Genomic DNA, 113,632 nt, shown 5'->3' on the forward strand with positions numbered 1-113,632 from the left:
GTTGATAGGCCGGATATGGAAGCACGGTAACGTGTGGAGTTGACCGGTACTAATAGGCCGAGGGCTTGTCCTCAGTTGCTCGCGTCCACTGTGTTAGTTCTGAGACAACGAACAGTTGTCGGCTTTGAGCAGAACAAACAATTGAAGAGTGTGCTTGTTCGCTCGAAACCATTAGGGTTTCGGTGGTTATAGCGTAGGGGAAACGCCCGGTTACATTTCGAACCCGGAAGCTAAGCCTTACAGCGCCGATGGTACTGCAGGGGGGACCCTGTGGGAGAGTAGGACGCCGCCGAACAATCTTTGGAAGGACCCCTGGTCACCAGCGTTCAGCTGGGACCAGGGGTCCTTTTTGTTTTTGCACTGCGCGCTGGGCACCCGGCTGCGCGAGAATGACTTGCGGTACCGAAGACAGGAGTCACCATGTCCACCAACTCTCCCGACGACCGACCGGAGCGCGACCAGCAGCGACGGGAGGGGGACCGGAGCGACCGCGGCGGTCAGCGCGGGGACCGTGGAGACCGTGGCGGCTTCCGTCGAAGCGAGCGGAGCGACCGCGGTGACCGTGGTGGCTTCCGGCGTGATGACAACCGTGGTGCTGGATTCGGCCGACGAGACGACCGCGACCGAGGACCGCGCAGGGACGACCGTGATCGGGGCGGGTTCCGGCGGGACGATCGCGGTGACCGTCCCGCTTTCCGGCGTGATGACCGCGGGGAGCGGCGGGACGACCGGGACCGCGGCGGGTTCCGCCGCGACGACAACCGCGGCGGTGGCTACGGCCGGCGTGACGATGGCCGGCGCGATGACCGCCGGGGCGATGACCGCGGGCAGCGGGGTGGTTTCCGACGGGATGACCGTCGGGACGACAGGCGCGATGACCGCCGTGACGACAGGCGTGAGGGCGACCGCGGCGGGTTCTCCCGGCGCGACGACCGTGCCCCTGAGCGTCGCGACAACCGGGACCGTAATTTCCGCGCAGACGATCGGGATCGCGGGCCTCGGGGAGACGACCGTGACCGTGGCTTCCGCCGTGACGACCGTGACCGCGACCGCGGTTTCCGTCGTGACGACCGGGATCGCGGGCCCCGCGGCGACGACCGCGACCGCGGCTTCCGTCGTGACGACCGAGGCGGTTTCCGCGGCCGTGACGAGCGCCGTGACGAGCGCCGTGACGACCGTCGTGGGGACGACCGCGGGGAACGCGGCGGCTTCCGGCGCGACGACGCTCCTCGGGGCGGGCGTGGCGGGTTCCGTCGGGACGACAGCCGCGACAGCCGCGACGTCCGGGGCGACCGCGGCGGTTTTCGTGGGCGGGACGACCGTGGACGGGACGACCGTGGGCGTGGCCCGCGACGGGACGATCGCGGTGGGCGGCCCGGAGGCTTCCGGGGCCGTGATGACCGGCGCGACGACCGTCGTGACGATCGGCGCGGTGGCGGCCGCTTCCGTGAGGAGCGGGAGCGGGACCGGGAGCCGATCAAGCGGCTGCCGATCCCCGAGGACGTCACGGGCGAAGAGATCGACAAGGACGTACGTCAGGAACTCCAGAGCCTGCCGAAGACGCTCGCGGACGATGTCGCGAAGAACCTGGTGATGGTCGCGCGGCTGCTCGACGAGGACCCCGAGGGCGCGTACGGCTACTCCAGGGTGGCGCTGCGGCTGGCGTCGCGGGTCGCCGCCGTGCGGGAGGCCGCCGGATTCGCCGCGTATGCCACCCAGAAGTACGGTGAGGCGCTGGCCGAGTTCAGGGCCGCCAAGCGGATGACCGGGAACATCGATCTGTGGCCTGTCATGGCCGACTGCGAGCGTGGGCTCGGGCGGCCGGAGAAGGCGCTGGACATGGCCGGGGCACCCGAGGTGCACAAGCTCGACAAGGCCGGGCAGGTCGAGATGCGGCTCGTCGCGGCCGGTGCGCGGCGGGACATGGGGCAGCTGGACGCGGCCATCGTGACGCTGCAGAGCCCGGAGTTGGCCTCGAACTCCGTGCAGCCGTGGACCGCGCGGCTGCGGTACGCCTACGCCGACGCGCTGCTGGCGGCCGGGCGGGAGCCCGAGGCGCGGGAGTGGTTCGCGAAGGCCGTGGAGGCCGACCGGGACGGCAGCACGGACGCCTCGGACCGGCTCGCCGAGCTGGACGGGGTGGAGTTCATGGACGCCCTGACCGAGGACGAGGCCGAGCACGAGGGTGAGGGCGGCGACGCCGCCGAGGAGCAGAAGGACTGACCTCGCGCAGAAGGGGCGGATCCCGGTCGGGATCCGCCCCTTTCGTGTGTCCGGGCGAGCGCGTCAGTGCTCCAGCGCGCGCAGCACCAGGCCCGAGGCCGGCTTCGGGCCGAACGACGTCGACTTGCGCGGCATGGTGACGCCCTGCCGGGCCAGGTCGCGGACGACCTCCTCGCGGACCGGGTGCATCAGGACGGCCGTACCGCCGTCGCGTTCCGCCTTCGCGACCGTGGCGGCGGTGTCGTGGATGTAGGTGATGTGCGCGGGGGAGTCCTCGGGGATGCGCCAGACGTGGTCGAGGAGCGTGGCGTGCAGGACCGTCGCGTCGAGGGTGCGCCAGGCGGTGGGGCGGTCGGCGGGGATCGTGCGGGCCAGGAGGTCCGGGTCGGGGCGGTCGACGAGGTGGAAGGCGCCGTCGCCGGCCAGCAGGAACGCGTTGCCCGCGCAGGCCGCGTCCGCCAGTGCCTCCAGGGCGTCGGGCAACGGGACTTCGAGGCGGCGCACGCGGAAATGGCCCTCCAGGGCGGCGACGGCCTCGACGACCGGCAGGTCGTGCAGGAGGCGGTGGATGGCGCGGACGCGCAGGGGGTAGCGGGCCGTGTCGACCAGGAGGACCAGGCCGTGGTCCCAGGGGCTGGGGGAGGGGTGTTCCGTGCGGAGGCGGCGGTAGGTCGCCCAGCGGTGGTGGCCGTCGGCGATGAGGGCCTGGTGACGGGCCAGGTCGTGCTGGATCGTCGCCAGGTCTTCGGGGGCTGTGACCGACCACAGGCGGTGGCTGAAGCCGTCCTCCGTGGTGGTGGCGAGGAGCGGTGGCTGTTCGGCGGTGCGCTCGATCAGGTCCGCCGTGGCGGTCGTCGAGTCGTCGCCGCGGTAGGTCAGCAGGAGGGGTTCGAGGTTCGCCGAGGTGGCCCGCATCAGGGCCGCGCGGTCGGCGACGACGTGCGGCATGACGTCCTCGTGCGGCAGCACCACCTGCTCGGCCGGGTCCGACACGCGCAGGGCGCCGATGATGCCGCGTTGCAGCATGCCGTCGCCGTCCCGCTGCTCGTAGACGTACAGACCGGGGTCCGGGTCGGTGGTCAGGACGCCCTCGGACAGCCACCGGCGCAGGGTCTGGGCGGCCTGGTCGTTGCGGGCGCTGGGAGTGGCGGCCTGGGGGAGGATCAGTCGGACGATGTTGTACGGGTCGGCGGACTGGAGATGGTGCACTCCGTCCGGGCGGACGACGACGTCGTACGGCGGGGACGTCACTGCGGCCAGGCTGCCGACCCGGTCGGGGTCGTAACGAAGGCCTCGGAACGGGGTGAGTTCCAGGCCTCGGCGCTCCGTTGCTTCCGAGTGACCTGCTGTGTTCATCCCGGCATCGTACGGCTGTCAGTGGCATGGGGGATGATCGGGGGAAAGCCGTCGAACGAGGAGCGATGCGGGATGAGCCGGAGCGTCAGGACGAGGCCCGAGGGCAGTGGGCAGGCCCTGAGCGAGGCGTACGACACGGCGCTGCTCGATCTGGACGGTGTCGTGTACGCGGGCGGGAGCGCGATCGCGTACGCCGTCGAGTCGCTGGCCACGGCCCGGTCGCGCGGAATGCGTCTGGCGTACGTCACCAACAACGCGCTGCGGACTCCGGACACGGTGGCCGAGCATCTGACGGAGCTCGGCATACCGACGGGCGCGGACGACGTCATCACCTCGGCGCAGGCGGTCGCCCGGCTGATCAGCGAGCAGGTGCCGCGGGGCGCCCGGGTGCTGGTCATCGGCGGTGAGGGGTTGCGGGTGGCGCTGCGCGAGCGCGGGCTCGTGCCCGTGGAGTCGGCGGATGACGATCCGGCGGCGGTGGTGCAGGGTTACGGCGGTCCCGAGCTGCCGTGGGGCCGTTTCGCGGAGGCCGGTTACGCGGTCGCGCGCGGTGTGCCCTGGTTCGCCTCGAACACGGACCTGACGATTCCGAGCGGGCGTGGGATCGCGCCGGGCAACGGCGCGGCGGTGGAGGTCGTGCGGATCGCCACGGGCGCCGAGCCGCAGGTCGCGGGCAAGCCGCTGCCGCCGATGCACCGGGAGACCATCCTGCGGACGGGGGCGAAGAGGCCGCTGGTGGTGGGGGACCGGCTGGACACGGACATCGAGGGCGCGTTCAACGGGGAAGTCGACTCGCTGCTGGTCCTGACCGGGGTGACCGACGGCGCGCAGTTGCTGGCCGCGCCGCCGCAGCACCGGCCGACGTATGTGGACGCCGATCTGCGCGGGATGCTCAGCGGCCAGCCGGATGTCGTGGAGGTGCCGGACGGCGGGTTCCGGTGCGGCGGCTGGACGGCGACGGCCGGTGCGGACCGGCTGGAGCTCGACGGGGACGGTGAGGCGCTGGACGGGCTGCGCGCGTTGTGTGCCGCGGCGTGGACGGCCGCCGGTGCGGGGGTGTGCGCGCTGGACGGGGGGAAGTCGCTGGCGAGGCTGGGTCTTTGAGTGCCCGTCGGGTCCGCGGTTCCGAGCGCCGGCCGGGTCCCCGGTTCCGGGTCCAGGTGGATCCGCGGTGCACTGGCACGCTCCGGCGGGGTGTCCGGGGCGGCGGTCGCGCTCCGGGATCGAGATCGGATAGCAGGGTAGGCTAACCTAACCTGCGTGTTGGTCGACAGTCCCCCCGAACAGCGCGCGGAGACCGCCCCCGCGCCCCCGACCCGACGGGCGATCCGGGCCTTCGGGCTCGTCCTGGCCGTCGCGATCCTGGTGCTCGTCGCGCTGGCGAGTATCGCGATCGGGGCGAAACAGCTGTCCCTCGGGCAGGTCTGGCACGGCTTGTTCGAGGACTCGGGGACGTACGGCGACGTCGTCGTCTCGGAGCGGCTGTCGCGGACCGTCCTCGGGCTGCTCGCCGGCGCCGCCCTCGGTCTGGCCGGAGCGGTTCTCCAGGCGCTCACCCGCAACCCGCTGGCCGACCCCGGGCTGCTCGGCATCAACGCGGGCGCGTCCGCCGCGGTCGTCACGGCCATCACATACCTCGGGGTCACCTCACTCAGCGGCTACGTCTGGTTCGCGTTCCTCGGCGCGGCCGCGGTCGGGGCGCTGGTGTGGTTCCTCGGCGGCAGCCGAGGCGCGACGCCGGTGCGGCTCGCGCTCGCCGGTACGGCGCTCAGCGCCGCGCTCTACGGCTACCTCCAGGCCGTGATGATCATGGACGACGCGGCGCTCGGCAAGATGCGGTTCTGGACGGTCGGTTCGCTGTCCTCGGCGAGTGAGTCGACCATCCGGCAGGTCCTGCCGTTCCTGCTGGCCGGCCTGGTCCTGGCGCTGGCGTTGTCCCGCCCGCTCAACGCCATGGCCATGGGCGACGACACCGCCAAGGCGCTCGGCGCCAACCTGAACCGGACGCGGGCGCTGTCCATGCTGGCCGCGACCGTGCTGTGCGGGGCGGCGACGGCGGCCTGCGGGCCGATCGTGTTCGTCGGGCTGATGGTGCCGCACGTGGTGCGCTCCTTCACCGGCCCCGACCTGCGCTGGATCCTGCCGTACGCGGCGATCCTGTCGCCCGTGCTGCTGCTCGGCGCCGACGTCATCGGCCGGATGGTGGCCCGGCCCGCGGAACTCCAGGTGGGGATCGTCACCGCGATCCTCGGCGGTCCGGTGTTCATCTATCTCGTACGACGGCGGAGGACGGCGCAGCTGTGAAGACCACCAACCGTGCCGTGCGGACCCCGGGCGGGCTCTCCGTGCGCCTGGACGTGCGGGCCTTGACCGTCGTGGTCCTGCTGCTGGTCGCGGCGCTCACGGCGAGTGTCGTGCTCATCGGCACCGGCGACTTCCCGATCCCGGCCGCCGACGTGCTGCGGACGCTGTTCGGCGAGGGCAACCCTGGCCAGGAGTTCATCGTCAACGAACTGCGGCTGCCGCGGGTCCTGGTCGGGCTGCTGGTCGGCGCCTCGCTCGGGCTCGGCGGCGCGCTGTTCCAGTCCATCTCCCGCAATCCACTGGGCAGTCCGGACGTGCTGGGCCTCGGGCAGGGGGCGACGGCCGGCGCCCTCACCGTGATCGTGCTGTTCTCCGGCAGCGCCAACCAGGTCGCCGCCGGCGCGCTCGTGGGCGGTCTGGTGACCGGGCTCGCCATCTATGTGCTCGCCTGGAAGCGGGGAGTGCACGGATACCGGCTGGTGCTGGTCGGCATCGGCGTCTCCGCGATCGTCACGGCGGTCAACGGGTATCTGCTCACCAAGTCCGACATCGTGGACGCGGCCCGCGCGGTCGTGTGGATGACGGGATCCCTCGACGGCCGCGACTGGGCTCAGGTCTGGCCGCTGCTCGGGCTGTGCGCGGTGCTCGTGCCGCTCGTCCTGTGCAACGCGCGCGGGCTGCGGATGATGGAGATGGGCGACGACGTCTCGTACGCCCTCGGGGTGCGGGTGGAGCGCGTACGGCTGCTGCTGATGGTGGCGGCCGTGCTGTTGACCGCGTCCGCGACCGCCGCCGCCGGTCCGGTCAGCTTCGTCGCGCTCACCGCGCCGCAGCTGGCCCGGCGCCTGACCCGCGCGCCCGGCCCGAACCTGCTGGCCTCCCTGTGCATGGGCGCCGCCCTGCTGGTCGTCGCCGACTGGCTCTCGCAGCGGGCGTTCGGCGCCGAGCAGTTGCCCGTGGGCGTGGTCACCGGCGTGCTGGGCGGCGCCTACCTGCTGTGGCTGCTGGTCACCGAACGCAAAGCGGGCCGGATATGAGCGAGAACCGAAGGAGCACCGTGAACCGTCTGTCCGCCGAGAACGTCACCCTCGCCTACGACCAGCGGGTGATCGCCGAGCAACTGTCGGTGGAGATACCCGACAACTCCTTCACCGTGATCGTCGGCCCCAACGCGTGCGGCAAGTCGACGCTCCTGCGGGCGTTGTCGCGGATGCTCAAGCCCAGTACGGGCCGGGTGCTGCTCGACGGGCAGGTCATCCAGTCGATGCCCGCGAAGAAGGTGGCGCGCACGCTCGGTCTGCTGCCCCAGACGTCCATCGCGCCCGACGGCATCACCGTCGGGGACCTGGTGGGCCGCGGCCGCTACCCGCACCAGGGCATCCTGCGCCAGTGGTCGACCGAGGACGAGCGGGTCGTCCAGGAGTCGATGCGGCAGACCGGCGTCGCCGAGCTGGCCGAGCGCTACGTCGACGAACTGTCGGGCGGCCAGCGCCAGCGCGTGTGGATCGCCATGGCACTCGCCCAGCAGACGCCGCTGCTGCTGCTCGACGAGCCGACGACGTTCCTGGACATCCAGCACCAGATCGACGTGCTGGACCTGTGCGCGGAGCTGCACGAGGAGCAGGGGCGCACGCTCGTCGCCGTGCTGCACGACCTGAACCACGCCGCCCGCTACGCCACCCACCTCATCGCCCTGCGCGAGGGCCGGGTCATCGCCCAGGGCGCGCCGAAGGACATCGTCACGGCCGGCCTGGTGGAGGAGGTCTTCGGCCTGCGCTGCCAGGTCATCGACGACCCGGAGACGGGCACGCCGCTGGTCGTGCCGGCGGCGCGGAAGGCACGCGTGGGGGCGGGAGCCGGGGCCGGGGCCGAGAAGGCGGTCGCTACAGGAGCTTCCTGAGCTGGAGCAGATCGCGTACGCCCGCGGACAGCTTCACCCGGCCCGAGCCCCAGGCCTTGGCGAAGCTCAGCTCGCCGTCGACCAGGGCGACCAGGTCGTCACCGGTCATGGCCAGCCTGATCTCGGCCTTGTCCGGCGGCGGGCCCTGCACGGTGTCGTGCACCTCGATCCGCCCGCCGCGCATACGGCCGACGAAGGTGACGTCCAGGTCCGTGATGTGGCAGCTCACCGAACGGTCCAGGGCCGCGGCGTCGCGGACGTCCCCTTCGGCGCGCTGCATGTTGTCGGAGAGCTTGTCGAGTGCGCTGCGGCACTCCTCGATCGTGGCCATCGCGGTCGACGGTACCGCAGCGGTTCGCGGTAGCGTCGGGGCATGGAAGACGCAGTACCCGAAATGTCGGCCGGGGAGGACGCGCCCGCCCCCGAACCGGAGCCGGAGCCCGAACCTGCGCTGGAGGACGACCCCGCCGCCCCCGCCCCGCTGAACGTGCCCCGCACCCCCACGGGCGACGCCGGCGTGGACGCGGCCCTGGACCGGCTCGGCGACGCGGACCACCTCGCCACGGACGGACACGTCGAGGTGTACGAGGATGTACACCGGGGGCTGCGCGACGCGCTGACCGCGCTCGACGCCCGCCCGGAACCCCCGGCGCCCCCGTCGCAGCACGGACCTAGGAGCTGAACCGAACGTGGCAGGAGTCGCACGCCGCCGTCTCGACGCGGAGCTGGTCCGCCGGAAGCTCGCGCGCTCGCGTGAGCATGCCGGCCAGCTGATCGCCGCCGGGCGGGTCTCCGTCGGCAAGACCGTCGCGACCAAACCCGCCACGCAGGTGGAGACCGCGGCCGCGATCGTCGTCGCGGCCGACGCGGACGATCCCGACTACGTGTCGCGCGGCGGCCACAAGCTCGCCGGCGCGCTGACGGCGTTCCTGCCGCAGGGCCTGGTCGTCGAGGGGCGCAGGGCGCTCGACGCCGGCGCGTCCACCGGTGGTTTCACCGATGTCCTGCTGCGTGCGGGCGCCGCGCACGTCGTCGCCGTGGACGTCGGATACGGACAACTCGCGTGGTCTCTCCAGAACGATGAACGCGTCACCGTCAAGGACCGTACGAACGTTCGCGAATTGACACTTGAAGAGATCGATGGGGAGCCTGTGGATCTTGTCGTGGGGGATCTGTCCTTCATCCCGCTCGGGCTGGTCCTGCCCGCCCTGGTGCGGTGCGTGAAGCCGGACGCGGACCTGGTGATGATGGTCAAGCCGCAGTTCGAGGTGGGGAAGGAGCGGCTGGGCAGCGGGGGAGTCGTACGCAGCCCCCAGCTGCGGGCCGAAGCGGTGACGGGGGTGGCGGGCAAGGCCTGGGGGCTGGGGCTCGGGGTGAAGGGCGTGACGGCCAGTCCGCTGCCCGGGCCGTCGGGGAATGTCGAATACTTTCTGTGGCTGCGGGCCGGGGCACCGGAACTGGACCCGGCCGATGTCGACCGTGCAGTGGCGGAGGGGCCGCGTTGACCGAGAACCGAGCTCGTACTGTTTTCCTGCTCGCCCACACGGGCCGGCCCGCCGCCGTGCGCAGTGCCGAACTCGTCGTGAAGGGGCTGCTGCGCTCCGGTCTGGGTGTGCGGGTCCTGGAGGCCGAGGCGTGCGACCTGCCGCTGCCGGACGAGGTGGAGCTGGTCAAGGAGGCCACCCCGCAGTGCCTCGACGGGTGTGAGCTGCTCATCGTGCTGGGCGGTGACGGCACGCTGCTGCGCGGTGCGGAGTTCGCGCGGGCGTCGGGCGTGCCGATGCTCGGCGTCAACCTCGGCCGGGTCGGCTTCCTCGCGGAGGCCGAGCGGGACGACCTCGACAAGGTCGTCGACCGGGTGGTGTCCAAGGCGTACGAGGTCGAGGAGCGGATGACCGTCGACGTCGTGGTGCATCGCAACGGGGACATCGTGCACACGGACTGGGCGCTGAACGAGGCGGCGGTGCAGAAGGTGTCCGCCGAGCGGATGCTGGAGGTCGTCCTGGAGATCGACGGGCGGCCGGTGACGGGGTTCGGCTGTGACGGGATCGTGTGTGCGACGCCCACGGGGTCGACGGCGTACGCGTTCTCCGCGGGCGGGCCGGTGGTGTGGCCGGAGGTCGAGGCGCTGTTGATGGTGCCGATCAGCGCGCACGCGTTGTTTGCGAAGCCGTTGGTGACATCGCCGGATTCTGTGTTGGCTGTGGAGGTTCTGCCACACATTCCGCCGGGGGTTTTGTGGTGTGACGGGCGGCGGACTGTCGAGTTGCCGCCGGGGGCGCGGGTCGAGGTGCGGCGGGGGGCTGTGCCCGTGCGGTTGGCCCGGCTGCATCATGCGTCGTTCACGGATCGGCTGGTGGCCAAGTTCGCGCTGCCTGTTTCCGGGTGGCGGGGGGCTCCTCATTAGCGTGGTTGCCCGTCGTCGGCGGGTGCGGATCAGCCGTGGCTGGTCGCGCGGTTCCCCGCGCCCCTGAAAAGAAGGGCGCTGCCACTCTCGTGGGTGACAGGACCGGGCCAGTCGCAATCCTTGGCTTGGACCTCGTAAGGTCGTGTCCGTGTTGGAGGAGATGCGGATACGGTCGCTCGGCGTGATCGACGACGCCGTTGTCGAGCTGTCGCCGGGGTTCACCGCGGTCACCGGTGAGACGGGTGCGGGCAAGACCATGGTGGTCACCAGCCTCGGGCTGCTGTTGGGCGGGCGCGCGGACCCGGCGCTCGTGCGGATCGGGGCCGGGAAGGCCGTCGTGGAGGGGCGGATCACCGTCCCCGACGACGCCACGGCCGCCGTACGCGCCGAGGAGGCCGGGGCCGAGCTCGACGACGGGGCGCTGCTGATCAGCCGTACCGTTTCCGCCGAGGGGCGCTCGCGGGCGCACCTGGGCGGGCGCAGCGTGCCCGTCGGAGTGCTCGCCGAGCTCGCCGACGAGCTGGTGGCGGTGCACGGGCAGACCGACCAGCAGGGGCTGCTGAAGCTGTCCCGGCAGCGTCAGGCGCTCGACCGGTACGCCGGTGACGCGGTCGCCGCACCGCTGGCCAAGTACGGCGAGGCGTACAAGCGGCTGCGGGCCGTTACCACCGAGCTCGACGAGATCACCACACGCGCGCGTGAACGGGCCCAGGAGGCCGACATGCTGCGCTACGGGCTCGACGAGATCGCCGCCGTCGAGCCCCGCGCCGGGGAGGACGTGGAGCTGGCCGAGGAGGCCGAGCGGCTGGGGCACGCCGAGGCGCTGGCGTCCGCCGCCGCGGTCGCGCACGCCGCGCTCGCGGGCAATCCGGAGGACCCCGAGGGCGTCGACGCCGGGACGCTCGTCGCGGGCTCGCAGCGGGCCCTGGACGCCGTACGGTCGCACGACCCGGCGCTGGCCGCGCTCGCCGACCGCATCGGGGAGATCGGGATCCTGCTGCGCGACGCGGCCGGGGATCTGGCCGGGTACGCCGACGACCTGGACGCCGATCCACTGCGGCTGGCGGCCGTCGAGGAGCGGCGGGCCGCGCTCACCGGGCTGACCCGGAAGTACGGCGAGGACATCGCCGCCGTGCTGACCTGGGCCGAGCGCGCCGCCGCCCGGCTGACCGAACTCGACGGCGACGACGAGCGGATCGGGGAACTGACCGCCGAGCGGGACGCGCTCCGGGCCGAACTGGGCGGCCTCGCACAGGCGTTGACGGACGCGCGGAGGGAGGCCGCCGAGCGGTTCGCGGCGGCCGTGACAGCCGAGCTGGCCTCGCTTGCCATGCCGCACGCGCGGGTGTCCTTCGACATCCGGCAGACCGAGGATCCCGACGGCGTCGAGGTCGGCGGCCGTCCGGTCGCGTACGGGCCCGCGGGTGCCGACGAGGTGGAGCTGCTGCTGGCTCCCCACCCGGGCGCGCCGGCACGGCCGATCGCCAAGGGGGCGTCCGGCGGTGAGCTGTCCCGCGTGATGCTGGCCGTGGAGGTCGTGTTCGCGGGGACGGACCCCGTGCCGACGTATCTCTTCGACGAGGTCGACGCCGGTGTCGGTGGCAAGGCTGCGGTCGAGATCGGCCGGCGGCTCGCGCGGCTGGCGAAGACCGCGCAGGTCGTGGTCGTGACCCATCTTCCGCAGGTCGCCGCCTTCGCCGACCGGCAGTTGCTGGTCGAGAAGACGAACGACGGCTCGGTCACCCGTTCCGGAGTGAAGGTGCTGGAAGGGGAGGAGCGGGTCCGGGAGCTGTCCCGGATGCTCGCCGGCCAGGAGGACTCGGAGACGGCCCGGGCGCACGCCGAGGAGCTGCTGGCGACGGCTCGGGCGGATCTGTAGCGGACGAGCGGCCTGTAGCCGATCTTCACTCGTGTGGGTGACCTGGCCCGGCGCGTGTCCCCGAAGCCGCGCCCCACTGTCGCGCCGCCGGGCTCCGGGCGTTCCCGTAACCCGCGGATGTCCTGGCATCCTTGGCGGAGTACGCGCGGGAATCCTGCGCGGTGATCGCCCGACCCGAACCAGGAGCCCGGCCACGTGACCCCCGTGAGCAGCCACTCACCGCATGGCCAGTCGCCGTTGCGCACCGTGCAGGTGCTGGGCGGAGGCAATGCGGCCAGCAGTGCGCATGTCCGCTCCCTGGCCGCGGGGCTCGTCGCCCGGGGCGTGAAGGTCACGGTGTGCGTCCCCTCCGAGGCGGATCACGCCTATGACTTCAGCGGGGTCGGGGCCGACCACGTGCATGTGCCGCGCAGCAGTGACCCGGTGTCGGTGGCGGCCCTGCGGGCGGCCTGTGCCGACGCCGATCTGGTGCACGCGCACGGACTGCACGCCTCGTTCCGCACCGTGCTCGCCCTCAGCGGGCGGCGCGTGCGGACTCCGCTCGTCGTGACGTGGCACGACCGGGCGCATGCCGACGGGGCCCGCGCCCAGCTGCTGCGGGTGCTGGAGCGGCGGGTCGTGAAGGCGGCCACGGTGGTGCTGGGCACGACCTCGGCCCTCGTGGACCGGGCGCGGCTCACCGGCGCGCGGGACGCGCGGCTCGCGGCCGTCGCGCTGCCCGGCCCGCGCAGGCCCGCGGAGCCCGACGATCCCGACGGGCTGCGGCCCAAGGTGCGTGCCGAACTCGGCGCCATCGGACGGCCGTTGCTGATCGCCGTCGGCTCCCTGCAGCGGCACCGTGGGTACGACGTGCTGCTGGACGCCGCCCGCGCCTGGCGCCGGCTCGATCCCGTGCCCCTGGTCGTGATCGCGGGCGAGGGGCCGCTGCGCGGTGAACTCCAGGAGCGGATCGAGAGCGAGGGCCTGCCCGTCCGGCTCATCGGGCGGCGCGACGACATCACCGACCTGCTCGCCGCCGCCGACCTCGCCCTGCTGCCGAGCCGGTGGGAGGAGGCGCGCTCCGTCCTCGCCCAGGAGGCCCTCCACGCGCGCGTGCCGCTCGTCGCGACCGACGGCGGCGGCATTCCGGAACTCGTCGGCGACGCGGCCGAACTCGTCCCGCGCGGTGACGCGGGAGCGCTCGCCGGCACCGTCGTACGCCTGCTCGGTGACCCCGAGCGCCGGGAACTGCTGAAGGCCAAGGGCACGCGGCAGGCGGCGACCTGGCCGACCGAGGACGAGACGGTCGCCCAAGTGCTCAGCGTCTACGACGAGTTGACCCAGCCCCGGCCCCTCGCTTAGACATCTCTCGGCGCTACGGAACGTGCCTGCGGGCCCGGAGCGCCAGGCTCAGGGCCAGGACCGTCTGAGGGTCGTCGAGGTCCGTGCCCAGCAACTCCCCGATGCGCGCCAGGCGGTTGTACAGCGTCTGCCGGTTGAGGTGGAGCTCCCGGGCCGTCTCCGCCTTGCGGCCCGCGTGGGCGAGATAGGTCGACAGGGTGGGCAGCAGCGGCGGCCGGGAGCGCCGGTCGTGTTCCAGGAGCGGACCGAGGGCCCGGTCGACGAAGGCGGCCAGGTCCGGATGGTCGCGCAGCCGCCACAGCAGCAGGTCGGTGTCCAGGCGCCGGGCGTCGTACCAGGGCCGGTCCGGCAGGCCCTGGGCCGCCGTCGCCGTCTCGGCCGCGTGCCGCAGGCCCGACGCCGCAGCCGTCCAGCCGCCCGCCACCCCCACGACCACCACCGGCGGCGGCCCGCCCGGCCGCAGCATCCCGGCCCGGCCCACCCCGGCGCGCAGCGCCGCCGCGACCCGGTCCGCCACCGTCGCCCGCTCCGGCTCCGAGCGCAGGCCCAGCAGCACCAGCACCCGGCCCTCCACCGGCCGTACCCCGAGCAGCACGGGCATGCCCATCGAGGCCAGTTCCCCGGACACCGCGCGGGCCAGCACGGCCCAGCCTCCCCCGGGGGAGAGGGCGTCCCCGAGCCGCATGACGACCGGCAGCAGCGGGCCGTCGCCCGGCCTGAAGCCCAGCACGCGGGCCTGTGCCGGGGCGTCCTGTGCCGTGACGCGGCCCTCGGCGAGGTCAGTGAGGAAGTCACCGCGCCCGCGCGCCGCCAGCTCCTCCTCCTGCCGTGCCTGCATCAGCACCACGGCCAGGATGCCCGCGGCTTGTTCCGCCGCCATGCGGTGCACCGGCGCCAGCGGAGCCCGTACGGGCAGCAGCACCAGCCGCGCGCGGACGCCCCCGCTGCCCGGCCCGCCGCCCGGCACGTCCACCAGGACCGAGCCCGCGAGCGGCGGCTCGTCCTTGTGCTGGCCGCGCAGCCCCTCCCACACCTGGAGCGGATCCGCGCCCTCGGGACCGGCCCCGGCGGCGTACAGCAACTGCCCGTCCGCCGTCTCCAGGAAGACGGGATTGCCGCCGAAGTCGGCCAGGATGCCCAGGACTTGAGGTACCCCGCCGCCGCCCAGCAGGGCCTGCGTACACCGCCGGTGCACCTCCTCGGCCCGCTGGAGAAGCGCGTAGTGGCCGTTGACGATCTCGGTGTGGATCTCTTCCGTGACCGTGACGAACGGGACCTCGCGGTGCAGTTGGACGAGCGGCAGCCCGGCCGAACGGGCCGTGTCGACGAGGGCGGCGGGCAGCCGCGTGAAGCGCGGGCCGAGTTCCACGACCAGGGCGGCGATGCCGCGCTCGGCCAGCGTCCTTACGAACGCCCGCTGTTCGGCCGGGCGGGTGCCGAGGCCGTAGCCCGTGGTCAGCAGCAGCTCGCCGCCCTTGAGCAGCGAGGCGATGTGCGGCACCTCACCGGCGTGCACCCAGCGCACGGTCCGCCCCAGCCGGTCGGCGCCCGCCAGCACCTCGGGCAGCCCGCTGCGCAGCCCCGGCAGCTCCAGTGCCCGCTGCACGGTGATCCCGGCGCCCTGGGTGCCGTCGCCGCTGTCCGTCGCGCTGTCCATGAGCCGGACGCTACCCGCGCGGGCGCCTGTCGGACATCTCAGGGACGAGGGAGCGGGGATTGCCCCGGGGACGACCGGGTACGGGCGCGGTCATGGACATCAGCGTGGTCGCCGTGGGGCGGGAAGACGACAGTCCGCTCGAGGAGCCGTTGCGGGTGGCGGTGCTCGCCGACCGGCTCGGATACCGGGAGGTGTGGGCGGGCGAGGGACCGACGTGGGACTCGTTCGTCCTGGCGACGGCGATCGGCGCGGCCACCGAACAGGCCGTGCTGACCGCCGGGCCCGTGCCGGTCTCGGTGCGCGACCCCCTCACCATCGTCCGGGGCGCCGCGTCCACCGCGGCCGTCACCGGCCGGCCCGTCGGCGTGGCCCTGGGCACCTCCAGCAAGCGGGTCGTCGAGGGCGTGCACGGCCGGCCGCGGACCCGGCCCGCCGCCGCCCTCGCGGAGTCGGCGGCGGCCGTGCGCGCGCTGATGGACAGCAGGCCGGGCGAGCCGATCGTGCCGGGCAGCGGCTTTACGCGCCGGCTGCCGCCGCCCGGAGGCCGGCTCACCGTCGCGGCGTTCGGCGAACGCGCGGTCGCCGCGGCCGTCGAGCACGCCGACCGGATGCTGCTCGACCTCGTCTCCCCCGAGCAGGTCCGCATGCTGCGGGCCCGGATGCTCGCCGCCGCCGAGCGGGCCGGACGTACGCCGCCGAGGCTGGCCGCCTGGCTGCCCGCCGCCGTGGACCCGCAGCCGGAGACGCTCACGCAGGTCCTGCGCAGTGTCGTCGGCTATCTCGCCGTGCCGGGCTACAGCGACATGTTCGTCGAGGCGGGGTTCGCCGAGGTCGTCGAACTGGCCGCCAAGGGAGCCGACCCGGACACCCTGCTGCGGGCCCTGCCGCCCGAGGCCGCGGACACGGTCGCCCTCGTCGGCGACGCCGGCACCGTCCGCGCCCGTATCGACGCCTACGCCGAGGCCGGCCTCGACGAGATCGCCCTCGTCCCCGCCACGGCGGGCGACCCGGCGGGGGAGCGGACGCTCACGGCCCTCAGGCCGGCGTGATGTTGTGGTTGAAGCGGAACACGTTGTCCGGGTCGTAACGCCGCTTCAGCTCCGCCAGCCGCCCGGTGTTCTCGGCGCCGAGCCCCGCGACCACCCGGTCGGTGCCCTCGTCGCCGATGAAGTTCAGGTAGACGGCGCCGGTGCTCCACGGCCGCACGCGGGCGCGCACGTCCCGCACCCACCGCACGCACCGCTCGTCGTCCGCCGGGTCCTGCCACATGCCGTAGGGGTGCACCGCCCAGGGAGCGTCCCGGTAGGGCACCGGGTACTCATGCGGGCCGGCGGCGATGGCGCCTCCCTGCGGGAGCAGCACGTACTGGGTCCCGGTGGGTACGGGCACGGCCTCGGCGCTCGCGCAGTAGACGTCCACGAAGTCGTCGGGCGCACCCGTCAGGTACTCGGCCGACCAGTAGTGCCGCATGCCGGGCGGGTCGTCGAGCATGCACTGGACGTCGGCGTACGGCATGGCGCCGACGATCTCGGTCTCGTGCGGCAGGGCCAGCAGGGGCTGGGCGACCTTGCGCAGGTCGTCCTCGCCGCCGACGTACGTCAGCAGCATGCCGCACACGAGGGTGCCCACGAGGTGCTCCGGTACGAACTCCTCCGGCGGGCCGGTGAAGTAGATGATGCCGCCGCTGGCCTCGTCGGGCGCGTGCGCGATCACCTCGCGGAAGGTGCGCACCACGTCCGGGCCGTGTTCCGGCAGGAACAGCGCCAGCGCGATGGAGAACTCGGGCAGTTCGTGCAGCCGCAGCGTCATCGCCGTGGCGACGCCGAAGTTCCCGCCGCCGCCGTGCAGCGCCCAGAACAGGTCCGGGTTCTCGTCGGCGCTCGCGTGGACCCGGGCGCCGTCGGCGGTGACGAGTTCGACTCCGAGCAGGTTGTCGACGGCGAGCCCGCACCAGCGGTCGAGCCAGCCGGTGCCGCCGCCCAGCACGAAACCGCCGACACCGGTGGTGGAGGCGCGGCCGCCGGTCGTCGCCAGTCCGTACGGCTCGGTGGCCCGGTCCAGGTGGCTCATCGTGGCACCGCCGGCGACCCGGGCCGCCTGCGCCGCCGGATCCACGGTCACCTCGTGCATCCGGCGCAGATCGATCATCACGCTGCCCTCGCCCACGGCCATGCCCGCCACACTGTGGCCGCCGCCCCGGACCGCGACCGGCAGGTCCAGCTCCCGGGCGAACCGCACGGCCCGCACGACGTCGTCCTCGTCGGCGCACTGCGCGAGCACGGCGGGCCGTCGGTCGATCATGGTGTTGAAGACGGCCCGGGCCTCGTCGTAGCCCGGGTCCTGCGGGGCGAACACGTCGCCGGTCAGATCCTCGCGCAGCGCGGTGAGAGCCGCGCCCGCCGTCGAGAGGGAAGCCATGGCCGCCCCCTTCCCTATAAGGGGCAATGGTCCGGTTCCAGCCTAGGCGGCCATGGCCGTTCGGGCCCGCTCAGCCGCCGTAGGCGCCCGAAGCCGTCAGGCGCAGTGCCGTGTCGATCAGCGGCACGTGGCTGAACGCCTGCGGGAAGTTGCCCACCTGGCGCTTCAGGTGCGGGTCCCACTCCTCCGCCAGCAGGCCGAGGTCGTTGCGCAGCGACAGCAGCTTCTCGAACAGCTTGCGGGCCTCGTCCACGCGGCCGATCATCGCCAGGTCGTCGGCCATCCAGAACGAGCAGGCGAGGAACGCGCCCTCGTCGCCGGGCAGGCCGTCCACGCCCTCGTTGTCGCCCTGCGTCGGGTAGCGCAGGATGAAGCCGTCCGGCGTGGACAGCTCCCGCTGGATCGCCTCGATGGTCCCGATGACGCGCTTGTCGTCCGGCGGCAGGAAGCCCATCTGCGGGATCAGCAGCAGCGACGCGTCCAGCTCCTTCGAGCCGTACGACTGCGTGAAGGTGTTGCGTTCCTTGTCGTAGCCCTTCTCGCACACGTCGCGGTGGATGTCGTCGCGCAGTTCCTTCCACCGCTCCAGCGGGCCGTCCGCGTCGCCGGACTCGATCAGCTTGATCGTGCGGTCGACGGCGACCCAGGCCATCACCTTGGAGTGCACGAAGTGGCGGCGCGGGCCGCGCACCTCCCAGATGCCCTCGTCCGGCTCCTGCCAGTGGTCCTCCAGGTAGCGGATCAGCTTCAGCTGGAGCAGCGAGGCGTAGTCGTTGCGCGCCAGGCCCGTCATGTGCGCCAGGTGCAGGGCCTCGGTGACCTCGCCGTAGACGTCCAGCTGGAGCTGGTGCGCGGCGCCGTTGCCGACCCGGACCGGGGTGGAGTTCTCGAAGCCCGGCAGCCAGTCCAGCTCCGCCTCGCCGAGCTCGCGCTCGCCGGCGATGCCGTACATGATCTGGAGGTTCTCCGGGTCGCCGGCCACCGCTCGCAGCAGCCACTCGCGCCAGGCGCGGGCCTCCTCGCGGTAGCCGGTGCGCAGCAGCGAGGACAGCGTGATCGCCGCGTCGCGCAGCCAGGTGTAGCGGTAGTCCCAGTTACGCACGCCGCCGATGTCCTCCGGCAGGGAGGTGGTCGGCGCGGCGACGATGCCGCCGGTCGGGGCGTACGTCAGGGCCTTCAGCGTGATCAGCGAGCGGATCACGGCCTCCCGGTAGGGGCCGTGGTACGTGCAGTGATCGACCCACTCGCGCCAGAAGTCCTCCGTCGCCTCCAGCGACTGCTCCGGCTCGGGCAGCGGCGGCGCCTCCTTGTGCGAGGGCTGCCAGGAGATCGTGAACGCGATCCGGTCACCCGGCGCGACCGTGAAGTCGGCGTAGGTCGTCAGGGACTTGCCGTACGTCTCCGCGGTGGTGTCGAACCACACGGAGTCGGGGCCCGCCACGGCCACCGTGCGCCCGTCGTGCTTGTGCACCCACGGCACCACCCGCCCGTAGGAGAACCGCATCCGCAGCGCCGAGCGCATCGGCACGCGGCCCGAGACGCCCTCCACGATCCGGATCAGCTGCGGGGCGCCGTCACGCGGCGGCATGAAGTCCGTCACCCGGACCGTGCCCCGCTGGGTGTCCCACTCGGATTCCAGGATCAGCGAGTCACCGCGGTAGCTGCGCCGGGCCGCGGTGGGCGGCTGCTGGTCGGAGGCGTACGCCGGTCCGAGCCGCCAGAAGCCGTGTTCCTCGGTGCCCAGCAGGCCGGCGAAGATGGCGTGCGAGTCGAAGCGGGGCAGGCACAGCCAGTCCACTGTGCCGTCCCGGCAGACCAGGGCAGCGGTCTGCATGTCTCCGATGAGTGCGTAGTCTTCGATGCGCCCGGCCACGTGCAACTCCAGTCGAACGGCCACGTCACCCCGCAAGGGGGCTGTCGCTAGTGCGGTCAAGGGGGATTTTCAGCAAGTCTTGCAATGCATCGTTGAGCGATGAAGCAAAACAGGTCGCCTGCCGTGATGCAAAGCGCCAATGTTGCTCAACGAACTGACGAGCTCACGTTGTTCCGGTCCTTACGGGCGGGGGTGGTGCCGTTGCGCCGGCGGGCTCGGCAGCGAGTGTCCGAGCAGGATACGACGCACGCCGATGTTCCGGGTGCCCGTCCAGACAAGCCGAGTACGCCGAACGAGTGAGCAACGGGTGAGAGACCGGTGAGGGTGACCGTCTCCGTGTCGGCCCGTGTGCGGAGCGTGGCCGGAAGCCATCGCCCCGCGGCGCTGATACGCTGGTAGCCCGTGGACCGGTGGGCAGCAAACCCCCGAACCGCAGCGACGGCGACCCCCCGGAAACCTCCGGCAGGCAGCCGCACCGCACCCCCAGACCGCGACCACGGGAGCCCCGTCTTGGCCATGCCGCCCGCCGCATTTCGTAATTCGACGACCAAGCACATCTTCGTCACCGGGGGTGTCGCCTCCTCGCTCGGCAAGGGCCTGACGGCCTCCAGCCTCGGCATGCTGCTCAAGGCCCGCGGTCTGCGCGTCGTGATGCAGAAGCTCGACCCGTACCTCAACGTCGACCCGGGCACGATGAACCCCTTCCAGCACGGTGAGGTGTTCGTCACCAACGACGGCGCCGAGACCGACCTGGACATCGGCCACTACGAGCGCTTCCTCGACCGCGACCTGGACGGCTCGGCCAACGTCACCACCGGCCAGGTGTACTCCACCGTGATCGCCAAGGAGCGGCGCGGCGAGTACCTGGGCGACACCGTGCAGGTCATCCCGCACATCACCAACGAGATCAAGCACCGCATCCGCCGCATGGCGACGGACGAGGTCGACGTCGTGATCACGGAGGTCGGCGGCACGGTCGGCGACATCGAGTCGCTGCCGTTCCTGGAGACCGTCCGCCAGGTGCGGCACGAGGTCGGCCGGGACAACGTCTTCGTGGTGCATATCTCGCTCCTGCCGTACATCGGCCCCTCGGGTGAGCTGAAGACGAAGCCCACCCAGCACTCGGTTGCGGCCCTGCGCAACATCGGTATCCAGCCGGACGCGATCGTGCTGCGCTGCGACCGCGAGGTCCCGACCGCGATCAAGCGGAAGATCTCGCTGATGTGCGACGTCGACGAGGCCGCCGTCGTCGCCTGCCCCGACGCCCGCTCGATCTACGACATCCCGAAGACCGTGCACGGCGAGGGCCTGGACGCCTATGTCGTCCGCAAGCTCGACCTGCCGTTCCGCGACGTCGACTGGACGACCTGGGACGACCTGCTCGACCGCGTCCACAACCCCGACCACGAGATCACCCTCGCGCTGGTCGGCAAGTACATCGACCTGCCCGACGCCTATCTGTCGGTCACCGAGGCGCTGCGCGCCGGCGGCTTCGCCAACCGGGCCCGCGTGAAGATCAAGTGGGTCACCTCCGACGACTGCAAGACCCCGGCGGGCGCCGCGGCGCAGCTCGGCGACGTCGACGGCATCTGCATCCCCGGCGGCTTCGGCGACCGCGGCGTGCTCGGCAAGGTCGGCGCGATCAAGTACGCCCGCGAGAACAAGATCCCGCTGCTCGGCCTCTGCCTGGGCCTGCAGTGCATCGTGATCGAGGCCGCGCGCAACCTGGCCGACATCGCGGACGCCAACTCCACCGAGTTCGACCCGGCCACCGCCCACCCGGTCATCTCCACGATGGCCGAGCAGCTCGACATCGTCGCCGGTGAGGGCGACATGGGCGGCACCATGCGGCTCGGCATGTACCCGGCGAAGCTGGCCGAGGGCTCGATCGTGCGCGAGGTGTACGACGGCAAGGAGTACGTCGAGGAGCGCCACCGGCACCGCTACGAGGTGAACAACGCCTACCGCGCCGAGCTGGAGAAGAGGGCGGGCATCCTGTTCTCCGGCACGTCCCCGGACGGCAAGCTCGTCGAGTACGTCGAGTACCCGCGCGACGCCCACCCGTACCTGGTCGCCACCCAGGCGCACCCGGAGCTGCGCTCGCGGCCGACCCGCCCGCACCCGCTGTTCGCCGGGCTCGTCAAGGCCGCGGTCGAGCGGAAGACTTCGAAGTAACACACCAGTTGTACGGTGGCCGGGGTGCATCCCTTCAAAGGGTGTGCACCCCGGTCTCTTTTCGGCAGGTCGTGCGGGGCACGTGGAAGGACAGGCATGACGATCAAGGACACCCCGGAGGAGTGGGAGATCCGGGCGACGGACACCCCCTTCGTGGGCAACAAGACCTCCGTCCGCACCGACGACGTGGTCATGCCCGACGGCACCGTGGTCGGCCGCGACTACCAGGTCCACCCCGGCTCCGTGGCCGTCCTCGCCCTCGACGAGGCCGACCGCGTCCTGGTCCTGCGCCAGTACCGCCACCCCGTGCGCCACAAGCTGTGGGAGATCCCGGCCGGTCTGCTCGACGTCCCCGGCGAGAACCCGCTGCACGCCGCGCAGCGCGAGCTGTACGAGGAGGCGCACGTCAAGGCCGAGGACTGGCGGGTGCTGACCGACGTCTACACCACCCCCGGCGGCTGTGACGAGGCCGTCCGGATCTTCCTCGCCCGCAATCTGTCCGAGGCCGAGGGCGAGCGTTTCGCGGTCGCGGAGGAGGAGGCCGACATGGAGCTCGACCGGGTGCCGGTCGAGGACCTCGTCCGCGGCGTGCTGGCCGGGGAGCTGCACAACAACTGCCTCGTCGTGGGCGTCCTCTCCCTGGTGGCCGCGCGCGCCGGCGAGGGGCTCGACGCCCTGCGCCCGGCCCAGGCACCGTGGCCGGCGCGTCCGTTCGAGGCGTGAAGGAGGCCCGCACCCCGCCCCGCATCCCGTGCGGTGTGAAGATCGGCTGATCCGATCGGGGGATGTGCCCGCCGTGCCGTCGTGCTCCGGCCGGGGCGTTGCAGAGCGTGAACTAGGCTCTGTTCACGCCCGGACCGGAGTCCCGGCGGGCTTGTGCGTGTGGTGGGACGGGAGTGTGGCCCGTGACGGATCAGGTCGTGGAGACAGGCGACGTGCGGCTGACCGGACCCGCGTGCGGCGAGAGCCGATTCCTGGGCCGCACACGGGAGTTGAAGGAACTGCGCGCCGACATCGAGCGCGCCGGCCTCGACACCCTGGCAGGCCGCAAGCCCCCACGCGCGCGCGTGCTGCTCATCGCCGGCCGGCCGGGCTCGGGGCGCACCGCACTCGCCGAGGAGCTGGTCCGGCAGATCGCGGACCGTTACCCGGACGGGGTCCTGCGCGCCCGCCTCAGCGAGCCCGACGGCACCCCCGTGCCGGTCGGGCGCACCGCCCGGGACCTGCTCGCCGCCCTGGACCAGGAGGCCCCGGCAGGCGCCTGCGAAGACGACCTCACCGACGCCCTGCGCACCGCCCTGGCCGACCGCCGGGCGCTGCTCCTGCTGGACGACGCCGCCGACGCCGAGCAGGTCGACGCCCTGCTGCCCGACACCCCGGAGTGCCTGGTCGTCGCGGTGTCGGAGGGGCCGCTGACCGGTATCTCGGACGTCCGCCCGTGCACCCTGGGCGGCCTGGACGCCAAGTCCGGGGTCGAGCTGCTGTCCCGGCACACCGGCTCGGTCCGCATCACCGTCGACCCCCGGGCCGCCGAGGGCCTCGCCGAGGAGTGCCAGGGGCAGCCGGCCGCGCTGATGCTGGCGGGCGGCTGGCTCGCCGCCCGCCCCAAGGCGGCCGTCTCCGACCTCGCCAAGCAGCTGCGCGCCGACGACGGCGAGGGCACGGCGCTGAGCCGGGTCTTCCGCCTCGCCTACGCCTCCCTGCCCGCCACCCCCGCCCGGATGCTGCGCCTGCTCGCCCTCGCCCCGGGCGGACTGGTCGACCCGCAGACCGCCTCCGCGCTCGTCGGCTGCTCGGTCGACAGCGCCCGCACCACCCTCGACGACTTCGTCGCCCTCGGTTTCCTGCACGCGGTGGACTCGCCGCTGCCGCAGTACGAGGTGCCGGGCTGTCTGCACGACCGGCTCCGCGTCCTCGCAGAGCACCACGAACGCCCGGCCGAGCTCCAGCTGGCCCGCGCCCGCATGCTGGAGCGGACGGTACGGCTGCTCCAGGCCTGCCGGGCGATCACCGAGACCGACAGCCCCCAGGCCCGCCAGAAGCTCCTCGACCTGCCGCGCGCCCTGCGCTTTCCCACGCCCCGGGAGGCCGCCGACTGGCTGCGCGTGACCCGGCCCGCCCTGCTGGCCTCGGCCCGGCTCGCGGTCGCCGACGGGCAGCTGGACACCCTGGCCCGGCGGCTGATGTCCCAGCTGGTGCGGGCCATGGTGGCGCATGACGGCACGCGGGCGGCGGCGCCGGACCTCTACGACATCCACAGCCTGGTCCTCGACGTGGCCGAGCGCCGGAAACTGCCCCGCGAGCGGGCCGCCGCCCTGCTCAACCTCGGCGACCTCGACGCCCGGACCGGCCGCGCGGCCGACGCCCTGGCCCGCTACCGGGCCGCGCTGGACGCCGGACGCGAGGTGAACGATCCGTATGCGACCGGCCGCGCGATGGAATCCGTAGGCGGTGCGCACCTGGAGCTCGGTGACTTCGACCGGGCCGCCGACTGGTTCGGCCGGGCCCTGGTCGAGCGGCTCGCCCGGGGCGAGCGCGCCGAGGCCGCCCGGCTGTACGGGCGGATCGCCGCCGCCCACACCTACGCCGGCCGCTACGGCGAGGCCCTGCGCAACTGGCGCGCGGCGATCGCCGGGCACCGCAAAAACGGCGACGTGGCCGCCCAGGCGCGGGCGCTGAGCGAGTTGGCGCGGGTCCAGGAGTACGCGGGCCGGCCCGAGGAGTCGCTGCGCACCTGCCGGGAGGCCGTGGAATGGGCGCGGCGGGCCGAGGACTCGCGGTTGCAGGCGGCGCTGCACCTGCGCGTCGCCGACACCCTCGAACACCTCGGCGACCCCGCGTCGGCCCGGCTGCACCGGGGCGCCGCCGAGCGGATCCTCGGGGAGTACCAGGAGGACGACGAGGAGCCCGTGACGGCCTCCGACGGCGACTCACACCGGAAACCAGAGCCTGACACCTGCGAAATCCGTAGCGCATCCGCTGAAGATTGATGTAATGAAAGGCTAGACAGCGGGAACACCTTCATTAGACTGGCTCTGCCGCACGTTCTCCTGCGGTCTCTCCCGGTGTGCCCGTTCGTGCCCGGGTATGTCTAGTAATGCGCCCATACCCTCTGAGCCAAGGACCGTGATCGACGTGAAGGTCGGCATCCCCCGCGAGGTCAAGAACAACGAGTTCCGGGTGGCCATCACCCCCGCCGGCGTGCACGAGCTGGTGCGTCATGGCCACCAGGTCGTCATCGAGCGCGGCGCCGGTGCCGGCTCCTCGATCACGGACGAGGAGTACGTCGGCGCCGGGGCGCGGATCCTGGACACCGCCGACGAGGTCTGGGCCGCCGCCGACCTGCTGCTGAAGGTCAAGGAGCCCATCGCCGAGGAGTACCACCGCCTGCGCAAGGACCAGACGCTCTTCACGTACCTGCACCTGGCCGCCTCCAAGGAGTGCACGGACGCGCTGCTGGAGTCCGGCACCACGGCGATCGCCTACGAGACGGTCGAACTGCCCGGCCGCGCGCTGCCGCTGCTCGCCCCGATGTCCGAGGTCGCGGGCCGGCTGGCCCCGCAGGTCGGCGCCTACCACCTGATGCGGGCCAACGGCGGGCGCGGCGTGCTGCCCGGAGGCGTCCCCGGCGTCCTGGCCGGCCGGGCCGTCGTCATCGGTGGCGGCGTCTCCGGCTGGCAGGCCGCCCAGATCGCCATCGGCCTGGGCTTCCACGTGACCCTGCTCGACAAGGACGTGAACAAGCTCCGCGAGGCGGACAAGGTCTTCGGCACGAAGATCCAGACCGTCGTCTCCAACGCCCTGGAGCTGGAGAAGGCCTGCCTGGAGGCCGACCTCGTCATCGGCGCGGTGCTGGTCCCCGGCGCCAAGGCCCCGAAGCTGGTCACCAACGAGCTCGTCTCGCGGATGAAGCCTGGAAGTGTCCTTGTCGACATCGCGATCGACCAGGGCGGCTGCTTCGAGGACTCCCGTCCGACCACCCACGCCGAGCCGACCTTCCGGGTCCACAACTCGGTCTTCTACTGCGTCGCCAACATGCCCGGCGCGGTGCCGAACACCTCCACCTACGCGCTGACCAACGCCACGCTGCCCTACATCGTGGAACTCGCCGACCACGGCTGGGCGGACGCGCTGCGCCGCGACCCGGCACTGGCCAAGGGGCTCAACACCCACGACGGCAAGGTCGTTTACAAGGAGGTCGCCGAGGCGCACGACGTGGAGCACGTCGAGCTGTCCTCGCTGCTCGGCTGAGCCCCGCGGGTCGCCGAGTCGACCAAGTCACCGACTCGTAAAGGCGATACGTCAACACAGGTCGTCAACGCCGCGCACCCGGCCGGACCTTGCCCGACAAGGTCCGGCCGGATGTGTGTATGGTCACTTCGCGATTCTCGGGCAACTCGCCTCGAACGTAACCCTTCAACCGATTCGCACACCGGTGAAACCTGCCGTGCGACGGCCGTACGCCCTTGACAGCGGGATGTTTCATTGCCGACACATCGGGCCGGGTCCGGCGGATTGTGTTGCTGCGGACGCCCGACACGCCATAGAGTCGCCAACCGTCGGCATGGTGCCACGCTGACCTGTCTAGAAGTTTCCTGGTCACCAAGGAGGTAAGACGACTTGTGAATGAGTCGACATTTACTCCCGGGGGTGGTCAACCAGGAATGCCTGCACGGGGCCAGGGTCCCGCGGGGTTCGCTGCTGTCGGCTCCGTCGCTGTGCGCACCTTCGCAGCCCACCAGAGTCAGCAGGCGACTCACACTGCACACCAGAAGATGGATGGCCATCACGTGAACGCCATGGCCGGCGACGGAAGTGGCGCGCCCCACAACCACTTCGCCGACTACGACGAACTGCCCGAGGGGCACTTCTACGACCCCGACGCGGAGTACGAGCCCGACCCCGAGTACGCGGCCACTCTCGCGCCCGACGCGGCCAGACAGCGCCGGGAGCGCATCGGCCCGACCGGACGCCCGCTGCCGTACTTCCCGATCCCGGGCCCGCTGACCGACCACGGACCCGCGAAGATCATCGCGATGTGCAACCAGAAGGGCGGCGTCGGCAAGACCACGTCGACCATCAACCTGGGTGCCGCGCTCGCGGAGTACGGACGCCGGGTCCTGCTCGTGGACTTCGACCCGCAGGGCGCGCTGTCGGTAGGACTCGGGGTCAACCCGATGGAACTCGACCTCACCGTCTACAACCTGCTCATGGAGCGGGGGATGGCGGCCGACGAGGTGCTGCTGAAGACGGCGGTCCCCAACATGGACCTGCTGCCCAGCAACATCGACCTGTCGGCGGCCGAGGTCCAGCTGGTCTCCGAGGTCGCCCGCGAGTCGACCCTGCAGCGCGCGCTGAAGCCGCTGCTGGACGACTACGACTTCATCGTCATCGACTGCCAGCCCTCGCTCGGCCTGCTCACGGTCAACGCCCTGACGGCCGCGCACAAGGTGATCGTGCCGCTGGAGTGCGAGTTCTTCGCCCTCCGCGGTGTGGCCCTGCTGACCGAGACCATCGAGAAGGTCCAGGAGCGGCTCAACCCCGACCTGGAGCTCGACGGGATCCTCGCCACGATGTACGACTCGCGCACGGTGCACAGCCGTGAGGTGCTCGCGCGTGTCGTCGAGGCCTTCGACGATCACGTCTACCACACGGTCATCGGGCGCACGGTCCGGTTCCCGGAGACCACGGTCGCCGGTGAGCCGATCACCACGTACGCCTCCAACTCCGTCGGTGCCGCCGCCTACCGCCAGCTCGCCAGGGAGGTGCTCGCCCGGTGTCACGCCGAGTGAGTCTGCCGGGGGCCGACGAACTCTTCCGTACGACAGGGGGGATGGCGCTTCAGTCGTCCCAGCCCAGGCGCCAGGCCAACGGCGACGCCCGGGTGCCCGCTCCGGCGGGGGAGGGCGACGCGGTGGCGGCAGCGGCCACGGCCGCGGAGGACGTGCCGCAGTCGGTGCCCGCGCGGGGCGGTGACGGCGAGGGCGCGGAGCATGTCGCGGCGGACGGGGAGTCGGCCGAGGCCGGGGAGTCCCGCAGCCGCTCCGGCTCCGCCCGTCGGCAGGCGGCGCAGGAAGGTTCTGCCGCGGGTGCGGCCGGTGCCGCCGCGGCGGCACCCCGCAAGCGCGGCCGGGCCGCCGCACGCCGCCCCAGCGGCCGGGAGCGGCACGACGAGAAGATCACGGTCTATGTGTCGGCCGAGGAGCTCATGGACCTGGAGCACGCCCGTCTCGTGCTCCGCGGCGAGCACGGCCTGGCCGTCGACCGCGGCCGGATCGTCCGCGAGGCGGTCGCCGTGGTCCTCGCCGACCTGGAGACCCGCGGGGACGCCAGCATCCTCGTACGACGGCTGCGCGGGCGGTAGCGGTAGCCTGCGGGGGCCATGACCTCGAACGCCTCCCCACCACATCCCGGCGGCCCGTCCGGCCGTCGGCGTGCGCTGGGGCGGGGGCCGGTGGCTCCACCGGTCGAACCGGTGGACGTGGGCGCGGTCGAGCCCGGTGAGGTGCTCGCGGGTACCGGCGAGCCGGGCGCGACGCCCGGGTCGGCTGTCGAGGAGTCGCCCGGCGTTGTGGAGCGGCAGGTCCCCGCCGAGCCGGGAGTGGCGGCCGGAAGGCCTGGACCGGAGCGTGCGGGCGGGCCCGCCCGGGCGCAGGCCGCGGCTGCCGCTGCGACCGGGGAGAGCCGTGAGGGCGTTTCCCCGGAGGCGGGCGACGTGTCCGGGCCCGGGCCCGAGGCCGGTCATCCGGCGACGGGGGGTGAGCGCCCCGCCCCGGGGCCGGTGGCTGCGGCGGAGAGCGCCCCTGCGGTCGCCGAGCCCGGCGAGACCGGGGTCCGGCACGAGGCGCTCGTTGACGGCCCAGTGGCCGGTATCGGCGCCGAGGGCGCTGTTTCCATCGCTGAGCCTGGCGAGACCGGGGTCCGGCATGAGGCGCTCGCTGACGGCCCAGTGGCCGGTATCGGCGCCGAGGGCGCTGTTTCCATCGCTGAGCCTGGCGAGACCGGGGTCCGCCACGAGGTGCTCGGTTACGCGCCAGTGGCCGGTATCGGCGCCGAGGTCGCCGTTTCCATCGCTGAGCCTGGCGAGACCGGGGTCCGGCATGAGGCGCTCGCTTACGCGCCGGCGGCCGGTACCGGCGCCGAGGCTGTTGCTCCGCGGGCCCCGGGCGAGGCCGGGGCGGACCCCGGGGCGCGGGCCCCGCAGGGCCGGGACGAGTCGGGGAGCACCGCCCAGCCGCCGGCCGACGGTGCCGGCGACGACGGGGTCTTCACAGTCCGGCTCGCCAACTTCGAAGGGCCCTTCGATCTGCTGCTCCAGCTGATCTCCCGGCACAAGCTGGACGTCACCGAGGTCGCGCTGTCGAAGGTGACCGACGAGTTCATGGCGTACATCCGGGCGATGGGGCCGGACTGGGACCTGGACGAGACGACCGAGTTCCTCGTCGTCGCGGCCACGCTGCTCGATCTGAAGGCGGCACGGCTGCTGCCCGCCGCCGAGGTGGAGGACGAGGCCGACCTCGCGCTGCTCGAAGCCCGGGACCTGCTGTTCGCCCGGCTGCTCCAGTACCGCGCGTACAAGCAGATCGCCGACATCTTCAGCGGGCGGCTCGATGACGAGGCCCGGCGCTATCCGCGTACCGTCGGCCTCGAACCCCACCATGCCGAGCTGCTGCCCGAGGTGGTCATCAGCATCGGCGCGGAAGGGTTCGCCAGGCTCGCCGTGAAGGCGATGCAGCCGAGGCCCAGGCCGCAGGTGTACGTCGACCACATCCACGCCCCGCTGGTCAGCATGCAGGAACAGGCCGGGATCGTCGTCGCCCGGCTCCGGGAGCTCGGCGAGGCCAGCTTCCGGGAGCTCGTGGCGGACACCGACGACACACTGACGGTCGTGGCCCGGTTCCTCGCGCTGCTGGAGCTGTACCGGGAGAAGGCCGTCGCGCTGGAGCAGGAGGCCGCGCTCGGTGAGCTGCTCGTGCGGTGGACCGGCGGGGACGGGGACGAGACACCGACCGTCACCGACGAGTTCGACCGGCCGCCCGAGCCGCCGAAGGAGGAGAAGAAGGCATGAGCCAGGAAGCCACCGACGTCCCGGCCGGGCTGCGTGCCGTCGCCGCCCTCGATCTCAAGCCCGCGCTGGAGGCCGTCCTGATGGTCGTGGACGAGCCGGCCACCGAGGAGCACCTCGCGAAGATACTGGAGCGGCCCAAGCGTCAGATCGCGGACGCGCTGCGCGAGCTGGCCGACGAGTACACCGTCCAGGGCCGCGGCTTCGAACTGCGGTTCGTGGCGGGCGGCTGGCGGTTCTACACCCGTGCCGAGTACGCCCCGGCCGTGGAGCGTTTCGTGCTGGACGGCCAGCAGGCCCGCCTCACCCAGGCCGCCCTGGAGACCCTGGCCGTCGTCGCCTACCGGCAGCCGGTCAGCCGCAGCCGCGTCTCCGCCGTACGCGGAGTCAACTGCGACGGCGTCATGCGCACCCTCCTCCAGCGGGGTCTGATCGAGGAGGCGGGCACGGAACCCGAAACAGGTGCGATCCTGTACACGACGACGAACTACTTTCTGGAGCGGATGGGCCTGCGCGGTCTGGACGAGCTCCCGGAACTCGCGCCCTTCCTCCCGGAGGCGGAGGCGATCGAGGCCGAGACCCAGGAAGGCGTACCGTCGTTCGACCCGGACGCGCCCGATGACGACGTGCCGGGCCGCCCGGTCACCCCGGGTACCGACGACGAAGACGACCAGACGGAACTTTGATGCGAAGCAGCGGCAGCGGCAAGAGCGGCGGACGCGGTAACCACCGCGGCGCCGGTAACGACAGGGACCAGAAGCAGGGGCAGGGCCGCCCCCGCAAGCCCCGCCCCGAGGAGCGCCGCTACGACGTGGGCCCCGGAGCGACGAAGGAGGGACCCAAGTCCGGGCGCGGCGGTGCGGCGCGCGGCGGCGCCAAGGGCGGGCCCAAGCAGCCCCAGAAGGGCGGTCGTACGGCCCCGGCACGCCCCCGCGAGTACGAGGCGCAGATCGAGGAGCGCAACCGCGACCGGTACGCCGGGAAGAAGGACGTCAAGCTGCCCAAGACCTTCCCGGGCGCCGAGCAGGAGGGCGAGCGGATCCAGAAGGTCCTCGCCCGCGCGGGCTTCGGCTCCCGGCGCGCCTGCGAGGAGCTGATCGAGCAGGCCCGGGTCGAGATCAACGGCGAGATCGTGCTGGAGCAGGGGCGGCGGGTCGACCCGGAGAAGGACGAGATCAAGGTCGACGGGCTGACCGTCGCCACGCAGGCCTACCAGTTCTTCGCGCTGAACAAGCCCGCCGGGGTCGTCTCCACCATGGAGGACCCGGAGGGCCGGCAGTGCCTCGGTGACTACGTCACCAACCGCGAGACCCGGCTCTTCCACGTCGGCCGGCTCGACACCGAGACCGAGGGGGTCATCCTCCTCACCAACCACGGCGAGCTGGCGCACAGGCTGACCCACCCCAAGTACGGCGTGAAGAAGACCTACCTCGCGCACATCGTGGGCCCGATCCCGCGCGACCTGGGCAAGCAGCTCAAGGACGGCATTCAGCTGGAGGACGGCTACGCGCGCGCGGACCACTTCCGGGTCGTCCAGCAGACCGGGAAGAACTACCTCGTCGAGGTCACCCTCCACGAGGGCCGCAAGCACATCGTGCGCCGGATGCTCGCGGAGGCCGGTTTCCCGGTCGACAAGCTGGTGCGCACCGCCTTCGGCCCGATCACCCTCGGCGACCAGAAGTCCGGCTGGCTGCGGCGGCTGTCCAACACGGAGGTCGGCATGCTGATGCAGGAAGTCGATCTCTAGGCTTACGCGGAAACGCCGGGTGCCGCGAGTTCCCCGTGTCCCTCGGGCACGGGGACGGAAGGACTTCTGACATGACCACGCTCGCCCACAAGCAAGCCGCCACCGGATCCCTCACCGGCCTCGCTTTGGGGGACGCGCTGGGGTATCCGACCGAGTTCAGCGACGTGCCGCGGATCGTCGCCAGGTTCGGTCCGTGGCGGCGGCTGGACCTGCCCGAGCCGGCGCTCGTCACCGACGACACACAGATGACGCTGGCGCTCGGGCGGGGCATCCGGACGGCGATGGACCGGGGCGTGCTGGAGCCCGAGGGGATGGCCGACGCCGTGAGGCAGGAGTTCATCGCCTGGAACCGCTCCCCGGAGAACAACCGCGCTCCCGGCAACACGTGTTTGCGGGCCTGCGCCCTGCTGGAGCACGCGGACCGCTCCTGGCAGGACGCCAGTCAGATCCACTCCAAGGGCTGTGGCGCCAATATGCGGGTCGCGCCCCTGGGGCTGGCCCCCGGCCTGAGCGACGAACAGCGCGCGGGTGCGGCCCAGTTGCAGTCCGCGCTGACCCACGGGCACCCCACCGCGCTCGCGGCGTCCGACCTCACCGCGCACGCCGTACGGCTGCTCGCGCAGGGCGCCGAGCCGGCCGGGCTGATCGGTCTGCTGCGCTCGTACGCCCTGGAGAACCGCGGCCACTACCACGAGCGCTGGCTCGGCGACCTGTGGCGCCGGTCCCAGGACCCGAGCCCCGAGCAGTTCATCGTGCGCGGCTGGGACGAGTGCCTGGCGATCCTCGACCGGCTCCGGCACGCCGTGGGCACGGTCTCGCCCGAGGACGACCCGTGCCTGGCCACCGGCGAGGGCTGGATCGCCGAGGAGGCCCTGGCGACCGGGCTGCTGTGCTTCCTGCTCTTCCCCGACGAGCCGCTCACGGCCCTGCGCCGCGCCGCCTGCACCGCCGGCGACTCGGACTCCATCGCCTGCCTGGCCGGCGCCTTCGCCGGCGCGTACCTGGGCGCGGAGGCCTGGCCGGGCGAGTGGGCCGACCGCATCGAGTACCGGAGCGACCTGCTGACCCTGGGAGCGCTCTGGGACGCCTGATCAGCACTCGGCCGAGTCAGGCACTCGGCCGAGTCAGGCACTCGGCCGAGTCAGGCACTCGGCCCGAGGGCCGAGGTGCGGCGGGCGCGGGTGAGGAAGTCCGCCACGCGGCGCCGGTCCGGTGCGGCCGGGAGCGGGCTGTGGCGGACGCCCTGCTCGGCCTCCCGCTCCAGGCGGGCCATCCACCTCTCGACCTCCGGCCAGGACACCTCTGCGCGCTGCACCGCGAGCAGGGGCTCCCGCTGATCGCCGACATCGATCGTGAGCGTGCCCGTGCGCAGCAGGTCGCGGGCGCTGGTCAGCAGGCGGAGCAGGTGCATGGCGTGCTTCCCGCGGGGGCGCCGTGGCTGCGGATGTGGGCTTCGAGCGTGCGGCGCTGGCTCTGTGGCAGCGCACGAATGTGTCGTGGACCTGCCGGGAGAGGAACGCCCCCCGCAGGGCGAGCAGCTCGCGGCCGGTGTCGTCGGCGTACTGCTCCTCGGCCGGGCCCTCGACGTGCGTCGGCGGGCCCTCACGTCAGGCGAACCGAGTTTCCCTTCACGGTGATCTGCTCGGCGGGCAGCGGCCGCGTCGCCGGGCCGTGGGCCACCGAGCCGTCGGCGACGTGGTACTTGCTGCCGTGACAGGGGCAGTTGATGGTGCCGTCGGAGACGGACGCCACCGTGCAGCCCATGTGGGTGCAGATCGCGGAGAAGGCCTTGAACCGGCCCTGCTCGGGCTGGGTCACCACCACCTTCTCGTCCGGGAAGATCTTTCCGCCGCCGACGGGGATCTCGTCCGTGGAGGCCAGCTCCTGGCCGGCCGTCTCCTGGCCGGTGGTCTTCCGCCCGGTGGGCGAGCCCGTCGATGCGGAGCCGTTGCCGTCGCCGCCCCCGCCGCAGGCCGCGACGAGCGCCACAGCACTCGTCGCGCCCGTCGAGAGGAGGACCGTGCGGCGTGTGGTCTCGTAGGTCATGCCGTCACTCCGAAGATACCGAAGAGGGATAAATCGGAATTCTGTGTGTCTTTGCATCGAAAATACCCAAGGGGCGGCACGTCCGGTGTCTCATCGGATGGGCGCCGCGCACCCCTGCCGACCGGGCTGACTAGGCTTGACACGCACAGCGACACACAGCGACACGCACGTCAGCAAGGAGCATCGCCGTGGCGGTACGAGCGGTCCGGGGCGCCGTCCAACTCGAACGGGACGAGGCCGGGCACATGGACGAGCAGGTCGGAGCCCTGCTCAGGGCCATCCTGGAGCGCAACGGCCTCACCGCCGAGGACCTGATCAGCATCTGGTTCACGGCCACGCCCGACCTGCGCAGCGATTTCCCGGCGGCCGCCGCCCGCAAGCTCGGCATCGTCGACGTCCCGCTGATCTGCGCCCAGGAACTCGACGTCGAGGGCGCCATGCCGCGTGTCGTGCGGGTCCTCGCGCACATCGAGTCCGACAAGCCCCGCGCCGGCATCGCGCACGTCTACCTCGGCGCCGCGGGCGCCCTGCGCAAGGACATCGCCCAGTGAGGACCGCACTCGTCATCGGCACCGGGCTCATCGGCACGTCCGCCGCCCTGGCCCTGTCCCAGCGGGGCGTCACCGTGCACCTCGCCGACCACGACCCGGAGCAGGCCCATACGGCCGCCGCGCTCGGCGCCGGCACGGACCAGGCGCCGGACGGGCCCGTCGACCTCGCGATCGTCGCCGCCCCGCCCGCCCACGTGGCCGACGTGCTCGCCGACGCCATGCGCCGCGGGGTGGCACGCGGCTACCTCGACGTCGCCAGCGTCAAGGGCGGGCCGCGCCGCGAACTGGAGGCCCGCGGCCTCGACCTGACGGCGTACCTGGGCACGCACCCCATGTCGGGCCGGGAGAAGTCCGGCCCGCTGGCCGCCACCGGCGACCTCTTCGAGGGCCGCCCCTGGGTGCTCACCCCCACCCGGGACACCGACACCGAGGTGCTGAACCTCGCCCTGGAGCTGGTCTCGCACTGCCGTGCCGTGCCGGTCGTGATGGACGCCGACGCCCACGACCGTGCCGTCGCCCTCGTCTCCCACATGCCCCACCTGGTCTCCAGCCTGGTCGCCGCGCGCCTGGAGCACGCCGAGGAGGCCGCCGTACGGCTGTGCGGGCAGGGCATCCGGGACGTGACGCGGATCGCCGCCTCCGACCCCGGGATGTGGATCGACATCCTCTCCGCGAACCCCGGGCCGGTCGCCGACCTGCTCGGGGACGTCGCCGCCGACCTGGAGGAGACCGTGCGGGCCCTGCGCGCCCTGCAGTCCTCCGACGAGGACAAGCGCCGTGACGGCACCACCGGCATCGAGGACGTCCTGCGGCGCGGCAACGCCGGGCAGGTCCGCGTCCCCGGCAAGCACGGATCCGCTCCGCGGGTCTACGAGACCGTGTCCGTGCTCATCGACGACCAGCCCGGACAGCTGGCCCGGATCTTCGCGGACGCGGGCCGGGCCGGCGTCAACATCGAGGACGTGCGCATCGAGCACGCGACCGGGCAGCAGGCCGGTCTGGTGCAGCTGATGGTGGAGCCGAAGGCGGCACCCGTCCTGAGTGCCGCGCTGCGGGAGCGGGGCTGGGCGATCCGGCAGTAGGGCATGCTGGAGGTGGCTGACCGACGCGCGGCCGGACGAGTGACCCGCACCCAGTAACCTTGTGCGGGGCCCTCGTGCCCCCACCCCCGCCAGCCCGGTTCAGGAAGGTCCCCACAGTGGAAAGCGCCACGCCAGTGATTGTCGCGATCGACGGCCCCGCCGGCACGGGCAAGTCGAGCACCTCGAAGGCCGTGGCGGCACAGCTCGGACTGAGCTACCTGGACACCGGCGCCCAGTACCGGGCGATCACCTGGTGGATGGTGAACAACGGCATCGACCTCGACGACCCCGCCGCGATCGCCGCCGCGGCCGGCAAGCCGGAGATCGTCTTTGGCACCGACCCCGAGGGCCCCACCATCACCGTCGACGGCGTCGACGTGGCCGGGCCGATCCGCACCCAGGAGGTCTCCTCCAAGGTCAGCGCGGTCAGCGCGGTGCCCGAGGTGCGGGCCCGGATCACCGAGCTCCAGCGCTCGATCGCGGCCTCCGCGGCCGGCGGCATCGTGGTCGAGGGCCGCGACATCGGCACGACCGTGCTGCCGGACGCCGACCTGAAGATCTTCCTCACCGCCTCCCCGGAGGTGCGTGCCGCCCGCCGCAGCGGTGAGCTGAAGGGCGCCGACGTGCACTCCACCCGCGAGGCCCTGATCAAGCGGGACGCGGCCGACTCCAGCCGCAAGACCTCGCCGCTCGCCAAGGCGGACGACGCGGTCGAGGTGGACACCACCGAGCTCACGCTGGCCCAGGTCATCGAGTGCGTCGTCACCCTCGTCGAGGAGAAGCGGGCCGGGAAGTGACCGACCAGCCGCCTTCCCCGCGGGCCGCCGACGTCGGGCGGCGCATCGGCGTCGGCCTGATGTACGGGCTGTGGAAGCCGCGCGTGCTCGGCGCCTGGCGGGTGCCCACGACCGGCCCGGTGATCTTCGCCGTCAACCACTCCCACAACATCGACGGCCCGATGGTCATGGGCGTGGCGCCCCGGCCGACGCACTTCCTGATCAAGAAGGAGGCGTTCATCGGCCCGCTCGACCCGTTCCTGACCGGCATCGGCCAGCTGAAGGTGGACCGCGACACCACCGACCGCACAGCGATCACCCGGGCGCTCGGCGTGCTGCAGAACGGCGGCGTGCTCGGCATCTTCCCGGAGGGCACCCGGGGCGAGGGCGACTTCGCCTCGCTGCGCGCCGGGCTCGCGTACTTCGCGGTGCGCAGCGGCGCCCCGATCGTGCCGGTGGCCGTGCTGGGAAGTTCCGACCGGCGGGGACGGTTGATAAAGGCGCTGCCTCCGCTGCGGTCCCGTGTCGACGTCGTCTTCGGGGAGCCCTTCGAGGCGGGCGACGGCAGCGGGCGCCGCACGCGCAAGGCGCTGGACGAGGCGACCGGGCGCATACAGAAGCAGCTCGCCGCCCACCTGGAAAACGCCAGGCGCCTCACCGGGCGCTAGGCAACACTGAGTAGTGGATCAGCCGCAGGACAGCGGGTACTCCACCGACCACCACGATGAACGACGAGGTACGGACTTCATGAACGACCACACCCAGCCCGACGGCTCGGACGCCTACGAAGGCGCGCCCGAGCACGACCACGGGGCGCTCGGCGACGCCGAGTTCGCGGAGTTCATGGAGCTCGCCGCGGAGGAGGGCTTCGACCTCGAGGACGTCGAGGGCGCGATCGAGGCGGCGGGTCACGGCCCGCTGCCGGTTCTCGCCGTGGTCGGCCGCCCCAATGTCGGCAAGTCGACCCTGGTGAACCGCATCATCGGCCGCCGTGAGGCCGTCGTCGAGGACAAGCCCGGTGTCACCCGCGACCGTGTGACCTACGAGGCCGAGTGGGCGGGCCGCCGCTTCAAGGTCGTCGACACCGGCGGCTGGGAGCAGGACGTCCTCGGCATCGACGCCTCCGTCGCCGCCCAGGCCGAGTACGCCATCGAGGCGGCCGACGCCGTCGTCTTCGTCGTCGACGCCAAGGTCGGCGCCACCGACACCGACGAGGCCGTCGTACGGCTGCTGCGCAAGGCCGGCAAGCCGGTCGTGCTGTGCGCCAACAAGGTGGACGGCCCGAGCGGCGAGGCCGACGCGGCCTATCTGTGGTCGCTGGGCCTGGGGGAGCCGTACCCGGTCTCGGCGCTGCACGGCCGCGGCACCGGCGACATGCTCGACCAGGTCCTGGAGGTGCTGCCGCAGGCGCCGCGCGAGACGTTCGGCGCGGGCGGCATCGGCGGGCCGCGCCGCATCGCCCTGATCGGCCGCCCGAACGTGGGCAAGTCCTCGCTGCTGAACAAGGTGGCGGGCGAGGAGCGCGTCGTCGTCAACGAGCTGGCGGGCACCACCCGGGACCCGGTCGACGAGCTGATCGAACTCGGCGGCGTCACCTGGAAGTTCGTCGACACGGCGGGCATCCGCAAGCGCGTCCACCTCCAGCAGGGCGCCGACTACTACGCCTCGCTGCGCACCGCCGCCGCCGTCGAGAAGGCCGAGGTCGCGGTCATCCTGATCGACGCCTCCGAGTCCATCTCGGTGCAGGACCAGCGGATCGTCACCATGGCCGTCGAGGCGGGCCGTGCGGTCGTCCTCGCCTTCAACAAGTGGGACACCCTCGACGAGGAGCGCCGCTACTACCTGGAGCGGGAGATCGAGACCGAGCTGGGCCAGGTGGCGTGGGCCCCGCGGGTCAACGTCTCGGCGCGCACCGGCCGCCACATGGAGAAGCTGGTCCCGGCGATCGAGACGGCCCTGGCGGGCTGGGAGACCCGGGTCCCGACCGGCAGGCTGAACGCGTTCCTCGGCGAGCTGGTCGCCGCTCACCCCCACCCGGTCCGGGGCGGCAAGCAGCCGCGCATCCTGTTCGGCACGCAGGCGGGCACCAAGCCGCCGCGGTTCGTGTTCTTCGCCTCCGGCTTCATCGAGGCGGGCTACCGGCGCTTCATCGAACGCCGTCTGCGCGAGGAGTTCGGCTTCGAGGGGACGCCGATCCACATCTCGGTGCGGGTCCGCGAGAAGCGCGGCAAGAAGAAGTAGGACGAGGCGGGAGCGAAACAGCGCCAAGGGCGGTCCCGGCCGGGACCGCCCTTGGCGCTGTTCGGTGCTCGCTTCAGACGCCGCCGCGCCGACCCGGCGGCAGTGCGGCCGGCACGTGGTGCATCTCCGTGCCCTGCGAGCCGATGGTCCCGACGCGCTGCCACTGCGGCTGCTGTCCGGCGGCATGGCGGGCGGTCTGGGCACCCGCGCTGTAGGCACTGTACGAGTTGCTGTGCGAACTGCCGTACGTGCCCGTGCTGTGCGGGAGGTTCCCGAAGGCGGTGAAGCCGAGTTTCTCCTCGCCGCTGCGGTCGCCGGGAAGTGCGCGGAAGGACTTGACGTACTCGGCGTAGAGCGCGTCGTAGATCGGCGTGGCCGATGGGCCGCACTGGGAGTCCTGAGCCGATCGTGCGGAGGGGATCGACGAGTAGGACTGGCGGCGGGGAACGTCGTATGCGTGCACGTATGTCCAAACGACCCCGCGGGGCAAGGGATGCGGCCCGGGTACGGCTTTCGCGGGGGTGCGGGCCGCCCGGGTGACGAGCCGCTCAGGTGCCGGCCAGCGGCAGGGCGGCGGCGACGAGCTTTCCGGTCGCCGCCGCCCTGTCCAGCGCGTCCCGCAGCAGGTCCTCGCGCGGCTGCCGGCCGATCGAGCCGACCGGCGCGGCGAACATCAGCACCTGCTGGTGCTTGTTGGCGGCCGCGCGCCAGTTCTCGGCGACCTGGAGCGGCTGGTGCGCCTGCCACCAGGCCACCGGCTGACCGCCGTTGCTGCCGGGCTGGAGCACCGCGTGCAGCTGGCCCACGGCGAGCAGCACCGACCAGCCGTGCAGCACGGGCGGTACGGCGGACAGCTCGGTCAGCGGCATGAAGCCCTGCTCGACGAGCAGGGGCAGGAAGTCGTCGCCGGAGCCCGTGGTGCCCGGCCGGGCGATGGGCGCGGTCGGCTCCACCACCAGGGCCGGGTGCAGTTCCCCGGCGATCAGTACGAGTCCGCTGGTCACGCCGAGCACCGCCTGCTCGGGGACCACCTTGTCGGGTTCCAGGTCGACGGTGTCGCTGGTGATGGACTTCACGGCGCCCCGCAGCTGTTCCTCGGTGACCTGGACCACCTGCGAGGGCAGGCAGCCGGCGTGGGCGAAGGCGAGGATGGCGGTCTCGTCCCCGATGAACAGGACGGTGCTGGTGCGCTCCTGCTCGGAGTCGCCCGGAGTGCGGCAGGACGTGCAGTCGTAACTGCCCGGGGCGGTCTCTCCGGCGAGCAGGCGGTCGGCTTCTTCGGCGCCGATCTCGGCGCGTACCTCGTCGCTGACGTCGAGCATGCGCGGCACGGGTGGCTCCCTCGGGGATGCGGTGCTGGCACGACCGGGCGGCTCCCGGCCCGTGGTCCGGGTGGGTCCCGGCTCATGAAGATGACAACGGCCGATCTGTGGCGGGAGTCACGCCCCAGGGCGAACGGAATCGAACCATTCAGCGCACAGGGTCACGCTCGGCGCGGAATCGCCTACTCACCGTCAAGTCAGCGGTTTGTAAAGGAGGTTGAGGGGGTGAAGTGGGTCACAGGAAGCCGGCCGGGCTGGTCGACATATCAGGAAATCCGGGAATGAAGTGGGTGTCCGGAAATAGCCGTTACCTGAGGTATCGGGGAACTGGCCTGGCACGACGGGCCACCGGTTGATGACGGCCCGTCAACTCCTTAGATTCCTCCGCCGTGTGCAGCGAGCACCGCTCGGGTACGTCCGCCGGCCGCGTGATTCTCCGGAACCACGCGCAGCACCACACCGGCGGGCGGGGCGAGCGCGACCCACGCGCCCCATGGCGCGGGGAGTGGCGTTCCGCCTTGGGGGACCCCGAGCGCTTCGAGAGGGAACTACATGTCCGAATGTGCCGATACCACGCGCGACAACGCTCGGAAGAACCAGGTTCGTACGACGGCGGTCCTCGCCGGCGCGGCACTGCTCGCGCCCCTCGGACTGCTGGCCGCGACCGGAAACGCCGCGGCGGCTGACAGCGGAGTGTGGGACCGCATCGCCCAGTGCGAGAGCGGCGGCAACTGGCACATCAACACCGGCAACGGCTACCACGGCGGACTCCAGTTCGCCCCCTCCACCTGGCGCGCCTACGGCGGCACGGCCTACGCGCCCACCGCCGACCGGGCGAGCAAGTCCCAGCAGATCGCCGTCGCCACCAAGGTCCAGCGCGCCCAGGGATGGGGCGCCTGGCCGACCTGCTCGGCACGCGCCGGGGCGAGCGGCAGCGCACCCGCGGCCTCCGCGGCGGCCGACCCGGTCACCTCCGCCGCGCCCGCTCCGGCCAAGCCCTCGAAGGCACCGGCGCGTTCCACGACGGCACACCCGGACCGCGGCTCCTCCCGAGGCGACTACACCGTCCGCGCGGGCGACACCCTGAGCGGCGTCGCCGCCCGGCACGGGACCACCTGGCAGCACCTCTACGCCGCCAACAAGGCCGCCATCGGCACCGACCCCGACATCATCGTGCCCGGCCTGCGCCTCGACATCTGAGCCGCTCCCCCTCGCCGGGACACGGGCCCCGTCCGGTCGGCCGACCGGACGGGGTCTTCGCGCGCCGGGTCAGCGGGGGAACTCGCGGGTCAGTGAGGGAGCTCGACCGCCTCGCCGGCGAACACGACCGTCCCGCGCCGCAGTTCGTAGACGAGCGCGGGCCGCTTCCGCAGGGCGGGCGGCAGACGCTGCTCGGCGACCACCACACACGCGTCCAGCGCGCCCAGCAACTCGTACGTACGCGCTGCGACCGAGGGCGACATGCCCTGGGCGGGCTCGTCCACGAGCACCACGCGCGCGCGTGCCAGCAGCGCCCGGGACAGGGCGAGCATGCGCTGCTCCCCGCCGGAGAGGGTGCCGGCACGCCGTTCCAGCAGGGGCCCCAACTGCGGATAGGCGTCGAGCGCCGGGCCGTGGTCCGGGGCGGCGAGTGCGAGGTTCTCGCGCACGGTGAGCGAGCCGAACACGGCCTGCCGCTCCGGAACCAGGCACAGCCCGCGCCGGGCCCGCTCGTACGCGGGTACGCGGGTCACGTCGGCGCCGTCCCACACCACGGCGCCGCCCGACAGGGGCACCGTTCCGGCCAGGGCGCGCAGGGCGGTGCTGCGGCCGGAGCCGTTGCGGCCCAGCAGCACGGTGATGCCCGGGCCGGGAGCGGCGAGGGTGACGCCGTGCAGGGCCTCCAGCGGGCCGTAGCGCACGCGCGCGTGGCGCAGGGAGACGGTGGTCATCGCCCGGCCGCCGTTCCCAGGGCGTCCAGGACCCGCTCGGGCGGGCCGGAGGCGACGATCCGGCCCGCCGTCATCACATGCACGACGTCGGCGAGACCGGCGACCAGGTCCAGGTCGTGCTCGACGACGAGGAGGGCCGTGCCGTCGGCGGCCAGGGCCTTCAGGACCCGGGCGAGGGCGGCCACCTCGGTGGTGTCGAGGCCGGCGGCGGGCTCGTCGAGCAGCAGGACGCGCGGGGCGCCCGCGAGCGCCCGGGCCAGTTCGACGCGGCGCAGCGTCCCCGTGGGCAGCCCGGCGGCGGGCAGCGCCCGCACCGGCCCGTCGAGGCCGAGCAGCCTCAGCGTCCGCTCCACGGCGCCCGGGTCGGTCACCCGGCCCTGTTCGGCGCCCACCCGGACGTTGTCGGCCACGGTCAGCGAGGGGAAGACGGCCAGTTGCTGGAAGGTCCGCGCGACACCGAGCCGGCTGCGGGCGTGCGGGGGCAGGGCGGTGATGTCCCGCCCGCCGAGGCGCACCTCACCACGCGCGGGCCGCAGTGTGCCGGCCAGACAGTGGAACAGGGTGCTCTTTCCGGCCCCGTTGGGGCCCACGACGGCGGTGATCCGCCCGGCGGAGACGTCCAGGTCGACCCCGTCGAGAGCGGTGAAGCCGCCGTAGTGGGCGTGGAGGCGGCGGGCCGTGAGGAGGGGGGAGGAGGCGGTCGTGGCCCGAGCCCCTGGAGCCCCCGGGGTCGTCGGAGCCGCCGGAATCGCCGGAGGGCGGGGGGCGGCGGGGGCCGCGGGGCCGTGGACCGGCGGTCGAGGCGGCTCGCGGCCTGTCGGCCCGGTGTCGGGAGTCGCTCGTCGTCCGTCAGGGGTGGTGGCGCGCGGTGTCGTACCGCTCTCGTCCCCCGGGAGGCCGGCACGCCCGTCCACCCCCGCCACGCGTGTCGCCGTCGTCCCCGCGGGCAGCGGTGACGGCCGGGGCGTCCGCTGTCGCGCCGGGCGCAGCAGTTCGCGGGCCCGGGCTCCGGCCGGGGTGAGGGCCGGTGTGCGGTGCCGCCGCAGGCGTTCCGCCGCCGTGCGCAGGGCCTCGTACGGGCCGCCGGGGAAGCGGCCCACGAGGACCGCCAGGACGCCGATCAGTGCCGCCGCCACGCCGCCGCGCGTGCCCGCGTCCAGACCGACCAGGAGGGCCGCGGCGCCGAGGGCGCCGAGGGTGCTGTCGGCGCCCAGCACCACGACCGCCGCGAACCACAGCAGACCGCGTACGGGGTCGTAGGCCGCGGGGTCGAAGGCGCGCAGGCCCATGCCGAGCATGCCGCCGCCCAGCGCGGCGAGTGCGGCGCCCGCGACGAAGGCGAGCAGCTTGAGGGACGGCACCCGGACGCCCGCCGCCTGCGCTCCCGTCTCATGGTCCCGCATGGCCGCGAGGGCCCGCCCCGTCCGCCCCCGGCGCAGCGCGTGCGCCGCCGGCAGCGCGAGCGCCAGCAGGAGCAGCTCCAGGACGTAGTACGCCCTGTCCCCCTCGAAACCCGCCGGGCGGCCCAGCGACAGGCCCGCCGTGGCGTACGGCTGGTCGAAGACGAAGCGGCTCACGCCCACGCCGACGGCGAACGTCGCCAGCGCGAGCGCCAGGCCCCGGCGGCCGATCGCCGGCCAGCCCGTGAGCAGGCCGAGCGGCGCCACCAGGGCGACCGCCACCGCGAGGGCCGCCAGCTCCGGCACGGCCGGCAGGCCCGGGAAGCGGCCCGCCGCCAGCAGCGCGGTGAACAGGGCCCCCAGACCCGCGTACGCCGCCTGCCCCAGGGAGATCTGGCCACCGCGGCCGGTGACCACCACCAGGGACAGCAGGACGACGGCCAGCCCCGGCACCTGGATCGACGTGTAGAGGTCCTGGCCGGCGAGGCCCAGCGGGAGCAGGAACAGCACGGCCGCCACGAGCCACGCGCCGGGCGGGGTCGCAACCCGGGCGGTCGCCGTGCGCGGCAGCGCGTCACGCGTGCCCACGCCCGGCAGGACCAGGGCCGCCACCAGCAGGGCGACCACGAACAGGTTCGTGCCGGCCGTCTGCAGCAGCGGCGCGCCCCACCCGGACGGGTGCAGCCGCGTGAGCTGGCTCTGCGCCACCCCGATGCCCAGCGCCACCACCACCGCGACCGCCAGGCTGCGCATCCGCGCGGCGACCGCGACCGCCACGACCTCCATCACGAGCAGCGACAGCCCGTACGGGTCGAGACGCACGTACGGCGCCAGCAGGACGCCGGTCAGGCCCGCCGTGAAGGAGCCGAACGCCCAGCCCGCCGCCGCGACCCGGTCCGCGTCGATGCCGCCCAGCACGGCGAGCTGCCGGTCGTCCACGACGGCCCGCAGCTGCCGCCCGAACCGCGTCCAGCGGACGACCGCCGTAACCCCGGCGGCCAGCACCAGCACCACCGCCAGCTGCCTCCACGGCTCGTCGGGCACCAGCGCCGGCGCGTCGTCCCGCGCCCCCTGCCCCCACAGCACCGCCGCCCCGCCCACCAGGAGCACGAACACCCCGATGGACGCCACCAGCGTCTGCGCCGGGTCACCGCCGAGCACCGCCAGGGGCCGGAAGACGAACCGCTCCAGTACGACACCCAGCCCCGGCGCCAGCACGAGCAGCGTCACCGCGGCCCCGAGCCACAGCGGCCAGCCCCACGCGACGACGCACTGCCGCAGCACATAGGCGCACACCATGGCGATCGCGCCGTGCGCGAGGTTCAGCACCCCGGTCGCGCGGTACGTCACGATCAGGCCGATCCCGGTCAGCGCCGCCGCGCTGCCCACCGACAGGCCGGCCAGGGTGAGGTCGTACGTCAGGGAGGACATGACCCGGGCTCAGTCGGTCTCTTGAGCGGGCTCGCAGATCGGGCACGGGCCCAGCTCGCCGCTCGCCACCAGCTTGGAATCCACCGGAACCGCCTCATCCTTCCCCGCCACCAGGGGGCAGTCCGCGCGGTGCCACAGCGTCCCGCCCGGCACCATCAGCATCTCGCCGCTGACCGCGAGGGGCGCGAGCGCGGTCTGCCCTCTCCCGTCGGCCTCGGCCGGCTCGGCCTCCGTCAGCAGGCCGTACAGCTCCTCCACGCGCGCGGCGGCCGTCGAGTCCCGGCCGTGGGCCAGCAGCACCGCCCCGGAGATGATCAGCGCCGCGCCGGGGACCGTGCAGGAAGCCAGGTAGGGCAGCTGCCGTTCGGCGAAGCGCTCCCCGGAGACGCCGTACCAGCCGACGACGCACAGCACCGCCCCGGCGGCCAGTGCCCCCCAGCCGGCCCAGAGGACCAGATGCACGGTACGCAGTCGGCTTGTCCGCATCGCTGGCTCCCACACGTCGGTCGTCCGGGCACGCGCCTGGCCGCCTGTTCAAGTCCGCCGCTCGGTTGCACTATGCCCCTTGGAAGCTGACCCTGAAAGAACCGGGCGCCCATGGCCCGGACCGACACCCGGTGGTGAGCCAGATGGTTCTCGGCAGCGACCTCAGGCGGGGGAACGCGACACGGGGCCCCCGAGCCGCAGGACGCGGTACGGCGATCGCGGCCGCCCTGGTCCTGGCTCTCGCCCCGGCCCTCGCGGCGTGCAGCGACAACAACGGCGGCGGCGGGAGCACCCCGCCCACACCGACCGCGGAGCGGACCACGAGCGCACCGGCCAGCGCGCCGGCGAACCGGGCCGCGGCCGAGACGGAGATCAGGCAGAACTGGCAGAAGTTCTTCGACCCGAAGACCTCACCCGAGGACAAGCTGGCCGTCCTGGAGAACGGCGACCGGATGGCGCCCGTCCTCAAGGCCTTCAGCGGTGACAAGCGCGGCGGGCAGGTCCAGGCGATGGTCGACAAGATCGAGTTCACCTCGGCGACCCAGGCGGACGTGACGTACACGCTCACCCTGAAGGGCGCCACCGTCCTGCCGAACGCCTCCGGGACGGCCGTCGAGCAGAACGGCACCTGGAAGGTGTCCGACAAGACGCTGTGCGCGCTGGTGCAACTGAGCGGCAATGCGTCGCCGGTCCCGGGCTGCTGAGGCCCTCGGCGCGGTGCTGCTGCTCGCCCTGAGCGCGGCCTGCGGCAGCCGGCTTCCGGAGAGCGACTTCGGGCACGGCGAGCGCACCTCCGTGCCCAGCGCCTTCGCGCCCCTGCGGGTCGGCATCATCACCAGCGCCACCAGCCCGGTCGGCGGCAGCGCCTTCACCGGCCCGCGCGACGGCGCCAAGGCGTGGTTCGACCGGCTCGACGCGCGCGGGGGCATCGACGGCCGCCGCGTGGAGGTACGCCTGTGCGACGACGGCGGCAGCGGCGTCGGCAACAACGAGTGCGTGCACCGGCTGGTCGAGGAGGACAAGGTCGTCGCCCTGGTCGCCACCACCGCCCTGGACTACGCGGGCGCCTCCCGCGTCTCCCGCGCGGGCGTGCCCGACATCGGCGGCCAGCCCATCGGCAGCGCCTACGACACCTACCCGCACCTCTACGGCATCTACGGCAGCCGCGCCCCGCGCGACGGCACCACCGGCTGGAACGGCAAGCTGTACGGCGGCACGGAGGTCTACCGGTACTTCAAACGCGAGCACGGCGCCCGGACCGCCGCCGTCGTCTCCTACAACCAGTCCGCCTCCGCCGCCTACGCCCGGCTCGTCGAACGGGGCCTGCGCGCCGAGGGCTACAAGGTCGTCCCCGAGCAGGTCGACTTCGCCCTGCCCAACTTCCGCGCCATCGCCGCCGACCTGAAGGAACAGGGCGCCGACCTCGTCTTCGACGCCATCGACAGCCACGGCAACGCCCGGCTGTGCCAGGCCATGGACGAGGTCGGCGCCCACGTCACCGCCAAGGTCACCAACGTGCAGAACTGGGCGTCCACCGTCGCCGACGACTACAAGGACGCCCCGCACTGCCGCAACGCCCTGTGGGCGACCGGCTCCAGCCGCAACTACGACGACACCGGCCACCCGGCCGTACGGGAGTTCCGCGAGGCGACGAAGGGCCTGAAGACGCACTCGCAGTGGCAACTGGAGGGCTGGGCGGCCGCCCGCTGGTTCACGGACGCCGCGCGGTCCTGCGCGAGGACGGGCATCACGCGCGCGTGCGTCGACGCCTACATGAACCGCAGTGAGGGGTTCACCGCGGGCGGACTGCTCCTGCCCGTCGAGTTCGAGCGGCTCGCCAAGCCTCCGAAGACCCTCCGGACCTGCCTGTCGGTGGCCCGCTGGCAGGACGGCAGGGGCTGGGTCGGCCAGGGGGACATGAACCACACCTGCTTCGTCGTCCCCCAGTTGGCGTACCAGCCTTGAGGACAGCGGCTGACCGCAAGGGCTGGCAGACTCGCCCCATGTTGGAGACCTCGGCGCGCCTGCTGCGCCTGCTGTCCCTGCTCCAGGCCCACCGCGAGTGGTCCGGCCCCGACCTGGCCGAGCGGCTCGGAGTCAGCGCCCGCACCCTGCGCCGGGACGTGGACCGGCTGCGCGAACTCGGCTACCCGGTCAACGCCAGCCCCGGCACGGGCGGCGGCTACCAGCTGGGCGCGGGCGCCGAACTGCCGCCGCTGCTCCTGGACGACGACGAGGCCGTCGCCGTCGCGGTCGGGCTGCGCACGGCGGCCGGGCAGGGCATCGAGGGCATCGGAGAGACCTCGGTACGGGCCCTCGCCAAACTGGAACAGGTGCTGCCGAACCGGCTGCGCCGCCGCGTGGGCGCCCTCAACGCCTTCACCGTGCCGATGCTGCGCGGTCCCGTGCCCGACGCCGTCGACCCGGCCGTGCTGACCGAGCTCGCCCACCTGTGCCGGGACGCCGAGCGCCTGCGCTTCGAGTACCGCGGCCACGACGGCACCCACAGCCGCCGCAGTGTCGAACCGCACCGCCTGGTGTGCACCGAGCGCCGCTGGTACCTCGTCGCCTGGGACCTCGACCGGCGGGACTGGCGCACCTTCCGCGTGGACCGCATCACGCCCCGGCCGCCGCACGGCCCGCGCTTCGAACCGCGCGAGGCACCCGCCGACGACCTCGCCGCCTACGTCTCCCAGGGCGTCTCCACGCGCGCGTACGCCGCCCACGCCGTGGTGCGGCTCCTGGCACCTCTGGAGGAGGCCGCCGCGGACATCTCGCCCAGCGCCGGGGTTTTGGAGGCGGAGGGCCCGGACAGCTGCCTGCTGCGCTGCGGCGCCGGGAGCCTCGACGTGATGGTGATCCATGTGATGATGCTGGGCTTCGAGTTCGAGGTCCTCGAACCCGAGGAGCTGACCGAGGCGATCAGGAGGGCTCGCGACCGGCTTGATGGCGCTCTGGCTCGGGCTGCGCAGTCATCGCCGCGTACCGCGGATGGTGCAGGTCGAACGCCGGCGCCTCGGACCGGATCCGGGGCAGCAACGTGAAGTTGTGCCGGGGCGGCGGACAGGACGTCGCCCACTCCAGGGAACGGCCGTAGCCCCAGGGGTCGTCGACCTCGACCTTCTCGCCGTACCTGGCGGTCTTCCACACGTTGTAGAGGAACGGCAGCGTCGACATGCCGAGCAGGAACGCGCCGATCGTCGAGACGGTGTTCAGGGCGGTGAACCCGTCCGCGGCGAGGTAGTCGGCGTACCGGCGGGGCATGCCCTCGGCGCCCAGCCAGTGCTGCACCAGGAACGTGGTGTGGAAGCCGGTGAAGAGCGTCCAGAACTGGATCTTGCCGAGCCGTTCGTCGAGCATCTTGCCGGTGAACTTCGGCCACCAGAAGTAGAAGCCGGCGAAGATCGCGAAGACGACCGTGCCGAAGACGACGTAGTGGAAGTGCGCCACCACGAAGTACGTGTCCGTCACATGGAAGTCCATCGGCGGCGACGCCAGGATCACCCCGGTCAGCCCGCCGAACAGGAACGTCACCAGGAAGCCCGTCGCCCACAGCATCGGCGTCTCGAAGGACAGCGAGCCGTTGAGCATGGTGCCGGTCCAGTTGAAGAACTTCACGCCCGTCGGCACCGCGATCAGGAAGCTCATGAAGGAGAAGAACGGCAGCAGCACCGCGCCCGTCGCGAACATGTGGTGCGCCCACACCACCACCGACAGGCCGGTGATCGCCATCGTCGCGCCCACCAGCGTCAGATAGCCGAACATCGGCTTGCGGCTGAAGACCGGGATGATCTCCGTGATGATGCCGAAGAACGGCAGCGCGATGATGTACACCTCCGGATGGCCGAAGAACCAGAACAGGTGCTGCCACAGGATCGCCCCGCCGTTGACCGCGTCGAAGACCTGCGCGCCGAACCGCCGGTCCGCCTCCAGCACCAGCAGCGCCGCCGCCAGCACCGGGAACGCCATCAGGATCAGGATCGACGTGAACAGCGTGTTCCAGACGAAGATCGGCATCCGGAACATCGTCATGCCGGGCGCGCGCATCCCGATGATGGTGGTGATGAAGTTGACGGCGCCGAGGATCGTGCCGAAGCCGGCCAGCGCCAGCCCCATGATCCACAGGTCGGCCCCGAGGCCGGGCGTGCGCTCCGCGCTGTTGAGCGGGGCGTAGGCGAACCACCCGAAGTCGGCCGGCCCGGAGGGCACCACCAGCGAGCCCAGCACGATCAGCCCGCCGAACAGGAACAGCCAGTACGAGAACATGTTCAGCCGCGGGAAGGCCACGTCGGGCGCGCCGATCTGCAACGGCATCAGCTCGTTCGCGAAGCCCGCGAAGGTCGGGGTCGCGAACAGCAGCAGCATGATCGTGCCGTGCAGGGTGAAGGCCTGGTTGTACTGCTCGTTGTTGATGATCTGCAGTCCGGGGCGGGCCAGCTCGGCGCGCATCAGCAGCGCCATCACTCCGGCGATCAGGAAGAACACGAACGACGTGATCAGGTAGAGGTGACCGATCTTCTTGTGGTCCGTCGTGGTCAGCCAGTCGACCATCACCCGCCCGTGCTTCGTCCTCGGCACGGGCCGCGCCGTCGCCTGTACGGTCTGCGTCCCCATCGCTCGCTCGCCCCTTCGCTCATCGCGTGCCGGGCCCGCCGAAGCCCGCGTCGCCCACCCGCGAGCTCACGCCATGACGCGCGCGTCACCGAGCGCTCCGACAGGGGGCGTACCGGCCCTCTGCGTGCCGGAACCCCGCATTTCCTGTGCGGCGGTGGCCGCGCCGGACCGGTGCGGTGCCGGAATGGAACGGGGGCCCGAGGTCACTTCTCCCGGGAACTTTCCGCCGGGCTTTTCCATGGGCTCATGTGACACGCGGAAAATGCGGTCGAATACCTGCGGAAGGCCTATGAAACCGCTCGTCCGTGTGACGGACAGCATCCAAAACACCTGTCGTGATCTTGTGACAGAAGTGTGACAGGCGAGGGACGGGAACCGGGTCACGGGCCCGGACTTCCGCGGTCGCCGGGCACGGCATAGCGTGGCGGCATGGCACCGATTCCGACACCATCCGCGGAACCCGACGACAGCCCGGACACCTATGTCGGCCTGGAGGCCGACCGGGCCGAGCACCTCGCGCGTGAGCGCGGCTGGCCGACGGTGCGCGCGCTGCCGCCGGGGGCGATCATCACGATGGAGTACCGCGTGGGCCGGCTGAACTTCGAGGTGAGAGGCGGCCGGGTGGCGCGGGCCTGGAAGGGCTGAGACAGCGCGAAGGCCCCGGTTCCGGAGCGGAACCGGGGCCTTCGCCGTGCCTGGACGGGGTGTGCGCAGCGGCCAGGCGTCCGTTCTGGGTCGGCCCCCGTCAGGGGCGGGCCGAGGAGGAGGCCGAGCCGCGCGGGTGCCGCTCCGTGTGCGGCGGGCGGCGGCTGCCCGCGGGGGTGGTCGGGGTGCGCTCCGAGCGGGCCGTGTGCGGCCCCGGCGCCAGGTAGGCCGGGGCCCGGGGGGAGCGGGCCGCGACGTCGTCGCGGTCGGCGGGCAGCGGTGCGACCACCACGGGCGGCGCGCTGAGCGGGCCGGCGTCCGGCGTCGTGGGGCTGCGGCGGGCCCGCCAGCGGTCGCGCAGGTCGAAGATCCTGTCCTCGGAACGGGCGATCAGCGGCTCGAACCACGGCAGGCCGAGCAGGATCAGCAGCCCCGCGACCCAGCCCAGCAGCACATCGCTCAGCCAGTGCGTACCGAGGTAGACGGTGGCCATCCCGACGCCGAGCGAGGTCACCGCGGACACGGCGGACAGCCAGCGCTGCGCTCGCGCGGTGGATGCCAGGTAGGCCAGGATTCCCCAGGTCACCACGGCGTTGGCGGTGTGACCGCTCGGAAATATATCGCCGCCGCGCCACATCTCGTTCGAGCCGATCACGGTCGCGTAGTGCGGCCCCAGGCGGCCCATGCCGTACTTGGCGGCGCCGACCGTGATGTTCAGCAGGAGCAGCGAGACGCCGAGGGCCAGGAGCGGGCGCAGGGTGTGCTGCCGCCAGGAGCGCCAGCCCAGCCAGGCCGCGACCATCACGGCGGTCGGGCCGCGCTGGCCGAGCACCACGTAGTAGTCGACGAACCAGTGGATCTCCGACCACTGCTGGTACGGCCGGAAGAACATGACCTGCCAGTCGAGCCGCACCAGCCAGGACGTGATGATCACGGCCCACACGATCGCGCCGTAGAAGGCCAGGGTCGCCGCGAAGAGCACGATGCGGTGCCTGCTCATCTTCGGCACATCGATGTGGGCCGGTCGTTCCGGCTCACGGTCCAGCCGGGCGAACACCCGGTCCAGACGGGTGAGCTTCGGTTCGGTACGCACCCAATCGACGTTACAGCGAGTGAGCTCGGATCCCCGTCGAATCAACGGCTTTGTGATGACGATGTGATGTGGGATTCCTCTCAGGAGGAGGTTTATTTCCAGCGAATCCGTAATCGCCGGGCCCTGCGGCCTTCAATTCCTTTGATCATTCCGGATGGGGGTTTTATTGGGCTTTTGAATTAGTTCACCGGGGCATGGCGCGGAATTCTCCGGGCGCTCACAGCGGGTCAGGGGGGACCCGAACCGTTCAGCCAGAACGCCCCGTACACCGCCGAGGCGACCGCCATCGACCCGAGCACCAGCGCTGACCTGCGCGTACGCAGCCGGGCCAAGGCCAGGGCGAGGGGCAGCAGCAGCGGGAACGCCGGCATCAGCAGGCGCGGTTTCGAGCCGAAGTAGCTCGACGCGCACAGGGCGAGCGCGGTGACCACGCCGGTGTAGACCAGCAGCGGCAGCGGCTGGCGTCCACGTACTCCGGCCACATACAGCCAGACGACTGACACCACCCCGGCGATCAGCCCGGCACCGGCCAGGGCCGAGGGAAACGACGTGAACTTTTCGGCGACGAAACGGGCGAAGGCGTACCCCCCGTCGAAGCCGTTGCGCCACCCCGCCTGCACGTCGAGATAGCCGAGGGGCCCCTTGCCGGTGCGGTGGCCGACCCACAGCACGTATCCGGCGGTGCCGAGGGGGGCTAGCAGCAGGCCGAGGGCGCGGCGGCTGCGAGGGCCGGCGTCGTGGGCGTCGCCCGACCGCCGCTCCCGGGTGAAGGAGGCGATCCCCGCCACCCACACCGCGGCCACCACGGCCATCCCCACCGGACGGGTCAGCCCCGCCAGCAGGGCCAGCGTGCCCGCGGTCACCCAGCGGCCCGTCAGAACCGCGTACAGCGACCACGCGGCGAGCGCCGTGAACAACGACTCGCTGTACGCCATCGACTGCACGATCCCGACCGGGAGCACGGCCCACAACAGCACCGCGCACACCCCGGCCCGGCGGCCGTACACATGGTCCGCGACCGCGAAGATCCCCCAGGCCGCGGCGACCGAGGCGCACAGGGCGACCAGGAAACCGCCGTCCGCGTACGACAGCGGGGACACCGCCGCCACCAGCCGCTCCAGCCAGGGCAGCAGCGGGAAGAACGCGAGGTTCGAGTGCACGTCCCCGTTCGCCAGACGCACCTCGTAGCCGTAGCCGAGTCCGGCGACCCTGGTGTACCAGAGCGCGTCCCAGCGAGCGGTCAGCAGCGTGTACGCGCTCTTGTCGCGCGCCGCGCTCCACAGGGCCAGGACGACGAGGCCCAGGGCACGGACGGCCGCGTACCCGAGGAGCGCCGGGGCCGCCCGGCGCAGCGCCCCGGCGCGGGACGGGGCCGCGCGCGTCTCAAGGTCGGTCACGGGCCCGATTATCGACCGGGACCGGAACCGGCCGGCCGCCCGGGGCGTGGTCGATGGAGAGGAGAGTGGCGTACGCCACATCGTTCCGCCGAACGTGTGAGAGGTCCGCCACTCGGCTCCGGCGCGGACTCGCGTACCCTGACGTGTCACTCGCTGTTCGTTTGCGCGGGCCGGAGACCACCGCTCCTCTCCGGCCGAGTCACGGGGGCGTCCCCCACCCCGTGAGCCCGCCGACCGCGAGGGAACATCTGGGAGGTACGTACATGTCCGGGACGACCACGGCCACTGCGCTGCGCCGTCGGGCGGCCGGGGCCGGTGCCAACCGCTGGGTGGTCCTCGTCGTCCTCTGCGTCAGCCTGCTGCTGGTCGCCGTCGACGCCACCGTGCTGCACGTGGCGGTCCCCGCCGTCACCGAGGACCTGAAGCCCGGCGGGATCGAGCTGCTCTGGATCGTCGACGTCTATCCGCTCGTCTGCGCCTCGCTGCTGATCCTGTTCGGCACGCTGGGCGACCGCGTCGGCCGCCGCAGGGTCCTGCTCCTCGGGTACGCGCTGTTCGGCGTCGCCTCCGGCCTCGCGGCCCTGGCGGACAACGCCCAGGTACTCATCGTGGCGCGGGCGCTGCTCGGCGTGGGCGGTGCCATGATCATGCCCGCGACCCTGTCGATCCTGCGGCAGGTCTTCCCGGACCGGCGCGAGCGGGCACTCGCGATCGGCATCTGGAGCGCCGTGGCCGCGGTGGGAGCGGCGGTCGGACCGCTGCTCGGCGGCTTCCTGCTGGAGCACTTCTGGTGGGGCTCGGTGTTCCTCGTCAACATCCCGTTGATGCTGGTCAGTCTCCCGGTCGGGCGACTGCTGCTGCCCGAGTCCAAAGGCGACGGCGAAGGGCCCTGGGACGTGGTCGGCGCGCTGATGGCGGCGCTCGGGCTGTTCGGAGTGGTGCTGGGCGTCAAGCGGCTCGGCGGCGGCGAGTCGCTCGGGAGCCTGCTCACCGTGCCGCCGCTGGTGGTGGGCGCGGCGCTGCTGGTCGCGTTCGTACGGCGGCAGCGGCGGCGGACGCATCCGCTGGTCGACCTCGGCATGTTCGCGCGGCCGGCGTTCAGCACGGCCGTCGGGTGCATCGTGCTGGCGATGCTCGCGCTGGTCGGACTCGAACTGATCGCGGCCCAGTACCTCCAGCTGGTGCTCGGGCTGTCGCCGCTGGAGACGGGGCTGCGGCTGCTGCCGCTGACGTTCGCCGCGATGGCGGCCGGGCTGGCCGGGGCGCGGATGCTGCGGCGGTTCGGGCCGCGGCGGATGGTGTGCTTCGGGTTCTGTCTGACGGCGTTCGCGGTGGTGCTGCTGACGGCCCTGGGCCGCACGGACGACTTCGCGCTGATGCTGACCGGCTTCGTACTGCTCGGCTTCGGGCTGGAGACGACGCTGTTCGGGGCGTACGAGTCGATGCTGAGCGAGGCGCCGCAGAACCAGGCGGGTGGGGCGGCGGCGATCGGGGAGACGTCGTACCAGCTGGGGGCGGGGATCGGGATCGCCCTGCTCGGCACGGTGATGAACGCGGCGTACGCGCCCGGGTTGTCGGGCGTGCCGGGGGTGCCGGAGTCGGCGTCCTCCTCGGCGGGGCATTCGCTGGGGGAGGCGTACGAGGTTGCCGCGCAGCTGGGTGGGGTGGCCGGGGTCGCCCTGCGTCATGCCGCCCGGGACGCGTTCGTGCACGGGCTGCATGTGACGTTGCTGGTGAGTGCGGGGTTGTTGGTGCTCGGGGCGGTGATGGCGTTGCGGTTGCCGCGGGTCATGCAGTGTGAGGGCGAGGGGGCGGTGGAGTTGCCTGCCCCGAGGGACGCCGCGGAGTCACGCGTCTCGGTGTGATGCCCTTTTTGCGGCTTTCAGCCCTCCGGTCGGCGACTACGGCTGGTGCGTGGGTGGGCAGGCGTCGTAGCGTCTTGATTAGCAGTGCTAGTTAAAGAGCTTCGGAGGGTGTTCGCATGTCCCAGTCGTCCAAGCTTCCTCCCTTCGATCCCGCCGACCCCCTGGGGCTGGACGACCTCCTGGAGCCGGAGGATCTCGGGATCAGGGGCACCGTGCGGGCCTGGGCCGCGGACCGGGTGCTGCCGCATGTCGCCGAGTGGTACGAGAAGGGGGAACTGCCGGGGATCCGGGAGCTCGCCCGGGAGCTGGGGGAGCTCGGCGCCCTCGGGATGTCCCTGGAGGGGTACGGGTGCGCCGGGGCGTCCGCCGTGCAGTACGGCCTGGCGTGCCTGGAGCTGGAGGCCGCCGACTCCGGGATCCGGTCCCTCGTCTCCGTGCAGGGCTCCCTCGCCATGTACGCCATCCACCGGTTCGGCAGTGAAGCGCAGAAGCAGCAGTGGCTGCCCCGGATGGCCGCCGGTGAGATCATCGGGTGCTTCGGGCTGACCGAGCCCGACCATGGATCCGACCCGGCCTCCATGCGGACGTACGCCAAGCGCGACGGCACCGACTGGGTCCTGAGCGGCCGCAAGATGTGGATCACCAACGGCTCGGTCGCCGGCGTCGCCGTCGTGTGGGCGCAGACCGACGACGGGATCCGCGGGTTCGTCGTGCCGACGGACAGCGCCGGGTTCTCCGCCCCCGAGATCAAGCACAAGTGGTCCCTCAGGGCCTCCGTCACCAGCGAACTCGTCCTCGACGACGTACGGCTGCCCGCCGAGGCCGTTCTCCCGGAGGGCACCGGCCTGCGCGGACCGCTCAGCTGCCTGTCGCACGCCCGGTACGGAATCGTCTGGGGCGCCATGGGTGCGGCCCGCAGTTGTTTCGAGGCCGCGGTCGACTACGCGAAGTCCCGCGAGCAGTTCGGACGGCCCATCGGCGGCTTCCAGCTCACCCAGGCCAAACTCGCCGATATGGCGGTCGAACTGCACAAGGGAATTCTGCTCGCCCATCACCTGGGGCGGCGTATGGACGCCGGCCGCCTGCGTCCCGAGCAGGTCAGCTTCGGCAAGCTCAACAACGTACGAGAGGCGATCGAGATCTGCCGCACGGCCCGCACCGTTCTCGGCGCCAACGGGATCTCGCTCGAATACCCCGTGATGCGGCACGCGACCAACCTCGAGTCGGTGCTCACCTACGAGGGCACCGTCGAGATGCACCAGCTCGTGCTGGGCAAGGCGCTCACCGGACTCGACGCCTTCCGGTGAACCCCGCGCGGGGCAGGGCCGGTGAGCGGCCCTGCCTCAGCTCTGGTTGAAGAAGCCGTCCGTGCGGTGCGCGGCCGGGTCGCCGTTCACGATCTCCGTGTTGGCGGGGGTCAGCAGGAACACGCGGGTCGACACCCGCTCGATCGAACCGCGCAGGCCGAAGATCAGCCCGGCCGCGAAGTCGACCACGCGCTTGGCGTCGCCGGCGTCCATGGCCGTCAGGTTCATGATGACCGGCACGCCCTCGCGGAACAGCTCGCCGATGGCGCGCGCGTCCCGGAAGCTGTCCGGGGTCACCGTGCCGATGCGGCGCCCCTTCTCCTCGGCGACGTCCGAGGCCACCTTGACGCGCGGATCGGTGACCCAGGCCTCCCCGGGCTCGGTCCCGTCGGAGTAGTCGTCGTCGTAGTAACGCTCGTCTTCGTTGTCGTCGACGAGGCCAAGCCAGGCACTTGCCTTGCGTACCGATCCCATGGACGCCTCCTCTCACAGCGGTCTTTCTGCTTTCCGCATCCCTATCGTCGTCCATGATGCGGATGGCGCGCCAAGTGGATAGACGCCGCACGGGGGGTTTGTGACGGTACTGGTGCACAGCGAATCCGTCGAGAGTCCGTGTTTCCCAAGGGCCTTGTCGTAAACGACTGCTGACTGTGAGTGAAATATGATTCTTCGCGGCGTACGGGTGATGAGCGGTGCGTACGGGTGAACGCGGTGGCCGATACCATGCGGCGCCAAACGTCGTACGAAGCACGGGGGGCATCGATGTTCGGAATGGTCAGGCCCTGTCGGCACCGGCTGGGGGAGAGCCTCACGGCCCAGTGGATGGCGCATTTGTGTGGGCTGTGTCTCGCCCTGCGCCGGGACCACGGGCAGCTCGCGCGCATCGTGACGAACTACGACGGGCTTCTCGTCTCCGTGTTGACGGAGGCTCAGGCGGGCCGGGCGGCGATCGGCGCGTCGAGCGGTGTGGGGCGGCGCCGGGCGGGGCCCTGTCCGCTGCGCGGGATGCGCACCGCGTCCGTCGCACACGGTGAGGGAGCGCGGCTCGCGGCGGCCGTGTCGCTGGTGCTCGCCTCCGCCAAGGTGCGCGACCACGTCGCAGACGGCGACGGACTGCTGGCCCGCGCGCCGGTCGCGCGCGCCGCGCGCCGGATCGCCGTGGGCTGGGACCGCGCCGGGGCGCGCACCGGCTCCGCCGTCGGGTTCGACACGGCCGTCCTGGTCGACGCCGTGGACCGGCAGAGCGGCATCGAGACGCTCGCCGGGCCCGGCACGCCGATCCTGACGGTCACCGAACCGACCGAGACCGCGACCGCCGCCGCCTTCGCCCACACGGCGGTCCTCGCCGGCCGGCCGCACAACGCCGGGCCGCTCGCCGAGGCCGGACGGCTCTTCGGGCGGCTGGCCCATCTCCTGGATGCCGTCGAGGACCTGCACGCTGACACCACCTCAGGTGCCTGGAACCCGATCGCCGCGACCGGTACCTCCCTCGCGGAGGCCCGGCGGCTCGCCGACGACGCGGTGCACGGGGTGCGGCTCGCGCTGCGCGACGCCGAATTCGCCGACGCGAAGCTCGTGCATCTGCTGTTCGTGCACGAACTGCGGCGCTCGGTGGACCGGGCGTTCGGCACGGTGCCGGTGTGCTCCTCCCATCAGGGCGGGCCGTACGGACAGCAGCCGCACCAGGGGCCGTACGCGGACGGTGGTGGAAACCCGTACGCGGGTGGGGGCGGGAACCCGTTCGCAGGTGGGGGAGGAGGGTACGGGGGCGGTGGTCTCGGTGGTGGTGCGCCGGTGCCCCAGCCGCCCCAGGGCCGGCGCGGGTTCTGGGCCGGGTGCGGGATGTTCTGGCTGCTGTGCTGCACCTGCAAGCTGTGCTGTGCCGAGGAGTACGAGGGGCCGTGGTCCCGCAAGAAGCGCGAGGGCTGCTGCCGGGATTGCGACTGCGACGGGTGCGACTGCTGCTGCCCCTGCGACTGCTGACCCGACCGCGGCCGGTGGTGCACAAGGGCCCGGCCGAAAGGCCCTCTTGCGCCTACCGGCCGTTCGGCCGAATACTCCCACCAGCGCTTGTCAGGGGCACGGCGGATTCGGAATCCGGCCTGCCTCGCCCCGGACTGCGCCTCACGGGCCCGAAACCCCACGACGGCCCCCGACTTCCTTTGTGGAGGAACGAAAAGTGAGGATCAAGCGCACCACCCCCCGCAGCGGTATTTCGAGACGCACCCGGCTGATCGCCGTTTCCACCGGCCTCGTTGCCGCCGCAGCGATCGCGATCCCCAGCGCGAACGCATCCGACACCCCCACCACCTTCAGCGCCGCCGAACTCAAGAGCGCCAGCGGCTCCTTGCTGAAGGCCGACATCCCGGGCACCGCCTGGGCCGTCGACAGCAAGAACAACCGTGTGCTCCTGACCGTCGACAGCACGGTCAGCCAGGCCGAGATAGCGAAGATCAAGAAGCAGGCCGGCGCCAACGCCGACGCGCTCACGATCAAGCGCACCCCCGGCAAGTTCAACAAGCTGATCCAGGGCGGCGACGCCATCTATGCGAGTAGCTGGCGCTGCTCCCTCGGCTTCAACGTCCGCGCCAGCAACGGCACCGAATACTTCCTGACCGCCGGTCACTGCACCGACGGCGCGGGCACCTGGTACTCCAACTCCGGACGTACCACGGTCATCGGCTCGACCGCCGGCTCCAGCTTCCCGGGCAACGACTACGGCCTCGTCCGCTACAGCGGCTCCGTCAGCCGTCCGGGCACCGCGAACGGCGTGGACATCACGCGCGCGGCCACCCCGAGTGTGGGCACCACCGTCATCCGCGACGGCTCCACGACCGGTACGCACAGTGGCCGTGTCACCGCCCTCAACGCGACCGTGAACTACGGCGGCGGGGACATCGTCTCCGGCCTGATCCAGACCACCGTCTGCGCCGAGCCCGGTGACTCCGGCGGGTCGCTCTACGGCAGCAACGGCGTCGCGTACGGTCTGACCTCCGGCGGCAGCGGTAACTGCTCCTCCGGCGGTACGACGTTCTTCCAGCCCGTCACGGAGGCCCTGAGCGCTTACGGGGTCAGCGTGTACTAGACCGGTTCCGGTCCTCGGCAGGGTGAGTTTTGTGCCCCCGCGCGCAGTGCGTGCGGGGGCTTCCTGTTTTTGACGGAGCCTCCGGTTTTCGGTGGGGTTGTCGTGGGTCGGTGGGGCGGGCGATTTTCAGCCATGGCCAGACCTCACAGAGTGGGCACACATTACTCACGCGTAATGTTTGCAGTGTGAACGTGCGTGAAGCGGGTGGGAGTTGGGCCCGATTTGACCATGGACGGTCAAAAATAAGAGGGCGCGCGGTCGGCAATCTACGCGCGTCCTGAACTCGACCTTGTGTGCCCCCCGTTGTCCTCGGAATAGTGGGCGCTCGTCAACAGAGCCTTCCGGTTCGCGAGGTCCCCACAACCTCTCGGGCCGACCCCCCACAGGAGGACGTGAGTTGAAGCACCGACGCATACCCAAGCGGCGTGTAGCCGTGGCAGGTGCGGGTATCGCCGCACTGGTCGCCGCGGGAGTCACCTTCCAGACTGCGAACGCGAGTGAGACCCCGGAGGCCTCCGCGCCCCGGACCCTGTCGGTCACGGCGGCCGGAAAGCTCGCCTCGACGCTGGCCCAGGACCTGGGCGCCGACGCGGCGGGCACGTTCTACGACACGAAGAGCAAGAACCTCGTGGTGAACGTGGTCGACGAGGCCGCGGCCAAGGCCGTCGAGAAGGCCGGAGCCAAGGCGAGAGTCGTGGCGAACTCTCTCGCCGAACTCAAGAGCGCCCGCGGCACGCTGAAGCAGGACGCGACGATTCCGGGCACCTCCTGGGTGACCGACCCGACGAGCAACAAGATCGTCGTCACCGCCGACCGTACGGTGTCCAAGGCCGAGTGGACGAAGCTGACGAAGGTCGTCGACGGGCTCGGGGCGAAGGCCGAACTCAAGCGGACGAAGGGCGAGTACAAGCCCTTCATCGCCGGTGGTGACGCGATCACCGGTAGCGGCGGCCGCTGCTCGCTCGGCTTCAACGTGGTCAAGGGCGGCGAGCCGTTCTTCCTGACCGCCGGGCACTGCACCGAGGGCATCTCGACGTGGTCGGACTCCAGCGGCAAGGAGATCGGCACCAACGCGGACTCCAGCTTCCCGGACAACGACTACGGGCTGGTCAAGTACACCGCGGAGGTGGCTCACCCGAGTGAGGTGAACCTCTACAACGGCTCCACGCAGAAGATCACGGGTGCCGCCGAGGCGACGGTCGGCATGGAGGTCACGCGGAGCGGTTCGACGACCCAGGTGCACGACGGGAAGGTCACGGGGCTGGACGCCACCGTGAACTACGGCAACGGCGACATCGTGAACGGTCTGATCCAGACCGACGTGTGCGCGGAGCCCGGTGACAGTGGTGGCTCGCTCTTCTCGGGCAGCAACGCGATCGGGCTGACGTCCGGTGGTAGTGGTGACTGCACGTCCGGTGGGGAGACGTTCTTCCAGCCGGTGACGGAGGCGCTGTCGGCGACCGGGACCGAGATCGGCTGAGTTCCGAGTTCTGAGTCCTGGTTCCAGGTTTGCGGAGTCCCGCCCCTTGTGTGAGGGGCGGGGCTTTTGCGTTGGCCTCCGGCGGGCGGGCGGGGTGCCTGCGGTGGCCTGTGGCTGCTCCGGTGGGGGTGCGTAGCGCCTGACGCCATGCCTCCGCAGTCGGGGGCGTTTCGGTGTTTTCGCAGGTGAGGTGGGGCCGGACGGATGTCGCACATGTATTCGAGGATGGGGGTATGGTGGGGGTGAGGTAGCTGGGAACAGATGTTCGAGAGCCGTTGCGGTTCACGAGTGCGGGAGGTGCGTGTGCCGGGGTTCACGCATCTGCACACCGTCTCCGGATTCTCGTTGCGGTATGGAGCCTCGCATCCGGAGCGGCTGGCCGAGCGTGCCTCCGAGCGGGGCATGGACGCCCTGGCTCTCACTGATCGCGACACGCTCGCCGGCGCCGTCCGGTTCGCCAAGGCCTGTGCGAAGGCAGGGGTCCGTCCGGTGTTCGGGGCGGATCTGGCGGTGGCGGGAGCGGAGCCTGCCGAGCCGGGGGCGGGGCGGCGCCGGACTCCTGTGCGCGGTGGCGCCTTCGTCGACGAGTCCGCCCCCCGGGTGACCTTTCTCGCCCGGGACGGTGCCCGCGGGTGGGCCGGGCTGTGCCGGCTCGTCTCGGCGGCGCATGAAGGGGAGGGGACGCCCCTGCTGTCCTGGGAGCGCAACCACGCCGAGGGCGTGACCGTGCTGCTCGGGCCTGATTCGGATGTGGGACGTGCCCTGGCCGCCGGGCGTCCCGACCGTGCGGCGCGGCTGCTCGTGCCCTGGCGGGAGGTCTACGGCGACGCCCTGCGGCTGGAGGCCGTCTGGCACGGCCGGAAAGGTACGGGGCCCGGCTCGCTGCGGCTGGCCGCCCGGACCGTCGGGTTCGCCGCCGAGCAGCGGATCCGGCCGGTGCTCAGCAACGCCGTACGGTACGCCGACCCGGGGCTGGGGCCGGTCGCCGACGTGCTGGACGCGGCCCGGCGCCTGGTGCCCGTCGACCCGACCAAGGAGCTGGACTCCGGTGAGGCCTGGCTCAAGGGGGCGGATGCCATGGTCGGGGTGGCGGAGCGGGTCGTTCAGGCCGCGGGGTTCCGGCGGGACACCGCTCATCGGCTGGTGGAGCAGACCGAGGCCACCGCCGCCGCGTGTCTGGTCGATCCCGAGGACGATCTCGGGATCGGTACCGTCCATTTCCCCGAGCCCCACCTGGTCGGTGCCGGGCGCCGTACCGCCCAGCGGACGCTGGCCTCGCGGGCGGCGGCGGGGATGGTGCTGCGCGGGTACGACCGGCGGCGGGAGTACTGGGAGCGGATGCACCGTGAGCTGGACATCATCGCCCATCACGGCTTCGCTTCTTATTTCCTGACCGTTGCCCAAGTGGTCGACGATGTGCGGGAGATGGGGATCCGGGTCGCCGCCCGGGGATCCGGTGCGGGGTCGCTCGTCAACCATCTGCTCGGGATCGCGCACGCCGATCCGATCGAGCACCGGCTGCTGATGGAGCGGTTCCTGTCGAAGGAGCGGGTCGTGCTGCCCGACATCGACATCGACGTGGAGTCCGCGCGCCGGCTGGAGGTCTACCGCGCGATCATCGACCGGTTCGGCACCGAACGGGTCGCGACGGTCGCGATGCCGGAGACGTATCGCGTACGGCATGCGATCCGTGACGTGGGGGCCGCCCTGTCCATGGATCCGGCCGAGATCGACCGGGTCGCCAAGTCCTTTCCCCATATCCGGGCCCGGGACGCCCGCGCCGCGCTGGAGGAACTGCCCGAACTGCGCGCGCTGGCGGGGGAGAAGGAGAAGTACGGGAGGCTGTGGGAGCTGGTCGAGGCGCTGGACGCGCTGCCGCGCGGGGTGGCCATGCATCCGTGCGGGGTGCTGCTGTCCGACGCCTCCCTGCTGGCCCGTACGCCGGTCATGCCGACCAGCGGCGAGGGCTTTCCGATGTCGCAGTTCGACAAGGACGACGTCGAGGACCTCGGGTTGCTCAAGCTCGACGTGTTGGGCGTGCGGATGCAGTCGGCGATGGCGCACGCCGTGGCGGAAGTGGAGCGGGTGTCGGGGGTGAGGGTCGATCTGGACGCCCTGTCGCCGGGGGATCCGGAGACATACCGGCTGATCCGGTCCACCGAGACGCTCGGCTGCTTCCAGATCGAGTCGCCGGGGCAGCGGGACCTGGTCGGGCGGCTCCAGCCGGCCACTTTCCACGACCTCGTCGTCGACATCTCGCTGTTCCGGCCCGGGCCGGTCGCCGCCGACATGGTGCGGCCGTTCATCGAGGCGCGGCACGGGCGGGCGCCGATCCGCTATCCGCACCCGGACCTTCAGGAGCCGCTGAAGGAGACGTACGGGGTCGTCGTCTTCCACGAGCAGATCATCGACATCGTCGACATCATGACCGGCTGCGGGCGCGGTGAGGCGGACCGGGTGCGGCGCGGGCTGTCCGATCCGGAGTCGCAGGGGCGGATCAAGGTGTGGTTCGCGCAGCACGCGGCGGCGAACGGGTACGACGCGGGAACGATTCAGCGGACCTGGGAGATCATCGAGGCCTTCGGGTCGTACGGCTTCTGCAAGGCCCACGCGGTCGCCTTCGCCGTGCCGACGTACCAGTCGGCGTGGCTGAAAGCGCATCACCCGGCCGCCTTCTACGCGGGGTTGCTGACGCACGACCCCGGCATGTACCCGAAGCGGCTGCTGCTGGCGGACGCGCGGCGGCGCGGGGTGCCCGTGCTGCCGCTGGACGTGAACAAGTCGGGCGTCGCACACCGTATCGAACTGGTGTCCGGTAAGTGGGGGCTGCGGCTGGCGCTCTCCGATGTGCACGGCATCAGTGAGGCCGAGGCGGCACGGATCGCCGAGGGGCAGCCGTACGCCTCGCTGGTCGACTTCTGGGAGCGGGGCCGGCCCAGCCGTCCGCTGGCCCAGCGGCTCGCGCAGGTGGGAGCACTGGACGCGTTCGGCGCCAACCGCCGTGATCTGCAACTGCATCTGACCGAGCTGCACCGGGGCGCGCGGGGCGCGGGCGGTGCCCAGCTTCCGCTGGCGGGAGGGCGGAAGACCGCACCGGCCGGGTTGCCCGACCTCACCTCGTCGGAGCGGCTCAGTGCCGAGCTGGGCGTGCTGTCCATGGACGCCTCGCGCCATCTGATGGACGATCACCGGGCGTTCCTCGACGAGCTGGGCGTGGTGTCCGCGCGGCGGCTGCGCGAGGCCCGGCACGGGGAGATGGTGCTGGTCGCGGGCGCCAAGGCGGCCACCCAGACGCCGCCGATCCTTCACCGCACCAAGTCAAGCCCGTACGGGGAAGCGACCGCGCGGGAGCCGCAGCGGATCATCTTCGTCACCCTCGACGACTCGACTGGCCTGATAGACCTGGCTTTCTTCAGCGACAGCCAAGCCGACTGCGCGCACACGATCTTTCACAGCTGGCTGCTGCTGGTCCGCGGGAAAGTCCAACGCCGTGGGCCGCGTTCGCTCAGTGTTGCCGGCTCTGCCGCGTGGGATCTGACGGAACTGGCGGAGTTGCGCCGTACCGGAGGTCTCGATGCTGTGGCGAACAGATTGGCGGAGCGTCAGGAGCGCCCTGCCCCTGAGGCGAGAAAGCCCGGCCGAACGATTCAGGTAGCCAACGGCGTCGAAATGGATCCATGGGCGGATCTCAGGCCCGCCGGCGGTGACGCCATGGAAGGCCGCAAGTTCTGGCACTCCAGTCCTGGAAGCGCAGGGTGATCGAGATGGCCATTATCCATATCCAGGCGCCAGAGCCGCCTTGGGAAACGTGGGAGACGCTCCTTCAGGTCCTGGGTGAAATCACCCCGGTTGTCGAGGCTATTCCGCCCAACGCCGCATTGGCGGATGTAAGCGGGAGCGTTCGCTATTTCGATTGCGACGCTGTTGAGATTGCGCGTCTCGTGCGTGTGCGCATGTTGGCGTTGTACGGCCTTGACTGTGCTGTCGGAGTGGCTCCCAATCCCATGCTCGCCAGGATGGCCGGGCATCACGGACCGCCTGGTGCCGTTCGCTGTATCCCGGATACCCCACAGGGAATATCCGGCTTCCTGAATCCAAAGCCAGTAGCAGTCCTGTATGGAGTGGGGCCGAAGACGGCTCGCGTGCTCTGCGAGTACGGGTTGGACAGCATCGGTAAGGTGGCAGAAACTTCTGAGGCCACCTTGCAGAGGATCCTGGGTGCGAAGACGGGGCGTCTTGTGCACGAGCGGGCCCGTGGCATCGACCGGACACGTGTGGTGCCGCACGCTCCGCCAAAGTCGACCAGCGCTGAATTGCGATTCGACAGGCATGAGGTCGATGGATCCGTACGTCGCGGCGCGCTGCTTGGACTTGCTGTTGATATCGGTAGGCAATTGAGAGCGGACGGCCAAGTGGCCCGCGCGCTTACACTCACAGTTCATTACGCGGATCGGTCCACGACCACCCGGACGCGAGCGCTTCCAGAACCCACGGCTCACACTCCAGTGCTGGCGGGCACCGCACAAGCGCTGCACGACGCCTTGGGACTTCAGCGGGCACGGGTAACAGCTCTTTCCCTGAGAGCCGAGGATCTGACGACCGCTCGGCTCTCCGGCCAGCAGCTCACCTTCGATCGGCAGACGGAAAGCGCCCGCCGGCTTGAACCGGTCCTCGATCGTATTGCCGCAAGATGGCCTGGCTCGGTGGGGCCGGCGACCCTCGCGCACCCTTGACCGCTGAGCGCCGCCGGACCCGTCCGGCGCAGGTGACCGCGGCGACGTTCACAGCGGTAGTCGTCTCACCTCCGGCGGGCGGTCGAGCCGGAGATCCCTGGAGACGTGAGGCTCGACGGGGGTTCCGCGGCTGGGCCATGCGACGTCGTCAACGGCGAGAAACGGCTCGCCGGCCACGGTCACCGGGGTTGCCCCGGTGAACGCCATGACGTCTCGATGCAGGTGGGACTGGTCGGCGTAGCCGGCGTCGGCCGCGACTCGGGCCGCGCCTTCACCCGCGACCAGGCGGTGGACGGCATGGTCGAAGCGGACCAGCTTCACGGCGCGCTTGGGCGGCAGGCCGAGCTGCGACCGGAACTGGGACCACAGGCGCTTACGGCTCCATCCGACCTCGGTTGCGAGTCCGTCGACCCGGGCCAGGCCACGGCTGTCGACGATGCGGTGCCAGGCCCAGGCCACCTCCGGGTCTACCGGCGGCCCCGCCTCATACCGACGGGCGAGCAGCGCGTCCGTCAACGCGAAGCGATCCTGCCACGACGAGACATCGCCGAGTTGCTCGCAGATCCGGGACGCCTCCCGGCCCCACAGATCGCCCAGGGACACGACGGCGCCGTCGAGGTCGGCGGGGGAGACGCCCAGAACCGTACGTGCGATCACCGGGGACAGGCGCACCTGCACGCACTCGACGTTCTCTCCCCAGGCCCGGACCTCGCCTCCGGTCCCGAGCCCGGGCCCGGCGACGAGGCTTCCCCGCTGCTGCCGCCCGGCGGCACTGTCAAGGACGGGCGAGCCGGCGCCGAACTCCAGGAGCAGCGTCACGGCCGGGTGCGGGACCATCCGGAGCACGTCCAGGTCACGGATGCGGAACCCGGCCATGGTGAGACCGGCCACCCTGCTAGGACGCTGCGGACATGCGACGTCCCACGCAGCCGCACCATGCATGAAAGTCTGCACCGTCCCATGCTAGTTGAGTCGGCTGAGGGGAACATTTATCCAATCCGTCGGCAGGGACCGGCGGCGACAGTGGGCTCATGACTGTTTCTGACGGCGGACCGTACGTGAATGGCGGCGCCGAGGCCACCAAGAGGTTGACCCTGTCACTGGACGACGGCGACATCCACGTGTGTCAGGACGGCCCCCGCGACGCCCCCGCACTCCTGCTCATCCACGGGTCCGCATCCTCGACCCGCTCGTGGGACTCGCTGGTTCCGATGCTGACCGGATCTCACTGCGTCATCCGGATCGACCTGCTCGGGCACGGCCGGTCGGCCAAACCGGCCGACCGCAGCTATGCGCTCCCGAACCAGGCACGCCGGGCCGGCGCGGCACTGGACCGGCTCGGCGTCGAGCACGCCGTGGTCGTAGGTCATTCCAGCGGCGGCGTGGTCGCCACCGCCCTCGCCGAACAGCGCCCCGACCTGGTGACCGCGCTCGCGCTCATCAACACCGGACCCAGCCTGGACGCCTTCATCGCACCGCAGTCCGCCGCGATCGGACTCTCGCAGTGGCCGCCGACCGACGAGCAGCTCCGCCGGTTCGCGAGCACCGGTTTCAGCCGCGCGGGCTACCAGATCCCACCGGAGCTCCTGGAGGACGTGCGCTGCATGACCCACCACACGCTCACCACAACGATGCAGGCCACCCGCGACTACCTGGAGCAGCAGGCCCTCCCGGACCGACTGACGGCCCTCGGCAAGCCGCTACTGGTGATCTTCGGCGAGGACGACCGCAGGTGGCGATCCTCATCCGCCGCCGACTACCGCGCCGTTCCGGGCGCGAAAGTCGAGTTGCTGCCCGGTCTCGGACACTCACCCATACTCGAGGATCCCCCGCGGACCGCAACTCCCCTGCTGGCCTTCACCACGATCCACGCCGTAAGGGTGGACTGAATGACAACGAGGGGTGCCATGCGGATTCTCGTCTCCGGCGCCAGCGTCGCCGGCCCGGTGCTGGCCTACTGGCTCACCAGACACGGCTTCTCTGTCACCGTCGTCGAGCGCGCGCCGTCTCCGCGCAAGACCGGCGGCCACGCGGCCGACCTGTTCCGGCCCGCGATGAACATCTCGGAGAAGATGGGCGTGCTTCCGCGCATCGAGGAGCGGGCCACCGGCACCGACCGGATGACTGTCCACCAAGAGAGCGCACGGCGTCCCGTCCGGGTGGACCTCTTCAAGATCTTCAGTGCCTCTTCCGACCGGCACGTCGAGGTCATGCGCGACGACCTGAGCGAGATCTACTACGACGCCGCGCGCGACGACGTCGAGTACATCTTCGACGACTCGATCACCGCCATCTCGCCCGACGGCGAGGTGCGGTTCGAGAACGCCGCACCGCGCCGCTTCGACCTCGTCGTCGGCGCGGATGGGCTGCACTCCAACGTGCGCCGCCTCGTCTTCGGAGACGAGTCCCGCTTCAGCGCCTTCACCGGGGCGTACCTCGGGGTACTGACCCTGCCGAACGTCTCCGCGCTCGATGGCGAGCTCCTCATCCACGTCGGCGTCGGCCGCACCGCCGGCATGTACGGCGCGCGGCATCTCGGCGACGCGCGGGCGTTGTTCCTGTTCCGGAGTGAGCGCGAGCTCGACTACCACCACCACGACGTGCCCCGGCAGAAGGAGCTGCTGCGCGGTGCGTTCGACGGCATGCACCCCGACGTGGACCGCTGGCTGGGCGAACTCGACCGCACCCCGGCGTTCTACTTCGACTCGATCACCCAGCTCCGCATGGACACCTGGTCGCGGGGGAGGGTGACGCTCGTCGGCGACGCGGGCTACTGCCCCGGCCCGGCTGTCGGCGGCAGCACCAGCCTGGCCGTCGTCGGAGCGTACGTCCTAGCCGGGGAGCTGGCGCGGGCGGCCGGTGACCACGAGCGCGCCTTCCCCGCCTACGAGCGCGCGATGGCGGAGCACGTGCGCGGCAGTCGCGCGGCGGCGCTCAGCGCGGCGAAGACCCTGATCCCCACCTCACGCCTCGGCGTGCGGGGACTGGCCCAGGGCGCCCGCCTGATCTCCGCCCTGCCCGCAGGGCTCAGCCGCGCCCTCCTCCGCCTCACCACCAAGAGCGCACGCCTCTACAACTCCATGACCGTCGACGACTACCCGCCGTCGTCCACTGCATCGCGAGGCCGGGTCGGCTTCGCGGGCGACCTTGGAGCGCCCGCGCTCCAAAGATCGCTGCGCAGAACCGAGGGTTGGTGAAGGAGCGGCTCCAGCCTGCATCGGGCACGCGATAGGACACAGGCCCCGCAGAGCCCTGATCAGGGACGAGGTAGGAAAGAAGGGATCCCGAGGTCGACTGAGCGGCCCGGTTGCTCAGACCTCAGAGCCTGCTTCCGTTTCTCGCGCAGGAACTGCAGTGTGAGGTCGATGCCTTCGATCTCACCCAGCCAGCCCTCGGTCTCTGCTTGCTTCCGGCGGGCTTCCAGATCCTCTTCCAATTCGTCGAGACGTGACAGCATCTTGGGATGCCCAGCCCCCCACCGTTCCGGCTCTTCAAGAGCCCAGCTCTGCAGGTCAAGCTAGAAATGGAGGAGGAGGGAGTCCAGGGTCCGGCGCGGTTGATCCCGCTCCTTTCCGACGAAGCTGACCTCTTCCCTCCATTTCTGGTCGACATCGGTTGACAACGTCAGTTGGCCCACGGCGGCACGATGCGTGTGCCGTCGGCGAGCTGTCCCTCCATGCCGATCGAGGTGGTGACCCAGGAGTACGCGGCCCGGTCGGTGGGGTTCTCGACGGTCAGGGTGGCGCCGGGGTTGATGATCACCGTGTCGCCCGCGGTGATCCGTTCGGTGCGGCCGTCGAGGGTGACCAGCAGCTCGCCGTCGAGCAGATGGAAGATCTCCTCCCGGCTGACGGTGTGCGCGGGCGCCTTGAGGCCGGCGGGGATCTCACCGCGCCAGGCGCACAGCTCCTTGCTGCCGCTGCGCGGGGTGGCGTACGAGACGAAGCGGGCGCCGTGGATCTCGTGGGTGACGGCTTCGGACGAGCGGACGACGGGCATGGTGGCCTCCAGTTGGTCAAGCAGCTTGACTATATGGTCAAGCTACTTGACCGCTGCGTCAAGGGTGTTTCAATGCATGCGTGCAGAACTCCGAGGCCATGGCCCTGTCCGCCGCCCTGCTCGCTGCCGCCGGCGGGCTCACGCAACGCATCCACGAGGGTGTGGTCGCGCGCGGCTTCGAGGGGTTGCGGCCCGCGCACGGCTTCGCCTTCGCCCGGCTCGCCCCCGACGGTGCGACGGTCACCGACCTGGCCGCCCACCTCGGGGTGACCAAGCAGGCCGCGAGTCAGCTCGTCGACGAGATGGTGCGCAAGGGGTACGCCGAGCGGCGGCCGCACCCGGAGGACGCGCGGGCTCGGCTGGTCGTGCTGACCGGGCGGGGGTGGGAGTGCACGCGGGCTGCGGAGGAGGCGGCTGCGGAGGCCGTGCGGGAGTGGGCGGACGTGCTGGGGGAGGGGGAAGTCCGGGTGCTCGGGGAGCAGTTGATGCGGCTCGCCCCGCTCGGGCCCGTCCGGCCCGCCTGGTGAAGGGGCGTCAGGTGGGTCCGCCGTCGCCGGTTACCACTGGAAGTTTTTACTGACGCGTAACTTCCCAGTTTGACTACTGACTCGTAACTTGACGAGTGAACAGCATCCTCGTGATCCGGATCACAGGGCGTCGTGCCGTCGCGCTTCCCTTGAGCCGCAAGGAGATCACCCGATGCTGCCCTGGAAACGAGTGCTCACACCCCTGGCCGCGCTGCTGCTGACCGCCGCGGCCCTCACCGTCCCCGCCACCTCCGCCCAGGCCGCCGGTGCCCCGGGCTCCGGCTGGAACGACTACTCCTGCAAGCCGTCCACCGCCCATCCCCGCCCCGTCGTGCTCGTCCACGGCACCCTCGGGAACTCCGTCGACAACTGGCTGGGGCTCGCCCCCTACCTGAAGGGCCGGGGCTATTGCGTCTTCTCCCTCGACTACGGACAGCTCGAAGGCGTCCCCTTCTTCCACGGCCTCGGACCCATCGAGAAGTCCGCCGCCCAGCTGAAGGACTTCGTCGACCGGGTGCTCGCCGCCACCGGCGCCGTCGAGACCGACATCGTCGGACACTCGCAGGGCGGCATGATGCCCCGCTGGTACCTGAGGTTCCTCGGCGGTGCCGCCAAGGTGAACGCCCTGGTCGGCATCGCGCCCAGCAATCACGGCACCGACCTGAACGGCTTCACCCGCCTGCTGCCGTACTTCCCGGGCGCCGGGGAGCTGTTGGCGAAATCCACGCCCGCCCTCGCCGACCAGGTCACTGGCTCCGACGTCCTCAAGCGGCTCAACGCGGGCGGCGACACCGTGCCCGGCGTGCGCTACACCGTCATCGCCACCAAGTACGACGAGGTGGTCACGCCGTGGCGCAGCCAGTACCTCAGCGGGCCGGACGTGCGCAACGTCCTGCTCCAGGACCTGTGCCCGGCCGACCTGTCCGAGCACGTGGCCATCGGGCTGCTGGACCGGGTCGCCTTCCACGAGGTGGCCAATGCCCTCGACCCGGCGCGGGCCAGGCCCACCACCTGTGCTTCGGCGTTCGACTGACACGTGTATATGAGGTGAGAGAGCGCCGGTCTCATGATCGGCACCGGCCGCTCAGGCGTCCGGCCACCACGTGCGTGCGATGTCCTTGCGGACTTCCGGGCGTCCTGCGGGGCGCTCGTCGGCCTCCTCGCGGGCCCTGCGCATGTCCGTCTTCTTCAGGGGCTTCTGCACGGTCACACGGCGCATGGCTGCCTCCTTAAAGGGTCTACCGGGTTCCGCGTTCTCACGGAGGTAGACCTTTCGGGGGAGAGTTCCTCATCGCTCCTGGTCTGTCAGTGGCGGCTGTCACGATTCGAGTGTCAGTGGCGGGTGTCACTCTTGGTGCGTGGCGAACGACAGTGACGCAATGACCTCGATCAACACCGGCGCCGACGTGGACTGGGACGCGCGGGCGGCCTCGTTCGACGAGGAGCCGGACCACGGCCTGCGCGACCCGAAGGTGCGAGGGGCCTGGGCCGCGCGGCTGCGCTCCTGGCTGCCCGGGCGTGCGGGCGACGTCCTCGATCTCGGCTGCGGCACCGGCAGTCTGTCGCTCCTCGCGTCCGAGCAGGGGCACCGGGTGACGGGTGTGGATCTCTCCCCGGCGATGGTGGCGCTCGCCAGGGAGAAGCCGGCCGGGCGTGACGCGGTGTTCCTCGTCGGTGACGCGGCGGCACCGCCGGTCGGGGAGCAGCGCTTCGACGCCGTGCTCGTACGGCACGTCCTGTGGGCCCTGCCCGACCCCGGCCGCGCCCTGCGGCACTGGGCCGGGCTGCTGCGGCCGGGAGGGCGACTCGTGCTGGTCGAGGGCGTGTGGGGGACGACCACGCCGGTCGGGATACCGGCGGAGCGGCTCACCGGCCTGCTCGCGCCGATCGCCGGGCAGATGCGCGTGGAGCGGCTGTCCGGCGATCCGCTGCTGTGGGGCGGGGAGGTGACCGACGAGCGGTACGCGGTGGTGGCCGTGTGCGGGGTCTCAGGCCAGGAGCGCGGTGAAGCCGTCGCCGCGGGCGAGTGACTCCAGCTCGTCGAGGGCGGCCAGGGCGGCTCGTGCCGCGCCGGGGTCCGACTCGGCCAGGCCGCTGTCGGCGAACTCGTCCTCGTCCAGGCGCCGTACGTCCGTGCCGTCCGCGCAGACCCACAGGTCCAGGTCGAGGTCCTCCACGACCAGCTCCGGGCCGGAGCGTGCGACGGGGCGGGTGATGTCGCAGTACCAGCCCTTCAGCGCGCCCGAGGCGGAGCGGACCTCCTTCACCGCGTACCAGCGGTCACGCCAGTAGTACTCCGTGAAGACGTCCCCGGGCTCGAAGCGGACGAAGCCGAAGTCGCGCACGCCGCTGCCCGCCCAGGGCGCGCGGACCGCGACGCGGGTGCCGTCGTCCGTCAGGAGCTCGCCGGTGTAGCGGATCTTCGTACGGCCCGCCTTGACGAGCACGACGTCGACGCGGCCGGACCGGTCAGCCGAGTTCGCGGACATAACGCACTTCCTTCGCGCAGATCTCGTAGCCGAACCACTTGTTGATGGCGATCATCGGCTCGTTGCCGGTGTCGTTGCCGGTGAACGCCTCCGTGTACCCCGCCGCGCGGGCCCGGTGCAGGGAGGCGTTCTTGGCCAGCTTCGCCAGGCCCCGGCCGCGCAGCGCCCGGGCGGTGCCGGTCATGGCCGTGCCGTAGCGGGTGCCGTCCGTGTGCGCCACGCTGAAGGCGGCCGGGCGGCCGTCCACGACCGCGACCGTGGTCAGGTCCCGGTCGAGGAGCGGGTGCTTCCAGGTCTCCTCCAGCCAGGCCGCGTAGTCCGTGAACTCGGCGTCGATGTCGCTGGGTTCGTCCGCCACCGTCTCCGCGTCCAGTGCGAACAGCGGGCGCGGGTCGTCCGCGTAGTCGGCGGCCGTGCGCAGCTCCACGCCCGCCGGCGGGTCCTGGCGGGGTGGCAGCGTGCCGGCCGCCAGGTCCAGACGCATGAAGTACGCGGAACGGCTGGCCCGGAAGCCGTGCCGCTCGGCGAAGGCCCGGTTGTCCGGCTCGTCCAGCACCCAGGCGAACAGCTTCCGGACGCCCAGCGACGCCAGACGCTCCTCGGCGGTGCGCAGCAGCAGCGAACCGGCGCCGTGCTGCCTGCGGTCGGGGCGCACGTAGATGTTGGCGGAGCCCTGGCCGGGTTCCGGGCTCTCGTGGGCGACGCTGATCTGGGCCGTGCCGATGATCTCGCCGTCCTCCTCGGCGACGAGCTGCCCGAAGTGGGCGTCCGGGTGGGCATGGGTCAGCGTGTGCACCACGGACTCGGGCGTGGACAGCATGTACGGCAGGGCCAGGCGGCGGGTGTGGGAGAACCCCTCGGGGTCGGCTCGGACATCGGGTCGCAGGTCGCGCACGATCACGGTCATGGAGGCGCACGCTACGTGGGGGCGCCCCCGGGGTGCCTCCCATTTTCCGCCGGGTACGGGACAATCGGCCTGTGACCTTGAAGATCGACATCGACGACAGTGCTCCGCCGTACGAGCAGGTGCGGGCGCGGATCTCCGAGCAGGCGCGGTCGGGTGAGCTGCCGGTGGGGTACCGGCTGCCGACCGTGCGGGGCCTGGCCGAGTCGCTGGGGCTCGCCGCGAACACGGTCGCCAAGGCGTACCGCGCGCTGGAGGCGGACGGCGTGATCGAGACGCGGGGCCGCCACGGCACGTTCGTGGCCGCCGCCGGCTCGGCGGCGGACCGGGAGCTGGCGCTCGCCGCCCAGGCGTACGTGGAGCGGGCCCGCAGGCTCGGGCAGGGGGAGGACGCGGCGCTCGCCGCGGTACGGGATGCCCTGCGGGCGGTTCAGGGGGAGTAGAGGGTGCCCGCGAGGTCCCGCCTGCCCCGCGACGCCCCCGAGAGCACGGCTCAGCCGGCCCGTACCAGCCGGTCGGGTGTCCGGGTGAGGTCCAGGCCCGCCGACCTCCCCAGCCGCGCGAACGTCACCGCGTCCTGCACCGCCGCGCCCCCCGGGTCGTTGTTGAAGTACGCGTAGACGTCCTCGCCGTCGGGCCAGGTCGTGGCGACGCGGTCGAGCCAGGTGGCCAGCGAGCGGCGGCCGTAGTGGGGCCAGGGCCGGGCGCGGCCCTGGTGGAAGCGGACGTAGCCCCAGTCGGTGGTGCGCCACAGCGGGGTCGCGGGGCGGGCCAGGACGTCGGCCCAGCACAGGGCCGCGTGCCGGGACTCCAGGACCCTGCGGACCTGAGGCGTCCACCACGAGTCGTGGCGGGGCTCGACCGCGACCCGGGTCGCGGCGGGGAAGCAGGCCAGGCAGGCGTCCAGGAGGCCCGGGTCGGCGCGCAGGTTGGGCGGGAGCTGGAGCAGCACCGGGCCGAGCCGGTCACCGAGGCCCGCCGCGTGGCTCATCAGGCGGCCGACCGGCTCCTGGGGATCCTTGAGCCGTTTGATGTGGGTCAGATAGCGGCTCGCCTTGACCGCGACGACGAAGTCCCCGGGCACCCGGCCGCGCCAGTCCTCGAAGGTCTCCCGGGCCGGCAGCCGGTAGAAGGCGTTGTTGATCTCGACGGTGGCGAAGTGCCCCGCGTACTCCTCCAGCCAGAGCCGCATCGGCAGCCCGGACGGGTACAGGACGTCCCGCCAGTCCTTGTACTGCCACCCGGACGTGCCGACGAACAGGGTCATAAGACCCATCAAAACACCGGCGGGCGCGGACCTCCTACAGATACAGCCCCGCGTCGGCGTCCCCGCGCGGCTCCGGCAGGGCCGTCGGGGAGGTGCCCCGGCGCAGCGCGTACAGCTCGGCCAGCGTCGCGCCCTCGCGGCCGATGCCGTCCTCGCGGTCCAGCCAGCTCACCGCCTCCGCGCGGGTCAGCGGGCCCACCTCGATCCGGGCCAGGCAGCGGCCGGGCCGGACGACGGCGGGGTGCAGACGCTCCAGGTCCTCGTTGGTCGTGACCCCGACCAGGACGTTGCGGCCCTGGCCGAGCAGGCCGTCCGTCAGGTTCAGCAGCCGCGACAGGGCCTGGCCCGCCGTGTGCTTGGCCTCGCCGCGGATCAGCTCGTCGCAGTCCTCCAGGAGCAGCAGCCGCCAGCGGCCCTTGCCCGCCGCGTCCTCCTCGCCGATCGCGATGTCCATCAGATAGCCGACGTCACTGAACAGCCGCTCGGGGTCCAGGACGCAGTCCACCTGGCACCAGTCCCGCCAGGACCGCGCCAGGGTGCGCAGCGCCGACGTCTTGCCGGTGCCCGGCGGGCCGTGCAGCAGGAGGAGCCGGCCCGAGATGTCCTCGGGGGTCGTCTTCATCAGCCGGTCCATGGCGTCCGCCACCGGCGCCGTGTAGTTGGGCCGGACCTCGTCCCAGGTGCCCGCCTCGATCTGGCGCGTGGTGCGGTGCGGGCCGCGGCGCGGGGAGACGTACCAGAAGCCCATCGTGACGTTCTCCGGCTGCGGTTCGGGCTCGTCCGCCGCGCCGTCCGTGGCCTGGTCGAGGATCTTCTCGGCGAGCTCGGCGCTGGTCGCCGTCACCGTGACGTCGGCGCCCCGGTTCCAGCGGGAGATCAGCAGCGTCCAGCCCTCGCCCTCGGCGAGCGTCGCGCTGCGGTCGTCGTCCCGGGCGGCGCGCAGCACGCGGGCACCGGACGGCATCAGCGTCGCCCCGGACCGTACGCGGTCGATGTTCACCGCGTGGGAGAACGGCTGCTCGCCCGTCGCGAAGCGGCCGAGGAACAGCGCGTCGACGACATCGGACGGGGAGTCGGAGTCGTCGACGTTGAGCCGGATCGGCAGCGCCTCGTGCGGGTTTCCAGACATGCCGCCATGATCCGGCACCAGGGCGCCGCGTGCACCCGGTTTCCCGGTGCACGCGGCGTGTTCCCGGGCGCGGGTCAGCCCCCGGAGCGGGACACCGGCCGGAGTGCCCGGCGGGCCCCGCGGACCACGGCGTATCCCTTGGTCAGGGCACGGTCCCCGGCGAACGCACGGGCGATCGCCCGGCCTTCGACCAGCCGCTCGAACGCGGCGGTGCCCGTGCTGCGGCGCACCGTCACACGCCGCAGGGCGTACGGCCCCTGCGCCCGGCGCGCGAGGCCGTTGCCGACGGCGAGGGCCTGGGCGTAGCCCGTCTCGCGCACCGCCTGCCGGACCCGGCGGCTGGAGTAGCCGTAGGGATAGGCGAACGAGACCGGTACGGTGCCCAGCTGGTCCGCGACGATCTCCTTGCAGTGGATCAGCTCGAAGCGCAGCGTGGCGCCGGAGACCTGGTCGAGCTGCGGGTGGCTGTGGCTGTGCCCGCCGATCTCGACGCCCGCCGCCGCGAGCTCGCGGACCTGGTCCCAGTCCAGCATGGTGTCCAGGCCGCCGCCGGTGTCGTACGGCCCCCGGATCCACCCGGTCGAGACGAACAGGGTGGCCGGGAAGCCGTGTTTGGCGAGCACGGGCAGGGCGTGCCGGTGCACGCCCTCGTAGCCGTCGTCGAACGTGATGAGGACCGGCCGCCCGGGCAGTGCGCGGCCGGAGCGCCAGCAGGCCGCCAGCTCGGCGGTGGTGACGGGGCTGAGCCCCCGGTCGGCGAGCACCGCCATCTGCTCGGCGAACGCCTCGGGGGTCACGGACAGGGCGCGGGTCGCGTCGTTCGGGCGGGTCGCGACCGCGTGGTACATGAGGATCGGTACGCGCACGTCACTCACGGACCGCCACCTCCACGTCGGGTACCGAGAACGTGGTCCCGCCCCGCCGGGCCCGCACGCTGCCCACCAGGTATCCGCCCGCCGCCGTCAGCACTCCGGCGACGATCGCCCCCGCCCGCCCGGCACCGCCCGGCCGGGCCAGCAGGGCGTCCCGCAGCCCCCGGGCCACCCCGGCCGGCAGGACCCGGGTGGCGTAGCGGCGTTCGGACTCCAGTCCCTTGCCGGCGCCGACGCTGCGGGCCACCAGGGCCTTGGACAGGCCCTCGGCGTACGTGCGCGTCCGGAAGTAGCGGAGGTGCTCACGGGCCTCGGGCACCCGGTGGTGGATCACCGCCCGGTCGTCGATCAGCAGGACGGCGTCGGGCCGGGCCCGGCTGAGGCGGATGCACAGCTCCGTCTCCTCGCAGCCCAGCGGGCGTTTGTCGCCGTCCCGGCCGATGCCGGTGGCGAAGCCGCCCGCCGCCTCGAAGGCGCTGCGGCGGAACGAGGCGTTGCCGCCGAGCACGTTGCGCACCCGGACCCGGCCGCGCGGCAGGCCCCGGTAGGTGCAGCCCACCACCCAGTCGAACTCCTCGGGGAACCAGGCGGGCCGCCGCCCCGACGCCCAGACCGGCTCCGTACGCCCGCCGACCGCCAGCACGCGCGGGTCGGTGTACGCCTCGGCGAAGTGCAGCAGCCAGTCGCGCTCGGCCACGGCGTCGTCGTCGAGGAAGGCGACGACCTCGCTGCGCGCGGCGGCGATCCCGGTGTTGCGGCCGGCGGACAGGCCGCGGGGGCCCGCGTTGGCGAGCACCCGCACGTCGTCGGCTTCCTTGTACTCCTTGCCGAGACGGTCCACAAGGGCCTGGTTGTGGTCGACGACCAGCAGTGTCTCCAGGGCGGGCCGGGACTGTGCCCGCACCGAGGAGACCGCCGCGAGGATGTCCTCCCAGCGGTCCTCGGTGTACGCGCAGATCACGACGGAGATGCCGGGACCGCTCAAGACACCTCTCCCCGGACCGAGTCGAGCAGCGGCGACTGGGGCGAACGGCGGCGCAGCGTCCGGCGGTTGGAGCGCTCCCGCAGGATCACCCTGAGCACCCGCAGCCCGTCGCGCACGGCCCGCAGATTGCTGGTGCCGTGGATGCGCAGGTACTCGTGGCTCGGGATCTCCTGCACCTTGAGCCCGGCCTTGACGACCCGGATGTTCATCAGCGTCTCGACCTCGAAACCGGTGCAGTCGAGGTCGATCTTGTCCAGGCAGTGCCGCCAGAACGCGTTGTAGCCGTAGCACAGGTCGGTGTAGCGGGCGCCGAACTTGCGGTTGACGACCGTGCACAGCGCCCAGTTGCCGAGCTTGCGGATGAAGGTCATGTCGTCCGTGCCGCCGCCGTTGGCGAACCGGGAGCCCTTGGCGAAGTCCGCGCCGGAGACCAGGGCGGAGACGTACGACACGATCTCGTTGCCGTCCGCCGAGCCGTCCGCGTCGACCATCACGACGATGTCGCCGGTGCACGCCTGGAACCCGGTGATCAGCGCGTCGCCCTTGCCCTTGCCGCGCTGCTCGACGACCTTGACCTCGGGCCACAGCTCGCGCGCCACCTGGACGGTGTCGTCGCTGGAGTTGCCGTCGACCAGGACCACTTCGTGGATCCAGTCGGGCAGGGTCTTGAAGACGTACGGAAGGTTCTCCGCCTCGTTCATGGCCGGGATGACCACGCTCACCGGCGGCGCTATGGCCAGGTGAGAGGAGACGGGCCGGTACTTCCCGGCGGTCGGCGGATACGGGTCCGCCGCGGCCGGCTGCAGAACTGAGCTCATGAGTCTGGTCCCTCTCGTCCGGTGGACCGCCCCCCCAGGGCAGTCCGGATCCAATCCGGTTCGAAAGGGGGGTTCTCACCCGCGGCACGCCGAGACGGAGCTTCGGGCACGCCGGGTGAGCTGGCAAAGCTGGCCGACAGCGGAAAACGGCAGCCGGCCGCGCGGCACGGCCCGGCACGTTGCGATCACCGGGCACGGCACCCCCCTACCGCGCCCCGCGCCGGTTCGTCGCGGTCCTGAGCCCTCCCCTGGAGCCGCGTGCTGACGGACCGATGCGGGTGAGATGTATGACGGTATTGACGATTGAACCCGTATGGCAAGACCTGGAACGGCCGCTCACGTTTTTGATGGTTTTGTCGTTGCGAACTGCCTTTCATGGGGCGCAAGTTGCAAGGTTCCGGTACCGGAAACAGCCGTTCCCCGGAGGCTCAACCCGCCTCCGGGGAACGGCAGTTCAGGTTCCGATCACGGCACGAGTCACGGGACGAGCTTCAGCAGCCGGTTCGGCGAGCCCGAACCAGCGCTGGTGACCTTGCCGGTGGTGGCGCCGGCGACCAGGGCCGAGGCGACCTGGGCCGGGGTGGAGGAGGTGTGGCCGGCCAGGTAGACCGCCGCCGCGCCCGCGACGTGCGGGGTCGCCATCGAGGTGCCGGAGATGGTGTTGGTCGCGGTGTCGCTGGTGTGCCAGCCGGCCGTGATGGAGGAGCCGGGCGCGAAGATGTCCAGGGCCGAGCCGTAGTTGGAGTAGCTCGCCTTGGCGTCGGTGCTGGTGGTGGCGCCGACGGTGATCGCCTCGGCGACCCGGGCCGGGGAGGACGAGGAGGCGGTGGTGCTGCTGTTGCCCGCGGCGACGGCGTACGTGACGCCGCTGGCTATGGAGTTGCGGACCGCCGTGTCCAGCGCGGCGGAGGCGCCGCCGCCGAGCGACATGTTGGCGACCGAGGGGCCGGAGTGGTTCTGCGTCACCCAGTCGATGCCCGCGATCACCCCGGCCGTGGTGCCGGAGCCGCTGTTGTTCAGCACCCGCACGCCCACGATCTTCGCCTTCTTGGCGACGCCGTACGTCGACCCCGCGATCGTGGTGGCCACATGGGTGCCGTGGCCGTTGCCGTCGGAGGCGTTGTTGTCGCCGTCGACGGCGTCGTAGCCGTGCGCGGCGCGGCCGCTGATCTGCTGGTGGGTGATGCGCACACCGGTGTCGATCACATAGACCGTCACGCCGCTGCCCGCGCTGTCCGGGTAGGTGTAGCTGCCGGAGAGCGGGAGCGAGGTCTGGTCGATGCGGTCCAGACCCCAGGGGGCGTTGTTCTGGGTGGCGGTCAGCCGCACGCGCTGGTTCTGCTCGACCAAGGCCACCGCCGGGTCGGCGGCCAGGCGCCTGGCCTCGGTGGCGGACAGGGTGGCGGAGTAGCCGTTCAGTGCCTTGCCGAACGTCTTGCGCACGGACCCGCCGTACTCCTCGACGAGGTCCTTGCCCGCGGCCGAGGACGCCTTCAGGCCGGCGCTCTTCTTGAGCGTGACGATGTAGCTGTCCTTGACGGCGTCCGGGGAGCCCGCGGCGAGCACCCGGCCCTCGGCGGGAGCCGCGGCCTGGGCGGGGAGGGCGGTGAGCCCGCCCACGAGGGCGGTGGTCGCCGACAGGGTGATCGCGGCGAGTCCGAGTCTCTTGCTACGCAGGTGTGCCATTACGAGGGATTCCTCCTCTAGGCGGCGCGCGCCTGGGTGGGGCGCGCGTCATGTGGGGGTTGTGCGCGTGCTCGCGCACACGGCCGGGAGCGTCGCGTTCCGCTCTCGGCCGGAGTAAAGCGTCGGCCAACTACCGGCGTAGAACAAGAGAGGTGAGCGCTAGTCAACAAATTTGTCATGGGCACGTAACAAAAGGTGCCCGGGGCGTAACAAAACGTGAGGTGAACGCGCCGCGTGCGCCCCGGAAGCGGCCGAAAAGACTTGGCATGGACACTTCCTGTCAACACGCGTAGCTGCTACGACGGTTGTGGCAGAGATCCTGCTAAGGGAGGTTCCATGAGACGTTCCCGACTTGTCGTCTTCGTGAGCTCGCTCCTCCTCGCCGCCGGCACCGCCCTCACCGGGGCAGCCACGGCGCAGGCGTCCGCACTCGCCTCAACTGGCGGCTATGCAGCGCTCGGTGACTCCTACTCCTCTGGAGTGGGCGCCGGCAGCTACATCAGCTCCAGCGGCGACTGCAAGCGCAGCACGAAGGCCTACCCCTACCTCTGGGCCACCGCCCACTCACCCTCGAGGTTCGATTTCACGGCCTGCTCCGGCGCCCGAACGGGTGATGTTCTGTCCGGACAGCTCGGCCCGCTCAGCAGCGCCACCGCCCTCGTCTCCCTCAGCGTCGGCGGCAACGACGCCGGATTCGCCGACGTCATGACGACCTGTGTGACCCAGTCCGACAGCGCCTGCGTCTCCCGCATCGACACCGCACGCGCGTACGTCGACTCCACACTGCCCGGCAAGCTCGACAGTGTGTACTCCGCGATCCGCTCCAAGGCCCCCAACGCCCACGTCGTCGTCCTCGGCTACCCCCGCTTCTACAAGCTCGGCACCACCTGCCTCGGCCTGTCCGAGACCAAGCGCAAGGCCATCAACAACGCCTCCGATTACCTCAACACCGCCATCGCGAAGCGCGCCGCGAACCACGGCTTCACGTTCGGCGACGTACGCGGAGCCTTCACCGGCCACGAGATCTGCTCCGGCGACTCCTGGCTGCACAGCGTCAACTGGCTCAACATCGGCGAGTCGTACCACCCGAAGGCGCCGGGCCAGTCGGGCGGCTATCTGCCCGTGCTCAACGCCAACGACTGACCGCGGCCGCCGCATGCTCAGCCGGAGCCCGTGTCCGACTCCGTGTCGGATCCCGTGTCCGATCCACTGACCGAAGGAGAAGGGGAGGCCCCGCCCGTCGGGGTCTCCGTCTCGCACGTGATCGAGAACGGCACCGACTCGGACGTCGTGCGCACCGGCTCCCGCACCTCGACACTGATCTCGTTCTCGAACGTCCCGCTCTCCGCCTCGGTCGTCACGGTCACCGCGTCCCGCCGCGTACGGCCGTCGCCCTCCGGGAACGACAGCGTCTTCCAGCCACCGTCGAGCGCCGACCCGTCCCGCGTCACCCAGCGGTAGCGCACCTCGGCCGGCAGCCGCCCCACCGTGAACGTCGCCGTGAACCTCGGCGCCCGGGCGCCCGGCGGCGGACACGCGCCCGAGTAGTCCGTGCGCGTGCCGTCCAGACCGACCCGCACCGACTGCGGCGGCGGACTGCTCCGCTCGCTCTCGCTCGGAGTCGGAGAAGGACTGGACTTCCCGCTCCCCGTGTTCTGCGGCGGGCTCTTGGTCTGCGCGGGCGTACTCGCCCCGGCACCCCTGTCGTTGTTCCCGGAGCCGTCCCCGCGGTTCAGCAGCGCGTACGTCAGCCCGCCCACCGCGAGCGCCAGCGCGACCACGCCCGCGACCAGCACCCGGCCGGCCCGCCGGTCGCGGTCCGGTCCGGTGGCCGTCGTCGTCCCGCCCGAGCCGGACGGCGCCTGCTGCCCCGGGAAGGGCATCGGGGGCGTGGGCGAGGGCTCGGGACGGCCGGCGAGCGTCGGCGGGAACGGGACGGCCCGCACGGTCTCCGCGCTCGGCGAGCCGCCCGCGCCGACGGCCCGCAGATCCCGCTCGGCCTGTTCGGCCGTCAGCCGCTGCGCGGGATCCTTGCGCAGCAGCCCTTCGATGACCGGGGCGAGCGGACCGGCCCGGTACGGCGGCGGCAACTCCTCGTCGACGATCGCGCGCAGCGTGCTCAGCGGCGTGTCGTGCCGGAACGGGGAGTGGCCCTCGACCGCCGCGTACAGCAGCACGCCGAGCGACCACAGGTCGGACTCCGGGCCCGGCGTACGGCCGAGCGCCCGCTCCGGGGCGAGGAACTCGGGCGAGCCGATGACCTCCCCGGTCATGGTCAGCGCGGAGCTGCCCTCGACCATGGCGATCCCGAAGTCGGTGAGCACGATCCGGCCGTCGTTCGCGATCAGCACATTGGCCGGTTTCACATCCCGGTGCAGCACCCCGGCCTCGTGCGCGGCCCGCAGCGCGGACAGCACCTCGGCGCCGATGTGCGCGGCACGCTGCGGCGGCATGGGGCCCTCGGCGTCCAGGACCTCGGCCAGGGAGAGCCCGCGGACCAGCTCCATGACGATCCACGGCCGGCCCTCGTCCGTCGCCACGTCGTACACCGTGACCACGTTCCGGTTGGCGACCCGGGCCGCCGCCCAGGCCTCCCGCTCCAGCCGGGCGTACATCCGCCGCACGTCGTCGCCCCCGAGCCCCGCCGGGGCGCGCACCTCCTTGACGGCGACCTCGCGGTGCAGCACCTCGTCGCGGGCGCGCCACACCGTCCCCATACCGCCCTCGCCGAGCGGTGCCAGGAGCCGGTAGCGGCCCGCGATCACACGCTCATGGCCCGGTTCTTCGGACACGGCGCCCCCATTCGCAGCCGGGCGAAATCTCCATGAGGTCTGTCTTCCCCATGACGTCGGACTTCCTCACGAACGTAACTCAGCCCAGTGCGGATGCCGCCCCCTTGAACACCAGTCCGGCCCCGAGGACGACGACGGCGAAGGCCGAGCCGAGCGGCGCGGTCCGGCGCACCAGGGCTGCCAGCGGGCCCGCCGTCCAGCGGGGGCGCCGGTCCAGGAGCCGGGTCATCCCGCTGCCCGCCTTGACGACGGCGTACCCGGCTGCCGTCAGGGTGAGCGCGAGCCCGACGCCGTAGGCGACGACCAGCAGCAGACCGAACCAGGCCTGCCCGAGGGCCGCGGCACCGACGAGCACCACCACGGCGGACGGGCTGGGCACGAGCCCGCCCGCGAAGCCCATGAGGATCGTGCCGCGCAGGGTGGGGGCGACGGGGTGGGAGTGGGTGAACCCGCCGTGGGTGTGCTCGACCGTGTGGGGGTGCGCGTGGGGGCGGTTGAGGTCGTGCGGGTGGTCGTGGTGGTGGTGATCGTGGTCGTGGCTGGGGTCGTGGTCGTGCGTGTGGCTGTGGTTGTCGTCGTGTGCGGGGCCGTGGTGGTGGGTGTGCGCGCGGTTGCGCAGAGCGCGGCGGAGCAGGCTCGCCCCCGCCAGGGTCACCAGGAGGCCACTGGCGACGCCCAGCCAGGCGATCACCGACGGGGCCGCCGCCGAACCGGCCGTGACCAGGAGGCCCAGGGCGACCACGCCCAGGGTGTGGGTGACCGTCACCGAGGCGGCCATCGGCAGGACGTCCTTCATCCGGGCCCGGCCGCCCCGGGCCGCCGCCGTCGCGGCCATGATGGTCTTGCCGTGGCCGGGGGCGAGCGCGTGCATCGCCCCGAGGACGACGGCGATGAGCAGCGCCAGCGCGGCGAAGCCCGGGGTGAGGTCGTGCCGGGCGACCAGGTCGTCCAGGGCCCGCGTCCAGCGGTCGGCGCCGCGCGGCAGCACGGAGGCGGCGGGGGCGTCCGACTCCTTGGCGGCCAGGGCCGCACCGCCGGGGCGCACACGCAGGGCGGCGGCCGCGGTGTCGGCCGGGGAGGACAGCAACTCCGCCGGGTAGCGGGTCAGTTCGGCCGAGACCGACTTCGCCGGGACGTCCGACTCGGTGAGCGTCATACGGTCACCCCGCGCCGTGATCTCCCGCCAGCCCGGGCCGGAGGAACCGCCCGCGCCACGGAAGCCCAGCGACACGGCCCGCTTGTCCGACGGCAGGGGAGCGGTCAGCTCGCATTCCACGCGGAGGGTGTCGAGCCCCGCCTGCCCGGGCCGCACGCGCGCGTGGCTGCGCTCGGCGGTGAGCGGGGTGCCGTGGCCGTCGACCGTGACCCTGCTGTCGGCGGCGGCCGTGGCGCACCGCTCGCGGGCCCACATGGCGATGCCCAGCCGCTCGATGTCCGGTCCCGCCTGTGTCGCCGGGATCTCGGCGAGGTCCTCGACGTGGTGGACGCGCAGTTCGCCCGGGGCGGCGACCAGGCCGTCGTAGCGGTTGACGGTGAAGTTGCCCAGCGGGTGGGCGCTCGCGGCGCCGGCGGGCAGCAGGGTGAGCGCGCAGGCGGCCGTGAGGACGGCGGCGCCGGACGCGCACAGGCGGCGCGGGGTCACCGGGCCCCCTCCAGATCCTTGAGCGCGCTACGGGCCTCGCGGGCGCCGAGCGGGGAGAAGCCGGGGTTCAGGCCGAGCGCGGCCGTCAGGTGGGCGCGGGCCTCGCGGTCGTTCCCGGTGGCGCGTTCGATGATGCCCCGGTGGTAGAGGAAGACGGCGTTGCGGTAGCCGGTGGCGGTGGCGCGGCGGGCGTACGGCAGGGCTTCCTCGTCACGGCCGTTGACGTGCAGGGCCCAGGCGAGGGCGTCGGCGGTGTGCACGCTGTGCCGGCGGTTCCACTCGGCGCGGGCGGCGCGCAGGGCCTCCTTCCTGTCGCCGTGGTCGGCGGCGGCCATGGCCGAGTCGAGGTCGGCGTTGACACCGCCCGCGCGGGCGAGGGACGTCCAGGCGTCGACGAGGGCGTACTGATCGCCGGCCCTCGCCCGGTCGCCGTCGGCGCCCCGGTCCTCGTACAACTCGCCGAGGGCGACGAGCGGGCCGGGCAGCGGGAAGCGGGCGACGACCTGCTCCAGTCCCTCGACGGCGGCGGCCCGGTCGCCGTTCGCGGCCTGGGCGCGGGCACGGCCCTCCAGGGCGGGGAGGTAGTCCTCGTCCGCGGCGAGGGCACGGGCGTAGTGGCCGAGGGCCGTCTTGTACTCGCCCTGGTTCCAGGCGAGCTGCCCGAGGGCGGTGGCGACGTACGCGATGTCGCCGGGGGAGTCGGAGACCTCCAGGGCGCGCTCCAGGACGTCACGCGCCGTACGGACGTCGCCGCGCAGCTCCTTGACGTAGGCGTACCGCGTGAAGACGGGCACCCCGGGCCGCCTGTCGTCGGCGGTGCGGGCGGCCTCGGCGGCGTCGTCGTAGCGGCCGAGCTCGACGAGGGCGTCGATCCGCGTGCACAGGGCGCGTTCGTTGTAGGGGTTCTGCTTCAGGGCCCGGTCGGCGTCCTTCAGCGCGCCGGTGAAGTCGTGCCGGGCGGCGGCGAGGGCGGCACGGCCGGCGAGAGCCTGGTCATTGCCGGGGTCCAGCTCCAGGGACCGCTTCAGCGCGCGCTCGGCCTGCGGATAGCGCGAGGGGTCGCCCTTCGTCCGGGCCTGTTCGACGTACGCCGTCCCGAGGGTGGCCCAGCTGCCGAAGTCCCTGGGCTGGGCGCGCAGATGCTTCTGCAGGGCCCCGATCCCCGCGTCGAGATCGCCCCGGGCCAGTACACCTGCCGCCGGCGCCCCGGCCGCGGACACGGCCTGGGCACCGGCCCCCGCACGGCCGTCTCCCGCACCCGCGAAGGCGATGGCCCCACCGGTCAGCGCGACGGCCAACAGCGCGGCGCACCCCGCCAGATGAGCGGCCCGCCAACGCCGCCCCCCGTCAGCGGCCCGCCGCATCGCGACCACACGCGGCCCGACACCGGCGCCGGTTTCGTCCCCGGGGGAAGGGCTGCCGTGCGCGTCAGGCTCGCCTTCGGCGGCGGGTGCGGATTCGGCGCGCGGACGGATGCGGCCGCGGGGCGGGTTTTCAAGGCCGGTGCCCGTGCCCGTGCCCGTGCTGGTGTCGGTGCCGTGCGCGGCGCGAGGCTCCGCGCGGGGTGATTCCGCACCTCCCGTGCCCACCGCCCCGGCGGCCGGGTCGGCGTCGTGCCCGCGCTCTGCCCCGTCGGCCGGGGCCGGGCGCGCCCCGTCGCCCGCGTCGGCACCCGCATCCCCGCCCGGCCCGGCTTCCGCCCCGGCGTCGGTGTCCGGGCCGGTGCGCCTCGGGCTCCGTCCCGTGGGCCGCTCTGCGTCGGTGTCCCGGCCGGTGCGCTTCGGACCTCGCCCCGCCGAGTTCTCTCCGTCGGTCTCCTGGTCCAGGCGCGGCGGATGGTCGTCGTCGCGCCTCTCCGGTGCGCTGTCCGTCGTACGCGGAGGCATGGCCTCTCCTCGGTGGGCTGTGCGGGTGCGGTGGGGTGGGACAGAGGCGCGGCCCGTGCCGTGGGGGACGGGAGACGGGCCGCGCCGGTCGGTGGGAGCGGAGCGGGTCAGTACGCCCGGTTCCGCATGCGGCGCCACCACATGAGGGCCGCGCCGACCAGCACGATGCCGCCCGCGCCGGCCCCGGCGGACGCGGCGATCAGGCGCATGTCGTCCGAGCTCTGCGCCTCGGCCGGCTGGAGCGCGTCGCCGAGCTGGCTGCGGACGTCGTTGCCGCCGTCCACGCCCTTGGCGAGCGGCCCGCGCGACCCCTCCGTCGGCAGGGCGACGTACGGGAAGGCCTTCTCGAAGTCCTTGTCGTTCTTGTCGACCGCGTCACCCAGGTCGTTCTTCGCGCCGAGCAGCTCACCCTCGACGACCTGGAGCGAGGCGTCGATCACGTCGTCGGTGAGGCGACGGCCGTTCGGGAAACCGGCGTTGTCACCGTCGAGGACACCGAGCCGCTTGGGCTTGGCGGCCGGCTTGATCGAGGTGTTGAGGCGCAACTGCTCCGACGGCGTCACGTGCGGCGGCTGGTTGAGGTCCTTGACGCCCTTGAGGAACACGTCGACGAGGTCGTTGCGCGGCTCGTCGGGCGCCGGGATCTTGTAGATCCCCTCGATGAGCTTCGGCAGCTCCGGGTTGGTGACGTTCTTCAGGAACTGGGCGTCGTCCCGGGGCGCGGACGCGTTGAACGTGTCCTTGTCCTTCAGCGGGTTGACGACCTCGTTCACCAGCGGGTTGCCGAGGCGCGAGACCTGGGAGAAGTAGCCCTGGGCGTTCTTGCGCTGCGTCGTCGACCAGATGCCGACGACCGGCTGGTGGTGCGACTCGGTGATGAAGCTGTTGGGGACCTGGAGGGCGATCGTGTTGACGTTGTAGCCCTTGAGCGTGTCGTTGCCGACCTCGGAGAGGTTCCCGCCGTACAGCAGGTCGAAGACCCTGAGGTCCAGGAAGAACGGGTCGTCGGCCTGCCCGGCGAACGTCTGGGCGCCCCCGGCGAGCTTGTGGATCGCCTGCTCGCGCAGGGTGTTGTAGTCCGGCATCGACGCCTTGCCGACGTTGGACGGCGCCACGGGCACGTCGTCGGCGACCTTGGTCTTCGACACCGCCTTCAGGTGCTTCAGCTTGATCAGTTCGAGGTCGTACGTCTGCGTGATGTTGAGGTCGGGGTCGTCGAGGCTCTCGACCGGGCCCGTGTTGTAGAGGAACGTCTTGTCGTTCTTCGTGTGCGTCTTGAACGTGTACCGGAACAGCAGGTCTTCCTGCGCGTCACCGTTGCTGTCGATGCGCAGGTCGTACTGGGCGTCCTCGGCGAACGGGAAGAAGTTGGGCCCGCCGGCGGGTTCCTCGAAGGGGATCCAGTTCGCGACGATGGTCGTCGTGTCCGGCTTGTCCGGGCTGACGAACGCGTACACGTCGGTGTTGTCGTACTGCGGGGTCCCCGAGATCAGCGGGGCCTCGCGGTGGCTGGAGGCGGAGGCCGCCTCGGGTTCCAGCGCGGTCACACCGGCGGCCGCGAGCCCACCGGCGGCCAGCGCACCACAGATCGCGGTCGCGATGCTCCTGCGTCCCGCGCCGGTCGCACCGGTCGCACCGGTCCTGGAGAAAGGTGTCATGCCGTCCGTCCTCAGTGCCAACTTGCCTGACACACGCCATTCGGAGCGGTCGGCAGAGCGGATTGGTCGAATCTCAAACGTTCTTACGGCGCGTCGGGAAAGTTGTTTCATCGCCGGCCGACCCGCGTTTTCGGCGCGCTGATCCGTAACCCCATCCGGAGGTGTGTGCGTTGCGAATGCCTCGTATGAGGGGACAGGCTCCGTGCGGCCTGGGAGAGGGGGACCGAGTGGAGGCGGACGAGCTGCTGCTGCGCGTGGCGGGCGGCGACCAGCAGGCCTTCGAGGACTTGTACGGGCTGGTGTCCGGCCCGGTGTTCGGGCTCGTACGGCGCGTGGTGCGCGACCCCGCCCAGTCGGAGGAGGTGGCTCAGGAGGTGCTGCTCGAACTGTGGCGCTCGGCGGCGAAGTTCGACCCGGGGCGCGGCAGCGCGATGTCGTGGATCCTCACCCTCGCCCACCGCCGCGCCGTCGACCGGGTGCGCAGCGCCCGCGCGGCGGGCGAGCGGGAGCAGCGGGAGGCCTGGCGCGCCCACCACCCGGCCTTCGACCAGGTCACCGAGGAGGTCGAGGCGGGACTCGAACGCGAGTGGGTACGCGTCTGCCTGGACCGCCTCACCGAACTGCAGCGCCAGTCCGTCACCCTGGCCTACTACGAGGGCTACACCTACCGTGAGGTGGCCGAGCGGCTGTCCCTGCCGCTGGGCACCGTCAAGACGCGGATGCGCGACGGGCTGACCCGGATGCGCGAGTGCCTGGGGGGCGTGGCATGAGTCTGTTCCGCCGCGAGGACCCGCACTCGCTCGCCGCGCCCTACGCGCTCGACGCCCTGGAACCCCCGGAGCGGGTCCGCTTCGAGAAGCACCTGAGGGACTGCGGCCGGTGCGCCGCCGAGGTGCGCGCCCTGTCCGAGGACGCCGTCCGGCTCGCCTGGTCCGCGGCCGCACCGCCCCCCGCCGCCCTGCGCGACCGGGTGATGGCCGCCGTACGGACCACTCCGCAGGACCCGGCGCCGCAGAACGCGGCACGCGAGCCGGCACGCGCGCGTGCGCCGCAGCTGCCGCCGCATGTGTGGGGCACCCAGCCGCCGCCGCGGCAGCGTCGCCGGATGCCGCTGTTCGTGCCCTTCGCCACGGCCACCGCCGCCGCGGCCCTCGTCGTCGCCTCGCTGTTCGCGGTGCAGGCGGACCGGACCCAGGACCAGCTGACCGCCGAGCGGGACCGCTCGCGTGAGATCGCCCACGTTCTCGCTGCTCCGGACGCCCGGGCGAGCAGCGGCCGGGACGGGCGGGGCCGCACCATCGGAGTGATCGCTTCCGCCTCGGAGGGGAGCGCGGTGGTCACCCTCGGCGGATACGGTGCTCCGGCCGGCGGCCGAGTGCACCAGTTGTGGCTCATGCGCCCGGGCGCGCAACCACGCTCCCTGGGCCTCTTCGAGGGCGACACGCCGTTGGTCGCGACGGGCCTGGCCACCTCCGCGACGTCACTGGCGGTAACCGTCGAGCCGGCCGGGGGATCGCCGCAGCCCACGACCCAGCCGGTCGTCCAACTCGCCCTGAAATCTGTTGGATTCGGAGGGTAATCGGGGATACATCGTCAACGCCCTTATGGGGAAGGTGAATCCTGTGACCGCGATACACGAGTGCCCGGACGGGGCGATAGGGTTAACCTGCCCGGGCCGGGTGGACTCGTACGGGTGGGGAGTGACATGGAACAGATAACAGTGCGCAGCAGGGCCAGGGTCCCTGCGATCACCTGCGGGAGCAGTGCGACCAGTTCGCGCCTCGACCGCCACCTCTCGGTGCTGGGTGGCCCTGCCGTCCCGCAGCGGGAGACGGTCGAGGCGACCTCTCTGATGCGTGAACTGACCGCGCGTCAGCCGCACGACCGCAGTGGCAGGGGAGCGCGCGTGCGCCGCGTCTCGCTCTTCGCACCGCTGCGCAGGCTGCGCCGCTCGCTGTTCGGCGGCAAGTAGGGGCCCGCGCTCGGCGGTCACACCGCCCCCGGCGCCACGCTGCGCACACGTCGTCCGTCATCCCCACGGCACGCAGCGGCGCCTGGTGTGTACCCGAGCGCGGCCCGCCCCCAGTCGGTGCCTCATCCCCGCCCGGCAGTGACCGGGGGCGTCGACCGGCTCCGGTGGTCCGGCCGCCCCTTCACCGCTCCCCGTGCGCGTACTGACGCACGGCCAGCGGCACGAACACCCCGAGCAGCACGACACACCACAGCAGCGACCCCGCGACGGGGTGGGCCACCGGCCAGGCCGCCCCGTCGGGCACCGGCGCGTTGCCGAACAGGTCCCGCAGAGCCGTCGCCACCGCGCTGATCGGATTCCACTCGGCGACCGTCCGCAGCCACCCCGGCAGCCCGCTCGTCGGGATGTACGCGCTGGACAGCAGCGGCAGCAGGAACGTCGCCCCGCCCAGCTGACCGGCCGCCTCCTCGTTCCGGGTGAGCAGGCCGAGGAAGATCCCGGCCCAGACGCAGGCGAAGCGGAACAACATCAACAGCCCGACGGCCCCCACCGCTTCGAGCGGGCCGCCCTCGATCCGCCAGCCCACCGCCAGCCCCACCAGCAGGAACGGCACCGTCCCGACGGCCGTGGCGACCAGGTCCGCGGCGGCCTGCCCCAGCGGTACGGCCGCCCGGCTCATCGGCAGCGTGCGGAAACGGTCCGTCACGCCCCGGTGCGTGTCCTGCGCGGCCTGGAACATACCGGTCATGATCCCGCCCGAGGCGGTCGCCACCAGCAGGCCCGGCACCAGGAACGACCGGTAGGCCTCGCCCGGCACCGCCAGCGCGCTGCCGAAGACGTAGCCGAAGAACAGCAGCATGCTGATCGGCATCGTCTGGGTGAGGATCAGCAGCCCCGGGTTGTTCCGCATCCGCAGCAGCTGGCGGCCCAGCATCGCGGTTCCGTCGTACGCCAGCATGCTCATGCGGCACGCTCCTTGTCGTCGGTGGTGGCCGTGGCCGGGGGCCTGGTGTCCGTGAGGCGCAGGAAGACGTCGTCGAGGGTCGGAGGCCGCAGGCTCACGTCGAGCAGCGGCACGCCCGCCGCGTCCAGCGTGCGCACGAGCAGCGGGAGGGTGAGCGTCGGGTCCTTGCTGACCGCGCCGACGGCGCCGCGCCCGTGGTCGAACGACGGCTGCGCGCCCGTGAGCCGGTCGAGGACGGCCGCCGCCTTCGTGAGCGCGTCCGGGTCCGTCACGACGACCTCGGCGTGCGCCCCGACGAGCGCCTTGAGCTGCGCCGGCGACCCGGTGTGCGCGACCCGGCCGCGGTCCACCAGGGCGATGTCGTCGGCGAGCTGGTCGGCCTCCTCCAGGTACTGGGTGGTGAGGAGCACGGTCGTGCCCTCGGCGGTCAGGTCGCGCACCGCCTCCCAGATGAGGGTGCGGCTGGCCGGGTCGAGGCCGGTCGTCGGCTCGTCCAGGAACAGCACCTCGGGGCGGCGGATCAGGCTCGCCGCCAGGTCCAGGCGGCGCAGCATGCCGCCCGAGTAGGTGGAGGCGGGCCGGTCGGCGGCCTCGGCCAGCCCGAAGCGGTCGAGGAGCTGCGCGGTCCGGCCGGCGGGACCGCGCACCCGGTGCAGCCGGCCGAACAGCAGCAGGTTCTGACGTCCGGTGAGATCCCCGTCCACCGACGTGTCCTGCCCGGTGACGCTGATCCGGCGCCGGACGGCGGCGGCCTCCCGGGCGAGGTCGTACCCGGCGACCCGGGCGGAGCCGGCGTCCGGCCGCAGCAGCGTGGTCAGCAGCCGTACGGCCGTCGTCTTCCCCGCCCCATTGGGCCCGAGGACCCCGCACACCGTCCCCTCCGCCACCGCGAGATCCAGCCCGCGCAAGGCGCGGACCTCCCCGAAACGCTTCTCCAGACCTTCACTAAGTACAGCGTACGTAGAAGTCATGGCATGACCATAGCGCACTACGTACGCCGTACGTAACTAGGATGGTGGCCGAGGTGATGATCGATGGCGGGCCGAGCGGCCGTACCCGAAGTGATCTGGGCGCGCCCGGAGCGCACCGGCCGTGGGCCGAAACCGGCGTTCACCCGCGCCGACATCGCGGCGGCGGCCGTGCGGATCGCCGACGCGGGCGGGCTGGAGGCGGTGTCCATGCGGCATGTCGCCGCGGAGCTGGGCTGCGGCACGATGTCGCTGTACAACTACGTCCCCCGTAAGGAGGACCTGTACGAGCTGATGATCGACGCCGTCGGTGCCGAGCACGAATTGTTCGAGCCCACGGGCGACTGGCGCGCCGACATGCTCCGCAACGCGGAGGAGACGCGGGCCATCATGCGCCGCCACACCTGGGTGCCGCGCCTGATGTCAGGGGTGTACGGCTTCAGCCCCAACACCCTGCGCTATCTGGAGCACTGCCTGGCCTGTCTCGAACCGCTCGACGTCCCGGCCGGCACGAAGACGGAGCTGATCGCGCTGCTCAACGGCGTGGTGACGACATACACCGCGAACGACATCGCGACCGTCGAGCGCACGCGCTCCATGCCGTGGACCGTGGAGGAGGAGAACGCGGTCCGGATGGCCTATCTGGGCAGCCAGGTGGCCACCGGCGCGTATCCGCGACTGGCCGCGGCCTTCATGGAGCAGAGCGGGCCGGTCGATCTGGAGGCGGTGTTCAGACGGGCCCTCGAACGTGTCCTGGACGCCTACGACCCCGACCCGCGCTGAAGCGCTGACCCCTAAAGCAGGGCGAGCTGGCCTTCCGGGCCCTCCTCGGGGCCGTCCAGTACCGAGGCCGGGCGGCGGGCCGACGCCGGGACCGGGAGGACACCGGCCTCGCGCAGCTCGGTCGCCGTGACCGGGTCGGGAACCTCCGGCTCCTCCAAGGGGCGCAGTTCGGCCAGCAGGGCCAGGACCGTGATCAGTTCCAGCAGCTCCGACGTCCAGGACTGGGGCCAGGTCGCGGGGCGGATCGCGGCGAGTGTGCCCGGCTCTGCCTCGGCGACGCGCGCCGTGAACCACTGCTCCAGGACGCGCACCCCGCCCACCTCGAAGTCCCAGGCTTCCGGCGGCACCGGGGAGATGCGGCCCTCGTCCAGCAGCAGAGCCTCCTCGTCCCGGTCGTAGCGCAGGGCCAGGGGGCGGGAGGGCAGCGGGGCGCGGACGTAGGGGCGGCGGCCGCCGGGCAGCTTGGGGCGTGCGCCGTCGCGGCGCATCAGCCACAGCAGCCGGTGGCCCACCTCCAGGCCCCGCGCCCAGGCGTCGGCGTCCCCGGTGAGCGGGACGGAGAGGCCGGGGCGTGCGGTCGCCGTGATCCACGCCAGTACGTCCAGCGGCGTGGGGACACTGCCCAGCCGGGTGCCCAGGTGCTCCAGCAGGCCGGGCGCCAGGTTCGGCTCCTGCCCGTCCGGCCTGCGGAACAGCGGGCGGATCCGGCCGGGGCGCGGCAGCGGGAGCAGGGAGGTGACGAGCAGGCGCGGGACTTCGCCGGCGCTGCCTGGGGCCTCGGGCGTCTCCAGCACGAAGACCTGCCGTTCGCCCGCCACCCGCCACAGCTCCGGGCGGGCCGCGTCGATCAGCCGCTGGTCGGGGATCAGCCACTGCTCGTCGAAGGGGGCGTACAGCACCCGCACCGGCTCCGGGCACGGCCCCGAGGCGCGCGCCAGCTTCTGCGTGCCGCTGCCGGCCTGGCCGGGCAACTGGCCGACCGCCGTGTGCGTCGTGCGCGAGCGGGTCGGCTCGAACAGGGCCTCGCGGTCGGGTCCCTCGGCCTTCATCAGAGCGTCCCAACGGGCCTTCAGGGACGCCGGGTCGGGTCCCGCCGGCCACCCCCGGCCGAGCCGCGGCGGTGCGACGGACCACGGCATGAGGTCCGCCAGCGGCGGAGCGTCGTCGTGCGTCACGCAGGGCATCGTACGGTGTGGCTCCGACACCCGGGTCAGTTCGCCTCCAGGGTCACCGTGAAGGAGAAGCGGTCCCCCCGGTACTGGATGACGGCCACGTCCAGAGACCGCCCCCCGGCGTCGTACGTGATGCCCGTGTAGTGCAGGATCGGGCTGAGCAGCGGGACGTGGAGCAGTTTCGCCGTCTCCGGGTCGGCCAGCCGGGCCTCGACCGTGTCCGTGATACGGCTGATGTCCGCCCCGACGACGTCCCGCAGCACCTTGGTCATGGGCCACCGGACCAGGTCGTCCAGGTCGATGCGCGCGGCCAGTTCGGGACGCACGTAGTTGCGGGCGTGGTTGGTCGGCTCACCGGTCTTCTCGTCGCTGCGCAGCCGGTGGTACGCCGCCACCTCGCGCAGATCCGGGAAGAATTCGGCGAGTCCGGCCGGCACCGGGGACATGCCGTGGTCCAGCAGCTCGGTCGTCATACCGGACTGCTGGGCCACGATCGCGTCCACCGAGCCCAGCAGCCGGACCGGGGAACCCCGGCGCGCATGCGGCTCGATGAACGTGCCGCGCCGGCGGTGGCGCGTGATGAGCCCCTCGTCCTCCAGCTCCTTCAGCGCCTGCCGCATGGTCAGCACGCTCACGCCGTAGTGCCCGGCCAGCTGCTCCTCCGTGGGCAGGCGCAGCGGGTCCTGGGGCGAGCGGCCGAGGATCGAGGCGCGCAGCGACTGCGACACCTGGTACCAGAGCGGCAGCTTGCGGTTCAGGACGATCGAGTCCGGAGCGAAGGAGGTCACGGGCCATCCGTACCGGTCGGGGATGTTCAGTGCAAGGGACGGAAGTGCCGCTCCAGTCCCTGCCAGACGTCGTCGTAGCGCTGCTGGAGGTGTTCGGCGCGGGCCGCCTGCGGGGTGAGGGTGATCGGCCAGCGGGTCTCGAACATGAACGCCAGGCCGTCGTCGATCTTCTGCGGCCTCAGCTCGGCCGAGCTCGCGCGGTCGAAGGTCTCCCGGTCCGGGCCGTGCGCCGACATCATGGTGTGCAGCGAGCCGCCGCCCGGCACGAAGCCTTCCGCTTTCGCGTCGTACGCGCCTTCGATCAGGCCCATGTACTCGGTCATCACGTTCCGGTGGAAGTACGGCGGCCGGAAGGTGTCCTCGCCCACCAGCCAGCGCGGGGCGAACACCACGAAGTCGGCCCCGGCCAGGCCCGGGGTGTCCGACGGGGACGTCAGCACCGTGAAGATCGACGGGTCCGGGTGGTCGTACGTGATGGTGCCGATCACATTGAAACGGCGCAGGTCGTAGCTGTACGGCACATGGTTGCCGTGCCAGGCGACGACATCGAGTGGGGAGTGGCCGTAGGTGGCCGTCCAGAGGTTGCCGCAGAACTTGTTCACCACCTCCACCGGGCCCTCGACGTCCTCGTACGCGGCGACCGGGGCGCGGAAGTCCCGGGGGTTGGCGAGGCCGTTCGCACCGATCGGGCCCAGGTCGGGGAGGCGGAAGGGTGCGCCGTAGTTCTCGCACACATAGCCGCGGGCGGACTCGTCGAGCAGCTCCACACGGAAGCGGACCCCACGAGGGATGAGCGCCACATGGCCCGGTTCCACATGAAGCAGGCCGAACTCCGTACGCAGCAGCAGACCGCCGCGCTCCGGGACGATCAGCAGCTCGCCGTCGGCGTCGCTGAACACCCGGTCCATCGAGGCGTTGGCGGCGTAGAGGTGGACGGCGATGCCGGTGCGCTGGGTGACATCGCCGTTGCCGCCCAGGGTCCACAGGCCGGTCAGGAAGTCGGTTTCCGGCGCCGGGTCGGGGAGGGGGTTCCAGCGCAGGCGGTTGGGGTCGGGCACGGTCTGGGTGAAGGGGGCGGTGCGGATCGAGCCGTTGTGGGTGCGGGTGAACGCCGGGTGCGCGGCCGACGGGCGGATCCGGTACAGCCACGAGCGGCGGTTGTGCGCCCGGGGCTCGGTGAAGGCCGTACCGCTCAGCTGTTCCGCGTACAGCCCGAGCGGGGCCCGCTGGGGCGAATTGCGGCCCTGTGGCAGTGCGCCCGGGACGGCCTCCGAGCTGTGCTCGTTGCCGAAGCCGGAGAGGTAGGTCAGCCCTTCGGCGGTCTTCCGCGCGTCCGCGTACATGATCGCTGCTCCCTTGCGGTCCGATGCCCGTGCCACCCGATTCCTATGCGACACCGTAGGATTGCGATTTCCCCGACGCAAGAGGGACGCGCCGTCCTGCGGCCTCCTCTCGGTGGAGGAGGGTGAACACGACTCCAGGACGATCCGCCGGCCCGGACGCCTGTTCTACGCTCCCCGGCATGTCGTGGACACGGGGATCTCGCGCCGTGCTCGTGGTCTGTGTCCTGCTGCTGACCGGATCCGCGGGCTGCGGCTCCGGTGAGACGCGGGGGAGCGGGGCGTCTCCCACGCCGGTGGGCAGCCTCCTGGGGGACCGGGACCAGGAGGGGCGTCCCTACCGCGAGGTGGCGCGGCGTGGCGCCCCCGGCGTGGGCATCGAGGTGCAGCCCGGCCGGGCCGGCGGCTGGAACGTCCGGCTGGCCGTGCGGAACTTCCGCTTCTCCCCGGCGGGCACGGCGGCCCGGGCGGTGGCCGGGCGCGGCCTCGCGCGGCTCTACGTGGACGGCCGCCTCGTCGCCCGGCTCCGGGCGCCCGGGTACCGTCTCGCCGACCGCCTCGTGCCGCGCGGCACGCACCACGTCACGGCCCGCCTCTACGCCGACGACGGCACGGTGTGGGCGGTGGACGGCACACCCGTGGAGAGCACGGCCGACATCACCGTGTCGGAGTCGGGCTCTGGCTCCGTTTCGTAGTCCGGCCCCGGTGCTCTGTCGGGGTATGGCCTCGGCCTTGCGCCGGAGTCGGCCGCCTTGGTGCTGTGTCGGAGACGGGTTCTGGCCTCGTGTCGGAGTCGGGCTCTGGCTCCGTTTCGTAGTCCGGCCCCGGCGCTCTGTCGGGGTATGGCCTCGGCCTTGCGCCGGGGTCGGGCGGCCTCGGCGCTGTGTCGGAGACGGGTCCCGGCCTTGTGTCGGGGTCGGGCGGCCTCGGTGCTGCGTAGGGAGACAGGTTCTGGCCTTGTGTCGGAGTCGGGCGGCATTGGCGCTGCGTAGGGAGACAGGTTCTGGCCTCGGGTCGGGGTCGGGCGGTTCGGTGCTGTGTCGGAGAGAGGCTCGGGCCTCCGGTCGAAGTCCGTGGCCCCGGCACTGTGTTGGAGTCGGGCCCTGGCTCCGGTGTCGGAACCCGGCCCCGGCCCCGTGTCCGAGCCCGGCCCCGGCCCCGTGTCCGAGCCCGGCCCCGGCCCGGCGCCGGGCTCGGGCGGTCGGTGGGCGGTGTGGGGGCACGCGTCGGACCTCACGTCCAGGATCGGGGGGCGAGGTTCACCCGAGCGCGCCGGAAAGGCATCATGAAGCCCGTGCCCCACGCGACATCGCTCCGTCGTGCGCCCGTGCAGCGGCGCAGTGCCGAACGCCTGGCCAGGATCCTCGACGCCTGCGCCGACCTCCTCGACGAGGTCGGCTACGACGGCCTGAGCACCCGGGCCGTCGCCCAGCGGGCCGGCGTCCCCATCGGCTCGGTCTACCGCTTCTTCGGCAACAAGCGTGAGATGGTCGACGCGCTGGCCCAGCGCAACCTGGAGCGCTACTCGGAGCGGGTCACCCGGCGTCTGCGGACGGCGGGGGGCGGGGGCTGGCGCGAGACCATGGACGCCGTGCTCGACGAGTACCTGGAGATGAAGCGCACCGCGCCCGGCTTCTCCCTCGTCGACTTCGGCAACCAGATCCCGGTCGGCGCCCGCCAGGCCGAACCCAACCACCGCGTCGCCGACCGCCTCACCGAACTCCTCTCCGGCTCTCTCGACCGCGAGCCCGACGAGGAACTGCGCCGGGTCTTCCTCGTCGCCGTCGAGACCGCCGACACCCTCGTGCACCTGGCCTTCCGGGTCGCGCCGGAGGGGGACCCGGAGATCATCGAGGAGATGCGGGAGATGCTGCGGGCCTATCTGGCCCGGGTGCTCGACTGACCCAGAGGTGTCCGCAAAGTCCTGGCCAAGACCTCCCCTCCATGCATACCGGTCGGTATGCTCGGGGCGTCCGTGCGTCACCGTAGCCGCCGCCCACCCGGGAGGACCCGTGTCCCGCACCGCCCTGCGTATCTGTCCCCTGTGCGAGGCCACCTGCGGCCTGACCCTCACCATCGAGGGGACGCGCGTCACCCACGCCCGAGGTGACCGCGACGACGTCTTCAGCAAGGGGTTCATCTGCCCCAAGGGCGCCTCCTTCGGCGCCGTCGACGCCGACCCCGACCGGCTGCGCACCCCGCTCGTACGCAGGGACGGCGAGCTGCGCGAGGCCACCTGGGAGGAGGCCTTCGACGCGGTCGCCGCCGGCATCCGGCCCGTCGTCGAGCGGTACGGCGCGAACTCCGTCGGCGTCGTCCTCGGCAACCCCAACGTGCACACCATGGCCGGCGCCCTCTACCCGGCGGTGCTGCTCGCCGGTCTCGGCACGCGCAGCGTCTTCACCGCCTCCACCGTCGACCAGATGCCCAAGCACGTCTCCAGCGGACTGCTCTACGGCGACGCGAACGCCATCCCCGTGCCCGACCTGGACCACACCGACCATCTGCTCCTCATCGGCGCCAACCCGCTGGAGTCCAACGGCAGTCTGTGCACGGCCCCCGACTTCCCCGGCAAACTCAAGGCCCTCAAGGCCCGGGGCGGCACGCTCGTCGTGATCGACCCGCGGCGCACCCGCACCGCCAAGCTCGCCGACCGGCACATCGCCGTGCGGCCCGGCACCGACGCGCTGCTGCTGGCGGCGATGGCCCAGGTGCTCTTCGACGAGGACCTCACCGAGCCGATCCCGCACGTTCAGGGAGTCGAGGAAGTCGCCGACGCCCTGCGGGAGTTCACCCCCGAAGCCGTCGCCGCCGCCTGCGACGTCGAGGCCGGTGTCATCCGCACCCTCGCCCGTGAACTCGCCGCCGCCCCCACCGCCGCCGTCTACGGGCGCATCGGCAGCTGCACCGTCCCGCACGGCACCCTGGCCAGCTGGCTCGTCGACGTCCTGAACATCCTCACCGGCAACCTCGACCGGCCCGGCGGCGCGCTCTTCCCGCAGGCCGCCACCGACAAGACCCCGCGCCCCGCCGGGCCCGGCCGCGGCTTCGCCCTCGGGCGCTGGCACTCCCGCGTGAGCCGGCACCCGGAAGCCAAGGGCGAGCTGCCCCTCTCCGCCCTCGCGGAGGAGATCGACACCGCCACCGAGGAGGGCGAACCGGTCCGCGCGCTCCTGGCCGTCGCCGCCAACCCCGTGCTCTCCGCGCCCGACGGCGACCGGCTCGACAAGGCGCTCGACTCGCTCGACTTCATGGTCAGCGTCGACCCGTACCTCAACGAGACCTCCCGCCACGCCGACGTCGTCCTGCCCCCGCCCCCGCCCTCCCAGAGCCCCCACCACGACTTCGCCTTCAACACCCTCGCCGTACGCCACCAGGTCCGCTACACCCGCCCCGCGGTCCCGCTGGAGCCCGGCCGCATGGCCGAGACGGAGATCCTGGCCCGGCTGGTCCTCGCCGTGACCGGCATGCACGGGGCCGACCCCGCCGCCGTCGACCAGATGGTCATCGACCAGACCCTCGGCAAGGCGGTCGACGAGCCGCACTCGCCCGTGCACGGCCGTGACCCCCGCGAACTCGCCGCGCGGCTCACCGGCGACACCGGCCCCGAGCGACGCCTGGACATGATGCTGCGCCTCGGCCCCTACGGCGACGGCTTCGGCGTACGACCCGACGGACTGACCCTGGAGCAACTGCTCGCTCACCCGCACGGCATCGACCTCGGACCCCTGCGCCCCCGCCTGCCGCAGCCGCTGAAGACCAGGAGCGGCCAGGTGGAGCTGCTGCCGCAGCCGATCGCGGACGACCTGCCCCGCCTCAGGCGCGCCCTGGAGGACCGCCCCGACGGACTCGTCCTGGTCGGCCGCCGTCACCTCCGCTCGAACAACAGCTGGATGCACAACGTGCCCGCCCTCACCGGCGGCTCCAACCGCTGCACCCTGCACATCCACCCGGACGACGCCGAACGGCTGGGCGTGCGGGACGGGGCGCCGGTGCGGGTGAAGGGCGCCGGCGGAGAGGTGACCGCACCCGCCGAGGTCACCGACGACATACGCCGAGGCGTGGTGAGCCTGCCGCACGGCTGGGGCCACGACCGCCCCGGCACCCGGCTCAGCCACGCCGCGACCGACCCCGGCGTCAACGTCAACCAGCTCCTCGACGGCCGCCTCCTCGACCCGCTGTCGGGCAACGCGGTCCTCAACGGGGTGCCCGTCGAGGTCGCCCCCGAGACGGCCCCCGAAAGCCCATCCGTGACCGAAAAGCTCACCGCTCTGACCTGAGCAAAGCTGTGACCAGCAGTTTTGCGCTTATTGCTCGCACGTCAACGTCTTGTTAACGCTGCTTGAACGCACCTAACGTCTCGGACACCGCCGGCCCTGGTGGGATGTTCAAGGGCGAACGTTAGGTATCCACTCATGCTGACCATCCTCGGCTTCGCCATGATCGCGACCTTCCTGGTCCTGATCATGATGAAGAAGATGTCGCCGATCGCGGCGCTCGTGCTGATTCCCGCGCTGTTCTGCGTGTTCGTCGGCAAGGGCGCCAAGCTCGGCGACTACGTCCTCGACGGCGTGACCGACCTCGCCCCCACTGCGGCGATGCTCATGTTCGCGATCGTCTACTTCGGTGTGATGATCGATGTCGGTCTCTTCGACCCGGTCGTCCGCGGCATCCTCAAGTTCTGCAAAGCCGACCCGATGCGGATCGTCGTCGGCACCGCCGTGCTCGCCGCGATCGTGTCGCTGGACGGCGACGGCTCCACCACCTTCATGATCACCGTCTCGGCGATGTACCCGCTGTACAAGCGCCTGAAGATGAGCCTGGTCGTGATGACCGGTGTCGCCGCCATGGCCAACGGCGTGATGAACACCCTCCCCTGGGGCGGCCCGACCGCCCGCGCCGCGACCGCGCTCAAGCTCGACGCCAGCGACATCTTCGTCCCGATGATCCCGGCACTCCTGGTGGGCCTGCTCTTCGTCTTCGTCCTCTCCTACGTCCTCGGTGTGCGCGAGCGCCGGCGGCTGGGCGTGCTCACGCTGGACGAGGTGCTGGTCGACGAGAAGGCCGAGGAGAAGGTCGAGGAGAAGGAGACCGAGACCGTCCTGGTCGGCGCCGGCTCCGGCACCGGCAAGAGCGCCGGCACCGGCACGAACACCGGCAAGGGCACTCTCCCCACGGGCGGTGCCGGCTCCGGCACGGACGCCGAGGAGCACGACGCCGACTTCCAGGGCCTCGACCCCCACCGCGCCACGCTGCGTCCCAAGCTGTACTGGTTCAACGCGCTGCTCACGGTCGGTCTGCTCACCGCCATGATCATGGAGCTGCTGCCGATCCCGGTGCTGTTCCTGCTCGGCGCCGCCCTCGTGCTCACCGTCAACTTCCCGCACATCCCGGACCAGAAGGCCCGCATCGCCGCCCACGCCGAGAACGTCCTGAACGTCTCCGGCATGGTCTTCGCCGCCGCCGTCTTCACCGGCGTCCTCCAGGGCACCGGCATGGTCGACCACATGGCCAAGTGGATGGTGGACGTCATCCCCGGCAGCATGGGCCCGCACATGGCCCTGGTCACCGGCGTCCTCAGCCTTCCGCTGACGTACTTCATGTCGAACGACGGCTTCTACTTCGGTGTCCTGCCCGTCCTCGCCGAGGCGGGCGCCGCGCACGGTGTCTCCCCGCTGGAGATGGCCCGCGCCTCGCTGGTCGGCCAGCCGCTGCACATGTCGAGCCCGCTCGTCCCGGCCGTCTACGTCCTGGTCGGCATGGCCAAGGTGGAGTTCGGCGACCACACGAAGTTCGTCGTGAAGTGGGCCGCCCTCACCTGCCTGGTCATCCTCGGGGCGGGCATGCTGTTCGGCATCATCTGACCACCCCGTGGAGGACGTCATCGTGAGGCCCGGTGGGAACCGCGGCTGGCTGCTCCGCCTCGTCATCGCCTTCAGCTTCGCGCAGGGGGCGGTGTCGATGGCCCGGCCCGCCGTCTCCTACCGGGCCCTCGCGCTGGGCGCGGACGAGCGTGCGGTGGGTGTGATCGCGGGTGTGTACGCGCTGCTGCCGCTGTTCGCCGCCGTGCCCCTGGGCCGCCGTACCGACCACGGCCGCTGCGCGCCCCTGCTGCCCATCGGTGTGGTCCTCATATCCGGCGGCTGCGCGCTCAGCGGGCTGGCGAACTCCCTGTGGGCGATGGCCCTGTGGAGCGGGGTGATGGGCCTCGGCCACCTCTGCTTCGTCATCGGCTCCCAGTCGCTCGTCGCCCGCCAGTCCGCGCCGCACGAACAAGACCGCAACTTCGGCCACTTCACCATCGGGGCCGCGCTCGGCCAGCTGGTCGGGCCCATCGCAGCGGGTGCGGTGATCGGGGGCGACGACATGACCGGCACGAGCGCGCTCGCCCTGATCGCGGCGGGCGCGATCGGAGCGGTCGCGTTCACCTCGCTGTGGCGCATCGAGCATCGCCGTACGGCTGCCACGTCCCGTGCGGAGAAGGGTGACCGTGTCCCGGTGCGGCGCATCCTGCGCACCCGGGGTGTGCCGGCCGGCATCCTCATCAGCCTCGCGGTGCTGTCCGCGACCGACATCCTCACCGCGTACCTGCCGGTGGTCGGCGAGCACCGGGGCATCGCACCGTCCGTGATCGGCGTCCTGCTCAGCCTGCGCGCGGCGGCCACCATCGCGTGCCGCCTGGTGCTGACGCCGCTGCTGCGGCTGCTCGGCCGCACCCTGCTGCTCACGGTGACCTGTCTGCTGGCGGCCCTGCTGTGCGCGGGCATCGCCCTGCCGGTGCCGGTGTGGGCGCTCGGGCTGCTGCTGGTGCTGCTCGGGTTCTGCCTCGGTGTGGGCCAGCCGCTGTCCATGACGACGGTCGTCCAGGCCGCCCCCGACGAGGCCCGTTCCACGGCCCTGGCGCTGCGCCTGACCGGCAACCGGCTCGGCCAGGTCGCCGCGCCCGCCGCGGCCGGGCTGATCGCCGGGGTCGCGGGGGTGGCGGCGCCGTTCGTGATGCTCGGGGTGCTGTTGCTGCTGTCCTCGGGGGTCGCTGTGCGGTCGCGGGGGGAGCCTCAGGAGCCGGAGGGGCCGGACGAGGCGGGAGGAGCCGCCTCGGATGAGGCACGTCGTTCGAGGGTGCGGCTGCGCCGGAAGGGCGATGTCTGACGCGTCGTAGGGCGCGGTCGCGTCTGCGACGCCGTCTCCACCCTGGACAGGGCCAGGTCGTACGAGAAGGCGCACTTCCCGAGCCAAGGAGGTGCACGGCGCCCGGGGCCGCCCCGAGCCGCGCCTGATCACGTCCGGTACCCCCGTCCGCCTTCTCACCAGCTGGACCGAAAGCCCGGATTTCGGCAGGTGTCTTCCCCAGGCCGCGTACATTCCGTTAACTTCCGTGACCCACAGCCCCGTACGACCCGACGGGGCTTCCGACCGCGGAGCACCAGCGCCCTGACGAGCCCTCGGGGGCACCCCATGACACGCGCCATCTCCCTGCACGACGTGAGCAAGGCCTACACGCGAGGCGCCCGCGTGGTGGACCGGCTGTCGCTGGACATCACGCCGGGCGAGTTCCTCGTGCTGCTCGGCCCGTCCGGCTGCGGCAAGTCGACCGTGCTCCGGATGATCGCCGGCCTGGAGGAGATCGACGAGGGCGAGCTGCTGCTCGACGGCGAGTACGCCAACGACCTGCCGCCGTCCGGGCGGGACATGGCGATGGTTTTCCAGAACTTCGCCCTGTACCCGAACATGACCAGCCGCGCCAACATCGGCTTCCCCCTGCGCATCGAGGCCCCGGGCACGGACCCGGCCCCGCGCGTGGACGCCACCGCCCGGATGCTGGGCATCGAGGACCTCCTCGACCGCCTGCCCGGCCAGCTCTCCGGCGGCGAACGCCAGCGGGTCGCCATGGGCCGGGCCATCGCCCGCCACCCCTCCGCCTTCCTCATGGACGAGCCGCTGTCCAACCTCGACGCCAAGCTCCGCACCCATCTGCGCGCGGAGATCTCCCAGCTGACCAGGGAGCTGGGCGTCACCACGATCTACGTCACCCATGACCAGGCCGAGGCCATGTCGCTCGGCGACCGGGTCGCGGTGCTGCGCGGCGGCGTGCTCCAGCAGGTCGACAGCCCGCGGGCCGTCTACGCGCTGCCCAGCAACGTCTTCGTCGCCGCATTCATCGGCACCCCGCGCATCAACCTGCTCCGCGGCCTGGTGCGCGCCCCGCTGGACGGCGCGATGACCATCAGCCTGGGCAAGCAGTTCCTGCGCCTGCCCGAGCCGCTCTCCCTGGACCACCAGCTGCTGCGCGTCGAGCAGGGCCGCGAGGTCATCGTGGGCCTGCGCTCGGAGGCTGTCCGGATCGCCAAGCACTCGGCGGCCCGCCCCGGCGAGGTGCCGATCACCGGTCTGGTCGAGCACGTGGAGTTCCAGGGGCACGAGATCCTCGTCCACTTCGACACCGGCTCCAGCCCCGCCGTCGTCCCCGAGCTGGAGGCCCCGCGCCCCCGCCCCGGCCGCCCCGCCCGGCGCCGCCGCCGCGAGGCCTCGGTCCTCACCCGCCTGCGGGAGCGGGCCGGAGCCGGACGGGCGGGCCCGGTCGTGACCCTGGACGACCCCAGGGACGCCGAAGTCCGTCCGTCGTCCGCCGAGGCCCGCCTGCCCGGCGACCTCATCGTCCGCACCACCCCGGACCTCGCCCTCCGCCACGGCATGCAGGTGCCGCTCCTGGTCGACCTCGCCCACCTCTTCGTCTTCGACCAGCACGGCGACCGCATCTGTCCCCACCCGGCGCGCCTGCCCGACCTGGGGGAGTGAGGAGCCGCACATCAGGGTGAGGTCCTGGCCGTGCCGTGACGTCTGGCGCCGGAAAACTATCGCCGCTAGTTTATGTGTCGGACGACGACGCCCCGCCCCGGAGGAAGCACGATGCAGGCATACGACGGCATGTACATCGGGGGCGCCTGGCGCCCCGCCGCCGGCCAGGACGTGATCGAGGTCGTGAACCCGGCCGACGAGCAGGTCATCGGCACGGTCCCGGCCGGCACCGCCGAGGACGTCGACACCGCCGTACGGGCCGCCCGCGCCGCCCTCGCGGACTGGGCCGCAACCCCGCCCGCCGAGCGCGCGGCGCGCCTGGCCGCCCTCCGCGACGTGCTCACCGCCCGCGCGGACGAGATCGCCGAGACCGTCACGGCCGAACTCGGCTCGCCCCTGAAGTTCTCCCAGGCCGTCCACGCGGCCGTGCCGATCGCGGTCGCGGGCTCCTACGCCGAGCTGGCGGCCACGTACGCCTTCGAGGAGAAGACCGGCAACTCGGTCGTCCATCACGAGCCGGTCGGTGTCGTGGCCGCGATCACGCCGTGGAACTACCCGCTGCACCAGATCGTCGCCAAGGTCGCCCCGGCCCTCGCGGCGGGCTGCACCATCGTCGTGAAGCCCGCCGAGGACACCCCGCTGGTCGCCCGCCTGTTCGCGGACGCCGTGCACGAGGCCGGCCTCCCGGCGGGCGTCTTCAACCTGGTCACCGGCCTCGGCCCGGTCGCCGGGCAGGCCCTCGCCGAGCACCCCGGCGTCGACCTGGTCTCCTTCACCGGCTCCACCGCCGTCGGCCGGCGCATCGCCTCGATCGCCGCCGGACAGGTCAAGAAGGTCGCCCTCGAACTCGGCGGCAAGTCCGCCAACGTCATCCTCCCGACCGCCGACCTCGCCAAGGCGGTCAACGTCGGCGTCGCCAACGTCATGTCCAACTCCGGGCAGACGTGCAGCGCCTGGACGCGGATGCTGGTCCACCGCGACCGGTACGACGAGGCGGTGGAACTCGCCGCGACGGCCGCCGCCAAGTACGGCGAGCGCATCGGCCCGGTCGTCAACGCGGGGCAGCGGGCGCGGGTGCGCGGCTACATCGAGAAGGGCGTCGCGGAAGGTGCCCGCCTGGTCGCCGGCGGCCCCGAGGCCCCGCGCGAGAGGGGCTACTTCGTCAGCCCGACCGTCTTCGCCGACGTCACCCCGGACATGACCATCGCGCAGGAGGAGATCTTCGGCCCGGTCCTGTCGATCCTGAAGTACGAGGACGAGGAGGACGCCCTGCGGATCGCCAACGGCACGGTGTACGGCCTGGCCGGCGCCGTCTGGGCCGGTGACGAGGCCGAGGCGGTGGCCTTCGCACGCCGGATGGAGACCGGCCAGGTCGACATCAACGGCGGCCGCTTCAACCCTCTCGCGCCCTTCGGCGGCTACAAGCAGTCGGGCGTGGGCCGCGAGCTCGGCGTGCACGGCCTGGCCGAGTACCTCCAGACCAAGTCCCTCCAGTTCTAGTCAGGGGAGTGCCCTCCGTCATGGCTGTCCGCGCCGCCGTCCTGCCCGCAGTCGGCTCCCCGCTGGAGATCACCGGCATCGACCTGCCCGACCCCGGACCCGGCCAGGTCCGCGTCCGGCTCGCCGCCGCCGGGGTCTGCCACTCCGACCTGTCCCTGTCCGACGGCACCATGCGCGTGCCCGTCCCCGCCGTCCTCGGCCACGAGGGCGCGGGCACGGTCGTCGCCGTCGGCGACGGCGTCACCCACATCGCGCCGGGCGACGGGGTCGTCCTCAACTGGGCCCCGTCCTGCGGCACCTGCCACGCCTGCTCGCTCGGCGAGGTCTGGCTGTGCGCCAACGCCCTGAGCGGCGCCGCCGGCGTCTACGCCCGCACCACCGAGGGCACCGACCTCCACCCCGGCCTGAACGTCGCCGCGTTCGCCGAGGAGACGGTCGTCTCCGCGTCCTGCGTCCTGCCCGTCCCGGACGGCGTCCCGCTCACCGACGCGGCCCTCCTCGGCTGCGCCGTCCTCACCGGCTACGGCGCCGTCCACCACTCGGCCCGGGTCCGGCAGGGCGAGACGGTCGCGGTGTTCGGCGTCGGTGGAGTGGGACTCGCCGCCCTCCAGGCGGCCCGGATCGCGGGTGCCTCGAAGATCATCGCCGTGGACGTCTCCCCCGCGAAGGAGGAACTGGCCCGGACCGCCGGAGCCACCGACTACCTCGTCGCCTCCGACACCACGGCCAGGGAGATCCGCGCCCTCACCGGCAAGCAGGGCGTCGACGTCGCCGTCGAGTGCGCAGGCCGCGCGGTCACCATCCGCACGGCCTGGGACTCCACCCGGCGCGGCGGCCGCACCACGGTCGTCGGCATCGGCGGCAAGGACCAGCAGGTCACCTTCAACGCCCTGGAGATCTTCCACTGGGGCCGCACCCTCTCCGGCTGCGTCTACGGCAACTCCAACCCCGCCGAGGACCTCCCGGTACTCGCCGGACACGTCCGGGCCGGCCGGCTGGACCTGACGGCCCTGGTGACCGAACGCATCTCCCTGGACGGCATCCCGGCGGCCTTCGAGAACATGCTGGCGGGCAAGGGCGGCCGCGCCCTGGTCGTTTTCTAGCCCGCCCCCAACCGCACCCCGGCCTCCGCGCGAGGCCGGGGTCCGAGGCGTGCTCGCACGCACACTGAGTGCCATGTACAGGCAAAAAGTCCTGGTGCGCGACCCGTTGACGGCCATACCGTCCGGTCAGTACGTTCCCCGGATCAGCGCGCCACCCCCCGTTCCGTCCCCGCACCCACCGGAGCGTGCACCGCATGGACACGGCCCCTTCCGCTCAGCCGCCTTCCGCTCAGCCGCACACCTCCACCGCGCCCGCCGTGGGCAACCGCCGCCGCGTGGCCACCGCCGCGGCCCTCGCCTCGGCCGTCGAGTGGTACGACTACTTCGTCTTCGGCATCGCCGCCGCCCTCGTCCTGGGCGATCTCTACTTCCCCGCAGGCAGCCCCAGCGCCGGTGTGCTGGCCTCCTTCGCCACGTTCGCCGTCGGCTTCCTCGCCCGCCCCCTCGGCGGCATCGTCGCGGGCCACCTCGGCGACAGGCGTGGCCGCAAGCCGATGCTGGTCCTCGCGCTCACGCTGATGGGCGTGGCCACCACCGGCATCGGCCTGCTGCCGACGTACGACACGATCGGCGTCGCGGCCCCGATCCTGCTCGTCCTGCTCCGCGTCGCGCAGGGCGTCGCCGTCGGCGCCCAGTGGGGCGGCGCGATGCTCCTGGCCACCGAGTACGCCCCGGAGGGCAAGCGCGGTGTCTACGGCAGTGTCGTCCAGCTCGGCGTCCCCATCGGCGTGGTGACCGCCAACACGGTCTTCCTGCTCGCCGGGGCGCTCACCACGGACTCGGCGTTCGCGGCGTGGGGCTGGCGCGTGCCGTTCCTGGTCGGCCTGCTCGTCCTCGCCCTCGCCTGGTACATCCACACCCGCGTCAAGGAGACCCCGGCGTTCCGGGAGGCCGAACGCGCCCTCGCCGAAAGGGAGAAGACCGAGCAGAGCTCGCCGCTGCGCACGGTCCTGCGCGGCCACCTCGGCACGGTCCTCCTCGCCGGCGGCTCCTTCGCCGTGAACACCGCGACCTTCTACATCCTCATCACCGGCGTCCTCGACTACACGACCCGCGAGCTGGACATGAAGAAGGGCCCGGTGCTCATGGTCTCGCTCTGCGTGAGCCTCACCCAGCTCGTGCTGATCCCGGCCGCCGCCGCGCTCTCCGACCGCGTCGGCCGCATCCGGATCTACGCCTTCGGGGCGGCCGGAATCGCGCTGTGGGCCGTGCCGCTCTTCCTGCTGATCGACACCGGCTCTCTGCTGTGGCTCGCGGTCGGCACGTTCGTCGCCAGCTGCTTCCTGAGCATCATGTACGGCCCCCAGGCCGCTCTGTTCGCGGAGTTGTTCACGCCCGAGATGCGCTACACCGGCGCTTCCCTCGGCTACCAGATCGCGGCCGTCGCGGGCGGCGGCCTCGCCCCCTTCGTCATGGTGCTGCTGCTGGAGGCGACGGGCACCTCGATGGCGGTGTCCGGCTACATCATCGCGCTCTCGGTGGTCGCACTGCTCTCGATCAAGGTCCTCGCGGGCCGGGCACGCTCGGCGACAGCCGGGGACGGGCCGGAGGCCACGCCCCCCGCCACGTCAGCGAGCTGAGTCCGGGGTCTGCTCGGGCCGGGGATCCGGAACCGCTCCCGGATCCCCGGCCCGAGCCACCACCGCCGCCCGCGCCCGCGACCGCGACACCGCGACACCCGCCAGGCACAGCACACCGCCGGCCAGCGTGAGCAGCGCCGGCACCTCGCCCAGGAACAGCCACGACATCAGGACGACCAGCGCGGGCGCCGCGTACGTCGTCGCGCCCATCCGGCTCGCGGTCGTCCGGGACAGCGCGTACGCCCACGTCGTGAAGGCCAGGGCGGTCGGGAAGACGCCCAGGTACAGCATGTTGAGCGTCGCGGAGGCCGGCGCCTCGGCGGCCTCGTGGACGAGCTGCCCGGCGAACGGCAGACAGACCACCGCGCCGGCCAGGCAACCGAACGTGGTCACCTGCAACGGGCTCGCCGTGCCCAGGGCCGGCTTCTGCGCGACGACACCGGCGGCGTACGTGACCGCCGCCAGCAGACACAGCACCACCCCGAGCACGGAGGAACCGCCCTCGCCGGACATCGACAGACCCACGGTCACCGCACCGGCGAACGACACCGCCATCCCTGCCAGCAGCCGCGGCGGCATCGGATCACCGAGCAGCCGGGCACCCAGCAGCGCGATGAGGATCGGCCCGGTGTTCACGACCAGGGCGGCCGTACCCGCGTCGACCTGCTGCTCGCCCCAGTTCAGGGCGACCATGTAGACGCCGAACCACAACAGGCCCGACACCGCGATCCCGCGCCAGGCCGAGCGCGGCGGCACTCCCTCCCGCCGCAGCAGACAGATCACCCCCAGCGTCAGCGCCCCGGCCAGCAGCCGCCCGAGCGCCAGCGCGCCCGGCGAGTACGCCTCTCCCGCGCTGCGGATGGAGACGAAGGCGGAGGCCCACAGCACGACGGTCACCGCGGCCGCACCGGCAGCCAGCAGCTCGGCCCGGCGGGCGGGACGGGGAGGGGTGTGGTTCATCATGATCCCGAGGCTAGGAGGGGTAGAGGGAGCGACGCTCGCGAATTTCGGACGGCGTGGACAGGTTCGGCAGGGCGGAGGTGGGCGGGGTGCGTCCGGCGGGGTGGCCGGGGCGTCAGGGAGGGTGGTCGTGGGCCGTCCGGCGCGGGTGGTCCGGGTCTGTCGGACAGGGGCGGCCGCGGTCCGTCGGGCGGGGTGGTCGGGGCCAGCCGGGCGGGGCGGTCGCGGTCCGTCGGGCGAGGCGGTCGGGGTCCGTCGGGCGTGGTTTGAGGGCCTGGCGGACGAGGCGGTCAGGGTCTGTCGGGCGTGGCTTCCGGATCTGTGGGGCGGGGTGGCCGGGGTTCGTCGGGCGGCGTGGTGGCGGTGCGTCGGATGAAAGGGTCGATGTGCGTCGGGCGAAGCAGTCGGGTCCGTCGCGCGTGAGTCCAGGACCTGTCGGGGGATGGTCCGGGTACGTCGGGCAGGGCGGTTGCGGCCGTCGGACGAAGCGGTCGGGGTGCGTCGGGCGTGGCTTCCGGGTCTGTCGGGCGAGGTGGTCCCGGTAGGGCCGGTGGAGCGGCCATGGGCCGTCCGGCGAGGCGTCGAGGTCAGCGCAGCTCCGCGGCCTCCACGCCCAGCAGGTCGAACAGGGCCCGTTCGCCGGACGGCGTCACCTTCACGGCCCGCTCGGAGCCGATGCGCACGCACCACCCCGTGTCCAGGGCGTGCCGGCACAGGGCCGCGCCCGCGACGCCCGCGAGGTGGGGCCGGCGTTCGGTCCAGTCGAGGCAGGCACGGGTCAGGGGGCGCCGGCCCCGCCGGTCGAGGCCGATTCCGGCCGACTCGAACCACGCCAGCCCGGCGTCGGTGAGCGCGAACCCGGTCTCCTGCTGCAGCAGCCCGCGCGCCGTCAGGGCGTCCGTGACGGCGATGCCGAGCCGTCCGGCGAGATGGTCGTAGCAGGTGCGGCCCCGGGCCATCGCCGAACCCGCGCTGGACTCCCGCAGGTTCCGCGGCCGTACGGCCGTGCCCGGCGCGACCTGCGCCGCCAGGTCCTCCAGCAACTGCGCGACCCGCGCGTCGGCCAGCCGGACGTACCGGTGCCGGCCCTGCCGCTCCTCGGCGAGCAGCCCGCCCGCGACGAGCCTGCCGAGGTGCTCGCTCAGCGTCGACGCGGCGACACCCGCGTGCCGCGCCAGTTCGCCCGCGGTCCAGGCCCGCCCGTCGAGCAGCGCCAGCAGGCACGCCGCCCGGGTCTCGTCCGCGAACAGCGCGGCGAGCCGGGCCAGGGCCGTGGCCTGCGGGTCTCTCGTCGTCATGCCCTCAGCATGGAACACGGACGCTTCGGCCGCCGCCGAACCGTGTGACCCGGCGTTGCTACGGGGTCCGCCGCACCTGCTCGTACTGCCGTGCCAGCCCGTCCAGCAGGGCCGTCAGCCCGGTCTCGAAGGCCCGCTCGTCGATCTTCTCCTGCCGCTCGGCGAGCAGATGGGCCTGCTGGAGATGCGGGTAGTCGGCGGGGTCGTAGGCGCTCGCGTCGTCCACGAAGCCCCCGGCGAAGGAGCCGAGCGCGGAGCCCATCACGAAGTAGCGCATCAGCGCGCCGATGGACGTGGCCTGCGCCGGTGGCCAGCCCGCCTCGACCATCGCGCCGTAGACGGCGTCCGCGAGCCGCAGTCCGGCCGGGCGGCGGCCGGGCCCGCGGGCCAGAACCGGGACGATGTTCGGGTGGTCGCGCAGCGCGGCCCGGTAGGAGACCGCCCAGTCGTGCAGCGCGGTCCGCCAGTCACGGCCGTCCTGGAACATCGTCAGGTCCACCTGGCCGCTCACCGAGTCGGCGACCGCCTCCAGGATCTCGTCCTTGGTGCGGAAGTGGTTGTAGAGCGAGGGCCCGCTGACCCCGAGTTCGGCGGCGAGCCGGCGGGTGGAGACGGCCGCGAGGCCCTCCGCGTCCACGAGCGCGCGGGCTGTCTCGACGATCCGGTCGGTGCTGAGCAGGGGCTTGCGCGGTCGGGCCATGGCGCACATAGTAGGGCTGCCGATAGAAACTAGCAGTGCTAATTTAAATGTACGGCTTTCAAGTGGAGTGGCTTGTGGTGAACCTGGAGCTCAGTGAGGAGCAGACCGCCGTACGGCAGCTCGCCCGGGACTTCGTCGAGCGCGAGATCGCACCGAACGCCGTCGCCTGGGACCGCGCCGAGGAAGTCGACCGCCGAATCGTCAAGAAGCTCGGGGAGATCGGCTTCCTGGGTCTGACGATCGACGAGGAGTACGGCGGCTCGGGCGGCGACCACCTCGCGTACTGCCTCGTCACGGAGGAACTCGGCCGGGGTGACTCGTCCGTGCGCGGGATCGTCTCCGTCTCGCTGGGGCTCGTCGCGAAGACCGTCGCCGCCTGGGGGAGCGAGGAGCAGAAGCGGCGCTGGCTGCCGGGGCTCACCTCCGGCGAGGCGGTCGGCTGCTTCGGCCTGACCGAGCCGGGCACGGGCTCGGACGCGGGCAACCTCGCGACGCGGGCGGTGCGGGACGGCGACCACTACCTCATCAACGGCACCAAGATGTTCATCACCAACGGCACCTGGGCCGACGTCGTCCTGCTCTTCGCCCGCTCCACGGACGCCCCCGGCCACAAGGGCGTGTCCGCCTTCCTGGTCCCCACGGACACGCCCGGCCTGACGCGCCGCACGATCCACGGGAAACTGGGGCTGCGCGGCCAGGCCACGGCCGAACTCGTGCTGGAGGACGTGCGGGTGCCCGCCTCGGCCCTGCTGGGGGAGGAGGGCAAGGGCTTCTCGGTCGCCATGTCCGCCCTCGCCAAGGGCCGGATGTCGGTCGCCGCGGGCTGTGTCGGCATAGCCCAGGCCGCGCTGGAGGCGGCCGTGCGGTACGCGGGCGAGCGCGAGCAGTTCGGGAAGGCCATCGCCCGTCACCAGCTGGTCCAGGAACTGATCAGCGACATCGCCGTGGACGTCGACGCCGCGAGGCTGCTGACCTGGCGGGTCGCCGACCTGATCGACCGCGGCCGGCCGTTCGCCGTCGAGTCGTCCAAGGCCAAGCTGTTCGCCTCCGAGGCGGCCGTCCGCGCCGCGAACAACGCGCTCCAGGTCTTCGGCGGCTACGGCTACATCGACGAGTACCCCGCGGGCAAGCTGCTGCGGGACGCCCGCGTGATGACCCTCTACGAGGGCACGAGCCAGATCCAGAAGCTGGTCATCGGGCGAGCGCTGACGGGGGTTTCGGCGTTCTGAGTACGCCACTGAGTACGTCAGCGGATGTGGCGCGGGCCACGTCCGCCGGAAGCTTCCCCCATGAGTGAGACACCGGGCAGCAAGCAGCAGAACACGGCCGCCTTCTACGGCCAGGCCGTCGCCTCCTTCGCCGTCGCCATGGCGGCCACCGCGATCGGCATCTACCAGCTGAGCGCCGACGCCTGGGTGCGGGGCTTCCTCGCCATCGCCGTTCTGTACCTGGTCACCTCCTCCTTCACCCTCGCCAAGGTGATCCGGGACCGGCAGGAGGGGGCGGCGGGTGCCGTGCCCTCGCCCTCGTACGGCCCCTTCGAGAAGCACTGAGCGGCCACACTAAGCGCTCGCTCACCTTCGGCGGTATGGTGTTGTCCCTGTCGGTGGAGAGGGGCGAGTGATGAGTACGGCGGAGGAGACGGCCGGCGGCGAGGCGCAGGCGTGGGGCGAGGTCACGCCCGACGCGGCGCGACGGCTGCTGGTCGCCGCGGTGGAGGCCTTCGCCGAGCGCGGCTACCACGCCACGACGACCCGGGACATCGCGGGTCGCGCCGGGATGAGCCCGGCGGCGCTCTACATCCACTACAAGACCAAGGAAGAGCTGCTGCACCGCATCAGCAGGATCGGGCACGAGAAGGCCCTGGAGATCCTGCGGACCGCGGCCCGGCGGGAGGGCGCCGCGCGTGAGCGCCTGGCCGGGGCGGTCAGCTCCTTCGTCCGCTGGCACGCCGGCGGACGCACCACCGCCCGGGTCGTCCAGTACGAGCTGGACTCGCTCGGTCCGGACGCCCGTGCCGAGATCCTCGCACTGCGGCGGCAGTGCGACGCCGAGGTGCGGGCGATCATCGAGGACGGTGTCGCGGCCGGTGAGTTCGACGTGCTGGACGTGAAGGGCACGACCCTGGCCGTGCTCTCGCTCTGCATCGACGTGGCCCGTTGGTTCAATGTCAACGGGCCGTGGACGCCGGACGAGGTCGGCGCGCTGTACGCCGACCTCGTGC

At 72.2% G+C, this 113,632-nt stretch carries 99 protein-coding genes, 2 rRNA genes and 2 pseudogenes (1 of these 103 cut by a window edge); 64 read left to right on the top strand and 39 right to left on the bottom strand.

Going from position 1 to position 113,632, the window contains the following annotated elements:
• The 4 genes from ACFZDA_RS27475 to ACFZDA_RS27490 form a co-directional block, all read left to right on the top strand.
• Positions 1-73: ribosomal RNA gene (locus ACFZDA_RS27475) — 23S ribosomal RNA — on the top strand; the annotation flags it as partial.
• 105 nt (positions 74-178) lie between these two features.
• Positions 179-295: ribosomal RNA gene (gene rrf, locus ACFZDA_RS27480) — 5S ribosomal RNA — on the top strand.
• Between the two features lie 225 nt (positions 296-520).
• The gene (locus tag ACFZDA_RS27485) at positions 521-1,594 is read left to right on the top strand and encodes a hypothetical protein (protein WP_391087265.1); all 1,074 of its coding nucleotides are present in this window, start codon (positions 521-523) and stop codon (positions 1,592-1,594) included.
• Positions 1,486-2,223, top strand: a complete 738-nt coding sequence (locus tag ACFZDA_RS27490) for a hypothetical protein (RefSeq protein WP_391087210.1) — start codon at positions 1,486-1,488, stop codon at positions 2,221-2,223. Before ACFZDA_RS27485 ends, ACFZDA_RS27490 begins: the two co-directional genes overlap by 109 nt.
• Before the next feature lie 63 nt (positions 2,224-2,286).
• On the opposite strand, the gene ACFZDA_RS27495 is transcribed toward ACFZDA_RS27490, so the two are convergent.
• Complete coding sequence (locus ACFZDA_RS27495) at positions 2,287-3,579, bottom strand: DUF1015 family protein (protein ID WP_391086520.1); 1,293 nt, start codon at positions 3,577-3,579, stop codon at positions 2,287-2,289.
• Positions 3,580-3,651: 72 nt separating this feature from the next.
• Here ACFZDA_RS27495 and ACFZDA_RS27500 point away from each other — a divergent pair, with 72 nt between their 5' ends.
• From ACFZDA_RS27500 to ACFZDA_RS27515, 4 genes are all read left to right on the top strand, one after another.
• The gene (locus tag ACFZDA_RS27500) at positions 3,652-4,683 is read left to right on the top strand and encodes an HAD hydrolase-like protein (RefSeq protein WP_391086522.1); all 1,032 of its coding nucleotides are present in this window, start codon (positions 3,652-3,654) and stop codon (positions 4,681-4,683) included.
• A 156-nt stretch (positions 4,684-4,839) separates the two neighbouring features.
• Positions 4,840-5,883 (top strand): iron chelate uptake ABC transporter family permease subunit, encoded by a 1,044-nt coding sequence (locus tag ACFZDA_RS27505; protein WP_391086524.1) that lies wholly within the window; start codon positions 4,840-4,842, stop codon positions 5,881-5,883.
• Positions 5,880-6,920, top strand: a complete 1,041-nt coding sequence (locus ACFZDA_RS27510) for an iron chelate uptake ABC transporter family permease subunit (RefSeq protein WP_391086526.1) — start codon at positions 5,880-5,882, stop codon at positions 6,918-6,920. The genes ACFZDA_RS27505 and ACFZDA_RS27510 overlap by 4 nt, the downstream gene beginning before the upstream one ends.
• The gene (locus ACFZDA_RS27515) at positions 6,917-7,783 is read left to right on the top strand and encodes an ATP-binding cassette domain-containing protein (RefSeq protein ID WP_391086528.1); all 867 of its coding nucleotides are present in this window, start codon (positions 6,917-6,919) and stop codon (positions 7,781-7,783) included. The genes ACFZDA_RS27510 and ACFZDA_RS27515 overlap by 4 nt, the downstream gene beginning before the upstream one ends.
• On the opposite strand, the gene ACFZDA_RS27520 is transcribed toward ACFZDA_RS27515, so the two are convergent.
• Positions 7,767-8,114 carry a sterol-binding protein gene (locus tag ACFZDA_RS27520; protein ID WP_391086530.1) on the bottom strand — a complete coding sequence of 116 codons (348 nt, stop codon included), beginning with the start codon at positions 8,112-8,114 and terminating at the stop codon, positions 7,767-7,769. The two genes, ACFZDA_RS27515 and ACFZDA_RS27520, sit on opposite strands and share 17 nt — an antisense overlap.
• A 42-nt stretch (positions 8,115-8,156) precedes the next feature.
• Here ACFZDA_RS27520 and ACFZDA_RS27525 point away from each other — a divergent pair, with 42 nt between their 5' ends.
• From ACFZDA_RS27525 to ACFZDA_RS27545, 5 genes are all read left to right on the top strand, one after another.
• Positions 8,157-8,465, top strand: coding sequence for a hypothetical protein (locus ACFZDA_RS27525; protein WP_391086532.1), 309 nt, complete (start codon positions 8,157-8,159; stop codon positions 8,463-8,465).
• 7 nt (positions 8,466-8,472) lie between these two features.
• Positions 8,473-9,288, top strand: coding sequence for a TlyA family rRNA (cytidine-2'-O)-methyltransferase (locus ACFZDA_RS27530; RefSeq protein WP_391086534.1), 816 nt, complete (start codon positions 8,473-8,475; stop codon positions 9,286-9,288).
• Entirely contained in the window at positions 9,285-10,190 is a 906-nt protein-coding gene (locus ACFZDA_RS27535; protein ID WP_086562948.1) for an NAD kinase, read from the top strand. The genes ACFZDA_RS27530 and ACFZDA_RS27535 overlap by 4 nt, the downstream gene beginning before the upstream one ends.
• A gap of 160 nt (positions 10,191-10,350) precedes the next feature.
• Entirely contained in the window at positions 10,351-12,069 is a 1,719-nt protein-coding gene (gene recN / locus ACFZDA_RS27540; protein ID WP_391087213.1) for a DNA repair protein RecN, read from the top strand.
• A 195-nt stretch (positions 12,070-12,264) separates the two neighbouring features.
• Positions 12,265-13,410, top strand: coding sequence for a glycosyltransferase (locus tag ACFZDA_RS27545; protein WP_391086537.1), 1,146 nt, complete (start codon positions 12,265-12,267; stop codon positions 13,408-13,410).
• A gap of 13 nt (positions 13,411-13,423) precedes the next feature.
• On the opposite strand, the gene ACFZDA_RS27550 is transcribed toward ACFZDA_RS27545, so the two are convergent.
• Positions 13,424-15,067 carry a PucR family transcriptional regulator ligand-binding domain-containing protein gene (locus tag ACFZDA_RS27550; RefSeq protein ID WP_391086539.1) on the bottom strand — a complete coding sequence of 548 codons (1,644 nt, stop codon included), beginning with the start codon at positions 15,065-15,067 and terminating at the stop codon, positions 13,424-13,426.
• A 92-nt stretch (positions 15,068-15,159) separates the two neighbouring features.
• Here ACFZDA_RS27550 and ACFZDA_RS27555 point away from each other — a divergent pair, with 92 nt between their 5' ends.
• Positions 15,160-16,116, top strand: coding sequence for an LLM class F420-dependent oxidoreductase (locus ACFZDA_RS27555; RefSeq protein WP_391086541.1), 957 nt, complete (start codon positions 15,160-15,162; stop codon positions 16,114-16,116).
• Here the strand turns inward: ACFZDA_RS27555 and ACFZDA_RS27560 are convergent.
• The gene (locus tag ACFZDA_RS27560) at positions 16,103-17,485 is read right to left on the bottom strand and encodes an FAD-binding protein (protein ID WP_391086543.1); all 1,383 of its coding nucleotides are present in this window, start codon (positions 17,483-17,485) and stop codon (positions 16,103-16,105) included. The two genes, ACFZDA_RS27555 and ACFZDA_RS27560, sit on opposite strands and share 14 nt — an antisense overlap.
• A gap of 70 nt (positions 17,486-17,555) precedes the next feature.
• On the bottom strand, positions 17,556-19,358 hold the full coding sequence (locus ACFZDA_RS27565) for a glycoside hydrolase family 15 protein (RefSeq protein ID WP_391087216.1): 1,803 nt from the start codon (positions 19,356-19,358) through the stop codon (positions 17,556-17,558).
• 516 nt (positions 19,359-19,874) lie between these two features.
• Here ACFZDA_RS27565 and ACFZDA_RS27570 point away from each other — a divergent pair.
• The 10 genes from ACFZDA_RS27570 (at position 19,875) to ACFZDA_RS27615 (ending at position 32,436) form a co-directional block, all read left to right on the top strand.
• Positions 19,875-21,533 (top strand): CTP synthase, encoded by a 1,659-nt coding sequence (locus ACFZDA_RS27570; protein WP_391087219.1) that lies wholly within the window; start codon positions 19,875-19,877, stop codon positions 21,531-21,533.
• 96 nt (positions 21,534-21,629) lie between these two features.
• The gene (locus tag ACFZDA_RS27575) at positions 21,630-22,256 is read left to right on the top strand and encodes an NUDIX domain-containing protein (RefSeq protein WP_391086545.1); all 627 of its coding nucleotides are present in this window, start codon (positions 21,630-21,632) and stop codon (positions 22,254-22,256) included.
• A gap of 182 nt (positions 22,257-22,438) precedes the next feature.
• Positions 22,439-24,523 (top strand): tetratricopeptide repeat protein, encoded by a 2,085-nt coding sequence (locus tag ACFZDA_RS27580; protein ID WP_391086547.1) that lies wholly within the window; start codon positions 22,439-22,441, stop codon positions 24,521-24,523.
• A 136-nt stretch (positions 24,524-24,659) separates the two neighbouring features.
• Positions 24,660-25,784: an alanine dehydrogenase gene (gene ald, locus ACFZDA_RS27585; protein ID WP_391086549.1), complete on the top strand. Its 1,125-nt coding sequence runs from the start codon at positions 24,660-24,662 to the stop codon at positions 25,782-25,784.
• 413 nt (positions 25,785-26,197) lie between these two features.
• Positions 26,198-27,325: a ParA family protein gene (locus tag ACFZDA_RS27590; protein ID WP_082319718.1), complete on the top strand. Its 1,128-nt coding sequence runs from the start codon at positions 26,198-26,200 to the stop codon at positions 27,323-27,325.
• Positions 27,310-27,897 (top strand): hypothetical protein, encoded by a 588-nt coding sequence (locus ACFZDA_RS27595; protein ID WP_391086552.1) that lies wholly within the window; start codon positions 27,310-27,312, stop codon positions 27,895-27,897. The genes ACFZDA_RS27590 and ACFZDA_RS27595 overlap by 16 nt, the downstream gene beginning before the upstream one ends.
• Before the next feature lie 705 nt (positions 27,898-28,602).
• A complete protein-coding gene (locus ACFZDA_RS27600; protein WP_391087221.1) occupies positions 28,603-29,601 on the top strand; it encodes a segregation/condensation protein A in 999 nt (332 codons plus the stop codon).
• A complete protein-coding gene (scpB, locus tag ACFZDA_RS27605; RefSeq protein WP_391086553.1) occupies positions 29,598-30,284 on the top strand; it encodes an SMC-Scp complex subunit ScpB in 687 nt (228 codons plus the stop codon). The genes ACFZDA_RS27600 and scpB overlap by 4 nt, the downstream gene beginning before the upstream one ends.
• Positions 30,284-31,345, top strand: a complete 1,062-nt coding sequence (locus ACFZDA_RS27610) for a pseudouridine synthase (protein ID WP_391086555.1) — start codon at positions 30,284-30,286, stop codon at positions 31,343-31,345. The genes scpB and ACFZDA_RS27610 overlap by 1 nt, the downstream gene beginning before the upstream one ends.
• A gap of 71 nt (positions 31,346-31,416) precedes the next feature.
• Positions 31,417-32,436, top strand: a complete 1,020-nt coding sequence (locus tag ACFZDA_RS27615; RefSeq protein WP_391086557.1) for an ADP-ribosylglycohydrolase family protein — start codon at positions 31,417-31,419, stop codon at positions 32,434-32,436.
• Between the two features lie 50 nt (positions 32,437-32,486).
• On the opposite strand, the pseudogene ACFZDA_RS27620 reads toward ACFZDA_RS27615, so the two are convergent.
• Together ACFZDA_RS27620 and ACFZDA_RS27625 are read right to left on the bottom strand one after the other, a co-directional pair.
• Positions 32,487-32,901: pseudogene (locus ACFZDA_RS27620) on the bottom strand (nucleotidyltransferase); the annotation flags it as partial.
• Positions 32,902-32,947: 46 nt separating this feature from the next.
• Entirely contained in the window at positions 32,948-33,391 is a 444-nt protein-coding gene (locus ACFZDA_RS27625; protein ID WP_391086560.1) for a Rieske 2Fe-2S domain-containing protein, read from the bottom strand.
• Positions 33,392-33,579: 188 nt separating this feature from the next.
• On the opposite strand from ACFZDA_RS27625, the gene aroH reads away from it, so the two are divergent.
• From aroH to der, 5 genes are all read left to right on the top strand, one after another.
• The gene (gene aroH, locus ACFZDA_RS27630) at positions 33,580-33,942 is read left to right on the top strand and encodes a chorismate mutase (protein WP_391086562.1); all 363 of its coding nucleotides are present in this window, start codon (positions 33,580-33,582) and stop codon (positions 33,940-33,942) included.
• Entirely contained in the window at positions 33,939-35,024 is a 1,086-nt protein-coding gene (locus tag ACFZDA_RS27635) for a prephenate dehydrogenase (RefSeq protein WP_391086564.1), read from the top strand. The genes aroH and ACFZDA_RS27635 overlap by 4 nt, the downstream gene beginning before the upstream one ends.
• A 116-nt stretch (positions 35,025-35,140) precedes the next feature.
• Positions 35,141-35,821 carry a (d)CMP kinase gene (gene cmk / locus ACFZDA_RS27640; protein ID WP_391086566.1) on the top strand — a complete coding sequence of 227 codons (681 nt, stop codon included), beginning with the start codon at positions 35,141-35,143 and terminating at the stop codon, positions 35,819-35,821.
• Complete coding sequence (locus ACFZDA_RS27645; protein ID WP_391086568.1) at positions 35,818-36,468, top strand: 1-acyl-sn-glycerol-3-phosphate acyltransferase; 651 nt, start codon at positions 35,818-35,820, stop codon at positions 36,466-36,468. Before cmk ends, ACFZDA_RS27645 begins: the two co-directional genes overlap by 4 nt.
• A gap of 79 nt (positions 36,469-36,547) precedes the next feature.
• Positions 36,548-38,041 (top strand): ribosome biogenesis GTPase Der, encoded by a 1,494-nt coding sequence (gene der, locus ACFZDA_RS27650; RefSeq protein ID WP_391086570.1) that lies wholly within the window; start codon positions 36,548-36,550, stop codon positions 38,039-38,041.
• A 73-nt stretch (positions 38,042-38,114) separates the two neighbouring features.
• Here der and ACFZDA_RS27655 read toward each other — a convergent pair whose 3' ends face one another.
• Together ACFZDA_RS27655 and ACFZDA_RS27660 are read right to left on the bottom strand one after the other, a co-directional pair.
• Entirely contained in the window at positions 38,115-38,504 is a 390-nt protein-coding gene (locus tag ACFZDA_RS27655) for a hypothetical protein (RefSeq protein ID WP_391086572.1), read from the bottom strand.
• Positions 38,505-38,589: 85 nt separating this feature from the next.
• Positions 38,590-39,372 (bottom strand): hypothetical protein, encoded by a 783-nt coding sequence (locus tag ACFZDA_RS27660; RefSeq protein ID WP_391086574.1) that lies wholly within the window; start codon positions 39,370-39,372, stop codon positions 38,590-38,592.
• 543 nt (positions 39,373-39,915) lie between these two features.
• On the opposite strand from ACFZDA_RS27660, the gene ACFZDA_RS27665 reads away from it, so the two are divergent.
• On the top strand, positions 39,916-40,563 hold the full coding sequence (locus ACFZDA_RS27665) for a transglycosylase family protein (protein WP_391086576.1): 648 nt from the start codon (positions 39,916-39,918) through the stop codon (positions 40,561-40,563).
• 89 nt (positions 40,564-40,652) lie between these two features.
• On the opposite strand, the gene ACFZDA_RS27670 is transcribed toward ACFZDA_RS27665, so the two are convergent.
• The 3 genes from ACFZDA_RS27670 to ACFZDA_RS27680 are packed head-to-tail and all read right to left on the bottom strand — an operon-like array spanning position 40,653 to position 44,611.
• On the bottom strand, positions 40,653-41,294 hold the full coding sequence (locus tag ACFZDA_RS27670; protein ID WP_391086578.1) for an ATP-binding cassette domain-containing protein: 642 nt from the start codon (positions 41,292-41,294) through the stop codon (positions 40,653-40,655).
• Positions 41,291-44,125 carry an ATP-binding cassette domain-containing protein gene (locus tag ACFZDA_RS27675; protein WP_391086580.1) on the bottom strand — a complete coding sequence of 945 codons (2,835 nt, stop codon included), beginning with the start codon at positions 44,123-44,125 and terminating at the stop codon, positions 41,291-41,293. The genes ACFZDA_RS27670 and ACFZDA_RS27675 overlap by 4 nt, the downstream gene beginning before the upstream one ends.
• Before the next feature lie 9 nt (positions 44,126-44,134).
• Positions 44,135-44,611 carry a hypothetical protein gene (locus tag ACFZDA_RS27680; RefSeq protein WP_391086582.1) on the bottom strand — a complete coding sequence of 159 codons (477 nt, stop codon included), beginning with the start codon at positions 44,609-44,611 and terminating at the stop codon, positions 44,135-44,137.
• A gap of 143 nt (positions 44,612-44,754) precedes the next feature.
• Between ACFZDA_RS27680 and ACFZDA_RS27685 the strand changes: the two genes are divergently transcribed.
• From ACFZDA_RS27685 to ACFZDA_RS27695, 3 genes are read left to right on the top strand one after another with little or no spacing between them, the layout of a single operon-like run.
• Entirely contained in the window at positions 44,755-45,315 is a 561-nt protein-coding gene (locus ACFZDA_RS27685) for a hypothetical protein (protein WP_391086584.1), read from the top strand.
• Complete coding sequence (locus ACFZDA_RS27690) at positions 45,290-46,576, top strand: ABC transporter substrate-binding protein (protein WP_391086586.1); 1,287 nt, start codon at positions 45,290-45,292, stop codon at positions 46,574-46,576. The genes ACFZDA_RS27685 and ACFZDA_RS27690 overlap by 26 nt, the downstream gene beginning before the upstream one ends.
• A gap of 38 nt (positions 46,577-46,614) precedes the next feature.
• Positions 46,615-47,655: a WYL domain-containing protein gene (locus ACFZDA_RS27695; RefSeq protein ID WP_391086588.1), complete on the top strand. Its 1,041-nt coding sequence runs from the start codon at positions 46,615-46,617 to the stop codon at positions 47,653-47,655.
• Between the two features lie 43 nt (positions 47,656-47,698).
• On the opposite strand, the pseudogene ctaD reads toward ACFZDA_RS27695, so the two are convergent.
• A pseudogene (gene ctaD / locus ACFZDA_RS27700) lies at positions 47,699-49,225 on the bottom strand (cytochrome c oxidase subunit I); the annotation flags it as partial.
• A gap of 429 nt (positions 49,226-49,654) precedes the next feature.
• On the opposite strand from ctaD, the gene ACFZDA_RS27705 reads away from it, so the two are divergent.
• Positions 49,655-49,870 (top strand): I78 family peptidase inhibitor, encoded by a 216-nt coding sequence (locus tag ACFZDA_RS27705; protein ID WP_391086590.1) that lies wholly within the window; start codon positions 49,655-49,657, stop codon positions 49,868-49,870.
• 100 nt (positions 49,871-49,970) lie between these two features.
• Here ACFZDA_RS27705 and ACFZDA_RS27710 read toward each other — a convergent pair whose 3' ends face one another.
• Together ACFZDA_RS27710 and ACFZDA_RS27715 are read right to left on the bottom strand one after the other, a co-directional pair.
• Positions 49,971-50,963 (bottom strand): phosphatase PAP2 family protein, encoded by a 993-nt coding sequence (locus ACFZDA_RS27710; RefSeq protein ID WP_391086592.1) that lies wholly within the window; start codon positions 50,961-50,963, stop codon positions 49,971-49,973.
• A 227-nt stretch (positions 50,964-51,190) separates the two neighbouring features.
• Complete coding sequence (locus ACFZDA_RS27715) at positions 51,191-52,360, bottom strand: hypothetical protein (RefSeq protein ID WP_391086594.1); 1,170 nt, start codon at positions 52,358-52,360, stop codon at positions 51,191-51,193.
• Between the two features lie 263 nt (positions 52,361-52,623).
• On the opposite strand from ACFZDA_RS27715, the gene ACFZDA_RS27720 reads away from it, so the two are divergent.
• Both ACFZDA_RS27720 and ACFZDA_RS27725 read left to right on the top strand, forming a co-directional pair.
• A complete protein-coding gene (locus ACFZDA_RS27720) occupies positions 52,624-54,225 on the top strand; it encodes an MFS transporter (RefSeq protein WP_391086596.1) in 1,602 nt (533 codons plus the stop codon).
• A gap of 116 nt (positions 54,226-54,341) precedes the next feature.
• The gene (locus tag ACFZDA_RS27725; protein ID WP_391086598.1) at positions 54,342-55,532 is read left to right on the top strand and encodes an acyl-CoA dehydrogenase family protein; all 1,191 of its coding nucleotides are present in this window, start codon (positions 54,342-54,344) and stop codon (positions 55,530-55,532) included.
• A 36-nt stretch (positions 55,533-55,568) separates the two neighbouring features.
• Here ACFZDA_RS27725 and ACFZDA_RS27730 read toward each other — a convergent pair whose 3' ends face one another.
• Positions 55,569-56,006, bottom strand: a complete 438-nt coding sequence (locus tag ACFZDA_RS27730) for a cell division protein SepF (protein ID WP_114251168.1) — start codon at positions 56,004-56,006, stop codon at positions 55,569-55,571.
• A 288-nt stretch (positions 56,007-56,294) separates the two neighbouring features.
• On the opposite strand from ACFZDA_RS27730, the gene ACFZDA_RS27735 reads away from it, so the two are divergent.
• The 5 genes from ACFZDA_RS27735 to ACFZDA_RS27755 all read left to right on the top strand — a co-directional run bounded on the left by ACFZDA_RS27735 (position 56,295) and on the right by ACFZDA_RS27755 (position 64,830).
• Positions 56,295-57,515, top strand: a complete 1,221-nt coding sequence (locus ACFZDA_RS27735; RefSeq protein ID WP_391086601.1) for a DUF5685 family protein — start codon at positions 56,295-56,297, stop codon at positions 57,513-57,515.
• Positions 57,516-57,711: 196 nt separating this feature from the next.
• The gene (locus ACFZDA_RS27740; RefSeq protein WP_391086603.1) at positions 57,712-58,617 is read left to right on the top strand and encodes a trypsin-like serine protease; all 906 of its coding nucleotides are present in this window, start codon (positions 57,712-57,714) and stop codon (positions 58,615-58,617) included.
• A 397-nt stretch (positions 58,618-59,014) separates the two neighbouring features.
• Positions 59,015-60,097 (top strand): alpha-lytic protease prodomain-containing protein, encoded by a 1,083-nt coding sequence (locus ACFZDA_RS27745; RefSeq protein WP_391086605.1) that lies wholly within the window; start codon positions 59,015-59,017, stop codon positions 60,095-60,097.
• A gap of 303 nt (positions 60,098-60,400) precedes the next feature.
• Positions 60,401-63,856, top strand: a complete 3,456-nt coding sequence (locus tag ACFZDA_RS27750; protein ID WP_391086607.1) for a DNA polymerase III subunit alpha — start codon at positions 60,401-60,403, stop codon at positions 63,854-63,856.
• 5 nt (positions 63,857-63,861) lie between these two features.
• A complete protein-coding gene (locus tag ACFZDA_RS27755; protein ID WP_391087224.1) occupies positions 63,862-64,830 on the top strand; it encodes a helix-hairpin-helix domain-containing protein in 969 nt (322 codons plus the stop codon).
• A 48-nt stretch (positions 64,831-64,878) separates the two neighbouring features.
• Here ACFZDA_RS27755 and ACFZDA_RS27760 read toward each other — a convergent pair whose 3' ends face one another.
• Positions 64,879-65,784 carry a helix-turn-helix domain-containing protein gene (locus ACFZDA_RS27760; protein WP_391086609.1) on the bottom strand — a complete coding sequence of 302 codons (906 nt, stop codon included), beginning with the start codon at positions 65,782-65,784 and terminating at the stop codon, positions 64,879-64,881.
• A gap of 77 nt (positions 65,785-65,861) precedes the next feature.
• Between ACFZDA_RS27760 and ACFZDA_RS27765 the strand changes: the two genes are divergently transcribed.
• Positions 65,862-66,719, top strand: a complete 858-nt coding sequence (locus ACFZDA_RS27765) for an alpha/beta fold hydrolase (protein WP_391086611.1) — start codon at positions 65,862-65,864, stop codon at positions 66,717-66,719.
• The gene (locus ACFZDA_RS27770; protein WP_391086613.1) at positions 66,720-68,027 is read left to right on the top strand and encodes an FAD-dependent monooxygenase; all 1,308 of its coding nucleotides are present in this window, start codon (positions 66,720-66,722) and stop codon (positions 68,025-68,027) included. It abuts the gene before it with no gap.
• 427 nt (positions 68,028-68,454) lie between these two features.
• Here the strand turns inward: ACFZDA_RS27770 and ACFZDA_RS27775 are convergent, their stop codons facing one another.
• Positions 68,455-68,829: a cupin domain-containing protein gene (locus tag ACFZDA_RS27775; RefSeq protein WP_391086615.1), complete on the bottom strand. Its 375-nt coding sequence runs from the start codon at positions 68,827-68,829 to the stop codon at positions 68,455-68,457.
• A gap of 80 nt (positions 68,830-68,909) precedes the next feature.
• Between ACFZDA_RS27775 and ACFZDA_RS27780 the strand changes: the two genes are divergently transcribed.
• Positions 68,910-69,356 (top strand): MarR family transcriptional regulator, encoded by a 447-nt coding sequence (locus tag ACFZDA_RS27780; protein WP_391086617.1) that lies wholly within the window; start codon positions 68,910-68,912, stop codon positions 69,354-69,356.
• Positions 69,357-69,528: 172 nt separating this feature from the next.
• Complete coding sequence (locus ACFZDA_RS27785; protein WP_391086619.1) at positions 69,529-70,389, top strand: alpha/beta fold hydrolase; 861 nt, start codon at positions 69,529-69,531, stop codon at positions 70,387-70,389.
• Between the two features lie 51 nt (positions 70,390-70,440).
• Here ACFZDA_RS27785 and ACFZDA_RS27790 read toward each other — a convergent pair whose 3' ends face one another.
• On the bottom strand, positions 70,441-70,575 hold the full coding sequence (locus ACFZDA_RS27790; protein WP_391086620.1) for a hypothetical protein: 135 nt from the start codon (positions 70,573-70,575) through the stop codon (positions 70,441-70,443).
• A gap of 160 nt (positions 70,576-70,735) precedes the next feature.
• On the opposite strand from ACFZDA_RS27790, the gene ACFZDA_RS27795 reads away from it, so the two are divergent.
• Positions 70,736-71,386 carry a methyltransferase domain-containing protein gene (locus ACFZDA_RS27795; RefSeq protein ID WP_391086622.1) on the top strand — a complete coding sequence of 217 codons (651 nt, stop codon included), beginning with the start codon at positions 70,736-70,738 and terminating at the stop codon, positions 71,384-71,386.
• Here the strand turns inward: ACFZDA_RS27795 and ACFZDA_RS27800 are convergent.
• Positions 71,345-71,845 (bottom strand): DUF402 domain-containing protein, encoded by a 501-nt coding sequence (locus ACFZDA_RS27800; RefSeq protein WP_391086624.1) that lies wholly within the window; start codon positions 71,843-71,845, stop codon positions 71,345-71,347. The genes ACFZDA_RS27795 and ACFZDA_RS27800 overlap by 42 nt on opposite strands.
• Entirely contained in the window at positions 71,826-72,752 is a 927-nt protein-coding gene (locus ACFZDA_RS27805) for a GNAT family N-acetyltransferase (protein WP_391086627.1), read from the bottom strand. Before ACFZDA_RS27805 ends, ACFZDA_RS27800 begins: the two co-directional genes overlap by 20 nt.
• Before the next feature lie 71 nt (positions 72,753-72,823).
• Here ACFZDA_RS27805 and ACFZDA_RS27810 point away from each other — a divergent pair, with 71 nt between their 5' ends.
• Positions 72,824-73,192, top strand: a complete 369-nt coding sequence (locus ACFZDA_RS27810) for a GntR family transcriptional regulator (RefSeq protein WP_391086629.1) — start codon at positions 72,824-72,826, stop codon at positions 73,190-73,192.
• Between the two features lie 50 nt (positions 73,193-73,242).
• Here ACFZDA_RS27810 and ACFZDA_RS27815 read toward each other — a convergent pair whose 3' ends face one another.
• The 6 genes from ACFZDA_RS27815 to ACFZDA_RS27840 all read right to left on the bottom strand — a co-directional run bounded on the left by ACFZDA_RS27815 (position 73,243) and on the right by ACFZDA_RS27840 (position 79,506).
• On the bottom strand, positions 73,243-74,016 hold the full coding sequence (locus ACFZDA_RS27815; RefSeq protein WP_391086631.1) for a DUF72 domain-containing protein: 774 nt from the start codon (positions 74,014-74,016) through the stop codon (positions 73,243-73,245).
• 34 nt (positions 74,017-74,050) lie between these two features.
• On the bottom strand, positions 74,051-75,145 hold the full coding sequence (locus tag ACFZDA_RS27820; RefSeq protein ID WP_391086633.1) for a DUF5925 domain-containing protein: 1,095 nt from the start codon (positions 75,143-75,145) through the stop codon (positions 74,051-74,053).
• 74 nt (positions 75,146-75,219) lie between these two features.
• Positions 75,220-76,020 carry a polysaccharide deacetylase family protein gene (locus tag ACFZDA_RS27825; protein WP_391086635.1) on the bottom strand — a complete coding sequence of 267 codons (801 nt, stop codon included), beginning with the start codon at positions 76,018-76,020 and terminating at the stop codon, positions 75,220-75,222.
• Positions 76,013-77,002 (bottom strand): glycosyltransferase, encoded by a 990-nt coding sequence (locus ACFZDA_RS27830; protein ID WP_391086637.1) that lies wholly within the window; start codon positions 77,000-77,002, stop codon positions 76,013-76,015. Before ACFZDA_RS27830 ends, ACFZDA_RS27825 begins: the two co-directional genes overlap by 8 nt.
• Positions 76,999-77,820: a glycosyltransferase gene (locus tag ACFZDA_RS27835; protein WP_391086639.1), complete on the bottom strand. Its 822-nt coding sequence runs from the start codon at positions 77,818-77,820 to the stop codon at positions 76,999-77,001. Before ACFZDA_RS27835 ends, ACFZDA_RS27830 begins: the two co-directional genes overlap by 4 nt.
• 477 nt (positions 77,821-78,297) lie before the next feature.
• Positions 78,298-79,506 (bottom strand): S8 family serine peptidase, encoded by a 1,209-nt coding sequence (locus ACFZDA_RS27840; RefSeq protein ID WP_391086641.1) that lies wholly within the window; start codon positions 79,504-79,506, stop codon positions 78,298-78,300.
• A 336-nt stretch (positions 79,507-79,842) separates the two neighbouring features.
• On the opposite strand from ACFZDA_RS27840, the gene ACFZDA_RS27845 reads away from it, so the two are divergent.
• Complete coding sequence (locus ACFZDA_RS27845; protein WP_391086643.1) at positions 79,843-80,649, top strand: GDSL-type esterase/lipase family protein; 807 nt, start codon at positions 79,843-79,845, stop codon at positions 80,647-80,649.
• 17 nt (positions 80,650-80,666) lie between these two features.
• On the opposite strand, the gene ACFZDA_RS27850 is transcribed toward ACFZDA_RS27845, so the two are convergent.
• The 4 genes from ACFZDA_RS27850 to ACFZDA_RS27865 all read right to left on the bottom strand — a co-directional run bounded on the left by ACFZDA_RS27850 (position 80,667) and on the right by ACFZDA_RS27865 (position 87,484).
• On the bottom strand, positions 80,667-82,298 hold the full coding sequence (locus tag ACFZDA_RS27850) for a protein kinase (RefSeq protein ID WP_391086645.1): 1,632 nt from the start codon (positions 82,296-82,298) through the stop codon (positions 80,667-80,669).
• 79 nt (positions 82,299-82,377) lie between these two features.
• The gene (locus ACFZDA_RS27855; protein ID WP_391086647.1) at positions 82,378-83,940 is read right to left on the bottom strand and encodes a nickel transporter; all 1,563 of its coding nucleotides are present in this window, start codon (positions 83,938-83,940) and stop codon (positions 82,378-82,380) included.
• Positions 83,937-85,826 (bottom strand): tetratricopeptide repeat protein, encoded by a 1,890-nt coding sequence (locus ACFZDA_RS27860; protein ID WP_391086649.1) that lies wholly within the window; start codon positions 85,824-85,826, stop codon positions 83,937-83,939. Before ACFZDA_RS27860 ends, ACFZDA_RS27855 begins: the two co-directional genes overlap by 4 nt.
• Before the next feature lie 107 nt (positions 85,827-85,933).
• The gene (locus ACFZDA_RS27865) at positions 85,934-87,484 is read right to left on the bottom strand and encodes a DUF4331 family protein (protein ID WP_391086651.1); all 1,551 of its coding nucleotides are present in this window, start codon (positions 87,482-87,484) and stop codon (positions 85,934-85,936) included.
• Positions 87,485-87,711: 227 nt separating this feature from the next.
• Here ACFZDA_RS27865 and ACFZDA_RS27870 point away from each other — a divergent pair, with 227 nt between their 5' ends.
• From ACFZDA_RS27870 to ACFZDA_RS27880, 3 genes are all read left to right on the top strand, one after another.
• The gene (locus ACFZDA_RS27870; protein ID WP_167409710.1) at positions 87,712-88,254 is read left to right on the top strand and encodes a sigma-70 family RNA polymerase sigma factor; all 543 of its coding nucleotides are present in this window, start codon (positions 87,712-87,714) and stop codon (positions 88,252-88,254) included.
• Positions 88,251-89,063: an anti-sigma factor domain-containing protein gene (locus ACFZDA_RS27875; RefSeq protein WP_391086653.1), complete on the top strand. Its 813-nt coding sequence runs from the start codon at positions 88,251-88,253 to the stop codon at positions 89,061-89,063. Before ACFZDA_RS27870 ends, ACFZDA_RS27875 begins: the two co-directional genes overlap by 4 nt.
• 126 nt (positions 89,064-89,189) lie before the next feature.
• A complete protein-coding gene (locus tag ACFZDA_RS27880) occupies positions 89,190-89,456 on the top strand; it encodes a hypothetical protein (protein WP_037671693.1) in 267 nt (88 codons plus the stop codon).
• A 181-nt stretch (positions 89,457-89,637) separates the two neighbouring features.
• Here ACFZDA_RS27880 and ACFZDA_RS27885 read toward each other — a convergent pair whose 3' ends face one another.
• Both ACFZDA_RS27885 and ACFZDA_RS27890 read right to left on the bottom strand, forming a co-directional pair.
• Positions 89,638-90,420: an ABC transporter permease gene (locus ACFZDA_RS27885; RefSeq protein ID WP_391086656.1), complete on the bottom strand. Its 783-nt coding sequence runs from the start codon at positions 90,418-90,420 to the stop codon at positions 89,638-89,640.
• A complete protein-coding gene (locus tag ACFZDA_RS27890; RefSeq protein ID WP_391086658.1) occupies positions 90,417-91,391 on the bottom strand; it encodes an ATP-binding cassette domain-containing protein in 975 nt (324 codons plus the stop codon). Before ACFZDA_RS27890 ends, ACFZDA_RS27885 begins: the two co-directional genes overlap by 4 nt.
• Before the next feature lie 63 nt (positions 91,392-91,454).
• Between ACFZDA_RS27890 and ACFZDA_RS27895 the strand changes: the two genes are divergently transcribed.
• The gene (locus tag ACFZDA_RS27895; RefSeq protein ID WP_391086660.1) at positions 91,455-92,171 is read left to right on the top strand and encodes a TetR/AcrR family transcriptional regulator C-terminal domain-containing protein; all 717 of its coding nucleotides are present in this window, start codon (positions 91,455-91,457) and stop codon (positions 92,169-92,171) included.
• Between the two features lie 11 nt (positions 92,172-92,182).
• On the opposite strand, the gene ACFZDA_RS27900 is transcribed toward ACFZDA_RS27895, so the two are convergent.
• The 3 genes from ACFZDA_RS27900 to hmgA are packed head-to-tail and all read right to left on the bottom strand — an operon-like array spanning position 92,183 to position 95,474.
• Positions 92,183-93,355, bottom strand: a complete 1,173-nt coding sequence (locus ACFZDA_RS27900) for a type ISP restriction/modification enzyme (RefSeq protein ID WP_391086662.1) — start codon at positions 93,353-93,355, stop codon at positions 92,183-92,185.
• A 26-nt stretch (positions 93,356-93,381) separates the two neighbouring features.
• Positions 93,382-94,131, bottom strand: a complete 750-nt coding sequence (locus ACFZDA_RS27905) for a UTRA domain-containing protein (RefSeq protein WP_391086664.1) — start codon at positions 94,129-94,131, stop codon at positions 93,382-93,384.
• Between the two features lie 26 nt (positions 94,132-94,157).
• Complete coding sequence (gene hmgA, locus ACFZDA_RS27910; RefSeq protein WP_391086666.1) at positions 94,158-95,474, bottom strand: homogentisate 1,2-dioxygenase; 1,317 nt, start codon at positions 95,472-95,474, stop codon at positions 94,158-94,160.
• A gap of 179 nt (positions 95,475-95,653) precedes the next feature.
• Between hmgA and ACFZDA_RS27915 the strand changes: the two genes are divergently transcribed.
• The 9 genes from ACFZDA_RS27915 to ACFZDA_RS27955 all read left to right on the top strand — a co-directional run bounded on the left by ACFZDA_RS27915 (position 95,654) and on the right by ACFZDA_RS27955 (position 108,450).
• Entirely contained in the window at positions 95,654-96,166 is a 513-nt protein-coding gene (locus tag ACFZDA_RS27915) for a hypothetical protein (protein WP_391086668.1), read from the top strand.
• A gap of 590 nt (positions 96,167-96,756) precedes the next feature.
• Positions 96,757-97,374: a TetR family transcriptional regulator gene (locus ACFZDA_RS27920; protein ID WP_391086670.1), complete on the top strand. Its 618-nt coding sequence runs from the start codon at positions 96,757-96,759 to the stop codon at positions 97,372-97,374.
• Positions 97,375-97,483: 109 nt separating this feature from the next.
• Positions 97,484-99,751, top strand: coding sequence for a molybdopterin-dependent oxidoreductase (locus ACFZDA_RS27925; RefSeq protein ID WP_391086672.1), 2,268 nt, complete (start codon positions 97,484-97,486; stop codon positions 99,749-99,751).
• 135 nt (positions 99,752-99,886) lie between these two features.
• Positions 99,887-101,335 carry a citrate:proton symporter gene (locus ACFZDA_RS27930; RefSeq protein WP_391086674.1) on the top strand — a complete coding sequence of 483 codons (1,449 nt, stop codon included), beginning with the start codon at positions 99,887-99,889 and terminating at the stop codon, positions 101,333-101,335.
• Between the two features lie 22 nt (positions 101,336-101,357).
• A complete protein-coding gene (locus ACFZDA_RS27935; protein ID WP_391086675.1) occupies positions 101,358-102,620 on the top strand; it encodes an MFS transporter in 1,263 nt (420 codons plus the stop codon).
• A gap of 306 nt (positions 102,621-102,926) precedes the next feature.
• On the top strand, positions 102,927-104,267 hold the full coding sequence (locus ACFZDA_RS27940; RefSeq protein ID WP_391086677.1) for an ATP-binding cassette domain-containing protein: 1,341 nt from the start codon (positions 102,927-102,929) through the stop codon (positions 104,265-104,267).
• A 111-nt stretch (positions 104,268-104,378) separates the two neighbouring features.
• Positions 104,379-105,767 carry an aldehyde dehydrogenase family protein gene (locus ACFZDA_RS27945; protein WP_391086679.1) on the top strand — a complete coding sequence of 463 codons (1,389 nt, stop codon included), beginning with the start codon at positions 104,379-104,381 and terminating at the stop codon, positions 105,765-105,767.
• Between the two features lie 20 nt (positions 105,768-105,787).
• A complete protein-coding gene (locus ACFZDA_RS27950) occupies positions 105,788-106,870 on the top strand; it encodes a zinc-binding dehydrogenase (protein ID WP_391086681.1) in 1,083 nt (360 codons plus the stop codon).
• Positions 106,871-107,064: 194 nt separating this feature from the next.
• The gene (locus tag ACFZDA_RS27955; RefSeq protein ID WP_391086683.1) at positions 107,065-108,450 is read left to right on the top strand and encodes an MFS transporter; all 1,386 of its coding nucleotides are present in this window, start codon (positions 107,065-107,067) and stop codon (positions 108,448-108,450) included.
• Here ACFZDA_RS27955 and ACFZDA_RS27960 read toward each other — a convergent pair.
• From ACFZDA_RS27960 to ACFZDA_RS27970, 3 genes are all read right to left on the bottom strand, one after another.
• Positions 108,439-109,413 (bottom strand): EamA family transporter, encoded by a 975-nt coding sequence (locus ACFZDA_RS27960; RefSeq protein ID WP_391086685.1) that lies wholly within the window; start codon positions 109,411-109,413, stop codon positions 108,439-108,441. The two genes, ACFZDA_RS27955 and ACFZDA_RS27960, sit on opposite strands and share 12 nt — an antisense overlap.
• A gap of 584 nt (positions 109,414-109,997) precedes the next feature.
• Positions 109,998-110,708 carry a helix-turn-helix domain-containing protein gene (locus ACFZDA_RS27965; protein ID WP_391086687.1) on the bottom strand — a complete coding sequence of 237 codons (711 nt, stop codon included), beginning with the start codon at positions 110,706-110,708 and terminating at the stop codon, positions 109,998-110,000.
• 58 nt (positions 110,709-110,766) lie between these two features.
• Positions 110,767-111,408, bottom strand: a complete 642-nt coding sequence (locus tag ACFZDA_RS27970) for a TetR/AcrR family transcriptional regulator C-terminal domain-containing protein (RefSeq protein ID WP_391086689.1) — start codon at positions 111,406-111,408, stop codon at positions 110,767-110,769.
• Positions 111,409-111,485: 77 nt separating this feature from the next.
• Here ACFZDA_RS27970 and ACFZDA_RS27975 point away from each other — a divergent pair, with 77 nt between their 5' ends.
• The 3 genes from ACFZDA_RS27975 to ACFZDA_RS27985 form a co-directional block, all read left to right on the top strand.
• Complete coding sequence (locus tag ACFZDA_RS27975) at positions 111,486-112,637, top strand: acyl-CoA dehydrogenase family protein (protein WP_391087227.1); 1,152 nt, start codon at positions 111,486-111,488, stop codon at positions 112,635-112,637.
• A 60-nt stretch (positions 112,638-112,697) separates the two neighbouring features.
• Complete coding sequence (locus ACFZDA_RS27980) at positions 112,698-112,961, top strand: YiaA/YiaB family inner membrane protein (protein ID WP_391086691.1); 264 nt, start codon at positions 112,698-112,700, stop codon at positions 112,959-112,961.
• Positions 112,962-113,031: 70 nt separating this feature from the next.
• On the top strand, positions 113,032-113,632 hold the 5' portion of the coding sequence (locus ACFZDA_RS27985; RefSeq protein ID WP_391086693.1) for a TetR family transcriptional regulator. Its footprint extends 47 nt past the window's final position; the window shows 601 of its 648 coding nt (coding positions 1-601); it begins with the start codon at positions 113,032-113,034; its stop codon lies off the right edge, out of view.

The sequence above is a fragment of the Streptomyces sp. NPDC007991 genome (assembly GCF_042958445.1).
Taxonomy (GTDB): Bacteria; Actinomycetota; Actinomycetes; order Streptomycetales; family Streptomycetaceae; genus Streptomyces.

Coding starts and splice junctions, on each gene's coding strand:
- ACFZDA_RS27555 (WP_391086541.1), top strand. CDS start 15,160: ATGGACATCAGCGTGGTCGCCGTGGGGCGGGAAGACGACAGTCCGCTC.
- ACFZDA_RS27835 (WP_391086639.1), bottom strand. CDS start 77,820: ATGAGCTCAGTTCTGCAGCCGGCCGCGGCGGACCCGTATCCGCCGACC.
- ACFZDA_RS27775 (WP_391086615.1), bottom strand. CDS start 68,829: ATGCCCGTCGTCCGCTCGTCCGAAGCCGTCACCCACGAGATCCACGGC.
- ACFZDA_RS27670 (WP_391086578.1), bottom strand. CDS start 41,294: ATGACCACCGTCTCCCTGCGCCACGCGCGCGTGCGCTACGGCCCGCTG.
- ACFZDA_RS27980 (WP_391086691.1), top strand. CDS start 112,698: ATGAGTGAGACACCGGGCAGCAAGCAGCAGAACACGGCCGCCTTCTAC.
- ACFZDA_RS27500 (WP_391086522.1), top strand. CDS start 3,652: ATGAGCCGGAGCGTCAGGACGAGGCCCGAGGGCAGTGGGCAGGCCCTG.
- ACFZDA_RS27965 (WP_391086687.1), bottom strand. CDS start 110,708: ATGACGACGAGAGACCCGCAGGCCACGGCCCTGGCCCGGCTCGCCGCG.
- ACFZDA_RS27675 (WP_391086580.1), bottom strand. CDS start 44,125: ATGTCCTCCCTGACGTACGACCTCACCCTGGCCGGCCTGTCGGTGGGC.
- ACFZDA_RS27735 (WP_391086601.1), top strand. CDS start 56,295: ATGTTCGGAATGGTCAGGCCCTGTCGGCACCGGCTGGGGGAGAGCCTC.
- ACFZDA_RS27785 (WP_391086619.1), top strand. CDS start 69,529: ATGCTGCCCTGGAAACGAGTGCTCACACCCCTGGCCGCGCTGCTGCTG.
- ACFZDA_RS27570 (WP_391087219.1), top strand. CDS start 19,875: ATGCCGCCCGCCGCATTTCGTAATTCGACGACCAAGCACATCTTCGTC.
- ACFZDA_RS27890 (WP_391086658.1), bottom strand. CDS start 91,391: ATGACTTCTACGTACGCTGTACTTAGTGAAGGTCTGGAGAAGCGTTTC.
- ACFZDA_RS27625 (WP_391086560.1), bottom strand. CDS start 33,391: ATGACCTACGAGACCACACGCCGCACGGTCCTCCTCTCGACGGGCGCG.
- ACFZDA_RS27730 (WP_114251168.1), bottom strand. CDS start 56,006: ATGGGATCGGTACGCAAGGCAAGTGCCTGGCTTGGCCTCGTCGACGAC.
- ACFZDA_RS27495 (WP_391086520.1), bottom strand. CDS start 3,579: ATGAACACAGCAGGTCACTCGGAAGCAACGGAGCGCCGAGGCCTGGAA.
- ACFZDA_RS27895 (WP_391086660.1), top strand. CDS start 91,455: ATGGCGGGCCGAGCGGCCGTACCCGAAGTGATCTGGGCGCGCCCGGAG.
- ACFZDA_RS27690 (WP_391086586.1), top strand. CDS start 45,290: ATGCGTCGCCGGTCCCGGGCTGCTGAGGCCCTCGGCGCGGTGCTGCTG.
- ACFZDA_RS27520 (WP_391086530.1), bottom strand. CDS start 8,114: ATGGCCACGATCGAGGAGTGCCGCAGCGCACTCGACAAGCTCTCCGAC.
- ACFZDA_RS27720 (WP_391086596.1), top strand. CDS start 52,624: ATGTCCGGGACGACCACGGCCACTGCGCTGCGCCGTCGGGCGGCCGGG.
- ACFZDA_RS27590 (WP_082319718.1), top strand. CDS start 26,198: ATGCCTGCACGGGGCCAGGGTCCCGCGGGGTTCGCTGCTGTCGGCTCC.
- ACFZDA_RS27815 (WP_391086631.1), bottom strand. CDS start 74,016: ATGACCCTGTTCGTCGGCACGTCCGGGTGGCAGTACAAGGACTGGCGG.
- ACFZDA_RS27900 (WP_391086662.1), bottom strand. CDS start 93,355: ATGCCCTGCGTGACGCACGACGACGCTCCGCCGCTGGCGGACCTCATG.
- ACFZDA_RS27920 (WP_391086670.1), top strand. CDS start 96,757: ATGAAGCCCGTGCCCCACGCGACATCGCTCCGTCGTGCGCCCGTGCAG.
- ACFZDA_RS27755 (WP_391087224.1), top strand. CDS start 63,862: ATGGCCATTATCCATATCCAGGCGCCAGAGCCGCCTTGGGAAACGTGG.
- ACFZDA_RS27800 (WP_391086624.1), bottom strand. CDS start 71,845: ATGTCCGCGAACTCGGCTGACCGGTCCGGCCGCGTCGACGTCGTGCTC.
- ACFZDA_RS27950 (WP_391086681.1), top strand. CDS start 105,788: ATGGCTGTCCGCGCCGCCGTCCTGCCCGCAGTCGGCTCCCCGCTGGAG.
- ACFZDA_RS27875 (WP_391086653.1), top strand. CDS start 88,251: ATGAGTCTGTTCCGCCGCGAGGACCCGCACTCGCTCGCCGCGCCCTAC.
- ACFZDA_RS27840 (WP_391086641.1), bottom strand. CDS start 79,506: ATGGCACACCTGCGTAGCAAGAGACTCGGACTCGCCGCGATCACCCTG.
- ACFZDA_RS27940 (WP_391086677.1), top strand. CDS start 102,927: ATGACACGCGCCATCTCCCTGCACGACGTGAGCAAGGCCTACACGCGA.
- ACFZDA_RS27795 (WP_391086622.1), top strand. CDS start 70,736: ATGACCTCGATCAACACCGGCGCCGACGTGGACTGGGACGCGCGGGCG.
- ACFZDA_RS27790 (WP_391086620.1), bottom strand. CDS start 70,575: ATGCGCCGTGTGACCGTGCAGAAGCCCCTGAAGAAGACGGACATGCGC.
- ACFZDA_RS27930 (WP_391086674.1), top strand. CDS start 99,887: ATGCTGACCATCCTCGGCTTCGCCATGATCGCGACCTTCCTGGTCCTG.
- ACFZDA_RS27575 (WP_391086545.1), top strand. CDS start 21,630: ATGACGATCAAGGACACCCCGGAGGAGTGGGAGATCCGGGCGACGGAC.
- der (WP_391086570.1), top strand. CDS start 36,548: ATGAACGACCACACCCAGCCCGACGGCTCGGACGCCTACGAAGGCGCG.
- ACFZDA_RS27680 (WP_391086582.1), bottom strand. CDS start 44,611: ATGCGGACAAGCCGACTGCGTACCGTGCATCTGGTCCTCTGGGCCGGC.
- ACFZDA_RS27970 (WP_391086689.1), bottom strand. CDS start 111,408: ATGGCCCGACCGCGCAAGCCCCTGCTCAGCACCGACCGGATCGTCGAG.
- ACFZDA_RS27860 (WP_391086649.1), bottom strand. CDS start 85,826: ATGCCTCCGCGTACGACGGACAGCGCACCGGAGAGGCGCGACGACGAC.
- ACFZDA_RS27765 (WP_391086611.1), top strand. CDS start 65,862: ATGACTGTTTCTGACGGCGGACCGTACGTGAATGGCGGCGCCGAGGCC.
- recN (WP_391087213.1), top strand. CDS start 10,351: ATGCGGATACGGTCGCTCGGCGTGATCGACGACGCCGTTGTCGAGCTG.
- ACFZDA_RS27615 (WP_391086557.1), top strand. CDS start 31,417: ATGACCACGCTCGCCCACAAGCAAGCCGCCACCGGATCCCTCACCGGC.
- ACFZDA_RS27560 (WP_391086543.1), bottom strand. CDS start 17,485: ATGGCTTCCCTCTCGACGGCGGGCGCGGCTCTCACCGCGCTGCGCGAG.
- scpB (WP_391086553.1), top strand. CDS start 29,598: ATGAGCCAGGAAGCCACCGACGTCCCGGCCGGGCTGCGTGCCGTCGCC.
- ACFZDA_RS27945 (WP_391086679.1), top strand. CDS start 104,379: ATGCAGGCATACGACGGCATGTACATCGGGGGCGCCTGGCGCCCCGCC.
- ACFZDA_RS27770 (WP_391086613.1), top strand. CDS start 66,720: ATGACAACGAGGGGTGCCATGCGGATTCTCGTCTCCGGCGCCAGCGTC.
- ACFZDA_RS27550 (WP_391086539.1), bottom strand. CDS start 15,067: ATGGACAGCGCGACGGACAGCGGCGACGGCACCCAGGGCGCCGGGATC.
- ACFZDA_RS27525 (WP_391086532.1), top strand. CDS start 8,157: ATGGAAGACGCAGTACCCGAAATGTCGGCCGGGGAGGACGCGCCCGCC.
- ACFZDA_RS27845 (WP_391086643.1), top strand. CDS start 79,843: ATGAGACGTTCCCGACTTGTCGTCTTCGTGAGCTCGCTCCTCCTCGCC.
- ACFZDA_RS27960 (WP_391086685.1), bottom strand. CDS start 109,413: ATGATGAACCACACCCCTCCCCGTCCCGCCCGCCGGGCCGAGCTGCTG.
- ACFZDA_RS27805 (WP_391086627.1), bottom strand. CDS start 72,752: ATGACCGTGATCGTGCGCGACCTGCGACCCGATGTCCGAGCCGACCCC.
- hmgA (WP_391086666.1), bottom strand. CDS start 95,474: ATGTACGCGGACGCGCGGAAGACCGCCGAAGGGCTGACCTACCTCTCC.
- ACFZDA_RS27705 (WP_391086590.1), top strand. CDS start 49,655: ATGGCACCGATTCCGACACCATCCGCGGAACCCGACGACAGCCCGGAC.
- ACFZDA_RS27915 (WP_391086668.1), top strand. CDS start 95,654: ATGTCGTGGACACGGGGATCTCGCGCCGTGCTCGTGGTCTGTGTCCTG.
- ACFZDA_RS27725 (WP_391086598.1), top strand. CDS start 54,342: ATGTCCCAGTCGTCCAAGCTTCCTCCCTTCGATCCCGCCGACCCCCTG.
- ACFZDA_RS27955 (WP_391086683.1), top strand. CDS start 107,065: ATGGACACGGCCCCTTCCGCTCAGCCGCCTTCCGCTCAGCCGCACACC.
- ACFZDA_RS27515 (WP_391086528.1), top strand. CDS start 6,917: ATGAGCGAGAACCGAAGGAGCACCGTGAACCGTCTGTCCGCCGAGAAC.
- ACFZDA_RS27685 (WP_391086584.1), top strand. CDS start 44,755: ATGGTTCTCGGCAGCGACCTCAGGCGGGGGAACGCGACACGGGGCCCC.
- ACFZDA_RS27610 (WP_391086555.1), top strand. CDS start 30,284: ATGCGAAGCAGCGGCAGCGGCAAGAGCGGCGGACGCGGTAACCACCGC.
- ACFZDA_RS27665 (WP_391086576.1), top strand. CDS start 39,916: ATGTCCGAATGTGCCGATACCACGCGCGACAACGCTCGGAAGAACCAG.
- ACFZDA_RS27865 (WP_391086651.1), bottom strand. CDS start 87,484: ATGACACCTTTCTCCAGGACCGGTGCGACCGGTGCGACCGGCGCGGGA.
- ACFZDA_RS27820 (WP_391086633.1), bottom strand. CDS start 75,145: ATGTCTGGAAACCCGCACGAGGCGCTGCCGATCCGGCTCAACGTCGAC.
- ACFZDA_RS27695 (WP_391086588.1), top strand. CDS start 46,615: ATGTTGGAGACCTCGGCGCGCCTGCTGCGCCTGCTGTCCCTGCTCCAG.
- ACFZDA_RS27880 (WP_037671693.1), top strand. CDS start 89,190: ATGGAACAGATAACAGTGCGCAGCAGGGCCAGGGTCCCTGCGATCACC.
- ACFZDA_RS27885 (WP_391086656.1), bottom strand. CDS start 90,420: ATGAGCATGCTGGCGTACGACGGAACCGCGATGCTGGGCCGCCAGCTG.